This window comes from Komagataeibacter sp. FNDCR2, assembly GCF_021295395.1.
Classification (GTDB): domain Bacteria; phylum Pseudomonadota; class Alphaproteobacteria; order Acetobacterales; family Acetobacteraceae; genus Komagataeibacter.
Map to the genome: position 1 here is coordinate 2,717,286 of NZ_JAIWOU010000001.1, position 114,898 is coordinate 2,832,183.

Annotated in this window: 101 protein-coding genes (2 of these 101 only partly in view); 57 read left to right on the forward strand and 44 right to left on the reverse strand. The window is 65.7% G+C overall.

The window, feature by feature from the left end; all coding sequences use genetic code 11:
* From LDL28_RS12905 to LDL28_RS12935, 7 genes are all read left to right on the forward strand, one after another.
* A protein-coding gene (locus tag LDL28_RS12905; protein ID WP_233059306.1) for an aldose 1-epimerase crosses the window boundary here: on the forward strand, positions 1-429 show its end. It extends 465 nt beyond the left edge of the window; 429 of the gene's 894 nt are visible here — the last part of the coding sequence; its start codon lies off the left edge, out of view; its stop codon occupies positions 427-429.
* Positions 423-959 (forward strand): transcription elongation factor GreB, encoded by a 537-nt coding sequence (gene greB / locus LDL28_RS12910; protein WP_233058919.1) that lies wholly within the window; start codon positions 423-425, stop codon positions 957-959. The genes LDL28_RS12905 and greB overlap by 7 nt, the downstream gene beginning before the upstream one ends.
* A 111-nt stretch (positions 960-1,070) precedes the next feature.
* Positions 1,071-2,078, forward strand: coding sequence for a glutathione synthase (gshB, locus tag LDL28_RS12915; RefSeq protein WP_233058920.1), 1,008 nt, complete (start codon positions 1,071-1,073; stop codon positions 2,076-2,078).
* 226 nt (positions 2,079-2,304) lie between these two features.
* Positions 2,305-3,018, forward strand: coding sequence for a class I SAM-dependent methyltransferase (locus LDL28_RS12920; RefSeq protein ID WP_233058922.1), 714 nt, complete (start codon positions 2,305-2,307; stop codon positions 3,016-3,018).
* A gap of 173 nt (positions 3,019-3,191) precedes the next feature.
* A complete protein-coding gene (locus LDL28_RS12925; RefSeq protein WP_233058924.1) occupies positions 3,192-4,556 on the forward strand; it encodes a cbb3-type cytochrome c oxidase subunit I in 1,365 nt (454 codons plus the stop codon).
* Positions 4,557-4,558: 2 nt separating this feature from the next.
* A complete protein-coding gene (locus LDL28_RS12930) occupies positions 4,559-5,524 on the forward strand; it encodes a heme o synthase (RefSeq protein WP_233058925.1) in 966 nt (321 codons plus the stop codon).
* A 39-nt stretch (positions 5,525-5,563) separates the two neighbouring features.
* Positions 5,564-5,710 (forward strand): hypothetical protein, encoded by a 147-nt coding sequence (locus LDL28_RS12935; RefSeq protein ID WP_233058926.1) that lies wholly within the window; start codon positions 5,564-5,566, stop codon positions 5,708-5,710.
* A 189-nt stretch (positions 5,711-5,899) separates the two neighbouring features.
* On the opposite strand, the gene LDL28_RS12940 is transcribed toward LDL28_RS12935, so the two are convergent.
* The 6 genes from LDL28_RS12940 to LDL28_RS12965 all read right to left on the reverse strand — a co-directional run bounded on the left by LDL28_RS12940 (position 5,900) and on the right by LDL28_RS12965 (position 13,987).
* Positions 5,900-6,871: a TIM44-like domain-containing protein gene (locus LDL28_RS12940; RefSeq protein ID WP_233058927.1), complete on the reverse strand. Its 972-nt coding sequence runs from the start codon at positions 6,869-6,871 to the stop codon at positions 5,900-5,902.
* 153 nt (positions 6,872-7,024) lie between these two features.
* Entirely contained in the window at positions 7,025-8,365 is a 1,341-nt protein-coding gene (locus LDL28_RS12945) for a TldD/PmbA family protein (RefSeq protein WP_233058928.1), read from the reverse strand.
* A complete protein-coding gene (locus LDL28_RS12950) occupies positions 8,362-9,627 on the reverse strand; it encodes a pitrilysin family protein (protein WP_233058929.1) in 1,266 nt (421 codons plus the stop codon). The genes LDL28_RS12945 and LDL28_RS12950 overlap by 4 nt, the downstream gene beginning before the upstream one ends.
* Before the next feature lie 76 nt (positions 9,628-9,703).
* Entirely contained in the window at positions 9,704-11,104 is a 1,401-nt protein-coding gene (thrC, locus tag LDL28_RS12955) for a threonine synthase (RefSeq protein ID WP_233058930.1), read from the reverse strand.
* 77 nt (positions 11,105-11,181) lie between these two features.
* The gene (locus LDL28_RS12960; RefSeq protein WP_233058931.1) at positions 11,182-12,333 is read right to left on the reverse strand and encodes a major royal jelly family protein; all 1,152 of its coding nucleotides are present in this window, start codon (positions 12,331-12,333) and stop codon (positions 11,182-11,184) included.
* Positions 12,334-12,472: 139 nt separating this feature from the next.
* On the reverse strand, positions 12,473-13,987 hold the full coding sequence (locus tag LDL28_RS12965; protein ID WP_233058932.1) for a carboxypeptidase M32: 1,515 nt from the start codon (positions 13,985-13,987) through the stop codon (positions 12,473-12,475).
* Positions 13,988-14,101: 114 nt separating this feature from the next.
* Here LDL28_RS12965 and LDL28_RS12970 point away from each other — a divergent pair, with 114 nt between their 5' ends.
* Complete coding sequence (locus LDL28_RS12970) at positions 14,102-16,060, forward strand: lipopolysaccharide assembly protein LapB (protein ID WP_233058933.1); 1,959 nt, start codon at positions 14,102-14,104, stop codon at positions 16,058-16,060.
* Here LDL28_RS12970 and LDL28_RS12975 read toward each other — a convergent pair.
* The 6 genes from LDL28_RS12975 to tsaD all read right to left on the reverse strand — a co-directional run bounded on the left by LDL28_RS12975 (position 16,053) and on the right by tsaD (position 26,137).
* Positions 16,053-18,953, reverse strand: a complete 2,901-nt coding sequence (locus LDL28_RS12975) for a [protein-PII] uridylyltransferase (protein ID WP_233058934.1) — start codon at positions 18,951-18,953, stop codon at positions 16,053-16,055. The genes LDL28_RS12970 and LDL28_RS12975 overlap by 8 nt on opposite strands.
* Positions 18,954-19,037: 84 nt before the next feature.
* Entirely contained in the window at positions 19,038-21,662 is a 2,625-nt protein-coding gene (gene mutS / locus LDL28_RS12980; RefSeq protein ID WP_233058935.1) for a DNA mismatch repair protein MutS, read from the reverse strand.
* A gap of 65 nt (positions 21,663-21,727) precedes the next feature.
* Positions 21,728-23,290, reverse strand: coding sequence for a murein biosynthesis integral membrane protein MurJ (gene murJ, locus LDL28_RS12985; protein WP_233058936.1), 1,563 nt, complete (start codon positions 23,288-23,290; stop codon positions 21,728-21,730).
* Between the two features lie 36 nt (positions 23,291-23,326).
* On the reverse strand, positions 23,327-23,812 hold the full coding sequence (locus LDL28_RS12990; RefSeq protein ID WP_233058937.1) for a glutathione peroxidase: 486 nt from the start codon (positions 23,810-23,812) through the stop codon (positions 23,327-23,329).
* Positions 23,813-23,918: 106 nt separating this feature from the next.
* Positions 23,919-24,890, reverse strand: coding sequence for an NAD(P)H-dependent glycerol-3-phosphate dehydrogenase (locus LDL28_RS12995; RefSeq protein ID WP_233058938.1), 972 nt, complete (start codon positions 24,888-24,890; stop codon positions 23,919-23,921).
* Positions 24,891-25,042: 152 nt separating this feature from the next.
* On the reverse strand, positions 25,043-26,137 hold the full coding sequence (gene tsaD, locus LDL28_RS13000) for a tRNA (adenosine(37)-N6)-threonylcarbamoyltransferase complex transferase subunit TsaD (RefSeq protein ID WP_233058939.1): 1,095 nt from the start codon (positions 26,135-26,137) through the stop codon (positions 25,043-25,045).
* Between the two features lie 71 nt (positions 26,138-26,208).
* Here tsaD and hemC point away from each other — a divergent pair, with 71 nt between their 5' ends.
* On the forward strand, positions 26,209-27,285 hold the full coding sequence (hemC, locus tag LDL28_RS13005; protein WP_233058940.1) for a hydroxymethylbilane synthase: 1,077 nt from the start codon (positions 26,209-26,211) through the stop codon (positions 27,283-27,285).
* Positions 27,286-27,322: 37 nt separating this feature from the next.
* Positions 27,323-28,042: a uroporphyrinogen-III synthase gene (locus LDL28_RS13010; protein WP_233058941.1), complete on the forward strand. Its 720-nt coding sequence runs from the start codon at positions 27,323-27,325 to the stop codon at positions 28,040-28,042.
* Between the two features lie 55 nt (positions 28,043-28,097).
* Here LDL28_RS13010 and secB read toward each other — a convergent pair whose 3' ends face one another.
* Positions 28,098-28,619, reverse strand: a complete 522-nt coding sequence (secB, locus tag LDL28_RS13015; RefSeq protein ID WP_233058942.1) for a protein-export chaperone SecB — start codon at positions 28,617-28,619, stop codon at positions 28,098-28,100.
* 204 nt (positions 28,620-28,823) lie between these two features.
* Here secB and LDL28_RS13020 point away from each other — a divergent pair, with 204 nt between their 5' ends.
* The 5 genes from LDL28_RS13020 to LDL28_RS13040 all read left to right on the forward strand — a co-directional run bounded on the left by LDL28_RS13020 (position 28,824) and on the right by LDL28_RS13040 (position 33,922).
* Positions 28,824-29,504 (forward strand): Tim44/TimA family putative adaptor protein, encoded by a 681-nt coding sequence (locus LDL28_RS13020; protein ID WP_233058943.1) that lies wholly within the window; start codon positions 28,824-28,826, stop codon positions 29,502-29,504.
* 42 nt (positions 29,505-29,546) lie between these two features.
* Complete coding sequence (locus LDL28_RS13025) at positions 29,547-30,767, forward strand: murein transglycosylase A (protein ID WP_233058944.1); 1,221 nt, start codon at positions 29,547-29,549, stop codon at positions 30,765-30,767.
* A gap of 13 nt (positions 30,768-30,780) precedes the next feature.
* A complete protein-coding gene (locus LDL28_RS13030; RefSeq protein ID WP_233058945.1) occupies positions 30,781-31,671 on the forward strand; it encodes a site-specific DNA-methyltransferase in 891 nt (296 codons plus the stop codon).
* Positions 31,672-31,753: 82 nt separating this feature from the next.
* Positions 31,754-33,166 carry a cytochrome-c peroxidase gene (locus tag LDL28_RS13035; protein ID WP_233058946.1) on the forward strand — a complete coding sequence of 471 codons (1,413 nt, stop codon included), beginning with the start codon at positions 31,754-31,756 and terminating at the stop codon, positions 33,164-33,166.
* Positions 33,167-33,310: 144 nt separating this feature from the next.
* Positions 33,311-33,922, forward strand: coding sequence for a Smr/MutS family protein (locus tag LDL28_RS13040; protein WP_233058947.1), 612 nt, complete (start codon positions 33,311-33,313; stop codon positions 33,920-33,922).
* Here the strand turns inward: LDL28_RS13040 and LDL28_RS13045 are convergent.
* On the reverse strand, positions 33,919-35,007 hold the full coding sequence (locus tag LDL28_RS13045; RefSeq protein ID WP_233058948.1) for a hypothetical protein: 1,089 nt from the start codon (positions 35,005-35,007) through the stop codon (positions 33,919-33,921). The genes LDL28_RS13040 and LDL28_RS13045 overlap by 4 nt on opposite strands.
* A gap of 115 nt (positions 35,008-35,122) precedes the next feature.
* A complete protein-coding gene (hemF, locus tag LDL28_RS13050; RefSeq protein WP_233058949.1) occupies positions 35,123-36,031 on the reverse strand; it encodes an oxygen-dependent coproporphyrinogen oxidase in 909 nt (302 codons plus the stop codon).
* Positions 36,032-36,206: 175 nt separating this feature from the next.
* On the opposite strand from hemF, the gene LDL28_RS13055 reads away from it, so the two are divergent.
* Positions 36,207-37,064 (forward strand): cytochrome c1, encoded by an 858-nt coding sequence (locus tag LDL28_RS13055; RefSeq protein WP_233058950.1) that lies wholly within the window; start codon positions 36,207-36,209, stop codon positions 37,062-37,064.
* Complete coding sequence (locus LDL28_RS13060; protein WP_233058951.1) at positions 37,054-37,956, forward strand: S-methyl-5'-thioadenosine phosphorylase; 903 nt, start codon at positions 37,054-37,056, stop codon at positions 37,954-37,956. Before LDL28_RS13055 ends, LDL28_RS13060 begins: the two co-directional genes overlap by 11 nt.
* Positions 37,957-38,006: 50 nt before the next feature.
* On the opposite strand, the gene LDL28_RS13065 is transcribed toward LDL28_RS13060, so the two are convergent.
* On the reverse strand, positions 38,007-38,669 hold the full coding sequence (locus tag LDL28_RS13065; protein WP_233058952.1) for a dienelactone hydrolase family protein: 663 nt from the start codon (positions 38,667-38,669) through the stop codon (positions 38,007-38,009).
* A gap of 438 nt (positions 38,670-39,107) precedes the next feature.
* On the opposite strand from LDL28_RS13065, the gene groES reads away from it, so the two are divergent.
* The 3 genes from groES (at position 39,108) to LDL28_RS13080 (ending at position 41,590) form a co-directional block, all read left to right on the forward strand.
* Positions 39,108-39,398 (forward strand): co-chaperone GroES, encoded by a 291-nt coding sequence (groES, locus tag LDL28_RS13070; protein ID WP_025812293.1) that lies wholly within the window; start codon positions 39,108-39,110, stop codon positions 39,396-39,398.
* 62 nt (positions 39,399-39,460) lie between these two features.
* Positions 39,461-41,110 (forward strand): chaperonin GroEL, encoded by a 1,650-nt coding sequence (gene groL, locus LDL28_RS13075; RefSeq protein ID WP_233058953.1) that lies wholly within the window; start codon positions 39,461-39,463, stop codon positions 41,108-41,110.
* Between the two features lie 276 nt (positions 41,111-41,386).
* On the forward strand, positions 41,387-41,590 hold the full coding sequence (locus tag LDL28_RS13080; protein ID WP_010507660.1) for a cold-shock protein: 204 nt from the start codon (positions 41,387-41,389) through the stop codon (positions 41,588-41,590).
* Between the two features lie 37 nt (positions 41,591-41,627).
* On the opposite strand, the gene LDL28_RS13085 is transcribed toward LDL28_RS13080, so the two are convergent.
* Complete coding sequence (locus LDL28_RS13085; protein WP_233058954.1) at positions 41,628-44,564, reverse strand: ATP-dependent DNA helicase; 2,937 nt, start codon at positions 44,562-44,564, stop codon at positions 41,628-41,630.
* A gap of 130 nt (positions 44,565-44,694) precedes the next feature.
* Here LDL28_RS13085 and LDL28_RS13090 point away from each other — a divergent pair, with 130 nt between their 5' ends.
* Positions 44,695-46,302 (forward strand): lysine--tRNA ligase, encoded by a 1,608-nt coding sequence (locus tag LDL28_RS13090; protein ID WP_233058955.1) that lies wholly within the window; start codon positions 44,695-44,697, stop codon positions 46,300-46,302.
* Positions 46,303-46,341: 39 nt separating this feature from the next.
* On the forward strand, positions 46,342-48,408 hold the full coding sequence (locus LDL28_RS13095) for a lysylphosphatidylglycerol synthase domain-containing protein (RefSeq protein WP_233059307.1): 2,067 nt from the start codon (positions 46,342-46,344) through the stop codon (positions 48,406-48,408).
* A gap of 37 nt (positions 48,409-48,445) precedes the next feature.
* Here LDL28_RS13095 and LDL28_RS13100 read toward each other — a convergent pair whose 3' ends face one another.
* The 6 genes from LDL28_RS13100 to thpR all read right to left on the reverse strand — a co-directional run bounded on the left by LDL28_RS13100 (position 48,446) and on the right by thpR (position 54,704).
* Positions 48,446-49,063 carry a uracil-DNA glycosylase family protein gene (locus tag LDL28_RS13100; RefSeq protein WP_233058956.1) on the reverse strand — a complete coding sequence of 206 codons (618 nt, stop codon included), beginning with the start codon at positions 49,061-49,063 and terminating at the stop codon, positions 48,446-48,448.
* A 7-nt stretch (positions 49,064-49,070) separates the two neighbouring features.
* On the reverse strand, positions 49,071-49,775 hold the full coding sequence (locus tag LDL28_RS13105) for an NAD-dependent deacylase (protein WP_233058957.1): 705 nt from the start codon (positions 49,773-49,775) through the stop codon (positions 49,071-49,073).
* A 240-nt stretch (positions 49,776-50,015) separates the two neighbouring features.
* Complete coding sequence (locus LDL28_RS13110) at positions 50,016-51,422, reverse strand: cytochrome c (RefSeq protein WP_370636341.1); 1,407 nt, start codon at positions 51,420-51,422, stop codon at positions 50,016-50,018.
* A gap of 51 nt (positions 51,423-51,473) precedes the next feature.
* Positions 51,474-53,693, reverse strand: coding sequence for a PQQ-dependent dehydrogenase, methanol/ethanol family (locus LDL28_RS13115; RefSeq protein WP_233058959.1), 2,220 nt, complete (start codon positions 53,691-53,693; stop codon positions 51,474-51,476).
* Complete coding sequence (locus LDL28_RS13120) at positions 53,584-53,889, reverse strand: hypothetical protein (protein ID WP_233059322.1); 306 nt, start codon at positions 53,887-53,889, stop codon at positions 53,584-53,586. The genes LDL28_RS13115 and LDL28_RS13120 overlap by 110 nt, the downstream gene beginning before the upstream one ends.
* 266 nt (positions 53,890-54,155) lie before the next feature.
* Positions 54,156-54,704 (reverse strand): RNA 2',3'-cyclic phosphodiesterase, encoded by a 549-nt coding sequence (gene thpR, locus LDL28_RS13125; RefSeq protein WP_233058960.1) that lies wholly within the window; start codon positions 54,702-54,704, stop codon positions 54,156-54,158.
* 196 nt (positions 54,705-54,900) lie between these two features.
* On the opposite strand from thpR, the gene LDL28_RS13130 reads away from it, so the two are divergent.
* The 5 genes from LDL28_RS13130 to cyoD all read left to right on the forward strand — a co-directional run bounded on the left by LDL28_RS13130 (position 54,901) and on the right by cyoD (position 60,193).
* Positions 54,901-55,680: a Bax inhibitor-1/YccA family protein gene (locus tag LDL28_RS13130; RefSeq protein ID WP_233058961.1), complete on the forward strand. Its 780-nt coding sequence runs from the start codon at positions 54,901-54,903 to the stop codon at positions 55,678-55,680.
* Positions 55,681-56,332: 652 nt separating this feature from the next.
* Complete coding sequence (gene cyoA, locus LDL28_RS13135; protein ID WP_233058962.1) at positions 56,333-57,259, forward strand: ubiquinol oxidase subunit II; 927 nt, start codon at positions 56,333-56,335, stop codon at positions 57,257-57,259.
* 5 nt (positions 57,260-57,264) lie between these two features.
* The gene (gene cyoB, locus LDL28_RS13140; protein WP_233058963.1) at positions 57,265-59,259 is read left to right on the forward strand and encodes a cytochrome o ubiquinol oxidase subunit I; all 1,995 of its coding nucleotides are present in this window, start codon (positions 57,265-57,267) and stop codon (positions 59,257-59,259) included.
* A complete protein-coding gene (gene cyoC, locus LDL28_RS13145; RefSeq protein WP_233058964.1) occupies positions 59,259-59,864 on the forward strand; it encodes a cytochrome o ubiquinol oxidase subunit III in 606 nt (201 codons plus the stop codon). Before cyoB ends, cyoC begins: the two co-directional genes overlap by 1 nt.
* A complete protein-coding gene (gene cyoD, locus LDL28_RS13150) occupies positions 59,864-60,193 on the forward strand; it encodes a cytochrome o ubiquinol oxidase subunit IV (protein WP_233058965.1) in 330 nt (109 codons plus the stop codon). The genes cyoC and cyoD overlap by 1 nt, the downstream gene beginning before the upstream one ends.
* 120 nt (positions 60,194-60,313) lie before the next feature.
* On the opposite strand, the gene fdxA is transcribed toward cyoD, so the two are convergent.
* From fdxA to LDL28_RS13165, 3 genes are all read right to left on the reverse strand, one after another.
* The gene (gene fdxA, locus LDL28_RS13155) at positions 60,314-60,646 is read right to left on the reverse strand and encodes a ferredoxin FdxA (RefSeq protein WP_010507641.1); all 333 of its coding nucleotides are present in this window, start codon (positions 60,644-60,646) and stop codon (positions 60,314-60,316) included.
* Positions 60,647-60,836: 190 nt separating this feature from the next.
* Positions 60,837-61,133: an RNA-binding S4 domain-containing protein gene (locus LDL28_RS13160; RefSeq protein WP_233058966.1), complete on the reverse strand. Its 297-nt coding sequence runs from the start codon at positions 61,131-61,133 to the stop codon at positions 60,837-60,839.
* Positions 61,134-61,138: 5 nt separating this feature from the next.
* The gene (locus LDL28_RS13165; RefSeq protein ID WP_233058967.1) at positions 61,139-63,760 is read right to left on the reverse strand and encodes a helicase-related protein; all 2,622 of its coding nucleotides are present in this window, start codon (positions 63,758-63,760) and stop codon (positions 61,139-61,141) included.
* A 114-nt stretch (positions 63,761-63,874) separates the two neighbouring features.
* On the opposite strand from LDL28_RS13165, the gene LDL28_RS13170 reads away from it, so the two are divergent.
* The 3 genes from LDL28_RS13170 to LDL28_RS13180 all read left to right on the forward strand — a co-directional run bounded on the left by LDL28_RS13170 (position 63,875) and on the right by LDL28_RS13180 (position 66,395).
* The gene (locus LDL28_RS13170; RefSeq protein WP_233058968.1) at positions 63,875-65,314 is read left to right on the forward strand and encodes a M17 family metallopeptidase; all 1,440 of its coding nucleotides are present in this window, start codon (positions 63,875-63,877) and stop codon (positions 65,312-65,314) included.
* A 158-nt stretch (positions 65,315-65,472) separates the two neighbouring features.
* Positions 65,473-65,889, forward strand: a complete 417-nt coding sequence (locus LDL28_RS13175) for a MarR family transcriptional regulator (RefSeq protein ID WP_233058969.1) — start codon at positions 65,473-65,475, stop codon at positions 65,887-65,889.
* Between the two features lie 50 nt (positions 65,890-65,939).
* Positions 65,940-66,395, forward strand: coding sequence for a hypothetical protein (locus LDL28_RS13180; RefSeq protein WP_233058970.1), 456 nt, complete (start codon positions 65,940-65,942; stop codon positions 66,393-66,395).
* Positions 66,396-66,464: 69 nt separating this feature from the next.
* Here the strand turns inward: LDL28_RS13180 and LDL28_RS13185 are convergent, their stop codons facing one another.
* Positions 66,465-67,502, reverse strand: a complete 1,038-nt coding sequence (locus LDL28_RS13185; RefSeq protein ID WP_233058971.1) for a glycosyltransferase family 4 protein — start codon at positions 67,500-67,502, stop codon at positions 66,465-66,467.
* Between the two features lie 67 nt (positions 67,503-67,569).
* Here LDL28_RS13185 and LDL28_RS13190 point away from each other — a divergent pair, with 67 nt between their 5' ends.
* Genes LDL28_RS13190 through LDL28_RS13205 form a run of 4 tightly spaced genes read left to right on the forward strand, consistent with a single transcriptional unit; the run spans position 67,570 to position 71,758 of the window.
* The gene (locus tag LDL28_RS13190; protein ID WP_233058972.1) at positions 67,570-69,540 is read left to right on the forward strand and encodes a nucleoside-diphosphate sugar epimerase/dehydratase; all 1,971 of its coding nucleotides are present in this window, start codon (positions 67,570-67,572) and stop codon (positions 69,538-69,540) included.
* A complete protein-coding gene (locus LDL28_RS13195; protein ID WP_233058973.1) occupies positions 69,537-70,688 on the forward strand; it encodes a DegT/DnrJ/EryC1/StrS aminotransferase family protein in 1,152 nt (383 codons plus the stop codon). Before LDL28_RS13190 ends, LDL28_RS13195 begins: the two co-directional genes overlap by 4 nt.
* Positions 70,689-71,177, forward strand: coding sequence for a hypothetical protein (locus tag LDL28_RS13200; protein ID WP_233058974.1), 489 nt, complete (start codon positions 70,689-70,691; stop codon positions 71,175-71,177).
* A complete protein-coding gene (locus LDL28_RS13205; protein WP_233058975.1) occupies positions 71,174-71,758 on the forward strand; it encodes an HAD family phosphatase in 585 nt (194 codons plus the stop codon). Before LDL28_RS13200 ends, LDL28_RS13205 begins: the two co-directional genes overlap by 4 nt.
* Positions 71,759-71,772: 14 nt before the next feature.
* Here the strand turns inward: LDL28_RS13205 and LDL28_RS13210 are convergent, their stop codons facing one another.
* Positions 71,773-73,218, reverse strand: a complete 1,446-nt coding sequence (locus tag LDL28_RS13210) for an MFS transporter (protein WP_233058976.1) — start codon at positions 73,216-73,218, stop codon at positions 71,773-71,775.
* 95 nt (positions 73,219-73,313) lie between these two features.
* Here LDL28_RS13210 and soxR point away from each other — a divergent pair, with 95 nt between their 5' ends.
* On the forward strand, positions 73,314-73,763 hold the full coding sequence (soxR, locus tag LDL28_RS13215; protein WP_233058977.1) for a redox-sensitive transcriptional activator SoxR: 450 nt from the start codon (positions 73,314-73,316) through the stop codon (positions 73,761-73,763).
* Between the two features lie 14 nt (positions 73,764-73,777).
* Here the strand turns inward: soxR and LDL28_RS13220 are convergent, their stop codons facing one another.
* On the reverse strand, positions 73,778-74,896 hold the full coding sequence (locus LDL28_RS13220) for an AI-2E family transporter (RefSeq protein WP_233058978.1): 1,119 nt from the start codon (positions 74,894-74,896) through the stop codon (positions 73,778-73,780).
* A gap of 214 nt (positions 74,897-75,110) precedes the next feature.
* Here LDL28_RS13220 and LDL28_RS13225 point away from each other — a divergent pair, with 214 nt between their 5' ends.
* Entirely contained in the window at positions 75,111-76,319 is a 1,209-nt protein-coding gene (locus LDL28_RS13225; protein WP_370636342.1) for an MFS transporter, read from the forward strand.
* Between the two features lie 21 nt (positions 76,320-76,340).
* Here the strand turns inward: LDL28_RS13225 and LDL28_RS13230 are convergent, their stop codons facing one another.
* Positions 76,341-78,227 (reverse strand): ATP-binding cassette domain-containing protein, encoded by a 1,887-nt coding sequence (locus tag LDL28_RS13230; RefSeq protein WP_233058979.1) that lies wholly within the window; start codon positions 78,225-78,227, stop codon positions 76,341-76,343.
* A 161-nt stretch (positions 78,228-78,388) separates the two neighbouring features.
* On the opposite strand from LDL28_RS13230, the gene ndk reads away from it, so the two are divergent.
* Complete coding sequence (ndk, locus tag LDL28_RS13235; RefSeq protein ID WP_233058980.1) at positions 78,389-78,811, forward strand: nucleoside-diphosphate kinase; 423 nt, start codon at positions 78,389-78,391, stop codon at positions 78,809-78,811.
* A 119-nt stretch (positions 78,812-78,930) separates the two neighbouring features.
* Here ndk and purN read toward each other — a convergent pair whose 3' ends face one another.
* Positions 78,931-79,551 carry a phosphoribosylglycinamide formyltransferase gene (purN, locus tag LDL28_RS13240; protein WP_233058981.1) on the reverse strand — a complete coding sequence of 207 codons (621 nt, stop codon included), beginning with the start codon at positions 79,549-79,551 and terminating at the stop codon, positions 78,931-78,933.
* 10 nt (positions 79,552-79,561) lie between these two features.
* Positions 79,562-80,662, reverse strand: a complete 1,101-nt coding sequence (purM, locus tag LDL28_RS13245; protein ID WP_233058982.1) for a phosphoribosylformylglycinamidine cyclo-ligase — start codon at positions 80,660-80,662, stop codon at positions 79,562-79,564.
* A 134-nt stretch (positions 80,663-80,796) separates the two neighbouring features.
* Between purM and LDL28_RS13250 the strand changes: the two genes are divergently transcribed.
* From LDL28_RS13250 to uraH, 17 genes are all read left to right on the forward strand, one after another.
* The gene (locus tag LDL28_RS13250) at positions 80,797-81,558 is read left to right on the forward strand and encodes a chromosomal replication initiator DnaA (protein ID WP_233058983.1); all 762 of its coding nucleotides are present in this window, start codon (positions 80,797-80,799) and stop codon (positions 81,556-81,558) included.
* 100 nt (positions 81,559-81,658) lie between these two features.
* Positions 81,659-83,926 carry an RNA degradosome polyphosphate kinase gene (locus LDL28_RS13255; RefSeq protein ID WP_233058984.1) on the forward strand — a complete coding sequence of 756 codons (2,268 nt, stop codon included), beginning with the start codon at positions 81,659-81,661 and terminating at the stop codon, positions 83,924-83,926.
* Between the two features lie 33 nt (positions 83,927-83,959).
* Positions 83,960-85,456 (forward strand): Ppx/GppA family phosphatase, encoded by a 1,497-nt coding sequence (locus LDL28_RS13260; RefSeq protein WP_233058985.1) that lies wholly within the window; start codon positions 83,960-83,962, stop codon positions 85,454-85,456.
* Between the two features lie 46 nt (positions 85,457-85,502).
* Positions 85,503-86,852, forward strand: a complete 1,350-nt coding sequence (locus tag LDL28_RS13265; RefSeq protein WP_233058986.1) for an amidohydrolase family protein — start codon at positions 85,503-85,505, stop codon at positions 86,850-86,852.
* Between the two features lie 157 nt (positions 86,853-87,009).
* Positions 87,010-88,509, forward strand: a complete 1,500-nt coding sequence (gene xdhA, locus LDL28_RS13270; RefSeq protein WP_255663153.1) for a xanthine dehydrogenase small subunit — start codon at positions 87,010-87,012, stop codon at positions 88,507-88,509.
* Positions 88,502-90,871 carry a xanthine dehydrogenase molybdopterin binding subunit gene (gene xdhB, locus LDL28_RS13275; RefSeq protein ID WP_233058987.1) on the forward strand — a complete coding sequence of 790 codons (2,370 nt, stop codon included), beginning with the start codon at positions 88,502-88,504 and terminating at the stop codon, positions 90,869-90,871. The genes xdhA and xdhB overlap by 8 nt, the downstream gene beginning before the upstream one ends.
* 4 nt (positions 90,872-90,875) lie before the next feature.
* Positions 90,876-91,727 carry a xanthine dehydrogenase accessory protein XdhC gene (gene xdhC / locus LDL28_RS13280; RefSeq protein WP_233058988.1) on the forward strand — a complete coding sequence of 284 codons (852 nt, stop codon included), beginning with the start codon at positions 90,876-90,878 and terminating at the stop codon, positions 91,725-91,727.
* A complete protein-coding gene (locus LDL28_RS13285; protein WP_233058989.1) occupies positions 91,727-92,683 on the forward strand; it encodes a LysR family transcriptional regulator in 957 nt (318 codons plus the stop codon). The genes xdhC and LDL28_RS13285 overlap by 1 nt, the downstream gene beginning before the upstream one ends.
* Positions 92,684-92,829: 146 nt before the next feature.
* Positions 92,830-94,305, forward strand: coding sequence for a SidA/IucD/PvdA family monooxygenase (locus LDL28_RS13290; RefSeq protein ID WP_233058990.1), 1,476 nt, complete (start codon positions 92,830-92,832; stop codon positions 94,303-94,305).
* A gap of 42 nt (positions 94,306-94,347) precedes the next feature.
* On the forward strand, positions 94,348-94,584 hold the full coding sequence (locus LDL28_RS13295) for a DUF4089 domain-containing protein (RefSeq protein ID WP_233058991.1): 237 nt from the start codon (positions 94,348-94,350) through the stop codon (positions 94,582-94,584).
* Positions 94,581-95,960, forward strand: coding sequence for an AtzE family amidohydrolase (locus LDL28_RS13300; protein ID WP_233058992.1), 1,380 nt, complete (start codon positions 94,581-94,583; stop codon positions 95,958-95,960). Before LDL28_RS13295 ends, LDL28_RS13300 begins: the two co-directional genes overlap by 4 nt.
* Complete coding sequence (locus LDL28_RS13305) at positions 95,954-97,546, forward strand: gamma-glutamyltransferase family protein (protein ID WP_233058993.1); 1,593 nt, start codon at positions 95,954-95,956, stop codon at positions 97,544-97,546. Before LDL28_RS13300 ends, LDL28_RS13305 begins: the two co-directional genes overlap by 7 nt.
* Positions 97,540-98,811 (forward strand): allantoate amidohydrolase, encoded by a 1,272-nt coding sequence (locus tag LDL28_RS13310; RefSeq protein ID WP_233058994.1) that lies wholly within the window; start codon positions 97,540-97,542, stop codon positions 98,809-98,811. The genes LDL28_RS13305 and LDL28_RS13310 overlap by 7 nt, the downstream gene beginning before the upstream one ends.
* A complete protein-coding gene (locus LDL28_RS13315) occupies positions 98,808-100,037 on the forward strand; it encodes an alanine--glyoxylate aminotransferase family protein (RefSeq protein WP_233058995.1) in 1,230 nt (409 codons plus the stop codon). Before LDL28_RS13310 ends, LDL28_RS13315 begins: the two co-directional genes overlap by 4 nt.
* Before the next feature lie 19 nt (positions 100,038-100,056).
* The gene (gene puuE / locus LDL28_RS13320; RefSeq protein WP_233058996.1) at positions 100,057-100,968 is read left to right on the forward strand and encodes an allantoinase PuuE; all 912 of its coding nucleotides are present in this window, start codon (positions 100,057-100,059) and stop codon (positions 100,966-100,968) included.
* Complete coding sequence (gene uraD / locus LDL28_RS13325) at positions 100,965-101,492, forward strand: 2-oxo-4-hydroxy-4-carboxy-5-ureidoimidazoline decarboxylase (RefSeq protein WP_233058997.1); 528 nt, start codon at positions 100,965-100,967, stop codon at positions 101,490-101,492. Before puuE ends, uraD begins: the two co-directional genes overlap by 4 nt.
* Positions 101,489-101,845 carry a hydroxyisourate hydrolase gene (gene uraH / locus LDL28_RS13330; protein ID WP_233058998.1) on the forward strand — a complete coding sequence of 119 codons (357 nt, stop codon included), beginning with the start codon at positions 101,489-101,491 and terminating at the stop codon, positions 101,843-101,845. The genes uraD and uraH overlap by 4 nt, the downstream gene beginning before the upstream one ends.
* A gap of 157 nt (positions 101,846-102,002) precedes the next feature.
* Here the strand turns inward: uraH and LDL28_RS13335 are convergent, their stop codons facing one another.
* The 5 genes from LDL28_RS13335 to LDL28_RS13355 all read right to left on the reverse strand — a co-directional run bounded on the left by LDL28_RS13335 (position 102,003) and on the right by LDL28_RS13355 (position 108,631).
* Positions 102,003-103,031, reverse strand: a complete 1,029-nt coding sequence (locus LDL28_RS13335; protein ID WP_233058999.1) for an isocitrate/isopropylmalate dehydrogenase family protein — start codon at positions 103,029-103,031, stop codon at positions 102,003-102,005.
* A 172-nt stretch (positions 103,032-103,203) separates the two neighbouring features.
* Positions 103,204-104,976, reverse strand: coding sequence for an aminopeptidase P family protein (locus LDL28_RS13340; protein WP_233059000.1), 1,773 nt, complete (start codon positions 104,974-104,976; stop codon positions 103,204-103,206).
* A 27-nt stretch (positions 104,977-105,003) separates the two neighbouring features.
* Complete coding sequence (locus LDL28_RS13345; protein ID WP_233059001.1) at positions 105,004-105,522, reverse strand: GNAT family N-acetyltransferase; 519 nt, start codon at positions 105,520-105,522, stop codon at positions 105,004-105,006.
* Positions 105,515-106,417 (reverse strand): 50S ribosomal protein L11 methyltransferase, encoded by a 903-nt coding sequence (locus LDL28_RS13350; protein ID WP_233059002.1) that lies wholly within the window; start codon positions 106,415-106,417, stop codon positions 105,515-105,517. The genes LDL28_RS13345 and LDL28_RS13350 overlap by 8 nt, the downstream gene beginning before the upstream one ends.
* Positions 106,418-108,631: an ATP-dependent helicase gene (locus LDL28_RS13355; RefSeq protein WP_233059003.1), complete on the reverse strand. Its 2,214-nt coding sequence runs from the start codon at positions 108,629-108,631 to the stop codon at positions 106,418-106,420. It abuts the gene before it with no gap.
* Between the two features lie 104 nt (positions 108,632-108,735).
* Here LDL28_RS13355 and LDL28_RS13360 point away from each other — a divergent pair, with 104 nt between their 5' ends.
* Positions 108,736-109,413 (forward strand): JAB domain-containing protein, encoded by a 678-nt coding sequence (locus tag LDL28_RS13360; protein WP_233059004.1) that lies wholly within the window; start codon positions 108,736-108,738, stop codon positions 109,411-109,413.
* 64 nt (positions 109,414-109,477) lie between these two features.
* Here LDL28_RS13360 and LDL28_RS13365 read toward each other — a convergent pair whose 3' ends face one another.
* Positions 109,478-110,170, reverse strand: coding sequence for an HAD hydrolase-like protein (locus LDL28_RS13365; protein ID WP_233059005.1), 693 nt, complete (start codon positions 110,168-110,170; stop codon positions 109,478-109,480).
* A 115-nt stretch (positions 110,171-110,285) separates the two neighbouring features.
* Here LDL28_RS13365 and LDL28_RS13370 point away from each other — a divergent pair, with 115 nt between their 5' ends.
* Positions 110,286-110,924, forward strand: coding sequence for a RadC family protein (locus LDL28_RS13370; RefSeq protein WP_233059006.1), 639 nt, complete (start codon positions 110,286-110,288; stop codon positions 110,922-110,924).
* Here the strand turns inward: LDL28_RS13370 and LDL28_RS13375 are convergent.
* The 3 genes from LDL28_RS13375 to LDL28_RS13385 all read right to left on the reverse strand — a co-directional run bounded on the left by LDL28_RS13375 (position 110,917) and on the right by LDL28_RS13385 (position 112,786).
* Complete coding sequence (locus LDL28_RS13375; RefSeq protein ID WP_233059007.1) at positions 110,917-112,050, reverse strand: 5-(carboxyamino)imidazole ribonucleotide synthase; 1,134 nt, start codon at positions 112,048-112,050, stop codon at positions 110,917-110,919. The genes LDL28_RS13370 and LDL28_RS13375 overlap by 8 nt on opposite strands.
* The gene (purE, locus tag LDL28_RS13380) at positions 112,047-112,511 is read right to left on the reverse strand and encodes a 5-(carboxyamino)imidazole ribonucleotide mutase (protein ID WP_233059310.1); all 465 of its coding nucleotides are present in this window, start codon (positions 112,509-112,511) and stop codon (positions 112,047-112,049) included. The genes LDL28_RS13375 and purE overlap by 4 nt, the downstream gene beginning before the upstream one ends.
* A gap of 74 nt (positions 112,512-112,585) precedes the next feature.
* Complete coding sequence (locus LDL28_RS13385; protein WP_025813019.1) at positions 112,586-112,786, reverse strand: DUF465 domain-containing protein; 201 nt, start codon at positions 112,784-112,786, stop codon at positions 112,586-112,588.
* Between the two features lie 160 nt (positions 112,787-112,946).
* Between LDL28_RS13385 and LDL28_RS13390 the strand changes: the two genes are divergently transcribed.
* The gene (locus tag LDL28_RS13390; protein ID WP_084296497.1) at positions 112,947-113,117 is read left to right on the forward strand and encodes a YdcH family protein; all 171 of its coding nucleotides are present in this window, start codon (positions 112,947-112,949) and stop codon (positions 113,115-113,117) included.
* Positions 113,118-113,163: 46 nt separating this feature from the next.
* Here LDL28_RS13390 and LDL28_RS13395 read toward each other — a convergent pair whose 3' ends face one another.
* From LDL28_RS13395 to rpmE, 3 genes are all read right to left on the reverse strand, one after another.
* The gene (locus LDL28_RS13395) at positions 113,164-113,751 is read right to left on the reverse strand and encodes a DUF1013 domain-containing protein (RefSeq protein ID WP_233059008.1); all 588 of its coding nucleotides are present in this window, start codon (positions 113,749-113,751) and stop codon (positions 113,164-113,166) included.
* A gap of 247 nt (positions 113,752-113,998) precedes the next feature.
* Positions 113,999-114,544 (reverse strand): Hsp20 family protein, encoded by a 546-nt coding sequence (locus LDL28_RS13400; RefSeq protein WP_233059009.1) that lies wholly within the window; start codon positions 114,542-114,544, stop codon positions 113,999-114,001.
* A 188-nt stretch (positions 114,545-114,732) separates the two neighbouring features.
* Positions 114,733-114,898, reverse strand: partial view of a 50S ribosomal protein L31 gene (gene rpmE / locus LDL28_RS13405; RefSeq protein WP_233059010.1) — the 3' portion only. The gene runs 65 nt beyond the window's last position; 166 of the gene's 231 nt are visible here — the last part of the coding sequence; its start codon lies off the right edge, out of view — the gene reads right to left on this strand; the stop codon is at positions 114,733-114,735.

The window sequence follows — 114,898 nt, forward strand, 5'->3', positions numbered from 1 at the left end:
GTGGGCATGGGCTTCCATCCGTATTTTCCGCGCCATGCGGGCCTGCGCCTGGGCTTTGTCGCCAGCAGCGTGTGGACCAACGGGCCGGACCACATGCCCGCCCTGCGCGTCCCGGCGGAAGGCGAGTGGTCGTTCGCCCATATGCGCGACGCGGGCCATGCGCCCATCGATAACTGCTATGCTGGATGGTCGGGCAGCGCCTTCCTGCGCTGGCCGCGCGAGGGATATGCCCTCACACTCGAAAGCAGCCCGGAACTGCGCCATCTGGTGCTTTTCACCCCACCGGAGCAGCCCTATATCGGCGTGGAGCCGGTCAGCAACATGAATGACGGCCTCAACCGCACCGTCATCGCCGATAGCGGCATCCGTGTTCTGGCGCCGGGGCAGAGGATGGAGGGGCATATCCGCATGACCGTGGCGCGATGCTGACGGCCCGCTCACCTGCCGCGCCAAAAGGGAACGGGCCGGGCGCGGGCGGCCTGACATGTTATATTACACCCGGCGGTATTGCGGCCATGCGGACGGAACTCAATGTCCTGCTGCGCGATGAACGCCCGAAGATTGTTGAAATCGTATCGTGGGCGGCGGGCAATGGCGACCGTTCGGAAAATGGTGATTACCAGTATGGCAAGCGCCGCCTGCGCGAAATCGACCGCCGCATCCGCTTCCTGACAAAGCGGATCGATAACGCCATCATCGTCGATCCCGCCGCCCAGAAGCAGCGTGACCGCGTGTTTTTTGGCGCAACGGTTACGTACGCGACGGAAGCGGATGAGGAACGGACGGTCACGATCCTCGGCGTGGATGAGGCGGACATGGCGGCGGGGCAGATCAGCCTGGTCTCGCCCGTGGCGCGTGCGCTCATGCGCGCCAGCGTGGGCGATGAGGTCAGGCTCATGACCCCGCGTGGCGAGGAAATGATCGAGGTCATGGCCATCTCCTACCCGCCTTTGCCCTAATGGGGGGCTGGCCGTGTGGCTGAAGGCATATTATGACGATTAGTCGCTGAAGGTTTCAGTTCATGACACCCGGCGCAGACCGGCCCTGTTTCGTGCGGAGAAAGTGCTTACATGCCACGCCCCCTGAAGGTTGCCGTCCAGATGGACCCGCTAGGCGGTATCGACATCAATGGCGATTCAACCTTTGCCCTGATGCTGGAGGCGCAGGCACGCGGTTATGAGCTGTTCGTCTATCAGGTCGAGGCCCTGAGCCTGAGCGAGGGACGCAGTACCCCCCACGCCGCGCGCGCGGAGCGCGTTACGGCCCGGGCCCGCCCGGTCACGGTGCGGCGCAGGGCGGGGGACCATGCCGAATACGGCGCGGAGCAGGTCATCGACCTGTCCACCATGGATGTGGTGCTGATGCGCCAGGACCCGCCTTTTGACATGGCCTACATCACCGCCACGCATATTCTCGAACATATCCACGGCGTGGGGCCGGACCGGGCGCTGGTGGTCAATAATCCCGCGGCCGTACGCAACGCGCCCGAAAAGATACTGGTCACGCATTATCCCGATCTCATGCCCCCCACGCTGGTGACATGGGATGCGCAGGCCATAAAGGCCTTTCGCGCAAAATGGGGCGACATCATCGTCAAGCCGCTGTTCGGCAATGGTGGTGCCGGCGTGTTCCGCATCCAGCCCGGGGATCCCAACCTCAACTCCCTGCTGGAAATGCACTTCGCCCGCTCGCGCGAGCCGCTGATGATCCAGCGTTACGAACCCGCCGTGCGCAGGGGGGACAAGCGCATCATCCTGGTCGATGGCAGGCCCGTCGGCGCGATCGACCGCATCCCGGCGGAAGGCGAGACCCGGTCCAACATGCATGTGGGGGGTCGCCCCGTGCGGGCGGAACTGACCGCGCGCGACCATGAAATCTGTAACGCCATTGGACCGTTACTACGTGACGAGGGTCTGATTTTTGTAGGAATCGACGTGATCGGGGAGTGGTTGACCGAAATCAATGTAACATCCCCGACCGGATTGCAGGAGATCGACCGCTTTGATGGCGTCAATACGGCGGGCCTGATCTGGGATGCGATCGTATCCCGTCTGGTCACGGGCGGTGTGAACGCGTAGGAATGGAAACGGTATTGGGAACGGGCGCGATGGTCGCAACTGTCGTGCCATGCGGTTTGACATTTGATATGGATTGCATGCGGTCACGTGGGCCGATACGGCGCGCGGACAGGTCAGGTGGGATTGTAATGCAGCAGCACAACGGGATGGATTTGATCATGGCGGATGCAGCACGAAAGGGGGCGCAACGGGCCTTCTTTCATGGCCAGGGCATGGGAACAGCCTGATGAGCGACGTTCTGCATGATGAAGCATCCGAAAAGGTTGTGGAAATCCCTTCGCCCAAATCCGCGCTGGACGCGGCGGCGGTCAAGGCGGCGTACCGGCGCTGGGCCGGGGTGTATGACGCGCTGTTCGGCAGCGTTTCCGCCTTCGGGCGCAAGCGCGCGGTCGAGGCCGTGAACAGCCTGCCCGGCACGCGCGTGCTGGAAGTGGGCGTGGGCACCGGCCTAGCCTTGCCCTATTACCGCGCGAACAAGCATATTACCGGTATCGACCTGTCGGGTGACATGCTTGAGCGCGCGCGCCAGCGTGTGCGCCGCCTGCGGCTGTCCAACGTGGACAACCTGCTGGAAATGGATGCCGAGGCCACGCAGTTCGTCGATGGCACGTTCGACATCGCCGTCGCGATGTTCGTGGCGTCCGTCGTGCCGCACCCGCGTGCCCTGCTGGCCGAACTCAAGCGCGTGGTCAGGCCGGGTGGCCATATCCTGTTCGTCAACCACTTCCTGGCGCAGGGCGGTGTCCGGCTGGCGGTGGAACGCGGCATGGCGCGGGCGTCGCATTCGCTGGGCTGGCATCCGGATTTCGCCATCGAATCCCTGCTGCCGCCCGCCGACCTGCGGCGTGCGACGCAGCAGCCGGTGCCGCCCGCCGGGCTGTTTACCCTTGTCACGCTGGAACGTGAGGCAGGCACCTGCGCCAGCCCCATGGTGGCCTGAGCACCCAGGCGCTGACAGGCAGCCCTGCCTTTCGGGCAGGGCTGAAATGACATTTGCGCGACCACCAGAGCGGCCCACAGGGTCGTTTTTGTGTATAAGTCGCGGTATATGATGAAATCATGGTAACGATTGGCCATGCCGGATAGCGGCGCATGGCAGCAGGGAGTGATCATATGCCCACAGGCACCGGGTTCGGGGCGGATGGCGTAAGGCAGGCGGGCGGAAACCGTGCCTACCGGACCATCGGCATGCTGTACCTCGTCATGGCGATTGTGGCGGGCCTGGCCGGTGGGCTGCTGGCCGTAAGCCTTCAGGCCGGCCTGCTGCCCCATGCCCTGCTCTCCGCCTGGGCGGGTGGGAATGTGGCGGGTGCTGTCGAGCGTATTGGCCGCCGCCATGGCATGCTGATGGTGTTCTTCTGCGCCCTGCCGGCCCTGACCGGCGGGTTTGGCAACTGGTTCGTGCCGCTGCTGCTGCGTGCCCGCGCGCTGGCCTTCCCGCGCGTGGCGCTGGCGGGCTGGGCGCTTGTGGCGGCCAGCTTCATTGCCGTCATGGCCGGTCTTTCACCCGCCGTGCCCGGCTGGGTTTCCGTGCTCGCGCTGATGGGGTGGTGCCTGGGCATGCTGTTTCAGGCCATCACCATGGTCGCGACCGTGCTGAACATGGGACCGATTGGCCAGAAGCTGCGCGACCTGCCGATATTCGTATGGGCGCAGGGCCTGAGCGCGATGATGGCCGTCATGGTCATGCCGGTGCTGGCCGGTGGGCTGACCCGGATCCTGCTGGCCGGTGGCGACATGTCGCCGCATATCGATGCGCTGCTGCACGTCTTTACCGGCCCCGAGATCGCGCTGCTGCTGCTGCCCTCCATCGGGATCGTATCACAGATCATAGAGACATTTTCCGCAACGCCGCTCCGGATGCCGCGCGTGGTGCTGGGGGCGCTGGTGGTCATGTCCGTGGGCGGGGCCTCGGTATGGGTGCATGACCTGCTGCATGGCGGGCTGGTGGGCATGGTCGCCCCCATGGCCATGGTGCAGCTTGGGCTGATCGTGCTGCCGGTGCTGGCCGTGCTGGCGGCATGGGCGCGTACGGTGCGGGCGGGCCATATGCGCGCCGCCGTTCCGGTGGAATGGGCCGCCGGATTCGTGGCGCTGCTGGTGGTCGGTTCCATCATGTCGCTTCTGCCCGGCGGCATGGCCGATGTGCATGCGGCAACGCTGTACGCCGCCATGTTCGCCATGTTCGCCGGGTTCTATTACTGGATCGGCAAGATGGTGGGCCATGTCGCGCCGGTCATGGCCAGCCGTGTCCATTTCGGGCTGACGGTAGGCGGAACCGCACTGTCGCTGCTGGCCTTTCACGGTATGCCGGGGGTGATGGGGGCCGTGCTCATGGGGCTTTCCATGCTGGTTTTTGCCGGTATCGTGGTGCAGGCCGGGCTGCGCCCGGCGGCGGCGCTGCCGGATAATTACTGGGGTCCGGGCGCTTATACGCCGGAATGGCGGACACCTTCCCCCACGCGCGGAGACGCCTGATCATGAGCGGCAGTGCCACCACGCCCGATGCGGCACAGAGTGCCAGTGCCGCCATTACCTATGACGCCAGCCGTGTCGGCACGCTGGCGCGGGACTGGCTGGTGCTGCTCAAGCCGCGTGTCATCTCGCTGGTGGTCTTTACCGGGGCCGCCGGTCTGGCCATGGCGCCGGGACCGCTCAATCCGCTGGTGGCCGCTGTCAGCATCCTGTGCATCTGCATGGCCTCGGGTGCGGCGGGCGCCATCAATATGTGGTATGACCGCGACATCGATGCGGTCATGAAACGCACGGTCACCCGCCCCATCCCCGATGGCCGGATCGGGGCGGAGGCCGCGCTGGGCTATGGCATCGGGCTGTCCACCGCATCGGTCATTCTGATGTGGCTCGCGACCAACGCGCTTGCGGCGGGTATCCTGGCATTTTCCATTTTCTTCTATGCCGTGATCTACACGATGTGGCTCAAGCGTTCGACACCGCAGAACATCGTGATCGGGGGTGCCGCGGGCGCGTTCCCCCCCATGATCGGCTGGGCGGCGGCAACGGGATCCATGGCGATCATGCCCGTGGTGATGTTCGGCATCATCTTTTTGTGGACGCCACCGCATTTCTGGTCCCTGTCGCTATATGCGTGCAAGGATTACGGGCGCGCGGGCATTCCCATGCTGCCGGTGGTGCGGGGCGCGCGCCATACGCGCTGGCAGATCCTGTGGTACACGATCATGCTGATGGCCGTGTCGCTGGTGCCCTCGTTCACGCATCAGGCTGGCTGGCTTTATACGGCCGTGGCGACCGCGCTGGGGCTGGGTTTCATTTACTTCGCCATTCAGGTGCTGCGGGACAGGCAGGATGCGAACGGGGTCAGCCTGACAGGGGATCGTCCGGCCCGGTATTCCTTCCGCTATTCGCTGCTTTACCTGTTCCTGCTGTTCTGTGGCCTGCTGGCCGATCATGCATTTATCGCCCATTAAGCGGCCGGAAAATTTTTCATTCTTACGGGAGTTGGGCTGATGGAACAGGTTACCACCCTGCGCGCCACACCGCAGCAGGAAGCACAGGAAGCAGCCCGTCGGCATAAGGGGCGCATCCGTGGCGTGGCCATCACGCTCTCGGCGCTGGCGGTGGTCCTGTATGCGCTGAGCCTTGCGCATCTATAAGACCCTGTTTGAAATAAGTGATTGATAGAAAAGAATAAGAGTTTTTGGATGTCGCCTTTTTGCAAAAAGGCGGTGTTCTTAAATTTGCGGATCAGCCCCATCGGGCAAGCAAATTTCCCTCCATCACCATAAAAAAAGCCTGCATCACAGGGATACAGGCTGGTACTTGAGGGTGTGGCGGGCGTGCTGTCAGCGGGGCGTTTGCTGGATGGCGGAGAGCAGCCAGCTTCCCGTTCCGGCCGAACGCACGAATGTCCAGAGTTCGGTTACGGTGGTGCGGTTGACGGGATCCCCCTCGATCACGCGACCGGTCATGTCGGTCGTGATGTCGATCATCGAATACCGCATTGCGACCGTTGCGTAATCAAACCCGTTTTCACGCCAGCTTTCCGCCAGATCGCCGCGTTCGAAGCGGATGTCCGACACGATATTACGTGCGCCACGGCTGGCCAGGCTGCTCAACTGGTTGTTGAAATAGGAGACCATCTCCGGCGTGGCCATGTGCTGCATGGCGCGCACGTCCTGCTGGCTCCATGCCGTCTGGATATTGATCAGCGCCTGCTGGAAGGCCTGATAATCGGCGGTGGTAATGGCGACCCCGACCGGCTGCTGGCGGCCCTGCGGTGGCGCACCGGCGGCCTGCGCCATGCCCCCCAGCGGATTGCCCAGCGGGGCGGCGCCCGCATTGCCACCCATGCCGCCAAAGCGGCGGATGGCCCAGCGCACGATGAAGAAGACCAGCGCCAACTGGATCAGCAGGCCAAGAAAGCCGCTTCCCCCCATGCCTGAGCCGAACATGCCATGCCCGAACAGCATGCCGAACAGGCCCGCGCCAATCAGCCCGCCCATGAACCCGTTCATGAACGGGTGGCGGGGACGCGCCATGGCCATGCCGCCCGCCCCAAAGGGCATGCGCGAGCCGTAGCCGGGCATCTGGCGTGGCGTCATCGTCTGCTGGAAGGGTGTTGCGCCATAGGGCGCGGTCTGGGATGGCGCAGGCGCGCTATAGGTGCGTCCCCCACGGCTTCCCATGGAATAGCCACCGCCCGCACGGGCATCGGCCACATGGGGATGGGCCAGCAGCGGCAGCATGGTCAGGGCCGCGACGGCGGCAAGGGCGAGGTTTTTACGCGGGGTTGCGTGGGGAGAAATTTTCTTCATCTGGGTCAGGGTATCTGTAATCCTGTGTCGGAACCATCTTTATCCGTGCGGCCCGTCCGTAATCCGGCCGCCTGTTCCAGATATAAGTAAGCCCATCCCCCCGTAACAGGGGGCATGGGCTTACAGAAACATGAAATCACGGAAAGGCGGCTCTCAGGCCCCGGCAATCATCATGTCATCAATACGGATGGTGGGCGCGTTGGTGGACTGGCGGAAAGTCAGGTCGTTGGCCGCGACCAGCCGCATGAACATGTCCGTCAGGTTGCCCGCCACCGTCAGTTCCGCAACCGGCTCGGCCAGTACGCCGTCACGGATCATGAAGCCTGCGGCCCCCCGGCTGTAATCGCCGGTAATGCCGTTGATGGCGGAACCCATCATCTCGGTTATGTAAATCCCTTCGCCAATATCGGCCATGAGGGCGGCTGGCGTCAGGTTGCCCGGCGCCATGTACATATTGCCCAGTGACGGCGCGGGCGGCCCCGATGTGCCCCGGCTGGCGCAGCCATTGGGTTTGAGGCCCAACTGCCGGGCGGAGCGCGAGTCGAGCGCCCATGTTTTCAGCACGCCGTCTTCCACCAGCGTGTTGGCCGCGCTCAGCATGCCTTCCCCGTCAAACGGGCGGGCGCCGGTGCCGCGCACCCGGCGCGGATCATCAATAATGGTGATGCCCGCCGGCATGATGCGGCTGTCCATCGCGTCCTTGAGGAAGGACGTGCCGCGCGCGATGGCGACACCATTGATCGCACCCGACAGGTGCCCGAGAATGCTGGTCGATACACGCGGGTCCAGTACGATGGGCATGCGTCCCGTGCGCGGACGCACCGGGTTGAGCCGCGCCACGGTCCGTTCCCCCGCGCGCCGCCCGATCAGGCCGGCATCTTCCAGATCTGACAGATGCACGGCGGAATGATAGTCGTAGTCACGCTGCATCGCGGTGCCGGAACCCGCCACGGTGCTGACGGAAACCGAATGGCTGGTGCGGGCGTAGCGGCCTGAGAAACCGGCGGATGTCATGAGGATGATGTCCGACAGGCCAAAGCTGCTCGACGCGCCGTTGCTGTTGGAAACGCCCTTGACCGCCAGCGCCGCTTCCTCGGCCACGCGGGCGCGGGCGACCAGGTCGGTGGTCGTGGGTTCGGTGGGGTCGAACAGATCCAGCCCGGTGGCGTCGACAAAGCCGGTTTCGGCCTGCGCGCACAGCCCGGCAAAACGGTCTTCAGGCACGACACGGGCCATGGCGACGGCGCGCTCGGCCAGGGTATCGAAACGCGTGGGGTCCAGCGCCGTGGCCGAGACAATGGCCGCGCGCTGGCCCACGAACACCCGCAGGCCCAGATCGCATGTTTCGGACCGTTCAAGGTCTTCCGTCTGGCCATTGCGCACCTGCGCGCCATGGGCCGTACGGCTGATATAGGCGGCGTCCGCCGCATCGGCCCCGGCGGCGCGTGCGCGCGCGATCAGGGTGGAGATCTGGTCAATCGGGTCGGTACTCATGCCGCCAGTGCCCCTGTAATGCTGTCGAGCGAGGGAAGATGCTGAATCGGGCCCAGCGATGTCAGTGTGGGCCTGCCACTGAAGATGCGGGTCGCCACGCGCTGCACGTCCTCGATCGTGACGGCATCGACCCGGCGCACCGTTTCCGCCGTGGGGATGAGACGGTCGAAAATCTGGAGCTGGCGGGCAAGCTGTTCGCACCGGCTTCCCGTGCTTTCCAGCGACATGAGCAGCGAGGACTTGAGCTGCGCCCGCGCCCGCGCCAGTTCGGCGGCCGTGACCGTATGGCGGACCTTGCCCAGTTCGTTCAGTGTTACGGGAATGAGGTCGGCTACCTGCGACTCTCCCGTTCCGGCATAGATGCCGAACAGCCCGCCCTGGCGGAAGGGCGCGTTGAAGGAATAGACGGAATAGACCAGCCCGCGTTTTTCCCGGATTTCCTGGAACAGGCGCGACGACATGCCACCGCCAAGCAGCGTGGACAGCAGCAGCGCGGGATAATAGTCCGGGTCGCCATAGGGCATGGAGGGGAAACCCAGCACGATATGCGCCTGATCCAGCTCACGCTCCTGGCTGAACTCACCCCCTACGTACTGCACGGCGGGCTGCGGGGGCACGACGCCGGTGGGCAGGTCACGGAAATGCTCCTGCACCAGATCCACCACGCGGGCGTGCTCAAGGTTGCCCGCCGCCGCGACAATGGTGTTTCCCGCCGTGTAGTGGGTGCCCATGTAGTTGACCAGTGTCGCACGCGACATGGCGCGGATACCGGCTTCCGTGCCCAGCGTGGGGCGGCCCATGGGCTGGTCGGGGAAGGCGGTTTCCTGAAAATGGTCGAACACGATGTCATCGGGCGTATCGTTCGCCTGCCCGATTTCCTGCAAGATCACGCCGCGCTCGCGTTCCAGTTCATCGGCGGCAAGGCTGCTATGGGTCAGGATATCCCCGATGATGTCCGCGCCCAGCGCCAGGTTTTCCTTCAGCAGCTTGACGTAATAGGCGGTGTGCTCACGCGCGGTGTAGGCGTTGATATGCCCGCCGACATTCTCGATCTCCTCCGCGATGCCGATGGCGGTGCGGGTGCCGGTTCCCTTGAAGGCCATATGTTCCAGAAAATGGGAAACCCCGTTTTCCTGCGCGGTTTCGTTGCAGGTGCCCGCGGCGACATACGCCCCGAGGGACACGGTCTCCACCCGTTCCATCCGTTCGGTCACGATGGTCAGGCCGGAGTCCAGTCGGGTCACATTGATCAGGTCGGTCATGCTGGTCCTGCGGGCCGCACGGCGCGGGATCGTGCCTGTGCCGCCCCCTTGTTGGCGTAAATGGAAGGAAAAAGGGTCAGTTCGCGTTGGAAAGAACGGCGGCGCGCACCTTGTCCTCAATCACGGTCAGATCCGCCGCAACTACACTGTAACGCTCGGGGCGGTCGTACAGATCAGCCAGCGTCGCGGGCAGGGCGGGGCGGATGCCGGTGGCCTGCGCCATGGCGTCGGGGAACTTGGCGGGGTGCGCCGTGGCCATGGCCACCATGGGAATCCCCGCCTCGCGGAAGGTGCGGCCCGCCGCGATGCCAATGGCGGTATGCGGATCGGCCAGGTAGTGGCTGCGGCTGTTCAGGGTGCGGATTTCCGCCAGCGTGGCCGCGTCATCCAGCGAGACGCCATGGAAGAGCGCATTGGCGCGGTCCCATACCGGGGTTGCGACCTTCATGACCCCGGTCTTGCGGAATTCGGTCATGATGCGCGCGCACGCGGCCGCGTCGCGATCCAGCAGTTCGAACAGCAGGCGCTCGAAATTGGACGAGACCTGAATATCCATGGACGGTGACAGGCTGGGCACCACGCCATGGATGCTCATGTCGTTTTCATTGAGGAAGCGGCTGAGGATGTCGTTGCGGTTCGAGCCCACGCACAGCGCGCGGATGGGCAGGCCCATGCGGCGGGCGACCCATGCGGCCAGCACGTTGCCGAAATTGCCGGTCGGCACGGCGAACGAGACCTCACGGTCCGGCGCGCCAAGGGCGAGGGCCGCGTAAACATAATAGGGCACCTGGGCCGCGATGCGCGCCCAGTTGATGGAATTGACCGCCGAAAGGCGCATATCGGTGCGGAACGGCAGGTCCGCGAACATGGCCTTGACCAGATCCTGGCAGTCATCGAACGTGCCCTTGACCGCAAGGTTGGTCACGTTGGGTTCCCGCACCGTGGTCATCTGCCGGCGCTGTACTTCCGATGTCCGGCCTTCGGGGTGCAGGATGACCACGCGCAGCCGCTCGCGGCCACGGCAGGCCTCGATGGCGGCGGATCCGGTATCGCCCGATGTCGCGCCCACGATGGTCACGCTTTCATCGCGTTCGCTCAGCACATGGTCGAACAGGCGGCCCAGAAGCTGCATGGCCATGTCCTTGAACGCCAGCGTCGGGCCATGGAACAGTTCCTGCACGAACAAACCGTCATCCACCTGCGTCAGCGGCACGATGGCCGGGTGGTCGAATCGGGCATAGGCCTCGCTGCACAGCCGTTTCAGCACATCGTGGGAAATGGCGCCTTCGGCAAACGGCGCGATGACACGGGCCGCCAGTTCCGGGTAGGGCAGGCCGCGCAGGGCGCGCCATTGCGATGCCGAAAGCTCGGGCCAGCTTTCGGGCAGGTACAGGCCACCGTCCTCTGCCAGCCCCGCCAGCAGAACGGACGAAAAATCGCGGACGGGGGCTTCCCCCCGGGTAGAAATATAGCGCATTGCACCATCATAATGCCAACTCACCGCCACGCGAAGGGGGCGTATGCCCCAGCCTTCGCAATTCCGCGCGTGGTGTGTCAGAATTTGGGCGGCGGCAGGTGGCTCAGGTTGATGCGGTAGATATGGACCGGCCACTGGACGGCGTTATGGCCACCGTTGAATGGCGCGGTGCGGTCGAGCTGGGCGGCGGGGATATAAAGCTGCCCGTCCCGCGTGGCGAAGGAACCGCCGGGCCAGTGCAGGCGGCTGTCGGTGACGATTTTCTGGTACACGCGATCAGGCATCAGGCGGAAGATGCTGCTGGTGGAAACATCATTGAAATACAGCGTGCCATCCGGCCCCAGCGTGATGCCGCCCAGCGCGGGGGTCTTGTACCACAGGGTCGGCCCTTCCTCCAGTTCGATGGGGGTGACGGCGGGATCGACCAGCAGGTCGGTATCGAGCTTGTAAACCGGGCCGCAGAGGGGCTCGAAATACAGCCACTGCCCATCGGGGCTGATTTCCATCTGGCTGATGTTGATGATGGCGGTATGGCCCGCCGGGTTGGTCATGACCCGGCCATCCACGGTAATGGGCTGGCCCGCCGTAAGCGCGGGTGTGTGTTCCATGAGCCGCCGCTGCCGGTTGGTGTCCAGCCGGACCACGATCATGGCCGGAATGCCGGAATCCCCGATAAAGGCATGGTCGCGCGCCACGCGCATGGTGGCGGGGCGGCTGCCCGCGCGCAGCATGGCGGGGTCGATGTCCCATGTCCGCACGACCTGCCCCGTATGGGTGTCGATCTTGACGATCTTGGGGCCGTTCGCGACGGGTTTCTTTGCCGGGTCGGGCTGTCCGCTATCGAGCACCCACAGCGTGCCATCGGGCTGGAGCTGGATATCGGCCGGGGCCACAAGGCGCTTTTCCGCCGGGGTAGCGGGATCGTTCCATGTGCCGTCGGGGTAGGGCTGGGGCGTGCCGCTGGCATCCAGCACCGCCAGCCCCGGCCCCGTATTGCCCGCCCAGGCGGGAAGTTCGACCAGTAGCCGCCCATCAGGCAGCACGGCCACCCGGTCCCATACGCTGGTGGTCGAGGAGACGACATCCTCCACCATCGCGGGCGGATCGAGCGGCGGGGCCGGTTTGGCGGCATGGGCGGCCTGTACGGCACCGAACAGAAGGGCGGCGCAGGCGGGCAGGAGCCCCGCATGGCGCGGGCGGCGGATGGCAGATGGGAAATTCGCGTGCATCGCGCGGTATCTCGTCACGAACCGGGGGAATTGGCAAGGGGATCGTGCGGCATACCGCCGATGCACCGATGCACCGATGCACCGATGCACCGATGCACCGACGCGGCGGGGGCGGGTCTTCCATCCTTACCCGCAGCCCTTACCCGCAGTAACGCTGGCGCAGGTGGCGCAGATACGACCCCGTGCCCGGCGCGGCCCCCGTGGCGTCGCGCACGATCTCGGGGGTGGAGGCCCCACTGGCGCGGGCGTGGATGCGTGGGCGCAGCCAGCCGAGCAGGGGGGCAAAATCGCCTTCGGCTATGGCGGACATCATGTGCGGCGTGTCGCGTTCCGCCGCCTCGCGAAGCTGGGCCGCGATGATCGCGCCCAGTGTATAGGTAGGGAAATACCCCCATGAACCCGATGGCCAGTGAATATCCTGCAGGCACCCCAGCCTGTCTTCGGGCACGTTCAGGCCCAGCAGGTCGTGAATGCGGGCATTGAAGGCCTCGGGCAGGTCGCGCAGCTTCATCCGCCCCGCGATCAGTGCGGTTTCCATCTCGTAACGCACGAGTATGTGGGCGGGATAGGTGATCTCATCCGCATCGACGCGGATGAAGCCGGGACGCACGCGGGTCACGAGCCGGTGCAGGTTGTCCGGGCTCCAGGCCCGGTCCCCTGTCGCGCCGCCAAAGGCCGCGCGCAGGCGTGGGGCCATCCACTCCATGAACGGGCGGGAGCGGCATATCTGCATTTCCATGAGCAGCGACTGGCTTTCATGCAGGCTCATGCCGCGTGCCTCGCCCACCGGCTGGGCGCGCCATGCCTCGGGCAGCCCCTGTTCATACAACGCGTGGCCGGTTTCATGCACGATGCCCATCAGGGCGTTGATGCAGTCATCCTCCTCATACCGCGTGGTGATGCGCACATCGTCTTCCGCCCCGCCGCAGAAGGGGTGAAGGCTGACATCCAGCCGCCCGCGCCGCATGTCGAAGCCAAGGGCGCGCATGGTCCCGCGCCCCAGCGTTTCCTGCGCCACCACGGGAAACGGGCCGGTCAGCGGCAGGGGGGCGGGCAGGCTTTTCTGGTGTTCCAGCGCCGTTGCGACCAGTTCGGGCAGTTCGCGGGCCAGTTCGGCAAAAACCGGGTCGATATCCGCCTGCCGGGTGCCGGGGTCATACTGGTCCAGCAGCGCGTCGTAGGGGGAAAGGCCAAGGGCCTCGGCCTTGGCGGCCGCGATCTCGCGCGTCAGGGACAGGACGGTTTCCAGTTCCGGCAGCAGCCCCGCGAAATCACTGTTCTGGCGCGCGGTGCGCCATGCCATTTCACAGCGTGACGCCGCGCGTGAAGCCGCCTCCACCAGATCGGCGGGCACGGCGGCGGCATGGGCGTGCTGGCGGCGCATTTCATGCAGGTTGGCGCGCGCCATCGCATCTTCGGGCGGCTGGGCGCGCGCCAGCATTTCGGCCATGTCCGGCGCCGTCATGAGTTCGTGCGACAGGACGGCGAGGGTCGCGATGCTTTCGGCCCGGCTGTCGCTGGCGCCCGTGGGCATCATCGTGTCCTTGTCCCAGCCCAGAATGCCCAGCGCGTTGCGGATCTGCCCCATGCGGGCAAAGCGGCGGCGCAATGTTTCATAGGCCTGCGGGCTGGTGTTGCCGGGCTGGAAATTCATGAAGGATCCTGACTGAATCTTAATACTCTGTCCCGTATGGACGGTCCGTGAACTGTGCAGGAGCCTCTCGTACCTTGCAAGGGGCGCACCTTGCCGGGGAAGGGGGCGGACGCAATGGGTGAAAGCCGGGACAGGGCGGCCACGCTGGCGCGGGGGTATGCGGCACTTGGGGCAGGGGACGCGGTGGGCGCGCGGGCCTGTTTCGCCAGCATGCGGGCCGTGGACGCGGCGGATCCCGACGCGCTGCATGGGCTGGCCTGCGTCGCGCTGGCCGCCGGGCGGCCGGACCTTGCCATCTCCCTTGCGGGCCGGGCGCTGCGTCATGCGCCCGGGGGGCATTATCATGTCGTGCTGGCCCGCGCGTTACTGGCGCGCGGACATGGGGATGCCGCCCGCGTGGCGATAAAACGCGCCATCGTGTCGCAACCCGGTAATGTCTCGGTCGTGCTGGCCTGGGCCGAGATAATGGAACGCACGGGCGACACGCTGGCGGCGGCGCGGGGGTTCGCGCGCGCGGTGCGCCTGTCCGGGCGGCATGACGGTGTCAGCCGCGCCCTGCATGCCCGGTTTTTATGGCGGCGGGGACGGCGGGCGACGGCGGTGGAACAGATGCGCCAGGCCGTGCAGCACGCGCCGGATACCGGATCATACGCCCATGAACTGGTGGACATGCTGCGGGCATCGGGGCGGGAGGCGGAGGCCGAGGCCGTCTTGCGCGCGCGGCTGGATCATGCGCCAGATGATGGCATGGCCCTGTCACTGCTGGGCACGCTGCTGTTCGCGCGCGGTGAGATGGGGCCCGCCGCCGGTCTGCTCCAGCGCGCCATGACGGGTCATGCATGCGTGGAAACCTGCAACAATCTCGGCCTTGCCCGCATGGCGCTTGGCGACATGGCCGGGGCGGAGGCGGCATTGCGGCAGGCCCGGCATATGCGGCCAGCCGATGCCCGCATCACCCTCAACCACCTGACGGGACTGTTCGAAAGCGGGCGGCACGCACAGGCCCGCACCGGCTACGAGGCCATGCTGGCCCGGAATCCGCCCCCCGATGCCGCCACGCTGGCCCGCGCGCGCTTCAACCTTGGCGTCGTGCGGCTGGCGCAGGGGGAACTGGCATCGGGCTGGGCGTTGTGGGAGTCCCGGCTGGCCTTCCTGCCGCCGCATCCCTGTGCCGCCGTGCTGCCGCGTTGGGATGGCCGGGCGCTACCGGCCGGGGGCAGGCTGCTGGTGCACATGGCGCAGGGGCTGGGCGACGCCATTCATTTCCTGCGCTATGTGCTGCTTGCGGCGCGGCGGGTGCCGGTTGTGCTGGAGGTGCCGCCCGCGCTGCGCAGGCTGGCCCTTACGCTGGGTGGGGCCATGCGGGAAACATGTCACCCGATAGAAATTATCACTCCTGACATAAATAATCATAGGTATGCATGCAGCCAGTGCGACCTGTTCAGCCTGCCGCATGTACTGGGCATGACGGAGGTGCCTGATTTTGCCCCCTATCTGGGCACGCACGCATGGCGGCCCGGCGGCGGCAGGACGGGAAAGCTGCGTGTCGGCCTGTGCCATGCGGGCAACCCGGCCTACCGTTTTGATGCACGCCGCTCCATTCCCATGGCCGCCCTTGCCCCACTGGCGGCGGTCAAGGATGTCACCTTCATATCCCTGCGCCCACAGGCGCGGGCGGAAGCGGAGCCGGGTTTTGTGCGCCGTGAATGCGCATCAGGCGGCGACCTGCTCGATACCGCGCGGCTGGTCGCCACGTTGGATCTGGTCATCAGCGTCGATACGCTTGCGGCGCATCTGGCCGGGGCGATGGGGTGCCCGGTCTGGCTGCTCAATCGTTTTGGGGGGGACTGGCGCTGGTCGCCCGCGTTCGATGCGCCGGCACCATTGCAGCCACGGCCCGATATAGGGGCGGCGGCCATGGCCGGTCATTTCGGGAACCGGTGGTACCCTGGCCTGCGCCAGTTCCGCCAGCACCGGCTGGCGCCGCCGGAGCAGGCATGGTCCGAAGTGATGGAGGAAACCTGCGCCGCCCTGCGAACACTCGTGGCAGGGCGGAACGGGGGGCCTAGCTAATGCTTTCCAGCTCGGTGGAGCGGCGCTGGGCCGCCGCCTCGGCTTCCTGCAGGCCGGACAGCAGGGCGGCGCGGATGCGGTCGAGGCGTTCCTTGTCCGTGATCTTCAGCCCGAACAGATCCTTGACATAGAAGACGTCCACCGCCCGCACGCCATAGGTGGTGATATGGGCGGAGGCGATCTGGAGCTTCTGTTCCCCCAGCGCCGCCGTGACATCGTGCAGCAGGCCGGGACGGTCACGGCCGTTGATCTCCACCACCGTACAGGTATTGGACGCCCGGTTGTCCACCACCACGCGCGGCGGCACGTGAATGGCCCGCATGCGCCGCCCGCTCAGGCGGCGACCGCACTGCGCGATTTCACGGTCGATGTTGATGTGCCCCGTCAGCGCCTGCTCGATCAGCAGGGACAGGCGGCCAAGCTGCTGCGGTTCCTCGAACGCGGAACCGCCCGCGTCCTGGATCCACAGCGTATCGAGCGCCATGCCGTTGGTCATGGTATGGATGCGCGCATCCACGATGGACGCCCCCGCGATGGCCACGGCCCCCGCGATCTGGGAAAACAGGCCCGGATGGTCGGCGGCGTAGATGGTGACTTCCGTCACGCCACGGGCGGGAAGCGGCTGGGTCTCGACCGTAAGGGGCGAATGCACGCGTTCCGAATCGCTGATCAGCCGGGCATGGCGGGCATGGGTGTCGTGATCGAAGGACAGCCAGTAACTGCCATAGCCCAGTTGCATGAAGTGGGTGACATCGGCCTCGTTCATGCCGTCTTCCACCAGCCACTGGGCGGTAGCCGTCTTGGCGCGTTCCACGCGCACGTCGCGCTCGGTCGTGGCGAGGCTGCCCTCCAGCACCTCGGCCACGCGCATGTACAGCTCGTTCAGCAGGGTGGCTTTCCACGCGTTCCATACGCGCGGCCCCACCGCGCGCATATCCACGATGGTCAGCAGCAGCAGCAGGCGCAGGCGCTCGGGTGACTGGATGATGTCCGCCAGGTCGAGGATGGTCTTGGGGTCGTCGATATCGCGCTGGAACGCCGTCTGGCTGAGCAGCAGGTGGTGCAGCACCAGCCACGAGACCGTTTCCGTCTCCTCGCTGTCCATGCCCAGTTCCGGGCAGACATACAGCGCGATCTGCGATCCGATTTCCGAATGGTCGCCGCCCCGGCCCTTGGCGATGTCATGCAGCAGCACGGCCACGTACAGCGCCCGGCGCGAATGCAGGTTGAGCGCCAGTTCGTAGGCAAGGGGGATTTCATCGGCCATCTGCCCATGTTCCACCCGGCCAAGGATGCGCAGCGCGTCGATGATGTGCTCATCCACCGTAAAGACATGGTAGGTGTCGAACTGCATCTGCCCCACGACGCGCGACCAGTCGGGCAGCAGGCGGCCCATGAGGCCGGTCTCGTTCAGGATATGCAGCCAGTAGGCGTTCCCCTTGCGCCGACCTTCGTCCATCAGGTGGAAGGTCTGGGGGGCGTCGGCCCGCTCCGGCGTGCTTTCGCCCGCGCGGGCCGCGCGCTGGGCGCGCGTGGGCGGCGCGCCGCACATGAGGTCGAGGAAGATGCGCGCCGTTTCCGGATCGCCGCGCAGGCTGGCGGCCTTTCGTTCCCAGCGGATCAACTGGTGCATGGCCAGCGGGTGGATGGGCAGCTTGCGCCGCTTGGCCCAGTCCAGCAGGCGCATCATCTGGATGGGTTCATCCTCGAACGACGTGCCGCGCTGGGGCAGGATGCGCCCGTCCAGCACGGTAAAGCCCGCGTCGCGCATCTGGCTGTCGGCCTCGGGCGCGTTGGCCACGGGGCCGAGCGCCTGGCGCAGCACGGCGGGTTCCAGCACCAGTGTCAGGCGCATGACATCGCGCACGGTCAGGAAGTAGTGACGCATGAAGCGTTCCACGCCCACCTGCCGCCCGTGGCGCGTATAGCCCATGCGCCCGCCCACCACCGGCTGCACGTCGAATGTCAGCCGTTCCTCGGCCCGGCCGGAAACGTAGTGCAGGTGAAAACGCACCCGCCACAGGAAATCCCACGCCCGGCGGGCGCGCTTGGCTTCCTGTTCCGTCAGCAGGCCCAGTTCGCTGAAGCCCGGGGCCAGCAGGTCGGATACGTGGCGGGTGCCGAAGGTGTAGCGGCACATCCAGTAAAGCGTCTGCAGGTCGCGCAGGCCGCCACGGCCTTCCTTTACATTGGGTTCGACAAGGTACGGGCTGTCGCCAAAGCGGTGATGGCGGGCGGCGCGTTCCTTGCGCTTGTCGGTAATGAAGCGGTCGGCCCCCGCCCGCACGCAGGCCACGATGTAGCGGGCCTCGAACATGGCGAACAGCGTGGCGCTGCCGGTCAGGAAACGGGCGTCGAGCAGCGTGGTGCGGACGGTGGTGTCGGCTTCCGCCTCGGCGATGCATTCATTGATGGTGCGGGTGGCGTGCCCGACCTTCAGCCCCAGATCCCACAGGAAATACAGGATATATTCCACACTGGCGCGAATATCGCCCGCCGGTGTGTCCGGTGTCAGGAACAGAAGGTCGATATCACTGAACGGGGCAAGCAGGCCGCGCCCGTACCCGCCGGTGGCCGCGACGGCGAAAGGGGCCTCATGCAGCGAGTCGATGCCCGTGTGCCGCATGGCGAAATCGCCCAGCACGCGGATCATTCCATCGGTATAGGCGGCGAGCAGCTTGCCCGCCTCCGCCCCGCCCAGGCGATGATGCTCGAATTCCTCGCGCACATGGGCCTGGTAGCGCGCCATGTGGCGACGGAACAGGCCGATCGCCTCGTCGCGCGGCAGGCCGCGTGTGTCACCGTCTTTACCCCCCGATGGGAACAGGGCGGCGTGAAGGGCGTCGGTCATCGCCTCGGCGGAGGAGGCGCAGGGAAAATCAGCGTTCGACATCGTGGCCGGATGGCGTCCTGTAAATGGCGGTCAAGGTCTGGCGATGAGTGTGCCGCCGTTAATGGGGTCAGGTCCAGTGCCGTATCAGGGTTTCATCAGTTTTTTGAGTTTATAGAGCATTTCCAGCGCCGCGCGGGGGGTGAGCGCGTCGGGATCCAGCCCTTCCATCATTTCCGTCACGGCCGGGGGCAGGCCGGGCGGGGCGTCATCGCATGCGTCGGTCGGGTCCGGGTCCGGCGTGGGCTGGTGTTCGAACAGGGGCAGCGGCGGGGCCTGGCGGCCACGTTCCTTTTCCAGCATGGACAGGAGCCTGCCCGCGCGGCGCACCACGGGTTCGGGCACACCGGCAAGGCGCGCGACATGCACGCCCCAGCTCCGGCGCGCGCAGCCGGGCACGACTTCGTGCTGGAATATGACCTGCCCCTTCCATTCCCGCACGCTCATGGTGTGGGGGGACAGGCGCGGCATGCTGTTGGCCAGTTCGGCCAGCTCATGGAAATGTGTGGCGAAGATCGCGCGGCAGCGCAGGGTGGAATGCAGCGTTTCCAGCACGGCCCATGCAATGGCCAGCCCATCGAGCGTGGACGTGCCGCGCCCGATCTCGTCCACCACCACGAGGGAGCGCGGACCCGCCTGGTTGAGGATGGCCGCCGTCTCGGTCATTTCCACCATGAAGGTCGAACGCCCGCGCGCCAGGTCATCGGCCGCGCCCACGCGGGAGAACAGACGGTCCACCACGCCGATGCGCATGTCCTGCGCCGCCACGGGCAGCCCCGCCTGCGCCAGGATGACCGCCAGCGCCGCCTGCCGCAGGAAGGTGGACTTGCCCGCCATGTTGGGGCCGGTCAGCAGCATGACGCGGTGGTCGGGCTCAAGGTCGCAGTCATTGGGGGTGAAGCGGGCGCTTGCGGGCAGCGCCGCCTCGACCACCGGATGGCGGCCCGCATGGATGACGAACGTGGTGTCGTCGCCCACCTGCGGGCAGCACCACGTCCCGCCCCCCGCCAGCACGGCGCAGGACTGCGCGATGTCGATGCCCGCCAGCGCCGCCGCCATGTCCGGCAGGGCGGCTTCGTCCAGAATCCGGCGCACGACCTGCGTGAACAGGTGGCGCTCCCGCAGGGCCGCGTTTTCAGCCGCCTGCGCGATCTGCTGGTCAAGCTCCACCAGCCGTTCGGTGGAAAAGCGGCTGGCGCTGGCCGTGCCCTGCCGCATGATCAGATCCGCGTGGCCGCGCAGTTGCGTGGCGGCGGTGGCGCGTACCTCGATCACATAGCCAAGCTGGGCATGGTGGCGGATCTTGAGGTTGGGGATAGCGAAGCGTTCGGCATATTCGTGTTGCAGGGCCGCGATGATCCGGCGGCTTCCATCGCGCAGTTCGCGCTGGGCGTCGAGTTCGGCGTCGTAGCCGGGGGCGATGGTGCCGCCATCATCCATGCGCGCGGGCGGGTTCTCGGCCAGCGCGCGGGTCAGCAATTCCTCCAGTTCGTGCGCGCGGTCGAGATGTCCCGCCGCCAGCGCCAGAACGGGTGGCAGTCCTTCATGCCGGTTGAGGATCGTCCCGACCTCGCGCGCGACACCCAGGGCGAGGCGGATGGCCACCGCGTCGCGCGGCTGGCCCCGCCCGAGCGAAAGGCGACCCAGCGCGCGGGCCATGTCGGGGGCCGCGCGCAGGCTGGCGCGCAGGCCGTCGCGCAGGTCGGGCTTGTCCAGAAGCCATGTCCATCCGGCCTGGCGGCGCGCGATCGCGGCCGGATCCGTCAGGGGGGCTGCGATCCAGTCCGCCAGCATGCGGCTGCCCGCGGCGGTGACGGTGCGCGAGACGGCGGCGAACAGCGTGTGCTCCGTCGTGCCGTCGCGTGTGCGCAGCAGGTCGAGGCTGGCGCGGGTGGCGGGGTCAAGGCCCAGCACGTCCCGCGCGTTGCCGGGGCGGGGATGGGACAGGCGGGGCAACTGCCCCGCCTGGCTGCGGCGGACGTAATCAATGGCCGCCGCGCCCGCCATGGCTTCGGCATCGCTGAACGTGCCGAAGGCGTCGAGGCTGGCCACGCCGAAGGCCTCGGCCAGGCGCTGGCGGGCGGCCCCGGTGCTGGCGGGCAGCAGGACGGGTGTGCGCCGGTCCGTGAAATCCCCCAGATCCACGTCATCGGCGCATAGGATTTCCGCCGGGTCCAGCCGGCCCAGCAGGTCGTGCATGTCGCATGGGGGGACGCTGGCGGTCTCGAACAGTCCGGTGGAAATATCGATCCACGCCAGCCCCGGGTCGCCCCCGTTGCGGCCCGATGGGCGGACGATGCAGGCCAGCAGGTTCTGCCGCCCGGCTTCGAGCAGTTCATCTTCCGTCAGCGTGCCCGGCGTGATCAGCCGCACCACGGCGCGCCGTAGCGGGCCCTTGGCGGCGGCGCGGCCCTTGCGCGGCGCTTCCGTCTGTTCCGCGACCGAGACACGGAACCCCCGCCGGATCAGCCGCGCCAGGTAGGACTGCGCCGCATGGACCGGCACGCCGCACATGGGAATGGGTTCGCCGCCATGCGTGCCGCGCGCGGTCAGCGAAATATCCAGCGCGGCGGCGGCGGCTTCCGCGTCATTGAAGAACAGTTCGTAAAAATCTCCCATCCGGAAAAACAGGAGGGCGTCGGGATGTTCGGCCTTGAGCGCGAACCACTGCGCCATGGCGGGCGTGCTGCCTTCGGGGGATGGGAATGTCATGCCCGGTGTCTAGCCGCTGGGGCGGGGGATTCGCCAGCCCGGATTTGGCGTGTCCCGTGCCGCCCCTATGCCGTGCGGCTCCGGCGCAGCCGCCGGGTCACGGCCGCCGTCACCTGCCGCATGTCGGCCACGCCCGTCACATGCAGCCCGCCCAGATAGAGGCCCATGCCCGCCATGATCATGACGCCCACATCCACAACGCGCATGAGCGGCCCGGCCACCATGGCGTTGCCCAGGGGCGTATATTCCAGCATGAACAGCCCACCGGCCATAAGAGCCGCGCAACCCACCATGCCCGCAAGCTGGCGGCCCAGCAGGGGACTGGAAACCAGCGCCCCGCGCCGGCGGAGCATGAACGCCAGCACGCCCGCGTTCACCATGGCGGCCAGGCTGCTGGCCAGCGGCGGGCCGATATGCGCCAGCCAGTGCATGAAGCTTAGGTTCAGGACGAAGTTCAGGAGCAGCGTGCCGATACCCACCAGCACCGGCGTGCGGGTGTCGCCGCGTGCGAAAAAGCCGGGCGAGAGTACCTTGACCAGAACGAAGGCGGGCAGTCCCACCGCGTAGGCCCGCAGTGACTGCGCGGCCAGAACGGCGTCCCGCGCCGAGAAATGCCCATGCCCGAACAGCGCCATCATCACCGGGGTCGCGGTGACCAGCAGCCCCGCCGCGGCGGGCAGCGTCAGGACAAGGGCGTAGGAAATGGCCCGGTTCTGCGTGGCATGCGCCCCGTCGGTATCGCCCGCCGCCAGTAAACGGGTCAGCACCGGCAGCAGCGTGGTGCCCGCCGCCGCCCCCAGCACGCCAAGCGGCAACTGGTTCACCCGGTCGGCAAAATACATGAGCGAGACACTGCCCGCCGGAAGCAGGGTGGCGATGATGGTGTCCACCATGAAGTTGATCTGCGTGATGCCGCTGCCCACCAGCCCCACCCCCATGCGACCAAGCAGCGTGCGGATGCGCGGCGTCAGGCACGGGGTCACGAGCCGCAGCCGCATGCCCGCGCGCCGGGCGGCGTAAAGCAGGATCGCGAACTGGATCACGCCCGATGCGCTCACGCCCCACGCCGCCGCGTGCGCCACATCGCCCGTAAGGCGCGGCAGCAGTACGATGGCGGCGATGCCCACGACGTTGAAGCTGACATAGGCCGCCGCCGCCACGCCAAAGCGGTGCATCCCGTTGAGCACGCCCGACACCAGCGCCGCCCCGCAGATCAGGAACAGGTAGGGGAATGTGATGCGGCTGAGGGATATGGCCAGCGAATCGCGCAGCCCCCCATGCGTGAATCCGGGTGCGATGACGCGCAGCACGCCGGGCATGAAAACCTCCCCCAGCACGGTCAGCAGCAGCAGCCACGACAGCAGCACGCTCATCGTCTCGCACGCGAAGCGCTGGGCCGTGGCCTTGCCCTCGCGCTCCAGCAGTGCCGCGAACAGCGGCACGAAGGCGGCGTTCAGCGCGCCCTCCCCGAACAGGCGGCGGAACATGTTGGGCAGGCGGCAGGCGATCTGGTACGCATCCTGTGCCGCGCCCGCGCCCAGGAACGCGGCGAGAAGCTGGTCGCGCACCAGCCCCAGCACGCGGCTGATCATGGTCCAGCCGCTTACGGTCAGGAAACCCTTCAGCATTGCATCAGCCGGGCCATGCGCGGTGCGTGGGAAGCATCAGTGATCCATGACCGCGCGTTCCACGGCCACCTGCACCCGACGCGATTCGGGCGATGTGATGGACGTGAACCAGTCCGTCAGCCGCCCGTCGCGCCCGATCAGGTATTTGTAGAAATTCCACCGGGGCAGCGACAGGAACCCCCCTTCGCGCGCCAGCCAGCGGAACAGGGGAATGGCCTGCGGCCCGCGCACATGGCTTTTGGTGGTGAGCGGAAAGGTGACGCTGTAATTGCGCTGGCAGAACGTGACGATCTCCTCGGGCGTGCCGGGTTCCTGCCTGCCAAAATCGTTTGACGGCACGCCAATCACCTGCAGGTCGTGGCTGCGCCATGTCGTCCACAGGCTCTGCAATCCCTCGTATTGCGGCGTGAACCCGCATTTGGAGGCGGTGTTGGCGATCAGGATCGGCTTGCCCCGCAGGCGGGAGAAGTCGATTTCCGATCCGTCGAGGGTGGGCAGGATGAAGTCGTAGATTGTCGTCATTGGAAAGCTCGGTTCTGTCTGCGCGCCGGAAAGACCCGATTGCAGGGTGGGACGGTGGGGGTCAAGTCACCCGTTCGCGCGGGGGAGGGGGCAGGCCGGGCGCGGGTCATGCGAATTCATGCCCCACGGGGCGCGCCAGCAGCCGCCTGCCGGCCTCGGCCATGTCGATCGTGCCCGCCAGCAGGCTGGTCACGGTGGCGATGACCGGCGTGCTGACCTCATGGCGCTGCGCCAGATGCTGAAGGGCGGGAGCCGTCGCCATGCCTTCCGCCACACCCTCAAGCGTCGCGACGGCTTCCGGCGCGGACGTGCCCCGCCCGATCGCCAGCCCCAGCCGGTAATTGCGCGAGGCAAGGCCCGTGCAGGTCAGGAGCAGATCCCCGATCCCCGCAAGGCCGGACAGGGTTTCGGGCCTGCCGCCCAGCGCGTGGGACAGGCGGGCCAGTTCCGCGATGCTGCGGGTGATCAGCGCGGCGCGGGCGTTTTCACCCAGCCGCGCGCCCATGGTGGCCCCCGCCGCGATGGCGATCACGTTCTTGGCGGCCCCGCCAAGCTGCACGCCGGTCGGGTCGTCGCTGGCGTAAAGGCGGAAGGAGGGCGTGGTCAGCAGGTCGGCCAGCCTGCGGGCCTGCGCGCGCTCCGCACTGGCCAGCACGGCGGCGGCGGGCAGGCCGGCGGCGATCTCATGGGCGAAATTGGGGCCGGACAGGACGCCCAGCACACTATGGGGGAACAGTTCGGCCATGACCTGAAGCGGCATGAGGCCGCTTGCCTGCTCGATGCCCTTGCAGCACGCGATCATCGGCGCGCAGGGCGCGACCTGGCGCGCCGTGGCGCGCAGGTGCTGCATGGGGCAGGCCAGCAGGATCAGGTCGGACTGGCGCGGCAGGACATCGGTTACGGTAATGGCGTCGGGCAGGGCGAACCCCGGCAGGCGCGGCATGACCCGCCCGGCGGACATGGCGGCGGGATTACGCGCCCACAGGGTGACCTCCGCCCCGGCGCGCGCGGCCTGCATGGCCAGCGCCGTGCCCCATGCGCCTGCGCCGATCACGGCAATCCGCGCGATATGGGTCATCCCTTCGTTCCCTTATGGTGGTGTGCCGTATCCGGCATTCTGTTGTGGCGTTAATCGCAATGCGCCTGTTGGGGTTGCCATGCAAGGGGCGGGCCGATGGCGTTGCGGTGATGTCGCATCCGCGTGGATCGGGCTCCCGCGCGGAGGGGCGTTCACGCCGTCATGCGTTCCGCCATTTCGGACAGCGGCCAGCGCGGGCGCGGGCGCAGGGCGATGTCATCGGGAACGGGCAGGCCATGGGCAAGGCGCGCGCGCATGGTCTCGATCGCGGCCCACGCCACCATCACGGCGTTGTCGGTGCACAGCCGCAGCGGGGGGGCGGCGAAGGGAAGGTCATGCAAGCTGGCGAATTCCTGCAACCGCGCCCGCAGCACCCCGTTGGCCGCCACGCCACCAGCCACGACCAGCGTGGTGGGCCGGGGCATCATGTCCAGCGCGTGGCCGAGACGGTCGATGACGATGTCACTCACCGCCTGCTGGAAGCTCGCGGCAAGGTCGGCCGCCTGCTGGCGGGAAAGGGCGGTGCGGACCTGCGCCGGAAGCTTCTGCGCCACGGCGGTCTTGAGACCGGAGAAGGAAAAATCGCAGCCCGGCCGCCCCATGAGCGGCCGGGGCAGGGCAATGGCGCAGGGGTCGCCTTCACGCGCCAGCCGTTCCACCGCCGGGCCGCCCGGCCAGCCAAGGCCCAGCATCTTGGCCACCTTGTCAAAGGCTTCGCCCGCCGCGTCGTCAATCGTGCCGCCCAGCCTGCGGTACCGGCCCACCCCTTCCACCGCGATGCACTGGCAGTGCCCCCCCGACACCAGCAGCAGCAGGTAGGGAAACGGCGCGCCATTGGCCGCGATGCCGGGCAGGCGGGCGGTCAGGGCATGGGCCTCGATATGATTTACGGCAATGAAGGGCTTGTCCAGTGCAAGGGCCATGCCCTTGCCCATGTCAGCACCCACGATCAGCCCGCCGATCAGACCTGGCCCGCAACTTGCTGCAATGGCCCCGAGTTCATGCGGGCGCAGGCCAGCGGCCTTCAGCGTGTCGCGCACCAGCGCGGGCAGGGCGGACAGGTGGGCGCGGGCCGCGATTTCGGGCACGACACCGCCAAAAGGCACATGGCCGGATTGCGATAATGTCGCATCTGCCAGGATCCGGCCATCGCCCGTAACGATGGCGCAGGCGGTGTCATCGCACGAAGATTCAATGGCCATAACGGGAGTTGGCATTTCGGGGGGAAGCTGTCTGGTGTCGGGCATGGCGCAATTTACAATCCGATTGTGCCGAATGTCATCTTTCCTTTATCGTGGTGTGGTAATAGACACGCGCAATGGAGTCCGCAAAGCCATCCGCCCTGTTTCCGTCGTCCGCGCTACAAAAGGTCGCGGCCGAGGCCGCTGCCCGCCAGCGAAAGGAAGCCACGCAAGCCGAATCCCACAGGCGGAAGCTGCCGCTCAGGGTCGGAACGCGCGCGTCTCCGCTCGCGCTGGTGCAGACGCGGGCCTTCCTGACGGTACTGACCCGTTTCTGCCCGGTCCTGCGCGACATGGGCGCGTTCCAGGAACACCAGATCAGCACCACGGGCGATCAGGTGCTCAATCGCAAGCTGGCGGAGATTGGCGGCAAGGGCCTGTTCGCCAAGGAAATTCACGACGCCCTGCTGGATGGCCGGATCGACTTCGCCGTCCATAGCCTCAAGGATCTGGAAACCACGCTGCCCCCTGGGCTGGTGCTGGCCTGCACGCTCAAGCGCGAGGATGCGCGCGATGTGCTGATCCTCGGGCCGGATTGCGACGAGCCGGACCCGGCCGATCCCTATTCGGGCCTGCCGGAGGGCGCGCTGGTGGGGTGCGCCTCCGTTCGCCGTCAGGCGCAGATGCTGCATGTGCGCCCTGACCTGCAGTTCGGCCTGCTGCGCGGCAATGTGCAGACCCGGCTGGACAAGCTGGCGGCGCGGCAGTGCGATGCGACGCTCCTGGCCTATGCCGGGCTGCGCCGCCTGGGCATGGAAGACCGGGCGGATGTGATTCTCGATCCCACCATCATGGTGCCGGCCGCGGGGCAGGGCATCGTGGGCGTTACGGTGCGTGAGAGCGATGTGGAACTGCGCGAGCTCCTGTCCGCGATCGAGGATTACGAAGCCCGTGCCGTCGCCACCGCCGAACGCGCGCTGCTGGCGGAACTGGATGGCTCGTGCCGCACGCCCATCGGCGGGTATGCCCGTCTCATTCCGGTCGTGGCCGGGGGCGCGCCGGAACTGCACCTGACCGGACTTGTCGCGCGGGAGGACGGGTCGTTCCTGCTCAAGCGTTCCATAAGCGGCGCGCCATCCGACGCGGCGCGTCTGGGGCACGATCTTGGGCGCAGCCTGCGGGCGGACAGCCCGGCCGACATCTTTGCCGAATAGGCGGGCCGCGCCACCTCACGTCCCCGTCCGTAATGGGGTGATCATTACCCGTCCGCCGCCGGGGCTCGCCCCCACCATGGCGGCGGTGCAGGCCATGGGGCTGCAGCCTTTCGCGGCCCCCATGCTGCGTATCGAACACTTCGCCCTGTCCACCGGCGCGTTCCGGCCCGATGCGCTGGTCCTGACCAGCGCGCAGGCCATTGCGGCCATCGACCGGCCCCAATGGCATCATCTTCCCTGTTACGTGGTCGGCCACGCCACTGGCGTGCGCGCACGCGCCGTGGGGTTCCGCCATGTCGTGGCCGCCACGGGCACGGCGGATGACCTGCTGGGCCTGATCCGCGCCAGCGTGCCCGCCCGGAGCCGGGTGCTGCTGGCCGTGGGGCGCGGATATGGGTGCGAGATGGCGGACAGCCTGCGCGCGGGCGGATTGCGGGTGCTGCGGCGGTGTGTCTATGCCGCCCGGCCCATTACGCGCCTGCCCCAGCCCGCGCGCACGGCCCTGCATGCGGGGCGGGTCGCGGCCGTGATGCTCTATTCCGCCCGGACGGCGGAGGCTTTTCTCGCCGCGCTCGATGCGCCCCTTGCGTCCCGGCTGGACAGTGTGCGGGCCATCGTCATGTCACGCGCGGTCGCGGCGGCGCTGGCGGAGGGGCCATGCTGGGCCGCCATCCATGTCGCGTCCCGTCCGGACCAGGCGGCGATGCTGGCCTGCGTGGAACAGGCCTGCTGCTTTGGGCCGGACCATTCCCAATAAAAAAGGCCGGGAGCTTACGCCCCCGGCCCGGTCGTCCGTTCGGGACGCCGCCTGTTCAGGCGTGGCCCGGCGTCTGGTCGAACGAGTTGCGCTTGGCCTGCCACAGCGACACGAAATCGATCGGCTGGAGCACGACGGGCGGAAAGCCGCCATCGCGCGTGACTTCGCTCAGGATGTTGCGCACGTACGGGAAGATGAGGCGCGGCACTTCCACCAGCAGGATCGGCTCGATCAGTTCGGCGGGCGGGTTGTTCAGCGTCGCGATCGCGGCATAGGTCAGCTCGGCGATGAAGACCGGGCGCCCGGCGGGGCCACCTTCCTGCTGCGGGGGTTCACTGGCTTCAGCCTTGACGGTCAGGAGTACCTCGAACACCGGCTGTTCCTGCTCAAGGCGATTGGCCTGCACGTCGATATTGACCGAGATCTGCGGGCTGGAGCGCAGCGTCGCGAAGATTTCCGCGCCAGCGGGCACCTCGAACGAGAGATCCTTGATGTATTGCAGGTTGATCGCGAGCGGCAGGGCCGGAGGCGCGCCCTGGCCATCTTCTGTGGCGGGGGGCTGGGTCGTATCGGACATGCTTGTCTATGGTCTCCGCAGGTAACATGGAACAGGAAAACGGATATCGTGTTCTCTGGCCGTAGCATGGGCCAGCAGGCGATGCCATACCAGCCGCCGGAATTTTAACGGGGGTTGCGCATTGTGCTGGCTCCGGGCGTTGCCTATGTTGGGTGCAGGCTAATTTCTGGCAGGCTCGCCCGCCTGCGGTTCTGGACGCGCGGCATGAATTTCTCTTTTGGTCATTTTCCTCTGGATCTGGTTATTCTGGGGCTGGTGGCTGTCTTCCTCGTCCTGCGCCTGCGTGGCATCCTGGGCCGGAGGGTCGGCGCGGAGCCGAGTGTCCGCCCCATGGCCCCGCCCCCGGTCAGCCAGCCCGTGGTGGAACAGGCCCCCGAACCCCCGCCCCCGGCCATAACATACGAGATTCCCGGCTCCGACACGCGCGTGGGCGGCGTGCTGGCCCGTATCGCCACGCTTCAGCCCGGCTTTACGGCCGATGGGTTCGCCCACAGCGTGGAAAGCGCGTTCCGCCTGATCGTGGGGGCCTATGCCAGCGGGGATCTGACCGTACTGCGTGAACGGCTGACGGCCGCGACCTATGGCGCGTTCGAGGCCGCGATCCAGTCCCGCCAGCAGGCGGGCGAGGTTCTGCGCAGCGAAATTCGCGACATTACCGATATCGCCCTTATCGGCGCGGAACTGGATGAGACGGAAGGCCCCAATCCCCTTGCCCGTATCGAGGTCCGGATCGTATCGGATCAGGTCAGCCTGACGGTGGACAGCAATGGCCAGCCGGTGGCGGGTATTGACGCCGTGACCGAGTTTTCCGATCTGTGGACGTTCGAATGCATCCTGGGGGCGGCGGGCGCGTGCTGGCGGCTTGGGGCGAGCCGCAGCGCGTAGGAAGCCATAATTTGCCGATAAAGCCGTGATCTGATCGTGTCCATGAAAGCATTCAGGTACGCAGCGCCGCTGTGCGCTGTCCTCGCCCTGTACGGGTGTGATATGGAGTCCCTCGATCTGGGGGGGCATGCCCCTTCTTCCGGTCCGGTCGCATTCAGTGACCTGCCCGGCTGGCAGGATGATCCGCTTGAGGAGGCCCTGCCGGTCTTCCTGGAGGATTGCCACAAGATCCAGAGCCTGCCCGCCGACAGTACGCTGGGGGGGGAAGGTGCGGCCTATCCCGACCGGCAGGTGGGGGACTGGGTCGCGGCCTGCACCGCCGCGCGCGCGGTGCCCACGGGCGACCGCGCGGCGGCGCGCGCCTTTTTCCAGACATGGTTCGTGCCTTACCGCGTGCCGCCGGGCACGCGGGCCGACGGCATGCTGTTCACAGGGTATTACGAGCCGGAAATCCGGGGTTCGCTGCATCGGGGCGGAATTTACCAGACCCCCGTCTATCGCCGCCCGCCCGATCTGGTGCGCGAGCATGACGGGCAGGGCAATACCGTGACAGGCCGCCTGCAGGGTGGGCAGGTCGTGCCGTACTGGACCCGCGCGCAGATCGATCAGGGCGTTCTGGAGCATAAAAAGCTCGAACTGCTGTGGCTGGCGGATCCGGTGGATCTGTTCTTCCTCCAGATTCAGGGGGCCGGTCGCGTGCGCCTGCCTGATGAGAGGGTGATCCGTCTGGGATTCGATGGGCTGAATGGCCAGCCTTACGTGCCGCTGGGCCGGGTTATGGTCGCGCAGGGGCTGCTGCGGGCCGAGGATGTCAGCATGGCGTCCATCCGTAGCTGGCTGGAGGCTAATCCCTCCGGTGCGATGGCCATGATGGAACAGAACCCGAATTACGTTTTCTTCCGGGAACTGGGGCAAGGTGATACGCAGGCCGGTGCGCCGGGCGCGCTGGGCGTGCCGCTTACACCGGGCCGTTCCATGGCGGTGGACCGGCATTTCATCGCGCTGGGCACCCCGGTATGGGTGGAGGCGCAGGTGCCCGTCGCCGGGCATGCAACGCGCTGGAACCGGCTTGTCTTCGCACAGGATCTGGGCACCGACATCAAGGGACCCGACAGGGCCGACCTGTATATGGGCTGGGGGCCGGAAGCCGCCCAGACAGCGGGCAACCTGCGTTCGGGCGGGCAGATGATCGTGCTGGTACCCCGGAACGCATCAGCCGGACACGACGACGATAAACACGAGACCCGCGCCGACGCGCAGTGAAGAGCATACCACCATGACAGGGCGACCCCGCGCGGGGCAGGATGCCGCGCCTCCTTCCCGCGCGCCACGGAGCGTCCGTTACACTGAAGGGCCGCACCTGCTGGTGCGCGGCGACTGCATCCGTGCGCTGCGCCGCATGGCGGCGGGCAGCGTGGATGTGGTCGTGACCTCGCCGCCCTATAACATCGGGCTCAAATACCGCACCTATCGCGACCGGCTGGATGAGAACGGCTATCTGGACTGGATGGTCGAGGTCGCGCGGGAGGTCCGGCGCGTAATGCGGCCCGATGGCTCGTTTTTCCTCAACGTGGCCGGTTCCTCCGCGCAGCCGTGGATTCCGTTTGAACTCATGGTGCGGCTGCGTGAGCTGTTCGTGTTGCAGAACCATATTTCATGGGTCAAGTCGATCTCGGTCGGGTCGGACACGCATGGGCACTTCAAGCCGGTCAACAGCCCGCGCTATGTCAACCGCAACCACGAGCACCTGTTTCACCTGACCCTGACGGGGGATGTCGCGCTCAGGCGACTCGATATCGGCGTGCCCTACATGGACAAGTCCAACATCGCCCGTCGCGGCCACCGGCAGGATCGCCGCTGCCGGGGCGATACATGGTTCATCCCCTACGAGACCGTGCAGGGCAGGGCGCAGAAATTCCACCATCCCGGCACCTTTCCCGTCATGCTGCCGCAGATGTGCATCCGCCTGCATGGCAAAAGCGCGCCGGTGGTGCTCGACCCCTTCATGGGCACGGGCACAACGCTGGTGGCGGCGGTGCGCGAAGGGGGGCGGGGAATCGGAATCGATCTTGATACCATCTATGTCAATGTCGCGCGGCAGCGGGTACGCGAAGCTATGCTGACAGAGGTGGATGGCGCGACAGGGGCGGGTGATCGAAAGATTTGATCGTTTCTATCGAAATGATTATTTTGACAAATAATTCCTGAATCGGCCAGAACCCCTCATCAGGCAAGGGAAAGGGTTTTGCATGTCGGTAAGAAAGGCGGTTCTGGCGGCGGTTGCCATCGGCGGCGTGGTTTATGGCGGGACGGTCGCCTATCTTGAACATTTCGACCATGTAACGGCGCCGGCCCCGGCGGCGGCCTCGGTGGATGCGTCGTCTTCCGCCGCGCTGGATGTCATACGCGAGGCCCGGTGCGATTACTGCCACGCGGCCAAGGTTGACCTGCCATTCTATTTCAACGTTCCCGTGGCCCACAGCCTCATGAGCGGCGACCGCGAGCAGGGGCTGCGCCATTTCCGCGTGGAGCCGGTGATCAACGCGCTCCAGACCGGCCAGGTGCCGGATGAGGAACCGCTGGCCCGGATCGAGGAAGTCATCCGCCAGAACCGCATGCCGCCCACCATGTACCTGCTCATGCACTGGCATGCCCATCTGTCCGCCGCGCAGCGTGACAGCATGCTGGCATGGATCGCGCAGGTACGCCGCCAGCATTACGCCACACAGGGCGTGGCCGACCGTTTCGCGGCGGAGCCGGTGCAGCCGGTGCCCGAATCCCTGCCGGTGGACAGCCGCAAGGTGGCGCTGGGCCAGCGCCTGTTCTTTGACCGCCAGTTGTCCGGCAATGGTGTTTTAAGCTGCGCGAGCTGCCATAGCCTCCAGCATGGCGGGGTTGACGGTCTGGTCACGGCAACCGGCATCAACGGGCAGAAAGGCCCGATCAACGTGCCCACGGTCTTCAACGCGGCCTTCAACAAAAGCCAGTTCTGGAACGGTCGCGCCGCCACGCTGGCCGAACAGGCGGCGGGTCCGGTCATGAACCCGGTGGAAATGGGATCGCATGAATGGTCGGTGGTTGCCGCGCATATTCAGGCGGACCCGACCTATATCACGGATTTCCAGGCGGCGTTCGGCAGTGACGCGATCAACGAGGCCACCATTACGGAGGCGATCGCCGAATATGAAAAGACGCTGATCACCCCCGACAGCCGCTTTGACCAGTACCTGAAGGGCGATGACGCGGCCCTGAACACCCAGGAAAAGCACGGCTACACCCTGTTCAAGGATATTGGCTGCGCGGGTTGCCACACGGGCCCGTCCATGGGCGGGCAGGCGTTCGAGCCGATGGGGCTGGAAGGAAATTACTTCGCCGCCCGTGGCGGTGCGCTGACCGATGCGGACAAGGGACGCTTCGAAGTAACCCACAACCCGGCGGACATGGAGCGTTTCAAGGTGCCCAACCTGCGCAATATCGCGCTGACGGCCCCCTATTTCCATGATGGCAGCGTCAAGACACTGGATCAGGCGGTGCGTGACATGGCGCGCTACCAGACCCCGGACCATAATATTTCCGATCAGGACGTGGCGGACATCGTGGCGTTCCTTAATACGCTGACCGGGCGTTATCAGGGTGAAATCCTGCGCAATACCGCGCCGTAACCCCTTTTTTCCGGAGGGGAGGCCCGGACCCCGCCGCCTGCGCGGCGGGGTCCGTTGCGTTGTGGCAGGGGCCTGAAAACATGGATCCGCCGCGCGGGGTGTGGATCCATGCTGGCGGATAGCGGCCCAGAGAAAGGAACGACCGTGAGGCAGCGCAGACTGAACGAGGAGGAACAGGCCCTGTGGGCGGCCTTCGCTCAGGGTATCGCACCATTACGGACCGCGCGCCCGGCCGCGATGCCGGACGTGCCAGCCAGCGCGCCCGCCGCCGCGCCAGCGGGGGAAGGCAGGGCCGCCATGAGCCGTGCGGAAATCGAACAGCGGTTGATGGCGGGGCAGGTGCATGCGGTGCATGGAACCGCCGCCCACCGGCTGATGGTGCACAAAAGCCGGGACGGGGCATTCGAGATCGGCGTGCGCAGGCCCGGTCTGGATGATACGAGCTGGCGCGGGCTGGTCAGCGGCAAGCTGCGCCCCGCGCGCAGGCTCGACCTGCACGGGCAGGTTGCCCAGACGGCCTTTCACCGCCTGCATGGATTTCTGGTGCAGGCCCATGCCGACAATGTACGGTGCGTCGAGATCATTACCGGGCTGGGCAGCGGCCATCATGGCGGCATCCTGCGGCGTGAACTGCCGTTCTGGCTGGGCCGGGGTGATCTGGGGCGGCTTATCCTGGCCGTGGTGCACCCCCATGCGGCCAATCAGGGCGCGGTGCGCGTGCTGCTGCGTCGGTCGGGGCGGGCGGGAAACCGTTAGTCCAGCCGCCATGTGGGCAATTTGCTGGCCAGCCAGCGGCGCAGGGTCATGATGCTCAGTGTATCGCCGGAAATCCGGTGCAGGGCGGTCGTGGCCCCAGCACCCGTCAGCACGGTGCGCCCGGCGTCATGGGTCAGGGACTGCACGGCGCTGTCCTGCAGGGCCTGCGTCGTTGCCGCCTGCCACCGGGCCAGCGTTGCGGGCTGGGTCAACATGGGCAGCACCAGCGCGAGATCGACCGCCGCGGCCCCCGCCAGTGGTTTCCATGCCGCGTAAAGCAGGGAGGTCAGGGCGGAACGGGCGTCCTGGGCCAGGCGGGCCTCCATGCTCATGACCTCCTGATCGCGCAGCCTGAGGGGTTCGGCCCCCGTGGTCAGGCTGAACAGGGCGGGAAAGCCCGCCTGCGCCAGTGTATTGATCAGAGCCGTGGTGTCCGGCGTGCCCAGCGGATCGGTGATCTGGATTACATCGACCTGATTGTCGCGCAGGGCCGCCGCCGCGGCTTCGGGTGTGGCCAGTCCGGTTACGGGAATGGGGCGCAGGCCGAACAGGGTCATGGCCAGTACGGTGGGCAGTTCAAGGCCGGTCAGGGTGGAGACGGCAATGCGCACCGGCCGGTCGCGCATGAAATTGCCAAGGCTGCGGTGCAGTTGCGCGCGCCCGATCACCACCGGCACCGTCATGCACAGCAGCAGGGGCAGCCAGCGGCTGTAGTCGAAATGGATGCGCGGATCACCGCACAGGGATGACACCAGCGCCGAACCCGGGGCCGCCAGCGCCATCATGCCATCGGTCGGGAACTGGGAATCGAACAGATTGGCGCCCGTCACCCCATCCTGCCCCACCGTGTTGCGCACCGGCAGCGGCGTGGACAGGCCCAGACCCTGCGCCAGCGCACCGGGCAGGACCGGCCCCCAGCGCACGGCCATGGCGCTCTGGTTGCCCGCAACCAGCAGCCCCGGCGCGCCGGTGGCCCCCGGCGGCATGGGCAGGCGCTCACGCGGGAGTTCGGAGGCCGCCGCCCCACGCGGGGGCAGGGCGGTGCCGGCGGCAAGCAGGGCCAGCAGGCCGCGGCGCGAGATCATCGCCTGACCCGCCGGACCCTGCCACCGGGGCCGCGCGGACCGCGACGCCACCCCGCATGGGTGCGGGTGGACGGGGCGGGCCGGGACTGGGTGCATTGGGCGGGCATGCGCTATTCTATGGCCACTGGACTTCCGGGGGAAGGCTCATGAGGATGGCCTCGGTATTTCCGCCCGTTTTCAGGCCGAAAATGGTGCCCCGGTCGTGCAGCAGGTTGAACTCCACATAGCGTCCGCGCCGTATGAGCTGCGCGGTGCGCTGTTCGGGTGTCCATGCTTCCATCATCCGGCCCCGCACGATGTCGGGATAGGTCTCGAGAAAGGCCAGGCCCACATCACGGGTGAACGCGAAATCCGCGTCGATGTCGCCGGTATCGAGCCGGTCATAGAAAATGCCCCCCAGCCCGCGCGGTTCATTGCGGTGGGGCAGGTAGAAATACTTGTCGCACCAGTCGCGGAAGCGGGGGTAATAGCCGGGGTCATGCTTTTCGCATGCCTGCCTGAACCCGGCATGGAAGCGTTCGCCGTCGCTGATCGCCTCGGCGCTTTCGGGGAACATGGGGGTGATGTCGCCGCCGCCGCCAAACCAGCCCTTCGTGGTGATGATCATGCGCGTATTGAAGTGCGCGGCGGGCACCAGAGGGCTGCACATATGGGCCACAAGGCTGATGCCGGTTGCGAAAAAGCGGGGATCCTCGGACGCGCCGGGAATCGAATCGCGAAAGCCGGGGCTGAATTCACCGCTTACGGTGGAAACGTTGACCCCCACCTTTTCAAACACCCGCCCGCGCATGAGGCTGATCACGCCCCCGCCGCCGGGGCTGCCGTCCTCGTTCGTGCGGTTCCATGGCGTGCGTTCGAAGCGGCCCGGCACGTCCTTGCCCGGCAGGGCCGGGGCATGGGCGGCGGCGGCTTCATCCTCGATCCGTTCAAAGGCCGCGCATATGCGGTCGCGCAGGGTTTCAAACCAGGTTCGGGCCGTGTCCTTCATGGCGTCATGGGCGACGGCGGTGCGGGTAATTGTCATGGTCTTGTCATTCTGCCCGTTCAGGTCATTCGCAATAAATATTACGGGTGCCCGTTTGTTCCGCCCATTGCAAGGCGGGTAGGGGGCGGATCGGCCCGTACTGCCACGCAGGGGTTGCCAGCGTCCGATAGTAACGCGAAAAGAGGGTCCGAATTGTGGCGGGGACAAGGTAGACATGCATAGGCGAGGTCATGAGCGTGACAACGCGCCCCGGATGCGCCCCGTACCGTCGCGTCCTGTATCGTCGCGCCCCGGCTCAGGCGCCGGGTCACGCCATGGCGTGGTGGCGTCCTGTGTCGTGGCGCTGGGCCTTCTGACCAGTGGCGGCGCGTGGGCGCGGGATTACCGGGAACCGCCCCGGCAGGTCTGGAGCTTTCAGGGGCCGCTGGGTCATTTCGACCTGGCCGCGGTCCAGCGGGGCTACACCGTCTATGCCCAGGTCTGTTCCGCCTGCCATGGGATGAAATCGGTCACGTACGGTGATCTGGCGGGGCTGGGGCTGAAGGAGGGCGATGTCAACGCCCTTGCGGCCAGCCACCATGTTCCCGCCGGAACGGACGCCAGCGGGCATCCGCTCTCGCGCCCGGCCAATCGCGATGACCACCTGCTTTCCCCCTATCCCGACGCGCGCATGGCGGCGGCGGCCAATCACGGGGTGGCGCCGCCCGACCAGTCGCGGCTGGCGGTGGTGCATCCCGGCGGCGTGGACCGGATTTACGCCTTCCTGACCGGCTATGGCGAGATGCCGCCCGCCGGCATGGCCGTGCCGCCGGGCCTGTCCTACAACCCCTATGCCGCGAACGGGCGCACCGCTATGCCGCCGCCGCTGCATGATGGCGGCGTTTCCTACCCCGATGGCACGCCCGCCACCGTTGCGCAGCAGGCGCGTGATGTCACCACCTTCCTGGCATGGGTCGCCTCCCCCCACCTGACCGAACGGCACCGGGTGGGCGTGGGGGCGGCCGTGTTCGTGGTGTTCCTGCTTGTCCTTTGCATTTTACTGAAACGGAGAACGTGGTCCAATGTCCCCTAACCCTGCCCCTGATGAGCGGATCGAGCCGGTTATCGGCCTGATCGGCGGTTCCGGCCTGTATGATATCGAAGGCCTTGAGGACAAGGAGTGGCGTACGGTCGAAACCCCGTGGGGCAGCCCGTCCGACCAGCTCCTGTTCGGCCGCCTGGATGGCGTGCGCTGCGTGTTCCTGCCCCGACATGGGCGCGGGCACCCGCTGCCGCCCTCGCGCCTGAATTACCGCGCCAATATCGACGCGCTCAAGCGGTCCGGCGTGACGGATATCGTGTCGCTCTCGGCGGTCGGTTCACTCAAGGAAGAACTGCCGCCGGGCCATTTCGTGGTGATCGACCAGTTCATCGACCGCTCTTTCGCGCGTGAGAAGAGCTTTTTCGATACGGGCTGCGTCGCCCATGTCGGCATGGCCGACCCGCTGTGCCCGCGCATTGGCGATGTGCTGGAAAGCCAGTGCCGGGAACTGGGGCTGGACGTGACCCGGGGCGGCACGTACCTGGTCATGGAGGGGCCGCAGTTCTCCACACGGGCGGAGAGCAATCTCTACCGCTCATGGGGCTGCTCGGTGGTGGGCATGACCAACATGCCCGAAGCCAAGCTCGCCCGGGAGGCCGAGATCTGTTACGCCACCGTCGCCATGGTCACGGATTACGACTGCTGGCACGACAGCCATGACAGCGTGACGGTGGATGCCGTGGTCAAGGTGATGCAGGAAAACGCCAGCCGTGCGCGTGCGCTGGTCCGTTCGGTCATTCCCCGTCTCGGCGCGCCGCGTGGGCCCTGTCACGCCGGGTGCGACCGGGCGCTGGAACATGCGCTGATCACCGCGCCCGCGAAACGCGACCCGGCGGTGCTGGCCCGGCTTGACGCCGTTGCGGGACGGGTGCTGCGCGGCTGATCCATAGCTCTTCACGCCGCCATCGTATGACATGATGGCGGCGGGAGGGCTCACAGCCAGTGTTCGAAAAAGCTCAGGCTGCGCTGCATGGCCAGCGTCGCCGCCGCCGCGTTGTAGGACGGGCGGTCGGTACAGCCAAAGCCATGATCCGCGCCTTCATAGGTGAAGATTTCGATATCCGCATGCGCGGCGCGGATGGCCTCGACATCATCAAGCGGGATATGGGCGTCATCCGCGCCGAAATGTAGCTGCACCGGGCAGTTGGGTGTCTGGCTGCGGGTCTCGGCAATGCCGCCGCCATACCAGGCCACCGCCGCCGCGAAGGTGTCCGTCCGGCATGCGGCTTCCCATGCCAGCTTGCCCCCCCAGCAGAAGCCGATGATGCCCGTTTTCTCGGTCGTCAGGCACCCGGCGGCGGCGACGAGATCCTTCAGTGCGTTGTCCTCGCCACCTTCGGCGCGCAGCTTCAGGCCTTCGTGCACGCCCGCGCTGTCATACGGCAGGACGGTGTCGCGCCGCACGCGGTCGAACAGGGCGGGGGCGATGACCTGATAGCCCTGTGCGGCAAGGGAATCGCAGACCGCGCGGATATAGGGCGTGATTCCGAAGATTTCCTGCACCACCACGACGGAACGCGCGGCGTCCGGCCGGCCGGCGCGGTAAGCGGAAAACGTATGCCCGTCAGCCGCGGTAACGGTTATGACTGCGCCCATGGCATTCCCTCCATTCTTTCTCTTGTTGTCGGCCAAGAATGATGCCGGATGGTTTTACGTCAACATGAAACCGCGTGGCGGCGAATTTTGAAGGTTCCCGCCGCCTGCGCCCACCCGGCGCGGACTCGGCGGGGCGTATGGCCATGCACTGGGGGCGAGGCTGGGCACTACTTTCATCATCCGAGGCGGCATTATTTTATAAATAATTGATATATAATGGAAAAGTAAGAAAAGGACGCCTCCACCACCGGGATGGCGGGATTTGGACGCTTTTCCCTTATCCGGTGTTCTTGACACCTGGGAAGGTGCTTCCTATCTGGTCATTAGCACTCTCACGAGGGGAGTGCTAACGCGATGCGGCCTGGCGCGCGCGCCAAACCGGTGGCGTTGCTTAATCAAGGGCGTTACCTTTTTTTATAGATGTGGAGCGATCCATCCATGACGAAATTTCGTCCCCTGCATGACCGCGTGGTCGTCCGTCGCCTCAAGAGCGAGGAAAAGACTGCAGGTGGTATCATCATCCCTGAGACCGCCAAGGAAAAGCCGATGGAAGGCGAGGTGATCTCGGTCGGACCGGGTGCCCGTAACGAGCAGGGCCAGCTTGTGGCCCTGGACGTCAAGGCGGGTGACCGCGTCCTGTTCGGCAAGTGGTCGGGCACGGAAGTGACGATCAACGGTGAAGAACTGCTGATCATGAAGGAAAGCGACATCATGGGCGTGGTCGCCTGACCCACCCCGCTTTCCCGACCGAGTGACATTTAAGAAAACCTTCCCTACCGGAGAAAAGAAAAATGGCAGCCAAGGACGTAAAGTTCGGCGGTGAAGCCCGCCAGCGCATGCTGCGTGGCGTTGATATCCTTGCGGACGCGGTCAAGGTGACCCTGGGGCCCAAGGGCCGCAATGTCGTGCTCGACAAGAGCTTCGGCGCGCCGCGCATCACGAAGGACGGTGTCTCCGTCGCCAAGGAAATCGAACTGGCTGACAAGTTCGAGAACATGGGCGCGCAGATGGTCCGTGAAGTCGCCTCCAAGACCAACGACGTCGCGGGCGACGGCACCACCACCGCCACCGTGCTGGCCCAGGCCATCGTGCGCGAAGGCGCCAAGGCCGTTGCCGCCGGCATGAACCCGATGGACCTCAAGCGCGGCATCGACAAGGCGGTTGGCGTTGTCATCGAAGAGCTGAAGAAGAACGCGAAGAAGATCACGACCCCGGCCGAAACGGCGCAGGTCGGCACGATTTCCGCCAATGGCGAAAAGGAAATCGGCGAGATGATCTCGCAGGCCATGCAGAAGGTCGGCTCCGAGGGCGTCATCACGGTGGAAGAGGCCAAGGGCCTGCACACCGAGCTGGACGTGGTCGAGGGCATGCAGTTCGACCGTGGCTACATCTCCCCGTATTTCGTGACGAATGCGGAAAAGATGACCGTCGATCTGGACAGCCCCTACATCCTGATCCACGAAAAGAAGCTGTCCTCGCTGCAGCCGATCCTGCCGCTGCTTGAGGCGGTCGTGCAGTCCGGCCGTCCGCTGCTGATCATCGCCGAAGACGTCGATGGCGAAGCGCTGGCGACGCTGGTGGTCAACAAGCTGCGTGGTGGCCTGAAGATCGCCGCCGTCAAGGCGCCGGGCTTCGGTGACCGTCGCAAGGCGATGCTGGAAGATATCGCGATCCTGTCCGGTGGCCAGGTTATCAGCGAAGATCTGGGCATCAAGCTCGAGAGCGTCACGCTCGACATGCTGGGCACCGCCAAGAAGGTGCACATCAACAAGGAAAACACCACGATCGTCGAAGGCGCTGGCGACAGCGCGGGCATCAAGGCCCGTTGCAGCCAGATCCGTGCGCAGATCGAGGAAACCACCTCCGATTACGATCGCGAGAAGATGCAGGAACGCCTGGCCAAGCTGGCGGGTGGTGTTGCCGTGATCCGCGTCGGTGGGTCCACCGAGATCGAGGTGAAGGAACGCAAGGACCGCGTTGACGACGCCCTGCACGCCACGCGCGCGGCGGTTGAGGAAGGCATCGTTCCCGGTGGTGGCACGGCGCTGGCACGCGCTTCGACCCAGCTTGGCGGCCTGCACTTCCATAACGATGACCAGCGCGTCGGCGCCGAGATCATCCGCAAGGCCCTGCAGGCGCCGCTGCGCCAGATCGCCCACAACGCGGGTGAAGATGGTGCGGTCATCGCGGGCAAGGTTCTGGAAAACAGCACCTACACCTTCGGTTTCGACGCCCAGATCGGGGATTACAAGGATCTGGTCGAAGCCGGGATCATCGACCCGATGAAGGTTGTCCGCACCGCGCTGCAGGATGCGGCGTCGGTTGCCGGCCTGCTGATCACCACCGAAGCGATGGTGGCGGAGCGTCCGGAAAAGAAGGCCCCGCCGATGCCCGAAGGTGGCATGGGTGGTATGGGCGGCATGGGCGGCATGGATTTCTGATCCAGCCGGGCATACGCCACGAAAAAGGGGGGAAGGGCCACGGGTCCTTCCCCCTTTTTTTATGCCCGTTTCATGTCCGATGGTGCAGATGTGAGAACGCGGATGTCGGGATTATTTGACACGGACGCCCATTTCATGCTGCCCCTATGGTGCACGAACGACGTGAAAGCGGCAGGGTGTTTTCCGGATGCCCCGTTTTTTTCATCGCCGTAAAGGCACGCGCCCGGATTCCCGGTATTAGGACCGGGAAGGATGGCGCTGGAGAAGAGACTGGCTATGGCTACCGGAAAAGTAAAATGGTTCAATGCAACCAAGGGTTTTGGCTTCATCATGCCTGATGATGGCGGCAAGGACGTGTTTGTGCACATTACCGCCGTGCAGGCGGCGGGCCTGCGTGGCCTGAACGAGGACCAGGCGGTCAGCTATGACATCGCCATGGAGCGTGGCAAGGCCGCCGCGACCAACCTCAAGGCGCTCTGACGTCTCTCCCGCTTCAGGGGGTAAGGTCGGGGAGCAGTCAGGAAAGCTGGCTGGCGGGGGTGTCCTGCGCATGCAGGAAGCCCGTGATCTCCCGCGCCGCCGCGCTCAGGCTAAGGCGGCGGACCATTACCCCCTCGGGAAAAGCCGACAGCAGGCGTGACGGGGTGCGCCGGTCCAGCAGGACGAACACGCCCCTGTCCTGTCGGCTGCGGATCAGGCGACCGAACGCCTGGCGCAGGCGCAGGCGGGCGATCATGTCGTCATAACGCCCCGGTGCGCCACCGGACAGGTGAATCCGCCGCTCCCGGTGCAGGATGTCGGGACGTGGCCATGGCACGCGCTCGAATGCGACAAGCCGCAGCGCGTCACCGGGCACATCCACCCCATCACGCATGGCGTCGGTTCCCAGCAGGCAGGCATTGCGCTCGCTGCGCAGGATGTCCACCAGCGTCGCGTTATCCATCGGGTCCACATGCTGGGCGAACAGCGGCAGGTCCGCGGCTTCCAGTGGGGTGACGATGCGCCTGTACACTTCCCTCAGCCGCGATATGGCCGTGAACAGCCCCAGCGCCCCGCCGCCCGACGCCATGAACAGCGTGCGGTAGGCCCCGGCCAGCGCCGCCGGGTCATCATGCGCCACATCATTGATGATGTACGCCCGGCTCTGCGCGGCGTAGTCGAACGGGCTGGGAAAGGACGCACGGATGGCGGGTGAGGGCAGGTGGATCGCGCCTGACCGGGCCTCCGCCGCGTCCCATGCGCGCTCGGCGCTGTCATGGGTATTATCCTCTCCCGTTTCATCACGCAGGGTGGCCGATGTAATCAGCACGCCGTGCGCGGGGGCGGCCAGCACGCTGGCGAACGGAATGGTGGGGTCAAGCCAGTGGCGGTACAGCCCGACATCGCGCTCCCCGGGGTTCTGGCCCTCGCGCCGGTCCATGCGGATATAATCGATATATTGCGGGGTCGCCCCATCGGGCGGCGTGTCATCCGCCCGCATGCCGCCCAGCATGGGGCACCAGCCATCCACCCGTGCCAGCGCGCGGCGGCGGATGGAGCGGATGGCGGCGGCAATCCGTTCGCGCATGGGGGTGTCCAGCCATTCGGCCTCGGTATCCAGCGCCTCATCCAGTCGCGCCACCAGCGTACGCAATGGTTCGGCCAGGCGGCGCAGCGCCCGTTCCAGCCCCTGCGCCGCCAGGTGCAGCGATTCAGGCATGGGGTGAAGGTCGCATTCACTGTCGCCGCCCCGGCGTTGCCCGCCTTCGGGGCTGCCCTGCGTGCGGGCCAGCACCTGCTGGCGCAGTTCGTGCAGCAGCAGTTCGGTGGGATTGGACAGCACCGGCTCATCCGCCACCACAGGCGTACCGGCCTGCTGGCCATGGACAGGGTCATGCGCGGCGAGGCGGGCCGACCAGCCGGGTGCCGGCAGGGCGCGGGCGGCCATGAGCGCGGTGTCGAGCGGGATTTCGATGCGCGGAATATGGACCAGAAGATCTTCAAGCCGCCTGCGCAGCCCGCGTGCGCGTGAACGCGCGCCTTCCGCGCCAAGCAGCCAGCGGCGCAGTTCCGCCGCCTCCAGCCCCGACAGTTCCAGCGCGAAGGCGCTGTCGGCCGACTGCGCGATATGATGGCCTTCATCCATGATGTAGCGGGTGGGCGTATGATCCTCGTTGCTGGTGTCCGAGCCATCCAGCGCGTGCCATGCCGCCTGCGACATGACCAGCGCATGATTGGCAATGACCAGATCCGCTGTCCTGGCGCGGCGGATGGAATGTTCCACCAGGCACTGCTGGTAATGCGGGCACGCGCCATGAATGCATTCGCCGCGCCGGTCGGCGATTCCGGTCAGCAGCCCACGGCCGAACAGGTCGCCAAACCAGCCCGGCAGGTCACCGCCCGACAGGTCGCCATCATGCGTATGGGCCGCCCACAGGGCTATGAGCGCCAGCCCGATCAGGCTGCCATCCGCCGCCTGCCCGCGTGAGAGGGCGATGTTCACGCTCTCCTCCATGTTGAGCAGGCACAGGTAATTCTCCCGCCCCTTGCGCACCACCACATGGCTGCGGCGCTGGGCGGGATCGGGAAACAGCCGGGCGAGTTCGGATTCAATCTGGCGTTGCAGGTGGCGGGTATAGGTACTGATCCAGACCGCCCCCCCGTTGCGGTGCGACCAGATGCTGGCGGGCGCGATATAGCCAAGGGTCTTGCCCGTGCCGGTACCGGCCTCCGCCAGCACCATATGCGGGTCGCCCTGGGTTGTGCGGGGGGCGAAGGCCTGGGCCGCGACGTGGCTGAAGGCCTCCTGCGCGGGGCGGTGTTCGGCCCCGTCACCCAGGATGGTGCGCAGGTGGGCGCGGGCTTCCTCTCCCGTTACCGGCTGCGCGGCGGGCGCGGGCCGGGGGGCGGTGTCTTCCCATCTGGGCAGGCGGGCCCAGACCTTCAGGGCCTCGTTGGGCTGCACCATGCCCGCGGGCAGCCTGTCGGCGCCGTCCAGTCCCAGCGCCGCGCAGACCGAAGGCCCCCATGCCCATCCCGCCTGCCGCATGCGCCATGCCAGCGCGGCCTTTATGCCGCCTTCGGGCGTGTTGCGGCCGCGCGAGATGCGGCGCAGCATCTCGAACGCCAGATCGGGCAGCAGGTCGGCCTCCGGCCGGTCCAGCCTGTGTTCGGCAATGCCCAGCGTCATGCCCAGCCCGCGCGCCGTGGGCGGCGTGCCCTGCGCGGGCAGGGCGAAGGCGAACAGTTCCAGCAGGTCCAGCCATGGGCAGGGGCGTGGCGGGGGCGGCAGGTCAAGCCTGCGTGCGGTGGCGGGCGCGTGAATGACCATGAGCGCGGGCCATTGCGGCAGTTCGCGCCGTATGTCCGCCGCTGTCATGGACACGATCTCCCCTTCCGGGGTCAGGACCGACCAGGCGCCGTGGCGGGGAATGATCGCCGGTGCGCTGTCCGGCAGGGGCGGGGTGTCTGGCATGTCGGTACATGATATAGGGTAAGTGGGCGTCTGTCGCCCGCCGCGTGTCATGTCATTCCCGTTGCCGCGCCCCGTGGTGTGGAATAGGATGGATTGACCCGCGTCATTCCTGCCCATAGCTTGCCGGTCCATGTCAGAACAGCATCGTCCCCTTATCTCTCCCCTTCCCAAATCCTGGCCGTTCGAGGAAGCCGCCAAGCTGTCCGCGCATGTCGGCGCGCGCGCGGTGACGGCGGAACGGCCCGTGCTGCTGGAAACCGGATATGGCCCGTCGGGCCTGCCCCATATCGGCACGTTCGGGGAGGTCGCGCGCACATCATGGGTGCGGCAGGCCTTTACGGGGCTGACCGGCCTGCCCACGCGGCTGCTGGCGTTTTCGGATGATATGGACGCCCTGCGCAAGGTGCCCGAAAACGTGCCCAACCAGGACATGCTGCGCCAGTTCATCGGCAAGCCGCTTTCACGCGTGCCGGACCCGTTCGGCACGCACGATTCCTTTGCCGCGCATAACAACGCCCGGCTCCGCGCCTTTCTGGACGGTTTCGGCTTTGAATATGAATTCGCATCTTCCACCCGGTATTACGAAGGGGGCCGTTTTGACGCCGCCCTGAAGCGCGTGCTGGAAGTGCATGACGAAATCGTGGCCGTGATCGCCCCCACGCTGGGGCAGGAACGGCGCGCCACCTATTCCCCCGTGCTGCCCATCCACCCCCGCACCGGCCAGGTCATGCAGGTGCGCATGGATGCGATCGACCCGGTCGCGGGCACCGTGCGCTGGACGGATGAGGATGGCGAGACATTTGAAACCCCGGTGACCGGCGGCCACGCCAAGATGCAGTGGAAGGCCGACTGGGCCATGCGCTGGTACGCGCTGGGTGTCGATTATGAAATGTCGGGCAAGGATCTGATCGACAGCGTGCGGCTGTCGGGCAGGATTTGCCGCATCCTTGGCGGCCAGCCGCCAGCGGGCCTGACCTATGAGCTGTTTTTGGACCAGAACGGGCAGAAAATCTCCAAGTCGAAGGGCAATGGCATTTCCGTCGAGGAATGGCTGCGCTACGCCCCGGCGGAAAGTCTGGGCCAGTACATGTTCAACGCCCCGCAGCGCGCCAAGCGGCTATTCTTTGATGTCATCCCCAAGGCGACGGATGAATATCTGGCCCATGTGGGCAAGGCGAAGACGCTTGCCGCTGATGACCCGGCCCTGCTGACCAACCCGGCATGGTTCATCCATGGGGGGCAAATTCCGGCCAGCGCGGGCAGCCCCGTCACGTTCGGCATGCTGCTCAATCTGGCCAGTGTCGCCAATGCCGAGACGCCGGATGTGCTGTGGAAGTTCATCCAGCGTTACGACGCCGCCGCCACACCGCAAAGCTGCCCGATGCTGGCGCGTCTGGTGGACCATGCCATTGTCTATTATGCCGATTTTGTCCGCCCCACGAAGCATTATCGCGGCCCCGACGCGCATGAGCGCAAGGCGCTGGCCGATCTGGCCGAAGCCCTGCGCGGGCTGGAGGGGGAGGATGTCTCCCCCGATACCTGCCAGAACCTGGTGTTCGAGATCGGGAAGACCCATGGCTTCGACCCGCTGCGTGCGTGGTTCGGCTGCCTGTATGAAGTGCTGCTGGGGCAGAAGGAAGGCCCGCGTTTCGGGATTTTTGTCGCGTTGTACGGGATCACGGAAACCGTGGCCCTGATCGAGGCGGCCTTGACCCGTGACGAAAGGGCGGCAGGCTAGGGGCCAGCCATGGCCGAACACCCGCGTCACGACGACGCCATGGCCCCGCGCGATACGGGTGGGAAGCCTGATGGAACGCCCCCCCCGGGCAGGCGGGGAATACTGCGTCACCTGCCCCACATACTGGGCCTGCTGCTGCTGCTGGCCGCCATCGTGGTGGTCCAGCGCGAAGTGCGGCACCTGCACTGGCATGACATAAGCCAGGCGCTGGCCGCCATTCCGGCGACGACACTGTGGGCGGGGGCGGGTTTTACGCTGCTGTCCTATCTCGTCCTGTCGTTTTATGACTGGCTGGCCGTGCGGCAGGTGGGGTGCGCGCTCTCGTTCCGGCGTACGGCGTTCGCGGCGTTCTGTTCCTATGTCCTGTCGCATAATCTGGGGTTTTCGGCCATTTCCGGGGCGGCAGTGCGCTTCAGGCTGTATGGCAACTGGGGCCTGAGACCGTTTCAGGTTGCCCAGATCATTGCCTTCTGCTCGGCCACCTACCTGCTGGGGGCGGCGGTCCTGATCGGCAGCGTGCTGGTGCTGGAACCGGCCACGGTGCCCTTCATCGGGCAGGAACTGCCCACCGTGCTCATGCGGCTGGTGGGCATGGTGATGTGGGGCGGGGTGATCGCCTATGTCGTCATGGGGCGCTATGTCAACGAGATCAGGGTCTGGCGATGGCGGATAACCTTCCCGTCCTCCGCCATGGCGGTGATGCAGACAACGGTCGCGGCGCTGGAAGTCGCGGTGACGGCGGCGATCGCCTATACCTTCGTGCCATCGGCGCCGGGGCTGGATTACGGTACGTTCCTTGCCATCTACATCGCGTCCTACACGGCGGGGCTGGTGGCCAGCGTGCCCGGGGGGCTCGGGGTTTTTGACGGCACGATGATGCTTGCGCTCAGTGCGTACCTGCCCGCCACGCGCATCGTGACCGCCATTCTGGTCTTCCGCCTGTTCTACTATATCGTTCCCCTGTTCGTGGCGGGCATCATGTTCGCCTCGCATGAACTGTTCCTGCGCGGGGATGCCGCCCTTTCGCGCAAGGTCGGTGCGCGCCGTCCGCTGCGGGGGCCGCGCACGGACCGCCCCAGTCAGGTCATTCGCGAAAGCGAGGCCGATTTTTCCGTGGCCGTGGCGACGGGCGCCGTCTCCCTGTGCGGCGCGCTCCTTCTGGCGCTGACCCTGCTTGACCCGGAAGGGTGGCTGAACGCGGGCAGGCTTCAGCCTGTTTTTGTCATGATGGGGGATTACCTGCTCTCCCTTATCGGGGTGGTGCTGATCGGGCTGGGCATTGGCCTGTCGCAGCGGGTGACGCTGGCATGGAAGGTCACGATCACCCTGCTGTCGGTCGCCTGTGGCCTGACGCTGCTGCGTGGGTCGCCCCTCGTGGTGCCGGGCCTGCTCATGCTGGTCTGTATTCTCGTCGCCCCGTTCCGTGGATCCTATTACCGCCATGCCCGGATCCTGAGCGAACCGCTGTCTTTCCAGACCATCGTGTCCATCGTGCTGCTGATCGGCTCCATCGTGATCCTGATGCTGGCTGGCCCGCATGATTCGGTGGGCGGGAGCTGGTGGGAGATCATGCTGTTTGCCTCCCGCCCCGGTATCACGCAGTGGACGCTCGGGCTGGCGGTCATGCTGGGCCTGACCATGATTGTGCGTCTGGTCCGGCCGGGGCGCATTCACGTCCTGCCCTGGGATGCCACGACGCAGGCCCAGTATTGCGCCCTCGATCATGCGCTGGAGGGGATAGGGCAGGGTACGCCGGTGCCGTCGGGGCTGATACAGGGCGCGCGGCGGGAGGCGCTGCTGCCGTTCGTGCGGATCGGGTCCTATCTTGTGGGGCTGGGTGACCCGGCGGGTGAGGCTGATGACTGTACATCCGCCATATGGTGGCTGCGCGACCTTGCGGTGCAGGAGGGGCGTCGCCCGGTATTCTGGCACGTGGGCACGACATTGCTGCCGGTTTATAATGAACTCGGGCTGACATCCTGGCCGCTGACGGCCGAGGAAGACTCGGCTTCCTCCAGTTTCCTATGTGCCGCGGCCACGGATCTGCCCCGGGTCAGGCCGCTCATGCGCGATGCCTTTCCCCTGACAGGGCAGACTGACTGCTGATATTCCAAGCGGTATTTCAGCCTTTTCGCCGGGTCTTTCACGGCGCATTGGCGGGTGGGATTTTCGGCACGGGTTGCCCGGCCAGCACGGCCCGGACGCAGGCGCGCAGGGCCGGCAGCACGTCCTGGCCGAATTGCGGTGTGCGCCGTTCCCATGCCCCGGTGCGCCATGACGGATGGGGGAGCGGGAAATAACGGGGCAGGTAATGCCGGAAATCAAGGCAGCGCCGGGCCACCTGCCCCGCCCCCAGAATATGTTTCTGGGCATAGGATCCCACCACCAGGGTCAGTTCTATATCGGGCATCTGCGCCATGATCCGTTCACGCCACTGCGGTGCGCATTCCGGGCGGGGCGGGCAGTCTCCACCCTGGGGCAGACGCCCGGGATAGCACAGCCCCATGGGCACCAGTGCAATGCGGGTCGTATCGTAAAAAGTGGCCCGGTCTATGCCCATCCACGCCCGCAGCCTGTCGCCGGAGGCATCGTTAAAGGACTGTCCGGTTTCATGCACCCGCGTACCGGGCGCCTGGCTTGCAATCAGCAGCCGTGCGGTGCGGGAAATATGCACGACCGGGCGCGGCCCCAGCGGCAGATGCATCGCACAGGTCCGGCAGTCACGAATGGCGTTGAGCAGGTCTTCAAGCGTTTCGGCCATGGCTCTCCTACCCCTCCAGCAGGTCGCGGGTCCAGGCAGGTACCGTATGCGTCGCGGGGCCGAGAATGGTCTGGTCGAAGGGGGCCGGGCCGGAGGGGGCTTCAAGATTGAACAGCATCGTATCCGCGTGAGCGGCCACGCTGTCCACAAATCCCGCCGCAGGATAGACAACGCCTGAAGTGCCGATGGCGACGAACAGGTCGCATTCCGCCAGCCGTTTCTCAATAATATCCATATGATAGGGCATTTCCCCAAACCATACGATGTCAGGCCGCAGCGTGGGCGCATGGCAGGCGGGGCAGGGCGTATCGGGGTAACAGTCGGTCCGCCATACGGGCGTCATGCCGCACCGGGTGCAGCGCAGCCGCAGCAGTTCGCCATGCATATGGATGACATCCTGACTGCCCGCGCGCTCATGCAGGTCATCTATATTCTGGGTGACGATGGTGAGCTGCCCCTGCCACCGGCCGCTACGCGCGGCCTGTTCCACCGCCGCCAGCGCCAGATGGGCGGCATTGGGCTGCGCGGCGGGTAATCTGGCCCGCAGGTCGTTATAGAAACGGTCCACCCGCAGCGGATCCCGCCTGAAGCCCTGTGGCGTGCAGATATGCTCGATATGCTCATTGTTCCACAGCCCGTCCGCCCCGCGAAAGGTCTGCAGGCCGGATTCCTGGCTGATGCCTGCTCCAGTCAGGACCACGATGCGCCGCATGCCGCTACATCCTCCCATATGGCGAAGAGAGTGTTCCAAAAGCACCGCTGACGGGCCTGGGGCGGCGGCCACGACGGACGTATGTTCCGGATTTCGGCTCCGGGCTCCTGAAACATTCCCTCACCATAGGCGCGGGCGTGGATACTGCCCATAAGAAAACCGCCATGGATGTCTCCATGGCGGTTTTTCCGTAGTCGAGATCAGGAAGAAGGTAGCTTCCGGAGAAGCCACCCCTGCGCCTTACTGCGCGGTATCCTGACCCGTATGCGTCTGCGGTGCGAAGGTCCAGCCTGCGCCATAGGGCTGCGGGAAGAACACGGACCAGCCGCTGCTGGTGCTGTTCCAGCCCGAGCTGGAAACCGGAGCCCCGGTGTCACGCAGCTTGGTCACGTCGGCGGCGGTCACGGTGCCCGGCGCCTTGTTGCCCCAGCTTGTGCGGATGAAGTTGACCACATCGGCGATCTGCTGGGCGGACAGCGACTTGCTGTAACCCGGCATGGCGACCGCGGACGGCGCCCAGTTGCTCGGCGGCAGGATGCCACCATGCGCAACCACGTTCACCAGCGAGGTCGGGTTCTCGGTCACGACGACCGGGTTGCCAGCCAGCGGCGGGAACATGCGGGCGACACCACCACCATCGTTACGGTGGCAGATGGCGCATTCCTTCACATACGTATCAGCACCCGGAACGCTGGCGGTGTTACCCGAAGCCAGCATGTTCGCGGTGGAGGGATCGTAGGTGTAGTTGCCCTGTGACGGCGGGACCGGCGGCAGGCTCTTCAGATACTTCGCGACGGCGCGCAGGTCGTCATCGGTAAAGTACTGGGTGCTCCATGCCACCACATCGCCCATGCCACCGAACACGGCGGAGTGGTCGATACGACCGGACTTCAGGAACAGGTAGATGTCGTCCTCGCTCCAGCGGCCCAGACCCACGACCGGGTCATTGCGCAGGCTCGGCGCAACCCAGTTGTCGATCGGCGCGCCACCGGACAGGAAGTCAGGACCACCCGCCGTGTCCAGCGCCTTTTCCTGCATGGCGAAGCCACGCGGCGTATGGCACATGCCGCAATGGCCGGGGCCAGTCACCAGGTATTCACCACGCGCGACCTCGGCATCGGTGCCGGGGGCGGGGGTGTAGTCCTTGGGCGCGGGCGAGAAGAGCATGCGCCACACACCCAGCGGCCAGCGCATGGACAGCGGCCAGGAAATATCCGGCTGCTTGTTCGGCTGCGCGACCGGCTTCACGCCATGCATGAAGTAGGCGTACAGGGCCTGCACGTCTTCCTTCGTCATGCGCGAGAAGGCCGGGTAGGGCATCGCCGGATACAGCGAGGTACCGTCCTTGCGGACACCATGGCGCACGGCTTCGTCGAAGTCTTCGAAGGTGTAGCGCCCGATACCGTAAGTCGGATCCGGAGTAATGTTCGTGGAGTAAATCGTGCCGACCGGGCTCTTGATTTCAAGCCCGCCCGCATAGGCCTGACCGTGGAGAGCGGTATGACACGCCACGCAGTCACTCAGCCGCGCGACATACGCTCCCTTCTCGATTAGCGCGGAGTCGGCATCTGGCGTCTGCGCCAATGCCGTCCCAGCAAGCAGACTAAACGCTGCCGCGCTGAATGTCACCTTAAGCCTGTTGATCATTATGTTCACCATCATGCGTCGCGTTGATGCGAAAAATTGTCAAAACCGGGATTACGGCAGCTGCTCGGGAATACCGGCGGCGTTCTTCCGGGCATCAACTTCCCTCTGATAGGTCTCGTTCGCACGCTTGATCAGGAACTGACGGATATCCTCAATCTCGTTCGGGTTCATGTTGCTGTCGAAGCGGTCCATGCCGTAGGCGGTCAACGCGCCGCGGCCAACAACATTGTAGAACGCATCCTGGTGGCGGATGGAGCCGGACCAGCGCAGATCGGGCAGCACGCCACCGCCCTCGGCATTGTCACCATGGCAGGCGGCGCAATACGTCTCGAACTGGAAGTAGCCGTTATCCGTCCGGGTGGCGTCAAACTGTGCCGGCGGCTTGACGGGGAGGAAGCCCGCGTTGTTCTGCTTGGGCAGCGCGCCAGCCTTGCCATCGAGCGAGAAGGCAATGATGCGCGAATGGTTGACGGTCCAGCCGCTGGTGCGGGCAAGCCCACCCAGGAAGAACGGATAGATGCCGCCCCAGCCCACTTCAACCGCGACATACTGCTTGCCATTGGCAAGATAGGTCACGGGCGGTGCGATAATGCCGCTATCCGCCGCGAAGTGGAACAGGTCGGACCCGTTCGTCGCGTCATAGGCATGGAATTCGCCGTTTGCCAGGCCCTGGAACAATACGTCTCCGGCCGTGGCCAGGATGCCGCCGTTCCACGGACCCTTGTGGTCCACGCGCCAGGCTTCCTGCTGCTTCTGCGGATCCCAGGCCAGGAGGTAGCCCTTCAGATCCTTCACGAAGGCCTGCTTGGCTTCAGGCGAGTCGGGAATACCGACCTTGTTCATGTCCAGACCCAGGTTCCAGCTATCCGGGTGCGGCAGGAACCCGCCCTTCTGGTTGGTGTACAGGAACGGAACCTGCTGGGCCGGAATGTAGACGAGCCCGGTCTTGGGGCTGAACGCCATGGCCGCGAAGTTATGGCCGCCAAGGTCACCCGGAATGCCGTACCAGTCCTTGCCCGTAAGGGTGTAGAGCGCATCGGGGTTGTAGATCGGACGGCCCGTTTTCGGGTCGAGGCCGCTGGCCCAGTTCACATAGACGTAGTTCTTGCCCGAGATGAACTCACCGGTCTTCGCATCGATGATGTAGAAGAAGCCGTTCTTCGGCGCATGAACGATGACGTGGCGGGTCTCACCATTGATCGGCAGGTCAAGCGTCATGATCTGCTGGACAGAGGTGAAGTCCCACTGGTCCATCGGCGTTTCCTGGAAATGCCAGACGTATTCGCCGGTTTCCGGCTTCAGCGCGACGATGCTGCCCAGGAACAGGTTGTCGCCCTTGCCTTCGGAGCGGTACTTGTAGTTCCACGGCGAACCGTTGCCCACGCCCAGATAAACCAGGTCGCTCACGGGATCGTACACGATGGAATCCCACACCGTGCCGCCGCCGCCCTGGCGGGTCCAGGCGCCGGTCGGGCTCCAGGTCTGGTAGGCCTTGTTCATGAGCACGCTGTCGGACGCGGCGTGGTCAGGCTCGTTCTTGGGGTTGGGAACCGTGAAGAAGCGCCAGTCAACCTTGCCGGTTTCGGCATCGAACGCCGTGACGAAGCCACGCGCGCCGAATTCGGAACCACCGTTACCGATGATCACGCGGCCCTTGGCGATACGGGGCGCGCCGTCAACCGTATAGGAACGCTGCTTGCCCAGTTCCGCTTCGGGCGGAATGGTGTTGACGCTCCAGACCAGCTTGCCGGTCTTGGCGTCCAGGGCGATCAGGCGACCATCGAACGTGCCGAAATAGACCTTGCCATTCCAGTAGGCCGCGCCACGGTTGACCGTGTCACAGCAGCCCTTGTCCGCGATGTTGCCGGGCACGCGCGGGTCGTACGACCACAGCAGCTTGCCGGTCGCGGCGTCCACGGCCTTCATCATGCTCCAGTTGGTGGTGGCGTACATGACGCCATCGACAACCAGCGGCGTGCCTTCCTGGCCACGGTTGGTATCGAGATCCAGATACCAGGCCAGCTTCAGGTTTCCGACATTGGAACGGTTGATCTGATCCAGCGGGCTGTAGCGCTGTTCAGAATAGGTACGGCCATAGGTAAGCCAGTCACCGGGATGATCATCAGCATGGATGATCGCTTCCCCCGTGGCGCCCTGCCCCTCATCCGCCGATGCCATGGTGGCATAACCCGAGATGAGAGCCGCACATATCGTTCCGGCTGTAAGCGTTCTGCTCAGAGAACGTCTTTTTCCGAAAACGGCAGAAATCATATGTGATGTCCTCAGAAAAACTAACGGTTTCGAATTCAGGACGCCGCCGCCGCAACTTTTTGCCGGGGCCGGTTTCCTGTCTGTCACTGGCCGGGAAACGCGTATTGCGTCCCTTATCCATCCAGACGGGAAACCGGCGATTTAGCAGAAGAAAAAGCAGGTAGTCCGTTTCATCCGAACATACTGAGGCTGGCACGTCCGTCTCCTGACAATTTAGTGTTCAAGATCACTAAATCGTGAATATGTTGTCAGATAAGCAATGAAACGGATAACCGCAAAATCTGGCACAATTCAATTATACCATTGATATAAATAAATAATTTAAGTGATTGGCCAACATCTCCCATCAGGCCAGTTCACAATGAATGGCGCGAAATATATTTTTATTATTCAATAAATATATAAATGGGGGACATGCCGGAACCCGATACGCCCCTATGCGTAACGGTATGCGCGGGGGAATCAGGGAGCCAGCGGATAGTGTTCCAGCGGTTCGTAAAAAGGTCCATCCGCGCGGCGCAGGGACTGGAACAGGGTGAAATGCCCCACATGCTCTTCCTCCGATGCGGGGAGGGGGGTGGCCAGCCAGCGCTGCCGCTGGTCGGAATCGGTGCGTTGTGACTGCCCGAGCGTCACATGTGGCACAAAGCGCCGCCCGCGTCTGGCCGGGGTAGGCAGGATCCTGTTCAGGGTCGCGCGGATCTTGTGTTGCAGTTGTACAAGCACAGGATCGGCGGCAAGGCCAATCCATAACGTGTCCGGTCCGTAGCGCGTTTCGGACTCGAACAGGCCGGGCGCGGTCAGCCGCAGGCCGGGGTGGGGCGCACGAATTGCCGCCAGGGCATGGTGTATGTCCTCCAGCACCGGCCGCTGGGTGATCTCCCCCATGAAATGTAGCGTGAGGTGGTAGGAATCCGGCGGGTACCATACCACATCAGGCAGGCTGCCCCTGAGTTCACCAGCCACGCGCTGCAGGGAAGGTGGAAATTCCAGTCCGACAAAAAGACGCATGAAGTACCTGTGAATAAAAGAGCGGACGGCATGGGTCGCACAGGGCGCGTACAGTATATATATCCCACGCCGCGCATGCCGGGCATGTTGCCGTATTGTAATGTGTTGGACACGCTGAGGTTCTTGAACGTGTTCTAGCATGTTCCCACATTCAGGGAGAGGCACGTCAGTCAAGGACGTGCAGGAAGGAAAAACAATGGCTTTTGGCCCTGATTCGCGGAGCTTCGTCCGCCCCGCCGCTGAGAGTGCCGCAGGCTCCGTCGATATGGGCCTGCGCGCCTATATGCTGCGAGTCTATAACTGGATGGCATCGGGACTGGTGCTGACCGGGCTGGTGGCGTACCTGATCGCCAATACCGGCCTTCAGGCGCTGTTCTTCCAACATGTCGCCACCCCCACGGGAATGGTGGCGATCCGGCCCACGGGCCTGGCCATGCTCGCCATGATCGCGCCGCTGGGCTTTGTCATGGTGATGTCCTTTGGCGTGAACCGACTGTCCACGCAGGCGGTCCAGACACTGTTCTGGCTCTTCTGTGGCGTGATGGGCGCCAGCATGTCCAACATCTTCATGGTGTTCACTGGCGTTTCCATCACGCGGGTGTTCTTCATCACCGCGGCGACGTTCTGCACCATGTCGATATGGGGTTACACGACTCGTACCGACCTCAGCCGCTTCGGTTCCTTTCTCATGATGGGTCTGTTCGGTCTTATCATCGCGGGCGTGGTGAACATGTTCCTTGCCAGCCCGGGGCTGTATTTCGTCTACAGCGCCGTCGGTGTGCTGCTGTTCGTGGGGCTGACGATGTTCGACACCCAGCGGATCAAGGCCACCTACCAGCAGTTCGCCTATTATGAAGGACCGGATCAGGCGGCCAAGCGGTCGGTTTACGATGCGCTGAATCTCTACCTCAACTTCATCAACCTGTTTCAGTTCCTGCTTCAGTTCATGGGCGTGCGTAACAGCAGCAATGACTGAGGAAGGACAGGAGTCCTGTAAATTTCAGACCCGAAAGGTCTGATTTGGCGAAAATGGAGGGCTGTCGCGAAAGCGGCAGCCCTTTTTGCATGAAAAGACTGATTTTGTGGACGATCCGTCAAAATAGATAAGACTTATTTACACAATGAAATTATATGATGACGGGAGTGTGAGGTTCATGACAGTTAAGCAATGCCTTGTAAAACCGGGATTTTTAAAGATAAATCAGCCACTGTGTAATGTTCTGAAATATTATGTGAAGGCTTGCCTATAGGGCCATTCAGGTCGGATAACCCTTGAATAGAAAAACTATATGAAAGGGTAAGCGGCACAGAGCATGCGCTTCAGTACACAGGACGGCATCGCGATTTATGGTCCGATCTGCCCTGACAGTAATGATTACGTAAGGTCTGGCGGGCCGTATTGATCAAAATCATGGTCAGCCGGTCGGCAACTAACTCATGACGGATGCAAACTGAAAGTGACGATTGTCATTTTCGGGAGTCGACGTGGCGCGATGTCGCTGGATGCAGGGGAAAGGCCAGGTGCATTTTCCCTGTGGGGCGTATAGCGTGGCCGTTGTTGTCTAAGCCCGTGGATGAAGCGAGGATGTGAGCAAAACAGGGTGATGTCGAAACCAACGAGGCGTGAGATGAAGAAAAAAATCTTGCCAAGATTAACGAAGTTGATGAGCTTATCTTCAGCAGTGCTGTTAGCAGGCTGCACATGGGATACGCTCGACCCCAAGGGCATAATCGGCCTTCAGGAAAAAAACCTGATCATGACGGCATTGTTCGCGATGCTGCTGGTCGTGGTGCCGGTATGTATCCTGACGCTGCTGTTCGCATGGCAGTACCGTCAGTCCAATACATCGGCCGAATACCTGCCGAAATGGTCGCATTCCAACAAGATCGAAGTGGTTATCTGGGCCATCCCCAGCCTGATCATTCTGTTCCTGGCGGTGCTGACCTATCAGACGTGTCATTCGCTTGATCCGTACAAGCCTCTCGAGGCGGAAGCTAACGTCAAGCCAATTCATGTCGATGTTGTGGCGCTGGACTGGAAGTGGCTCTTTGTCTATCCGGACGAAGGGATCGCAACGGTCAACCAGCTTGCCATGCCGGTGAATACGCCGGTCGATTTCCGGATCACCTCTGACTCCGTGATGAATTCCTTCTTCATCCCGCAGCTCGGTACGATGATCTACGCCATGGCCGGGATGCAGACACAACTGCACCTCATCGCCAATGAACCGGGTGATTTCCAGGGTGAATCGTCCAACTTCAGCGGCCGTGGCTTCTCCGACATGCGTTTCCGTGCGCTGGCCATGCCTGCGGACCAGTACAGCGCGTGGGTCGAGAAGGTTAAGGCTTCTTCCGAGCAGTTGGACAGCGCAAGCTATCCGAAGCTGGCCGCGCCGAGCGAGGCCAACCCGGTTGAATACTTCTCGCATGTCGACGCGGGTCTCTTTGATGAGATCGTTGCCAAGTACAACAACGGCATGATCATGGATAAGAGCACCGGAAAGATGCTGCACGTGCAGCAGTCCGCGATGTCCGACATGAACATGAAGGAATAGGACAGATGTTAGGCAAATTAACTTTGTCGGCCATTCCTTATGATGTGCCGATCCTTGTCGGGACTTTCATCGGTGCTGCCATTGCTGGCCTGGCCGTTGTCGGTCTCATCACCTATTACGGTAAATGGGGCTACCTGTGGCGTGAATGGCTGACCTCGGTCGACCACAAGCGCATTGGTGTCATGTATATCGTTGTGGCCCTCGTGGCGCTGTTCCGTGGTTTCGCGGACGCGATCATGATGCGCTCCCAGCTTGCGCTGGCCTATGCCGGCAACCCCGGCTACCTGCCGCCGCACCACTATGACCAGATCTTCTCCGCCCACGGCACCATCATGATCTTCTTCATGGCCATGGCGTTCATGCAGGGTCTGATGAACATCGTGGTGCCGCTGCAGATCGGTGCACGCGACGTGGCCTTCCCGTTCGTGAACACGCTGAGCTTCTGGATGACGACCGTCAGCTTCGTGCTGGTCAACGTCTCCCTGTTCATCGGTGAGTTCTCGCAGTGCGGCTGGCTGGCGTATCCGCCCCTGTCCGAGCAGCAGTTCAGCCCCGGTGTCGGTGTTGACTACTATATCTGGGCGGTTCAGCTGTCCGGTGTGGGCACGCTGCTGACGGGTGTGAACTTCTTCACCACCATCGTGAAGATGCGCGCGCCGGGCATGAACTACATGCGTATGCCGGTGTTCACCTGGACCATCTTCTGCACGACCGTGCTGATCATGGCCGTCTTCCCGATCCTGACCGTGGCCCTGGGGCTGCTGGGTCTGGACCGTTACCTTGGCATGCACTTCTTCACCAATGATGGTGGCGGCAACCAGATGCTCTACCTGAGCCTGATCTGGGGCTGGGGCCATCCGGAAGTGTACATTCTGGTTCTGCCCGCTTTCGGTGCCTTCTCCGAAATCACGCAGACCTTCGCACGCAAGCCGCTGTTCGGCTACAAGACCATGGTCTACGCCACCGCGTCCATCATGATCCTGTCGCTGCTCGTGTGGGCTCACCACTTCTTCACCATGGGTGCCGGCCCGAACGTGAACACGTTCTTCGGTATCATGACGATGATCATCGCGGTTCCGACCGGGGTGAAAATCTTCAACTGGCTGTTCACGATGTACAAGGGGCGTGTCGAATTCCACGCGACCATGTACTGGGTGATCGGCTTCATGATCACCTTCTCCATCGGTGGTATGACCGGTGTGATGCTGGCGATCCCGGCTGCTGACTTCGTTCTGCACAACAGCCTGTTCGTTATTGCCCACTTCCATAACGTGATTATCGGTGGTGTGTATTTCGGTTACGTCGCCGCGATGAACTTCTGGTTCCCGAAGGCGTTCGGCTTCAAGATGAATGAAGCCTGGGGCAAGCGGGCGTTCTGGTTCTGGCTGGTTGGTTTCTACTTCGCCTTTATGCCGATCTACGTTGTCGGTTTCGAAGGCATGACCCGCCGCATGAACCACTACGACAATCCGGAATGGCATCCCTGGCTGCTGATCTCCGCTTTCGGCGCCGCGCTCATCGCGCTTGGTGTTGTCTGCCAGCTCATGCAGATCTACGTTTCGGTCCGTGACCGTAACCTGGCTGAAAACCGTGACCTGACGGGCGATCCGTGGAACGCTCGTACGCTGGAATGGTCCACCTCCTCGCCGCCGCCGTTCTACAACTTTGCCATCGTGCCGACCGTGCATGAGCTGGATGCCTTTGCTCATGACAAGGAAGCCGGTATCGATACCCGCAAGGTTGGTGGCGACTACAAGCCGATCCATATGCCCAAGAATACGGCATGCGGCTTCGTGATCGGTGCCTTCAGCTTCGTGCTTGGCTTCGGTGCGATCTGGTATATCTGGTGGCTGGCCGCTGTTGGTCTGATCGGTATCATCGCTACGGTGATTGCCCGTTCTGCCAACAACGATGTCGACTACTATGTGCCGGTCTCCGAGATTGTTCGTATCGAACAGGAGCACTCCCGTAACCTTATGGCAGCACAGGCAGCGGAATAATGGCGCAAAACATTACTGCTGATGCAGTCCACGACCACGACGAACACCACGAATCTCCTGTGGTGTTCGGGTTCTGGCTGTATCTGATGACGGACTGTGTCATCTTCGGTTCGCTGTTCGCAGTGTTCGCGGTGATGCGCAACCAGTTCGCCGGCGGTCCGACCGGCCACGAAGTGTTCGAGCTTTCCGGTGTTGGCATTGAAACCGCCATCCTGCTGCTGAGCTCCATTACCTATGGTTTCGGCATGATCGCCGCCCACGACAACAAGGTCAGCACCATGCGGACCTGGCTCGGGGTGACCTTCCTGCTGGGGCTGGGCTTCCTTTTCATGGAAATCCGTGAGTTCTCTCACATGGTTGCTGAAGGTAACGGCCCGGATCGCAGTGCGTTCCTGTCCTCCTTCTTCACGCTTGTGGGTACGCATGGTCTGCACGTGACCTGCGGCCTGCTGTGGATGGCGGTCCTGCTGTTCCAGACGGCGGGAAAGACCGAGCTGAACGAGCGCATGATCGGTAAGCTGACCTGCCTCAGCCTGTTCTGGCACTTTCTGGACATCGTCTGGATCTGTGTCTTCACCTTTGTCTATCTGATGAGTGTGATCTGATGGCAGACCATGTATCCTCCACGGGAGAGAGCCACGGGAGTGTAGGGTCTTACCTTACCGGGTTCGTACTTGCCGTTATCCTGACGGTCGCTGCGTTCGGTATCGTGATGTCGCATGCGATGTCACCGTCCGGCACAGCCGGGGCGATTGCCCTGCTGGCGGTCATTCAGATCGTTGTTCATCTGGTTTACTTCCTGCACATGAACGGTTCGTCCGCTCAGCGCTGGAACGTCATGGCATTTGTCTTCACGGTGTTGTCGGTTGTCGTCCTGGTTGGCGGCACGGTCTTCATCATGCATGACACGTCCATCAACATGATGTCGCGCTAAGCGGTATCGTGGCGGGGGCCGGAGGGTTTGATCGCCCTCCGGTCCCGACGGCATAAAAAAAGACCGGCGCGAGAAATCGCGCCGGTCTTTTTTATGGGACCCCTGTGGAAAAGGCGGGGATCAGCCTTTCTGGGGTTCGGGGGAAAGAAGCTCTTTCTTGTTCGGCTTGTCTTTCCATTCCTCGGCATCGGCCGGGGCGTCGATCTTGCGTGTGATGTTGGGCCATACCGCGGCGTATTTGGCGTTCAGTTCGGCCCAGGGGGTGGCGCGGTCGTCACTATCGGGGAAGATGGCCTCAGCCGGGCATTCCGGTTCGCATACACCGCAGTCAATGCATTCATCCGGATTGATTACGAGAAAGTTCTCACCCGCGTAGAAGCAGTCAACCGGGCAGACTTCGACACAATCCGTGAATTTGCAGCGAATGCAGTTTTCGGTGACCACATAGGTCATCGCCTATCTCCGATCATTATTTTGTTCGGCCTGCGGCAATAGGCCCGGCCATTGGAAGGGACGAGGCACCACATCGGGCATGACCTCATCGGGAATGGCGGAAGATATGAGAGTGTTTTCCGGCTGTGGCAAGCCCAAGACGGCAGCTAAAGCACAATCAGGGCCGGCATCTGCATTGCGGACACAATATTCACGTGGATTCCGGAATAACTTCGTACAGAAGCCGTGCAAGGGGCGCTGATTGCCGCCGTTCGGCACAACTAATAATGCGAATGACTATCACCGTTTTTCTGTCCGGGGCGGGCAGGGTCAGGATATCGCCTATATGTACCTGCGCATGCGCCTTGGTCACGCGCTGGCGGTTGATGCGTACCTGGCCGCCTGTCGCCATCTGCGCGCAGGCGCTCCGGCTGCGGCCGAAGCGGGCATGAAGCAGCCACAGATCCAGGCGCTGGGCAGTGGGAGACGGAACGGAAGGCTGTTTCATGCCGGTCACGAACGGTTAAGCAGGGTGGCAAGGGCCGCGAACGGGCTGTCGGCCCGGCGGGACGGACGCGCCCCACCCTTCAGCGCCGGTCTCCCTCCCGCCTTACGTTTTTCGGGGTGTTGGGGTTTTCCCTTTCCATCGGATGCGATTTCGCGCTGGAACCGCACCATGACCGGGGCAGGGGGACCATAATGCTCGGCTGGCATGGGACGGGGGTGATAGACGCGCATGTTCAGCCCCTTCATGACCGCGGGCAGGGCTTCGCGCCGCACCCCCAGTCGCGATGCCAGAAGTGGCGGCAGCGGTATGGGCGCGCGCCGGGTCATGCGGGCAAGTTCGAGAATGAATTTTTCCGCAATATCCAGCCGGATCCGCACAGGCCCGGCATCCAGCCAGCCCATGCGGTCCAGCAGGGGCGCGGGCAGGGCGTCGGGGGGCAGGGTGACGCGGCTCATGGCGGGCAGCGGGGGGCACGGCATGTTCAGGCTGATGGCGATCAGCCAGCCGCGCAACTGCATGGGCCGTTCCTTCAGGATCGCGGGCATGAACAGGCTGTAATGCCCGACCCGTATGCCCAGCCGCCGCAACCGGCGGATCATGTCCGGCCCATAATGTTCGCCCCGGTGCAGGACGGCGATTCCGGCCCCTTCGCGCAGGCGGTGGACGATACCGCGCAGGTCGGGCGTGCTGGCCACGGCGGCCTGCACGGCAAAAAGCGGGGCCAGGTGTTCATGCACGATCCGGCCCAGCCATGCCTGAAGCCGGTTGCGGATGCGTTCGCGCTGCGCATTGTCCAGCAGGGGGTTGTCGAGAACCTGCGGGCGGGGGGCCAGCATGTCGGCGCCAGGTTGCAGGCGCGCGATCGGCATGTCCTGCCACAGGATGTGCAGGCCATCGGCGGAAAAGGCGAACTGCCGGTCCTCGTCCTGCACGAGCAGGGCGACACGGCGCGGGATCTCGCTACGGACCGCACGGCGTGCGGCGCGCATGAGCAGGCGGCCGTCATCGGCATCGGTATGGTCGCCCGCAATCAGGTCAAGACCGGCGATACGCCCGACTTCATGGCCTTCCACCACCACGTTGCCCTGTGCCGTCACGGCGGAAAGCAGGGCGTCATGCCCCCCTTCATCCAGCCGGCGGATGAGGCTGGTGGCGCGACGGTCCACAAAGCGGGCGGTCAGTTGTTCATGCAGAATGTCGGACAGCCGGTCCTCGGCTTCGCGGGTGCGGGCCTGCCAGTGTTCGGCATTGGCGATCCAGCCGGTGCGCGAGGCGATGTAACTGCATACCCGGATGCCAGCCAGCCGCTGCATGAGGGAGTCTATGGTGCCCTCCGTATGGAAGAAACTGGCAAGCTGCTTGTCCATCCATGCGGCGGGAATGCGCCCGTCGTGAATGATATGGGTGAAAATCCGCCCGCACAGGCGGACGTGGCTGTCATCGCCCAGTTTGCGGAAATCGGGGATCTGGCAACTTTCCCATAACAGCCGTGTCGCGGCGCGGGAGTGCACGAGGGGGCGGATTTCGGTATTTCCCGTCAGGGCGGCAAGGGCCAGCATGTCACTGGCCTCATGCCCGGCGGTCAGTTCCGGGCGGGGGCAGGAGTGGTTGAGGCTGCGTAGCAGGGCTTCGGGCGATGAGAAATCCAGCGTGCTGTTGCGCCATGACAGGCGTGTCAGCGGGTCGAAGCGGTGCTGCTCCACCGCTTCGGCCAGTTCTTCACGCAGCGCGGGGCAGGTGCCGGTGGTGCCGAATGTGCCATCGCGCAGGCCCCGCCCGGCCCGTCCGGCCACCTGCGCGATTTCACCGGCGTTAAGGGGGCGAATGCGCGTGCCGTCGAATTTGGACAGGCTGGCGAAGGCGACGTGGTTGACATCCATGTTCAGCCCCATACCGATCGCATCGGTCGCGACGAGGTAATCGACCTCCTTTTCCTGATACAGCGCCACCTGCGCATTGCGCGTGCGCGGTGAAAGCTGGCCCATGACAATGGCGCATCCCCCCCGCCTGCGGCGGAGCAGTTCGGCTATGGCGTACACCTCGCTGGCGGAAAACGCGACAATGGCCGAACGCGGGGGCAGGCGCGTGAGCTTGCATGCCCCCGCATGGGTAAGCTGGGACAGGCGGGGGCGATGTTCGATCTCGATACCCGGCACCAGTTGGCGGATCAGGTTGCGGATGGTGTCGGCGCCCAGAAACATGGTCTCCGCCGTGCCGCGCGCATGCAGCAGCCGGTCGGTGAAGATATGGCCCCGGTCGGGATCGGCGCAGAGCTGGATTTCATCCACCGCCACGAATTCCACCCGCCGGTCCAGCGGCATGGCTTCCACCGTGCATGAAAACCAGCGTGCCCTGGGCGGCACGATCTTTTCTTCCCCCGTTATCAGGGCGACGGCGTGCGCCCCCTTGCGCGCGACCATGCGGTCGTAATTTTCCCGCGCCAGCAGCCTGAGCGGGAAGCCGATGATCCCGCTGGAATGGGCAAGCAGGCGTTCGATGGCCAGATGGGTCTTTCCGGTATTGGTCGGGCCGAGCACGGCCCGGACCTTCATATCGGGATGGGGGCCGGAACCCTGCCCGGCCACAGTGCGATAGGGGCCACCAGGGCCCGAGGGTACACCCGTCATGTCAGCATGCTCCGGCCAAGCGGCGGCAAATGCAAGCAAAACCACATGCGGCTTGCGTTGCACGGTGGCCGGACGCACGCTGGCATGAATAAAACGCGGCAGGGAGGGCGTTTAATGAACATGTTGGAAAATCCGGACTGTCTGGTCCTGGCGGAAGATGTCGCCGGTCAGGATGTGGGGGTGGTGCATGCCATCCGTCCCGCGGCACTTGATGGTCTGGGCGGTCTTGTGGGGGCGGCGGCGGCCCGCTTTGCCGGCCAGGCCGGATTTGTCGCCCGGTACGGTCAGGTACAGCTTCTTCCCGGCGCGGATGGCAATGTCACCACCGCCCTGCTGGGGGTGGGTGAGGAAAAGGACGGCGCCGATCCGTTCGTGTTCGGTGCGCTGCCCGATTCGTTACCCCCCGGCCTGTGGCGCGTCGGCGCGCCGGCGGATATCGCGGCGACGGACATCGCCCTTGGTTTCTGTCTGGGTGCGTACCGCATGCCTGCTTTCGGGCGGGATATGCCCCCGGCGGCGGCCGGCGCGCGGCTGGTGGTGGATACGACCGGACGGGCGGCGGCCGAGATGGCGCAGTGCATGAATCTGGCGCGCTCGCTGATCAATACGCCCCCCAACCTCATGGGGCCGGATGATCTGGCCATCGCGGCGGCGGCGGCGCTCGGGCCACTGGACGTGCAGGTTCTGGTCATTCGCGGGGCACGGCTGGAAAAGGATTTTCCAACCCTGTGCCATGTCGGCGGCGGATCCGAACGGGCCCCCTGCGTGGTGGAGGCCCGCTGGCACGGCAGTACCGCCACCGATGATGCCCCGCTGATCTCCCTCGCGGGCAAGGGGGTGTGTTTCGATACCGGCGGTTATGACCTCAAATCGGCTTCCTCCATGTTGCGGATGAAAAAGGACATGGGGGGGGCGGCCATCATGCTCGCCCTTGCGCGGCTGATCGTGCTGCGCGACCTGCCGGTGCGGCTGGAACTGCGGCTTGGCTGTGTGGAAAACAGCGTGTCCGGCCGGGCAATGCGCCCGTCCGATGTGGTGACGACCCGATCCGGGCTGACGGTCGAGATCGGGAATACCGATGCCGAGGGGCGGCTGGTGCTGTGCGACCTGCTGCATGCCGCCTGCGAACACCAGCCCGACCTGCTGGTCGATGCCGCGACGCTGACCGGCGCCGCCCGTGTGGCGCTGGGGCCGGACGTGCCCGCCCTGTTCGCCAATGACGATGCCGTGGCGGCGGCCTTTGTGGCGGCTGGCCATGCCTGCGGCGACCCGCTGTGGCGGCTGCCGCTGTGGCCGGGATACCGCAAATGGCTGAGCAGCCCGGTGGCGGACCTGAACAATATTTCATCCAAACCCACGGCTGGGGCGATCACGGCGGCGCTTTTTCTAGAAAATTTTGTCAGAACTGATGTGCGCTGGATTCATATCGATACGTACGGGTGGAACGATGTGTCACGTCCCGGCCGGCCAGAGGGCGGAGAAAGCCTTGGTTTAAGAGCAGCTTACGAAGGAATATTAAATATATTTAACATCGGGGACAGAATGCATCGATAAAGAAACAATCCCGCAAGCGAACTAATTCTCGCGCTGCGACTTATATATGCTGTAAGTGCCAATTATATAGGCAGTGCAGAAAGTGCTTCTCCAGCCCCGGTCCGATTCTGCATCTGCGCCGGTTAGCGGGACTGATATTCGACAAAGGATTTCCACCGATGGCCAAGTCATCACAGGCTCATACGGATCAGATGATCAATTCCCTGCGCGATACCATTGTGGCGATGGTCCGCCGTGACGGTCCCGATCTGTCGGCCCGCCAGCTGGCTGTGTTCCTGACCTGCTACCTGAGTGACGACGCACATACCGTACGTGGTCTCGCCGCCGAGCTGAACGTGTCCAAGCCCGCGATCACCCGCGCGCTGGACCGGCTGAAGGATCTGGATCTGGCCCGCCGCACGCCGGACCCGATGGACCGCCGCTCCGTGCTGATCAAGCGCACGCTCAAGGGCAATGCCTACCTGCGTGACCTTTCCGCCATCGTGAGCGAGACGGCGACACAGGAAAAGGCCGCCACCCCGGCCCGCAAGCCCGTCCGTCCCCGCCGCGCCGAGGGGCTGCGCCGGGTAGGCTGAACACGCCCATGGCTGTTTTCGTGCATTTCAGGCACTGAAGGATTTGATCCATGCGTATATCACGACGTCTGGTTGCCGCCGCCATTGCACTGGCGCCCCTGGCCGGTATGCCCGCGCTGGCCATGGCGGCCGACTCCTCGCTCGGAACGCCGTCGGGACAGGTGACGATGAAGTTCAAGTCGCTTGATGTCGGCGTTGGTCATACATGGGGCACGGGCAAGCTTGTGTTCAAGCATCACACCTACCGCTTCAAGATCGAGGGCGGGTCGCTGGCGGCCGTGGGCTTTGCCAATGTGGATGCCCGTGGCACCGTCTATAACCTGACCAAGGTCCAGGATTTCGAAGGCAGTTATGCCGCCGTGAACGGGGATGTCACGGCTGGCACCGGCGTGGGGGCCATACTGCTGAACAACCCGGCAGGCGTGCGGATCCAGCTTGACACAACCAGCACGGGCGGCCGTCTGGCCGCGGCGGCGCAGGGCATGAAGATTACGCTGCGCAAATAACCTTTCCAGCGGTCCCGACAGGTCCGGATCAGGGGGAGGATGGCCGCAGGGCTGTCCTCCCCCTTTTCGTCACCATGTCAGTTCCGGTGTGCGGCGTACCCGCCGCCACACGGTCACGGCCCAGCCAAGCTGGACAATGCCGACCAGGCCAAGGGCGGTGGATGGGGCGATCCGGTTCGTGGCCACGGCCCCGGCCACAAGGCTCCCGTAAGCGGTCGCCCCCCATGCCATAAGGGTAATGCGCGGCGCCTTCATGCCGCTGCGATGGGCCATCTGGTACAGATGCTCGCGGTGCGCGCGCATGAGCGGACGGCCCGCATGGATGCGCCGCAGCAGGGTCGCCGACACATCCGTCAGCATGCCTGACAGGATCAGCGGCATCAGCATCCCGCCATGGGACAGATGCGGCAGGCCCGCCATGCGCAGTCCCAGCGCGCCAAGCACCAGCCCGCAGCACTGGCTTCCCACATCCCCCATGAAAAGTCGCGCACGCGGAAAGTTCAGGGGCAGGAAGCCGGCCATGGCCGCAGCCAGAACCAGCGCCGTGCCCCATATGTCCACGCCGCCATGGGCGGCAAGGCACAGCCCCGCCGTGGCCAGGCAGGCCAGCAGCGTGCAGCCACCGGCCAGCCCATCCAGTCCATCCACGAAATTGAGAACATTGCACAGGCAGACCAGCCACAGAATCCTTAACGGCAGTTCGGCCCATGCCGCAGGCAGGGGCAGGGCCGCGATGCCGCCCCCCGCCACCACGCTGGCCGCGGCGACCTGTGCCGCAAGCTTCCATGCCGGGGGCATGGGGTGCATGTCGTCATGCCATGAAAAAAGGCCAAGCCAGACCGTGGCGAGCAGCAATGTGATGTCCGCCCTGTCCGCCACATGGTGGAAGATCATTTCCGTCACTGGCATACCGACAAGGAACACGGCCACAATCGCCAGCCCCCCACCCTTGGGCACGGGGGCGGCGTGGGCGCTGCGCCCGGTAGGATAATCCATGACGTGCAGACCGATCACCCGACGTGACAGGACCGTCGCCGTCAGGCCGCCCGCCATGAGCACAAGGCCAAACAGGGCCACGGCGGCATGGGTGGAATGCATGCTGGTCATGAAAGCCGGGATTGGAGCATGATCTCTCCTTCTTGCCCTACGTCCGCTCGGCTATAGGTGGCGCAGAATGGTTAGGCAATCCTCCCGCCGTCGCCCGGCCCTGGCCGAATGCGCGCGCATGATACGGACCCTGGCGGTAAATTGCGCCCTTGATACGCTTATGGGCACGATCGCCGCCTTCGTGGCGCAGGGCGTGAGCGGTTTCGTGGCGCGGGGGTGGCCGGCATGGGCGCTGCCGGTCGTGGGCATGGGGGCCATCGCGGTGGCGGGCTGGCCGTTCCGTGTTTTCCAGCAGCACTGGCGCTTTGCCGGGCGGTCCGACTTCTGGCGGCTGGGCGGGGCCTGCGTGCTGGCGGGCCTGCTGGCGACCGGCCTGCTGGCCGGGCTGGGCGCGGGAGCGGGCGCGCCCGCTTTCGGCATGGCTTACACCATGGCGGCGTTCATGCTCATGGCGGGCGCGCGGGCGGGGTATCAGGGCTGGCGCCATTACCGTGGCGGACGGGCCATGCGGTCCGGCGCGCGGATCATCCTGCTGGGGGATGGGGAGGGGGCGAGCCGTTTTCTCAGGCTGATGCCCGACCGGGCGGGCCGGGTCGTGGGCATGGTGGTCGAAGGGCCGCAGCGCCGGCCGGGGCGGCAGTTGTGCGGTGTGCCGGTGTTGGGGCAGGTGGGGGATCTGGCGCGCATCCTGTCCCGCATGGAGCCCGCCGGGGATATGCTGCTGGTTGTGGTCGATCCGGACTTTCGCGGCGCGCGGCTGGCGGCCGTGCTGCACGCGGCGCAGGACACCGGCACGCAGGTCCGCTGCATGGCCGACCTGTCGGGCCTGGCCGGGGGTGTGTCCGCCCCCCTGCCGCCTGTCAGCCTGACCGACCTGCTCAATCGCCCCGCCGTGACACAGGATGGGCACGGCATTGCGGAAATGCTGCGCGGCAGGCGCGTGCTGATTACCGGGGCCGGTGGATCCATTGGCGGTGAACTGGCCCGGCAGATCGCCGCCCACGCCCCGGCGGAAATGGTGCTGCTGGACATCGGGGAATTCCCGCTGTGGCAGGTGGATCTTCATCTGGGGGAACAGGGGAGTGACGTAGCGCGGCATCTCGTGCTGGCCGATATACGCGACGCCGGGCGGATCGACCGGGTTTTTGCCCGTTTCCGGCCCGAACTGGTCTTTCATGCCGCGGCGCTGAAGCATGTGCCGATGGTTGAGGACAATCCCTGCGAAGGGCTGCTGACCAACGTGACCGGCACCCGCATCGTGGCCGATGCCGCGGCGCGCCATGGTGCGCGGGCGATGGTGCTGATCTCGACGGACAAGGCGGTCAATCCGGCCAGTGTCATGGGGGCGTCCAAGCGCGTGGCGGAAATGTACTGCCAGGCGCTGGATATGCGGGCCCGTGGCGGGACAGAGGGCGCGGGCATGCGGTGCATGAGCGTGCGGTTCGGCAATGTGATGGGATCGACCGGATCGGTCATTCCGCTGTTCCGCCACCAGCTTGAGCGCGGTGGCCCGCTTACGGTGACCGATTCGCGCATGCAGCGTTATTTCATGACCGTATCCGAAGCGGTGGGGCTGGTCCTGCAGGCCAGCGCCTGTGGCACCGGGGCCGAGGCGGGCAGGCTTGCCCCCCTGTTGCGGGGCGGCGGGATATTCGTGCTGGATATGGGCACGCCGGTGCGTATCCTTGATCTGGCGCGCCAGATGATCGTCCTGGCCGGGTTGCGGCCCGGCACGGATGTGGAGATCCGCTTTACCGGCCTGCGCCCCGGTGAAAAGCTGGAGGAAGACCTGTTTTACCGGCAGGAAGTGCTGCAGCCCACCGGCTGTCCCGGCCTGCGGATGGCAACACCGCGTACGGTGGACCTTGCGCAGGTGGCCAATATCATGGATGCACTTGATGTGGCATGCCGTAATGGTGATGGCGCGCAGGCGCTGGAACTGGTGCGCGGGCTTGTGCCCGAGTTCGTACACAACCCCCATGGCAGGGTCACTCCGGTCCCGGCTGGACCGCTCGATGTGGAAAGGAATGCATCATGAACGCTCCGCTGGAAGCCCCCGTGGGCTTTCTGAACCTGCCCCAGCAGCAGAGCCTGATCGGCCCCCGGATCAAACAGCGTGTCGATGCGGTCATGAAGCACTGCCGCTTTGTCATGGGCCCGGAAGTCATGGAGCTTGAAGGCCGGCTGGCCAGCTATAGCGGGGCGGCGGAATGCGTGGGTGTCTCGTCGGGCACGGATGCGATCCAGATCGTGCTGATGGCCGAGGGAATCGGGGCGGGCGACGCCGTATTCCTGCCTGCCTTCACCTATACCGCCACGGCCGAGGTGCCGCTGGTGCTGGGGGCCACCCCGGTTTTCGTGGATGTGGATCCCGCCACGTTCCAGATCGACCCCGCCAGCCTGCGCCGCCGCATTGCCGATGTAAGGAAGGCGGGCCGCCTGCGCCCGCGCGCGGTGATCGGGGTGGATCTGTTCGGCCAGCCCGCGCCGTGGCCGGAACTGCGTGCCATCGCGCAGGAGGAGGACCTGTTCCTCATGGCCGACTGCGCGCAGGCGTTCGGGGCCAGCCTGTCCGGGCGCAGGCTGGGGCGGGAGGCGGTGGCCACCACGCTGTCGTTCTTTCCCTCCAAGCCGCTGGGTGCGTATGGCGATGCCGGCGGTATCCTGACCGATGACCCGGCGCGGGCCGAACTGTACCGCTCGCTGCGCACGCATGGGGAAGGCAAGACCCGTTATGAGGTGCTGCGCACCGGCATGAACGCGCGGCTGGATACGATCCAGGCCGCCATCCTGCTGGCCAAGCTGGATATTTTCGACATGGAGCTTGATCGCAGGCGGGCCATAGCCGCCGCTTATGACGGGGGTGTGGCGGGCCATGTCACGCCGCCCGCCCGCGTGCCGGACAGTCAGGCGTCATGGGCGATCTATTCCGTCCTGACCAGGGGGGCGACGGAGCGCGCGGCCATCCAGCAGTCCATGCAGGCGCGCGGCGTCGCCTCCGCCATCTATTACCCGCGCCCCCTGCACCATCAGCCCGCTTATGCGGCGGCGCATGATGGCGTGGCCCTGCCCGTGGCGGAGGAGCTGTCCCAGCGTATTCTGGCGCTGCCGCTCCACCCGGAACTGACGGATCATGACGTTGGCCGGGTTATCGCGGCCGTGTGTGCCCAAGGAGATCAAACCTAAATGAAACGCGAGACAGCCCTGCTGATCGGGTTCCTGTTCATCACGGTCGGTACGGCAACGGGGTTGTGGTACATGGCCATGCCCAATTTCCGGCCGCTGAGCTTTCCCACCATGGAATCGGGCACCATCGCCGTCGGGCCCATGCGCAAGGAACGCAGCCTGACCGCAGCCCAGATCCATACGCTCAATGACTGGTTGCAGGCCCATACCGCCGGATGGGGCCCGCTGGGCCAGACACCGCCTTCAAGCGGGGACGCGGTCATGGAAATGCAGGTGCGCGCGGACGGGGCGCAGCATGACGCCGCCCCGGCGGAGCCCTACCGCATCACGCTATGGACCGGGATCAGCGCGGCGGACTGGAACAATACCGTGTTCGTGGAATCGAAGCCCGGCGCGGTCATCCGTTTCCACCATTTCAAGAACAAGGATTTCAGCGCGCTGCGTGATCTGGTCAATCAGTACGATTATCCCCGGTCCGCCTTTCCATGAGCCTGGTGGCGGAAGGCACGGCGGGGCTGATCTTTGATTGCGACGGCACGCTCGTCGACAGCCTGCCCCTGTACCGCGAGGGCTGGATCACCGCCCTTGAGGACGCGATCCGCCAGAGCGTGCCGCTGGAATGGTTCCACGGCCATGGCGGCATCTCGGAGCAGATGGTGCTGGATATCGTCGAACAGCGTCTGGGCCGCAGCGTGGAGCGTGACCTCATCATCGCCCGTGCGCGTGAAATGATGCTCCAGCAGCTTCATGTGCTGGAGGAAATTACGGTGGTGACGGATATAGCCCGGCGCTATCACGGTCTGCTGCCCATGGCCGTGGCCTCCAACGGGTCGCGGCAGATCGTGTCCGCCTGCCTGCGGCACCTGGGGCTTGAGCGGCTGTTTGACACCATCATCACCATAGATGACGTGGACAATCCCAAGCCCGCGCCCGATATGTTCCTGCTGGCGGCGGGCAGGCTGGATGTCGCGCCCGCATCCTGTCTCGTGTTCGAGGACAGTCGCGAGGGCATGCTGGCCGCGACCCGCGCGGGCATGCCGCATGTCGATGTCAACACGCTGCTGCCCTGAAGCCGCCGCGCGCTTCAGCCGGTGCCGAGCGAGCGGTAAAGCGCGACCACCCGCCTGCTGACAAGGATGGACAGCGCGGGAATGACCGAGAACAGGGCGAATACCCAGAAGGCGGCCTGTTGCGCCCCGGTGGTTCCCCCCGGCTGCGCAAGCCCCGCGGCGTTGGCGATCGTTCCCGCCACGGCGGACGCTACGGCCGTGGTGTAAAGCTGTATGGTCGTGAGCGAGGCGGAGGCCAGCCCCTGTTCGGCAGGCGGCGTCAGGCGCAGGATCCCGCCCAGCAGATGCGGCCATGCCATGCCGACCCCCGTGCCTACGGCGGCGAACGCCACCCCGATGGGGATGATGTCCGCCAGCGACCCGCTGGCGGGGCATGGCATCCACCATGTCAGGAACACGATCGCCCCGAACCCCAGAACCGGCGCCGTCGCCAGTGCGCGACGCGCCTGATGCGGCGTGGCCCCGCCGCTTGTAAAGGAACCTGCCGACCACCCGGCGGCCATGAGGGCCGACAGGTAACCGGCCACCACCGGGCGCTGGTGGTGCAGGACCTGAAGGAAAAGGGGCGCGAAAATTTCAATGACTTCCACACTCAGGGCCAGACCACCCAGCAGGCAGTAGAACGGCAGCAGGGGGGAGCGCAGGCCCAGCGCGCCCTTTGGTAGCAGCCGGGTGTCGCGGTTATGCTCGCAATGGGCAAACCACGCGAACAGGCCCAGCGAAATGGCCAGCCCCGCCAGATTCTGCTGGAAATGAAGGGCCGCGCTGGTCACGGACAGGACAAGCACCGACATCACCAGCAGCATGAGCTGCCGCCACGCCATCGCGGATGTGGGCATGCCGGCTTCGGCGCGGGCAGGGGGCAGCACCCGCACCGCGAAAATGGCGAAAACCAGCGATCCCGCGCACAGGATCCAGAACGCCAGCCGCCATGCCCCGATCTCGGCGAACAGGCCGCCCATGGCCGGGCCGATCAGGGTGGCGATTCCCCACATGGAGGAAAGCATGCCCATGGCGCGGGTCCATAACGGCTCGGCAAAGACCAGCCGGATCACGGCATAGGCCAGTGAAACCAGCATGCCCGCCCCCAGCCCCTGAAAGCTCCGGCCCCACAGCATGACCCCCATGGACGGGGCAAGCGCGCATAGCAGCGCGCCCAGCGCGAAAACGCCCGCCGCCATGGCGTAGGCCCGCCGTGGCCCCAGCGTGCCAAGGGCATGAATGGACAGGGACGAACCGATAATGGAGGCGACGATGAAAAGCGTCTCGTTCCACGCATAGTACCGGATGCCGCCAATATCCTTCACGGCGGAGGGCAGTATGGCCAGGATCATGTAGAGATTGATCGCGTGCAGCGCGACACCGACCGCCAGAACGCAGGATTTCGCGCCATTGGCGCCGGAGAACAGGAGCCGCCACGTGGGAGTGGATGCGTTGCCCATGTCTGTTGTACCGTCCATCGAAATGACCTTGGGTGCCGCGGCGGGAAGTCGGTCGCGGGGCTTGCCCGGGCATGCCGATACTGTTGATAAAACCCCAAGCATGGTTGAGGTCAATGGCCCAGAGTACGAAATCTTCCGCCCTGCCGCGGGAACTGGCCGTGGGGGATGTCGCCCGGCGTTCGGGTGTTCCCGTTTCGACATTGCATTATTACGAATCAAGGGGCCTGATCACGGCACAGCGTAACGGTGGCAACCAGCGGCGCTACCCCCGCGCGGTGCTGCGGCGTGTCGCCGTGATCCGCATTGCCCAGCGCGCGGGCCTGTCGCTGGCTGAAATCAGGCAGGCCCTCGAATCCCTGCCCGATGGCCGCCAGCCCAACCGGCGCGACTGGCGGCGCATGTCATCGGCCTGGCGGCTGTCGCTTCAGGACCGGATCGAAAACCTCGTCAAACTGCGCGACCAGCTTGAGTCGTGCATGGGCTGTGGCTGCGTGTGCTTTCAGGACTGCCCGCTGCACGCGCCCGATGGGGCGCCGCCCCGTCCCGTGCCGCCCGGCGGGTGAACGGGCGCGGGCGGTCAGACGCGCTCGTCATCCTTCAGCCCGGGGATGGCGCGGTCGGCCGTGGCCAGCAGGGCCGCCGTCAGGGGGGAGGCCAGAATAAGGCCCGGAACGCCAAGGATGGTGCCAAAAATCGTCTGGGACAGGATGGTCAGCCCCGGCGGCATCTGCACCGCATGGCGCTGGATCAGGGGGGCCATGACGTTGCCCTCGAAAAACTGGATGGCGGTATAGAGGCCCATCACCATGAATCCCTCCCGCGTGCCCTGCGAAAGGGCGATCAGCACGGCGGGCACGGCCCCCACGAACGCGCCGATATAGGGAATGAAATTCGCCAGTCCCGCCACGACCCCAAGGGCGAGCGCCAGCGGCACGCCGATGCACCACAGCCCGATGAAGGACAGCAGCCCCACCACGGTCATGTCCAGCGCCTGGCCCGCGGTCCATGCCCACAGGGTGCGCCCCGCCGTCAGCAGCAGGTCGCGCGCGTTCCTGCGGTATTCATGCGGGACAAGCCGCAGCATGCCGTTGACATACAGTTCCGGCGATATGGCGAAATAGAGCCCCGCGATCAGGATCACCGCCAGCGTGCCCGCCGCGCCGAAGGCGGAGGAGACGAACCCCGTCATCGACCCCGCCAGCGAGCCGAACCCGCCCCCGCCCGAGGATGGCTGGTTCCCCCCCAGCGAGGCGGGCAGGTTATCAAGGATCATGCGCCCGGTGGAGGAATGGCCCATGCTGTCGCGCAGGCTGTGGGCCTGCGTGCTCAGCGCGGTGCGCAGTTTCACGGCCTGTTCCGATATCTCGGGGCCGCTGCTCCAGATCAGGCCGGTCAGCGCCGCGATCAGCACGCTCACCACGGCGGTCAGGGCCAGCCAGTAGGGCAGGCGGGCGCGGCGTTCCACGATCCCGGCCAGGTTGTGCAGGATGACGGCCACCAGCGTGGAGGCGAAGATGACCATCAGGACATCGCCCACCACCCAGATCAGCATGACCACCACGGTAATGATCAGGGTCAGCCGCAGCAGCGCGTAAATGCGCGCCAACTGGGCGGCGCGGGGGTCAGTCGTCGGGTTTGCAGTCTGTTCATGTGCGGTGCGGGAGGGAGAGGAAGCCGATGGGGGAATGGCTGTCATCGAGATGTCCGTCTGGTATGCGGGGAACGGGCTGGGCGGAACGTGGGCACCGCAGGGGAAGACCCCCATAACGTATCGGAAAGCGAATAGGCTGGATCGGACCGGATTTCCATAAGATGAAACCGGTTTTATGGCATTGTGCGGAACCGGACCGATACGGCATTGATTATCCTGAGCCGTAAGCCATTCTCACCCATCGGGAAAGAGCGCAGATGTGACCAGGCCGAACATTTCCCCTACAATCAGCACTTCATCAGTACGTATTGGAGCCGCCGAACTTGCACTGGCGGTAAGCACATTCGGTATCGGCACGGGCGAGTTCGCGATGATGGGCGTCCTGCCCGGCCTGGCCCGTTCGCTTGGGGTGAGCGTGCCGGCGGCGGGCCATGTCATCAGCGCCTATGCGCTGGGGGTGGTGGTGGGCGCGCCGCTTATCGCCACCATCGGGGCGCGCATGTCCCGGCGCGGGCTGCTGCTGGTGTTGCAGGCGCTGTTCGTGGTGGGCAACGCGGCGTCCGTCCTGTCCCCGGGGTACTGGTCGCTGCTGTGCATGCGGTTTGTGGCGGGGCTGCCGCACGGGGCGTTTTATGGCGTGGCGGCGCTGGTCATGGCGGCCATGGCCGACCCGGCGCGCCGGGGCCGCGCGGTGGGGAGCGTGTTCGTGGGGCTGACCGTGGCCCATGTGGTGGGGGTGCCGCTGACCACATGGGGCGGGCAGGTGCTGGGGTGGCGCGCGATGTATGGGGTGATCACGTGCATGGGCGTGCTGGCCCTTGCCCTGATCGCGCGCAATGTGCCCGAGGTGGCGGCGGAACGCGCCAGTTCGCCGCTGCACGAACTGGGTGTGCTCAGGCGCCCGCAGGTCTGGTTCACGCTGGCCACCGGGGCCATCGGCTTTGGCGGCATGTTCTGTGTCGGCACCTACATGACCGAGGTGCTGCTTGCGGTGACCCATGTGCCCGGCTTCGTGGTGCCGCTGGCCCAGTCCCTGTGGGGCGTGGGCATGGTGGCGGGCAACATTGCCGGGAGCAGGCTGGTGGATATCAGCCCCGCGCGGGCGATTGTCGTGACACTGGCGGGCAGTGCGCTCATGTCCTGCCTGTTCGCGCTATGCGCGGGCAACATGGTCGCGATCCTGCTGGTCATCAGCCTCATGGGCGGCATTATCGCGCTGCTGCCCGCGTTGCAGACACGGCTTATGGATGTCACGCCGCAGGCGCAGGTCCTGGCCGCCACCCTCAACCATTCCGCCGTCAACATCGCCAACGCCTTCGGCGCGTGGCTGGGCGGGGCGGTGATCGCCGCCGGTTATGGCGCGCAATCCGTGGGCTGGGCGGGCGCGGGCCTGTCCATCGGGGGGCTGGCGGTGTTTGCCGCCGGCCTGCTGGCGCAGCGCATGGAGGGCCGCCGCGTTCCGGCGTGATGGTGATGGCCGGGGCGCGGGTCAGTCGGCGCTGGCGGCTTCGAGTTCCGTTTCGGCTTCCAGCCAGTCTTCCTCCGCCCGGTCATGTTCGCGCGCGATGGCGGCAAGGCGGGTATTGAGTGCTGTGACTTCCTCCGCCTTGCCGCTTTCATACAGTTTCGGGTCGGCCAGCCTTGTCTCCAGCTTCGTGCGTTCCGCCACCAGCCGCGCCATGAGCTGTTCGGCGTCGCGGATGCGCCTGCGCAGGGGGGCCACGGCCTTGCGGGCCTCGGCGCGTTCGCGGCGGTCGTCACGTTTGGGGGCCGCCGCCGGGCGCGAGGCGTCATTGCCCGAGGCCGCGCGCGCGCGTTCACCCAGCCATACGCGGTACTCCGCCATGTCGCCATCGAACGTGCGGACCGTGCCGTCGCCCACCAGCCACAGCCGGTCCGCCACCAGTTCGACCAGATGCGGGTCATGGCTGATCAGCAGGACCGCGCCCTCGAACGCCGCCAGTGCGCGGATCAGTGCATCGCGCGCGTCAAGGTCGAGGTGGTTGGTCGGTTCATCCAGGATCAGCAGGTGCGGGGCGTCGCGCGTGGCCAGCGCCAGCAGCAGGCGGGCCTTTTCCCCGCCCGACAGGTCGCGCGTGACCGTCTCGGCCCGTTCCGCGTCCAGCCCGAAGCGGGCGAGCTGCGCGCGCACCATGGGCGGCGTGGCGTCGGGCAGGGCGCGGGCCATATGGTCAACGGGGGATTCGTCGGGGCGCAGTTCCTCGGCCTGATGCTGGGCGAAATACCCCACCTTCAGCTTCGGGCTGTGCTGGATGGTGCCTGACTGTGGCGCAAGCCTGCCCGCCACCAGCTTGGCGAAGGTGGATTTGCCGTTGCCATTGGCGCCCAGCAGGGCGATCCGGTCTTCCATGTCGATGCGCAGCGACAGGTTGGACAGGATGGTATGCGCGCCATACCCGGCGCTGACCCGCTCCATGGTCAGCATGGGCGGCGGCAGGGCGGAAGGTTCGGGAAAGGAGAACTGGCTGGGCGCGTCTTCCACCACGCTTTCGATCTGGGGCAGTTTTTCCAGCGCCTTCAGCCGGGCCTGCGCCTGCCGGGCCTTCGTGGCCTTGGCGCGGAAACGGTCCACAAAGGACTGCATATGCGCCCGGCGGGCATTGATGCGCTCGGCCATGCGGGCCTGTTGCAGGGCCTGCTCGGTGCGGATACGCACGAATTCCTCATACCCGCCGGGGGTCAGGGTCAGCTTGCCGTGGTCGAGATGGGCAATGGCGTCCACCGCGCGGTCCAGCAGCCCCCGGTCATGACTGACGATCAGCGCGGCCCCGGCAAAGCGCGCCAGCCAGTTTTCCAGCCAGATGGTGGCTTCCAGGTCAAGGTGGTTGGTCGGCTCATCCAGCAGGAGCAGGTCGGGGTTGAGGAACAGCGCGGTGGCCAGCGCCACGCGCATGCGCCACCCGCCCGAAAAGTCGGAGACCGGGCGCGCCTGGGCCGCGGCGTCAAACCCCAGCCCGGACAGGATGGCGGCGGCGCGGGCGGGGGCGCTGTGGGCGTCTATGGCCAGCAGGCGTTCATGAATATCGGCCACGCGCGTGGGGTCGGCGCAGGTTTCGGAGTCGGCCAGCAGCGCCGTGCGCTCGACATCACCCGCCAGCACGGTGTCCAGCAGCGAGCCGTAGCCGGTGGGCGCTTCCTGCCTGATGCGGGCCATGCGCGCGCGCGCCGAAAGGTGGATGCTGCCGCCATCGGGGGCGATATCCCCCGCGATCGCGGCCAGCAAGGTCGATTTGCCCGCCCCGTTGCGGCCCACGAGGCCGATCTTGCGGCCCGGGTCAATGCTCAGGCTGGCCCCGTCAAGCAGGGTGCGGCCTGCGATGCGCAGGGTCAGATCAGATATGACAAGCAGGCTCACGGGCGGGAAACTCCGGCAATATGGGGGACATGGCTGGTTTCGTGCGGGTTGTACCTACCAGTCCGTGGCGATATGCTCTAGATGGCCCTTGTAAGGTGATGTCGGCCCGTGACCAATGCCGGACCGACAGATTTCCGAACCTGTTTGAAAGGAGCTGTCCCATGGCAGTCGAACGTACCCTCTCCATCCTGAAGCCTGATGCGACCCGCCGTAACCTGACCGGCAAGATCAATGCCGTGTTCGAGGAACATGGCCTGCGCATCGTGGCGCAGAAGCGCATCCAGCTGACCCCGGCCACCGCCGGTGCGTTCTATGAAGTGCATAAGGAACGCCCGTTCTACAACGATCTGGTGTCCTTCATGATCTCCGGCCCGGTCGTGGTGCAGGTGCTCGAAGGCGAGAACGCCGTGACGAAGAACCGCGACGTGATGGGCGCCACCGACCCCAAGAAGGCCGAGGCCCACACCATCCGCGCGAAGTTCGCTGAAAGCATCGAGGCGAATTCCGTCCACGGTTCCGACAGCCTTGAGAATGCGAAGAATGAGATCGCGTTCTTCTTCGCCGGCACCGAAATCCTGCCCTGATCCGGGCGGACTGGATGCCGGGTGGGGTCTGTGGCCCCACCTCCGGACGAAAAGCTGGCTTCGTGCCAGCTTTTTTTTATGCCGCCAGTTTTATGCCGCGCGCGGTGGGAACACCCTTTTCACACGGACAGCAGGCAGGTGGTTTCACACAGTTCGCGGGGGGCGTCAGGCGCCAGCATGCGCAGCAGGGCGGCGGGGTAGAGCCTGTGTTCCTGCCGCAATACGCGCGCGGCCAGCATATCGGGCGTGTCACCCGCCAGCACGGGTACGGCCGCCTGTCCCAGTATCGGGCCTTCATCCATGCCCTCGGTGACGAGATGCACGGTGCAGCCATGGATGCGCACCTGGCTTTCCAGCGCGCGTTCATGGGTGTGCAGCCCCGCGAAGGCAGGCAGCAGGCTGGGATGGATATTGAGCATCCGCCCCGCCCATGCGGTGGTCAGGAACGGCGTGAGCAGGCGCATGTAGCCCGCAAGGCAGACATATTCCACACCCGCCGCGCGTAGGGCCGCGTCCAGCGCGCGCTCATGGGCTTCGCGGTCCTTGCGGTAGGGGCGGTGGTCGATGGCGCGTGCCTCCAGCCCCGCCGCGCGCGCGACCTCCAGCCCCGGCGCATCGGGGTTGTTGCTCAGCACAAGGGCAATACGGGCCGGATAGTCGGGCCGCGCGCACGACTCGATCAGGGCGCGCATGTTGCTGCCACGCCCGCTGATCAGGATCGCGATCGGTTTCTTTTCCATCGGGGCCGTATCAGTCACGCAGCGCGGGCAGGCCGTCAAAGGCCAGCGTGGCCGGGCTGTCCGGGGTTTCGGCCTGCGTGATCGCGCCGATGACAAAGGCCTGCTGCCCGCGGGCGGCAAGATGGGCAAGTGCCGCCGCGCTGTCGCGCACGACCAGAACCATGCCGATGCCGCAGTTGAAGACGCGCAGCATTTCCTCGGTCGTGACATTGCCCATGCTGGCCAGCCACTGGAACACGGGCGGGATGGGCCAGCTTGCCCCATCGACCACGGCGCGCACGCCCTGTGGCAGCACGCGCGGCAGGTTGCCCGGCAGGCCGCCGCCGGTAATGTGCGCCGCCCCCATGAGCAGCCCGGCCCGGTGCAGGTCCAGAACGGGGTGAACGTAGAGTGTCGTGGGCGTCATCAGCGCCTCGCCCAGCGTCTGGCCATCGGCGAATGGGCAGGGGGCGTCCCATGCCAGCCCGCTGCGCGTGACAATGTTGCGCACAAGCGAGAAACCGTTGGAATGGACCCCGGCCGAAGGCAGGCCGATCAGCGTATCACCGGGCTGGATGGCGCCGGGCAGCAGCGCCGTGCGTTCGGCCGCCCCCACAGAGAAACCGGCCAGATCATAATGGCCGGGTGCGTACATGCCCGGCATTTCCGCCGTTTCGCCGCCCACCAGCGCGCAGCCGGATCCGGCGCAGCCTTTCGCGATGCCGCGCACCACCTTGGCCGCGTCCTCGATGGAAAGCTTGCCCGTGGCGAAATAGTCCAGGAAGAACAGCGGGGTCGCCCCCTGCACCACCAGGTCGTTCACGCACATGGCGACAAGGTCGATGCCCACCGTCTCGTGCAGCCCGCTTTCAATGGCGATCATGAGCTTGGTGCCCACCCCATCGGTGCAGGAGACCAGGATGGGGTCGCTGAACCCGGCGGCCCTGAGGTCGAACAGCGCCCCGAACCCGCCAAGCCCGCCCATGGTGCCGGGGCGGTCCGTCGCCTTCGCCGCGGGCTTGATGACCTCGACAAGCGCGTCACCCGCGGCAATGTCCACCCCGGCATCGCGGTAGGTGGCGCTTGGCGCGGTATCGGAGGGAGCGGTGGGCGGGCGTGGGGCGGACGTCATGCGGCGGGCCTTTGTGTAATCAAACTATCACTTTCCCGGACTCCCGCGGGCAGGCTATGAAAACCACAGCACGGAACCGGGATCGAACGGACTTCCGGCTTTCTTTACGTCAAGGCGGGGCAACGCACAAAGCGGTGGTTGAGCGCACGAAGCTTAAAATGGATGAAAACGCGGTTGCCGGCGCGATCGGGCAACTGGTGTTGCCGTTTGCCCACACGCCACGGTTCGCCGCCAGCGACTTCGTTTTTTCAGCCGCCAACGCGGCGGCGCGTAGCTGGCTGCTCGGCCCCACCCCATGGCCCGAGCGCAGGCTGGCGCTATGGGGGGCCGCGGGCACCGGCAAGACCCACCTGCTGGAAATATGGGCGGCCCGGCACGAGGCGCTGCTGCTGCACGGCAGCCGCCTGTCGCATGCCCATGTCGCGGCCCTGTTCACCGCGGGTGCCGGGGGCAGGCCCGTCATGGCGCTGGCGCTTGACGGGGCGGATGGCTGTGGCGATGAGCGTGCGCTCCTGCATCTGCTCAACACCGCGCGCGAACAGGGGATCGCCCTGCTTCTGGGGGGGCGCGAACCCCCGGCGCGCTGGCCCGTGGCGCTGCCTGACCTGGCCAGCCGGCTGCGGGCGACCATGGCGGTGGCCATACGCCAGCCGGGTGACGGGCTGTTGCGCGTGCTGCTGCTGCGGCTGCTGGCCGAGCGGCAGATCGTCGTGTCCCAGCCGGTGGTGGAGTGGCTGCTGCGCCGCCTGCCGCGCACCGCGCTGGCCATGCAGGAAGCCGCGCGCAGGCTGGACCATGCCGCCATGGCGGCGGGTGCGCCCGTTACGCGCGCCCTCGCCACGCAGGCGCTGGCGGACATGCTCCTGTCGGTGGACAGCATGGAGCCCGAAACATGAACGGCCGCTGAACCACGCCTGCCTTCGGCGGCTCTGGCCAAGGGGTCCACCGCTGGCCTAGAGTCGCACCCAACCAAAGAAGACCACCCCGAACGGGAGAATGAATCCATTGGCCAGAACGCCACGCCCCCCCACCGCCGCAGCACGAGCGCCGCGCCCCCGCAAGCGTGCCGCAACAGGGCGGCAGGTTGCGTTGCGCGAACCGGCCGAGCCGTTGCCCGACGCCACATCGCCCGCGCGGTTCATCAACCGCGAACTGTCATGGCTCGATTTCAACCAGCGCGTGGTGGATGAGGCCGACAACCCCCGCAACCCCCTGCTGGAACGGGTGCGTTTCCTGTCGATCAGCGCCAGCAACCTTGATGAATTCTATTCCGTGCGCATCGCGGGGCTGGTGGGGCAGGTGCGCGAGGGGCTGGTCAAGACCTCGCCCGACGGGCTGACCCCCCAGCAGCAGCTTGCCGCCGTGCGTGAGCGCACGGGGCGGCTGTTGCAGGAACAGCAGCGCATCTGGCGCGATCTCCAGCGCGAACTCGAGGCCGCGGGCATCGTGGTGTGCGATGAGGTCTCCTTCACCCCCGAGGAACAGGCCTGGCTGGAAAACTGCTTCATGGAGCGCGTGTTTCCCGTTCTGACGCCGCTGGCCATCGATCCCGCGCATCCGCTGCCGTTCATTCCCAACATGGGCATCGCGCAGGCGCTGCGGCTCATGAACGCCACAAGCGGGCAGTTCGTGATGGAGGCCCTGATCCTGCTGCCCGCGCGGATCGAACGCTTCATCCGGCTGCCCGCCGCCCTGTCCCCACCGGGGGTGACGCGCTTCATCCTGCTCGAGCGGCTGATTGTCATGTGCATTGACCGGCTGTTCCCCGGCCTTGTGGCGGGGGAATGGGGGGTGATGCGCGTGGTGCGCGATACGGATGTGGAATTCGAGGATGAGGCCGAGGACCTGGTCCGCTCCTACGAATCGGCCCTCAAGCGCCGCAGGCGCGGCGTGGTGATCCATCTCGACATCGAATCCCGCATGCCCGAGGATCTGGCCCGCTCCATGGCGGATGACCTGGCCCCGCCACCCGATGAGGTTTTTGTCCAGTCCGGGCTGATCGGGGTGGTCGATCTCAAGCAGCTTATCGTCGATGACCGGCCCGACCTGCTGTTCCCCGCCTATACCCCGCGCTTTCCCGAACGGATCGTCGATTGCGGGGGGGACTGCTTCGCCGCCATCCGCGCGCGCGACATGATCGTCCACCACCCGTTTGAAAGCTTTGACGTGGTGGTGCAGTTCCTGCGGCAGGCGGCACTTGACCCCGCCGTGGTGGCGATCAAGCAGACGCTGTACCGCACATCGCGCGACAGCCCCATCGTCAAGGCGCTGATCGAGGCGGCCGAGGCGGGCAAGGCCGTGACCGCCATGGTCGAGCTGCGCGCCCGCTTTGACGAGGAGGCGAACATCCGCCTGGCCCGCGTGCTCGAAGCGGCCGGGGTGCAGGTGGTCTTCGGTTTTTCCGACCTCAAGACCCATGCCAAGCTCAGCCTCGTGGTGCGGCGTGAAGGGACGACCCTGCGTTCCTACGCCCATTTTGGCACGGGCAACTACCACCCCATTACGGCGCGGATCTATACGGATCTATCGTTTTTCACCTGCAACCCGGAACTGGCGCGCGATTCGGCGCGGCTGTTCAATTACATGACCGGCTACGCCATGCCCGCCCGAATGGAGGCGATCGCGTTTTCGCCCGTCACCATCCGCCGCACGCTGGAAGACCTGATCGCGGGCGAGATCGCGCACGCGCAGGCGGGCCGGCCGGGGCAGATATGGCTCAAGATGAACTCGCTGGTCGATCCCGACCTGATCGACCGGCTTTACGCCGCGTCGTGCGCGGGGGTGCGGGTGACGGCGGTGGTGCGCGGCATCTGCTGCCTGCGGCCCGGTGTTCCGGGCCTGTCGGAGAACATCAAGGTCAAGTCGATTGTCGGGCGCTTTCTGGAACACGCCCGTATCTATGCCTTTGGCGACGGGCACCGTCTTCCGTCCAAGCAGGCGAAACTGTACATCTCCTCGGCGGACTGGATGCAGCGCAACATGGACTGGCGGGTGGAAAGCATGGTGCCCATGCTCGACCCGCAGGTGCATGCCCGTGTGCTGGACCAGATCATGATGATTGACCTCAAGGACAACCTTCAGTCATGGATTCTACAACGTAACGGTGTCTGGCGGCGACTGGAGCCGGGGCGGAGGCCGTTTTCATCGCATGAATATTTCATGGAGCATCCGGGCTACCCGGGGCGTGGTGCGAGCGGGGGGGAAGCGCCCATACGGGTCAGTGCGTCCCAGCCCTGGCATGCGGAACCGATCATTGAGGACTGAGGATTACAGCATGGATGCGCGGGCGGGTAACATATGGGGCTGGATGTGACAGGTTCTGGCGGGTTCCGCCGCTCGGCGGTGATAGATTTAGGCTCCAATTCCGTCCGCCTTGTGGTGTTTGACGGCATTTCGCGTAATCCGATGCCCATCTTTAATGAAAAAGTGGTCCTGCGCCTTGGCCGCGGGCTGAACGCGACGGGCCACCTGAACGAGGAAGCCGTGCCGCTGGCCATGGAGGTCATGGCCCGCTTCAACGCCATCGCGCGCGGGATGGAGGCAAGCCCGTTCGAGGTGCTGGCCACCGCCGCCGTGCGCGACGCCACCAATGGCCCGGAATTCGTGGCGGGCCTGAAATCACGCCTGCCCGGCGTGCCGATCCGTATCCTGAGCGGGGAGGAGGAAGCGGATTATTCCGCCACCGGCGTGCTGTGCGGCATACCGGACGCCAACGGGCTGGTGGCGGATATCGGCGGTGGTTCGCTGGAACTGATCCGGCTGGAAAACGGACGCAAGCTCAACGCCTGCACCCTGCCGCTGGGGGTGATCCGGCTCAATGAGCGCGCGGGCGGCGATCTGGCCCGCGCGCGCGCGCTGACGGATGAGGACCTGGCCCGCGTGGGCTGGCTGGACGATGTGCGCGGGCAGGATCTCTATCTGGTGGGGGGCGCGTTCCGTGCGCTGGCGCGCATGCAGATCGTGCGCACGGGCTATCCGCTCAATATCGTGCATCTGTACCGGCTCAACCCCGATACCGCGCGCGAAATGGCGGACTGGATCGTGGGCGCGGGCAAGCGTTCGCTCGAGCGTCTGCCCGGCGTGCCGCGCAAGCGGCTGGAAGATGCGCCTTTCGCCGCCACCGTGCTGCGCCGGCTCATGCGGCGCACGCAGTCGGTGGGGCTGGTCTTCTGTGTCGATGGCCTGCGTGAGGGATGGTACATGCGCAACGTCGCCGCCAGCGTGGCGGGCAACGACGCGCAGGAAGCGGTCGCGCGTGAAATGTGCGGCATGCTGGGGCGCAGCATGACCCTGCCGGTGCGGCTGGCGGACTGGACGGCCCCCCTTTTCCCCGATGAGGGGCAGGTCGCCCGGCAGTTGCGCGCCGTGGCGTGCTGGCTGTCGGATGTCGGCGCGCATGACCACCCGGAATACCGGGCCGAACAGACCTACCTGCGTATCCTGCGCATGCAGGGGGTGGGCTTTACCCATCAGGCGCGGGCCTTCCTGTCGCTTACGCTTGCGGTGCGGTATGGGGCCGACCTGTCGGTGGCCTATCTCCAGCCCTCCCGGCAACTGCTCGATCAGGTACAGTTCGCGCGCGCCGTGGCGTTGGGGCAGGCCCTGCGGCTGGCCTATACCGTAAGCGGCGGGACCGAGGCGCTGCTGGATGGCACGCGGCTGGAATGTGAGGGCGGCACCGTCTCGCTTCATTTCGCGCCGGGGCGCGATGTCGTGCAGGGGGAAAGCGTGCGCCGCAGGCTGGAACGCCTGGGCGGCGCGCTGGGCATGGCCGTCAGGATCCGTGATCACTGAACGGACCGGGACTGGCGAAGCATAAATGGGCATACGGCATGGACATATGCGTGATCTGCTCCTGATCCGTGGCGGCACGGTCGTCACGGGGCAGGCCAGCCTGTGCGTGGATGTACTGTGTGGCGGGGTGGGAGAGATTCTGGCGGTCGGACCGGATCTTGAAACGCCCGTGGGCTGCACGGTCATCGATGCTGGCGGCCTGCTGGTCATGCCCGGCGGCGTGGACCCGCTGACCGGTATCGGGGCGGATGCGGCAGGCTTCACCCGCAGCGCCGAGGCGCTGGCGGGCGGCACGACCACCCTTCTCGATGTCATGCGGCCCGGGGGCGACCTGGCCACGGCGTGGCGCGACTGGTGGCACGCGGCCCGGCAGGCCCATACGGATGTGGGGCTGCACATGCTGCTGCCCGATGCCTCGGCGCCCGTCCTTCACGCCATGGGGGGGCTGGTGGCGCGGCATGGTGTCAATTCCTTTCGCCTGTCCATGGCGGCGGGACTGGAGGATGGCGCGATCCTGCGGATTGTCGGCCACGCCGCCGAACTGGGCGCCCTGTGCGTGATCGAGGCCCAGAACGCGCAGGCCATGGCGTGCCTGCGCGCGGAACTGGAGCAGGCCGGAATTACAGGGGGGGAAGCCTGCCTGTTCGCCGCCCCCCCACCCGTGGAGGCCGAAGCGACGAACCGCGCCATCATGCTGGCGGGATTGCGCGGCGCGCCGGTGCAGGTCGGCCCGGTTTCCACCAGCGGCGCGGTGGCCGCCCTTGCCGCCGCCCGCCTGCGCGGCCAGCGTGTGGACGGGCATGTGCTCGCCGCGCATCTGGTGCTGGATGAAGCCGTGTACGACCCCGATGGCGACGCCCATGACCCCTACATCACCGTGCCGCCATTTCGTGACGGCAGCCACCGCCATGCGCTGTGGGGGGCGCTGGTTTCGGGTAATCTGGGCATGGTCGCCAGCGGTTTTTCCCCCACCGGACAGGGGGCGGGACTGGCGGACGGGCTTGCGCAACGCATGCGCGTGGTCTGGCGGCACGGCGTGCAGTCGGGACTGCTGACGGCGGAGGAATTCGTTTATGTCACGGCGGAGGCCGCGGCCCGGGCCTTCAACATCTACCCGCGCAAGGGGGCGATCATGCCCGGCGCGGATGCGGATCTCGTCCTGTGGGATCCCGATGCGGTGGAAACCAGCCCGGCGGATGCGGGCGGCCTGTACGCGGGCGTTACGCTGGGGGGGCGGGCCGTGCAGGTCCTGCGCGGCGGCGTAACGGTGTGGAAAGACGGTGCGCTGTGCGCGGCGGGGGGGCATGGGGCCTATGTGCCGCGCCCGGCTTTCCGCCCTGCGCTGTCGGCGCGCATGCGGCACGCGGCGCGGCTTTCGGAACGTGTGGGGCGTTAATAACGTACCATTCCGGTTCTGATTTTGACTTCCGTTCATCCAAGGTGACAATGTAGGATTGCGTCCCATATACAGGGACAACACGATGGAATGGCTGTTCCGGCTGTCTGCCTTGAGGGGGGTGAGGCAGTCCGTAGCCACGATAGAGGGAACAGATTTGACGGGGATCAGAAACGACATCCGTTTCTATGTCGGAAACGAATGCCATACGCTGGCGCATATCGCGCCAACACGCACGCTGCTGGACTGGCTGCGTGAGGAACGCGGCCTGACCGGCACCAAGGAAGGCTGTAACGAAGGTGATTGCGGCGCCTGCACGGTGCTGGTGGTCCGGCTGGAGGGTGAGCGGCTGGTCTGGCGCGCGGTCAACGCCTGCATCCAGTTCGTTTCCATGCTCGATGGCGCGCAGGTCCTGACGATCGAGGACATGCGCGCCCCCGATGGCACGCTGCACCCGGTGCAGCAGGCCATGGTTGACCAGCATGGTTCGCAATGCGGCTTCTGCACGCCGGGCTTTGTCATGTCCATGGTCGCGGGCCGCAAGGCGGATGGGCTGGCGCAGGACGAACGCCATATTGACGACATGCTGGCGGGCAACCTGTGCCGCTGCACGGGGTACGCGCCGATCGTGCGCGCCATGCGGCAGGCCATGCAGGCCGGCCCCGACCATTTCGACGCCATGGCGCACGACATGGCCGAACGCCTGCGCCAGTTGCGTGACGGGGCCAGCGTGGAGATCAGCGGGCCCGCGGGCCGCCTGACAATCCCGGCCACGTCGGATGCGCTGGCCAGCACCCTCATGACGCATCCCGATGCCCGCATCGTGGCGGGGGCCACGGATGTCGGGCTGTGGGTGACCAAGGGATTGCGCGACCTGCCGCATCTCGTCCCGATCGGCCAGATCGCGGATCTGCGCCGCATCACGCGGGGCGCGGACGCACTGTATATCGGCGCGGCCGTGACATGGCAGGAAGCCCGGGCCGCATTGCGCGACATCCTGCCCCAGCCCGATGAGGAAGTGATCCGCCGCATCGGCTCGGTGCAGGTGCGCAACGCCGGAACCGTGTGTGGCAATATCGCCAACGGATCCCCCATTGGCGATGGGCCACCGCTGCTGATCGCGGCGGATGCGCGGCTGCACCTGCGCCGTGGCGACGTGCGGCGCACCATCGCGCTGGAAGATTTCTTTGTCGATTATGGCAGGCAGGACCGTGCGCCCGGTGAGTTCGTGGAAGGTATCAGCATTCCGCTGCCCGGGCCCGCGACCGTTATCCGTGCGTGGAAAATCTCCAAGCGGTTCGACCAGGATATTTCCGCCGTCCTGGGGGCGTTCTCGCTCACCCTCACGCCCGATGGCACCATTACCCGCGCGCGGGTGGCCTTTGGCGGCATGGCGGCGACGCCGCGCCGCGCGCCGCGCACCGAAGCCGCGCTGGAAGGCCATGAATGGAACGCGGCCACGCTGGAAGCCGCCCGGCAGGCGATAATGGAGGATTTCGCCCCCATTACCGACATGCGGGCAAGTGACTGGTACCGCCGTACCATCGCCGCCAATCTGCTGACCCGGCTTTATGCCGATTGCGGGCCGGAGGGCGCGCGCGCGCCGATCAGCGTGCATGCCGCCTGCACCGCCGCCGGAGAACACGCCCATGGCTGATGGAAACAGTTTCGCGTCCGCCACCGCCACGGCGGGGAACGGGATCGTCGCGGGCGGGGCCTCACGCAGCCTGCGCCATGAAAGTGCCGCCATGCACGTGCAGGGCAGCGCCAGCTATATTGATGACCTGCCCGAGCCGCGCGGCACGCTGCATCTGGTGCCGGGGCTGAGTGCGCGTGCCCATGCCCGCGTCCTGTCCATGGATCTGGAGGCGGTCAGGCGGGCCGAGGGCGTGGTCGGCGTCTATACGGCCGCCGATATTCCCGGTGAGAACCAGATCAGCCCGGTGGGCAAGGGCGATGAGCCGCTGCTGGCGTCCGATCTGGTCTCATTTTACGGCCAGCCGCTGTTTGTCGTCGCCGCCACCACGCGGGGCGCGGCGCGCCGGGCCGCGCGCCTGGCCCGGGTAGAGTACGAGGACCGGCCCGCCATACTGGACGTGGCGCAGGCGCGCGCGGCGGGCAGCCCCATGGTGTGGCGCCCGATGGAAATGAAGCGCGGCGATGCGGTGGGCGGCCTGGAACACGCCCCGCGCAGGCTTTCGGGCCGGATTACGGTTGGTGGGCAGGAGCATTTCTACCTTGAGGGGCAGGTCGCCTTCGCCCGACCGGGTGAGGAGGGGGAGGTGCATGTCATTTCCTCCACCCAGCACCCGACCGAGACCCAGCACATGATCGCGCATGTGCTGGACCGCCCGGCCAACCTCGTCACCACCGAGATCCGGCGCATGGGCGGCGGCTTTGGCGGCAAGGAAACGCAGGCCAATACCTGCGCCTGCCTTGCGGCGCTGGTGGCCGACCTGACCGGACGGCCCGCCAAGATGCGCCTTGACCGTGACGACGACATGACCATGACCGGCAAGCGGCATGATTTCGTGATCGATTACGATGTCGGCTTTACCGATGAAGGCCGGATCGTGGCGGTGGACATGGTGCTGGCCGCGCGCTGCGGCTGGTCGGCCGATCTGTCCGGCCCGGTTATCGACCGGGCGCTGTTCCATGCCGACAACGCCTATTTCTACCCCGATGTGCGTCTGCGCTCCGAACCGCTGCGCACCAATACGCAGTCCAATACCGCCTATCGCGGTTTTGGCGGGCCGCAGGGGGTTGTCGCGGCCGAGCGCGTGATCGAGGAAATCGCCTTCGCCACCGGCCTCGACCCGCTGGAGGTGCGCCTGCGCAACGTGTACGGCACGCATGACCGCAACGTCACGCCCTACAACATGGTGGTCGAGGACTCGATCAGCGCCGAACTGGTGCCCCAGTTGGCCCGGCGTTGCGATTACGCCCGGCGGCGCGACGCGGCCCGCGCGTTCAACGCTACCAGCCCGTACCTGCGCCGGGGCATTGCGCTGACCCCGGTCAAATTCGGCATCTCGTTTACCGCCACCCATTACAATCAGGCCGGTGCGCTGGTTCATGTCTATACCGATGGCTCGGTGCAGGTGAACCATGGCGGCACCGAAATGGGGCAGGGGCTGCATACCAAGATGGTGCAGGTGGCCATGCGCGAATTCGGGCTGGGCACCGATCAGGTGCGCATTACCGCCACCACGACCGGCAAGGTGCCCAATACATCGGCCACCGCCGCCTCCTCCGGGGCGGATCTGAATGGCATGGCGGTGCTGGATGCGGTGCGCCGTATCAAGCGCAGGCTGGTCGCCTTCGCCGCCGCGCACTGGAACGTGGGGGAAGACGCGGTGCGCTTCCTGCCCGATGGGGTGCATCTGGGGGAGAAGGTCATCCCCTTTTCGCACCTGACGCGGCAGGCCTATTTCGCGCGTGTGTCCATGTCGGCCAACGGGTTTTACAAGACCCCGAAAATCTCATGGAACGGGGAGACGGGGCAGGGCCGGCCTTTTTACTACTTCGCCTATGGCGCCGCGTGTTCGGAGGTGGTGATCGATCTGCTGACGGGCGAGACGAAGATCGACCGTGTCGACATCCTGCACGATGCGGGTGAATCCCTTAACCCCGCGCTGGATATCGGCCAGGTCGAAGGGGGCTTCGTGCAGGGCGCGGGATGGCTGACATGCGAGGAACTGGTGTGGGACAAGGCGGGCCGCCTGCGCACGCACGCGCCCAGCACCTATAAAATCCCCGCCTGTTCGGACCGGCCGCGCATCTTCAACGTGAACCTGCTGGAAAACGCGCCCAACCGTGAACAGACCATCTTCCGCTCCAAGGCCGTGGGGGAACCGCCTTTCGTGCATGGGGTCTCGGTCTTCATGGCCATATCGGATGCGCTGGCCAGTCTTGATGACTACCGCACCTGCCCCCGGCTCGATGCGCCCGCCACGCCGGAGATGATCCTGCGCACGGTGGAGCGCATGCGCCACGGCAACGCGCCGTCTTCCACCTGAGGCCATGAGCATGACATTGCGCGCGGATCTGGCGCGATGGCGGCACGAAGGCCAGCCCATCGCCCGGATCGCCGTATCCGCCGCGCGCGGCTCCACCCCGCGTGAGGCGGGCACGTTCATGCTGGTTACGCCCACTGGCCTGTCCGGCACGATCGGTGGGGGGGAACTGGAATGGAACGGCATTCACCGCGCCCGTGAACTGCTTGCCGGCGGCGGCGGGCCGGTTGATCTGCGCATCAGTCTGGGTGGTGATTCCGGGCAGTGCTGCGGTGGTGAGATCGTACTTACGCTGGACCTGCCCGACGCGGCGGAACTGGACCGGATCATGGCCGGGCTGAAACGCCAGCGGCTGGCGGAGCCGCTGCTGCTGCTGTTCGGCGCGGGGCATGTGGGCCGTGCGCTGGCGCATGTGCTCGCCCCCCTGCCGCTGCGGCTGGCGTGGTGCGATTCGCGGGCGGATGAATTCGGTCGCGTCATTCCCCCCGGCGTCACGGTGCATGATGATGGGAACTGGGAAGGGCTGGTGGCCAGCGCCCCGGCAGGATCGGGCGCGCTGGTCCTGACCCAGAGCCACGCACTTGACAGCCTGATTGTTGCGTCCATCCTCGAACGGGGTGATTTTGGTTATGTCGGGCTGATCGGCTCACGGACCAAGCGCCGCCGGTTCGAAGCGGGCTTCCGCCAGATCGGCCTGCCGGAAGAGCGTATCGCTACCATGATCTGCCCGATAGGGGACAGGGGAGTGCGCGACAAGCGTCCCGCCGTGATCGCGGCGCTGGTGGCGGCGGAAATTGTCACGCATTTCCTGCACCGGGGGCAGGCGGATGGTGATGTAGAGGGGGATGACAGGACCTGATGAGTGATCCGCTGGCCCGTACGCCGCGCATGATGCGCCTGCACGCGCGTGGTATTTCCTATTTCAATGCCGTGCGGGAATGCCGCTCCATCCGCGAGGCGGCGCGACGGCTCAATGTCACGCCATCCGCCCTGACGCGCCAGCTCGCGCAGATGGAAGCCGAAATCGGCGCACCCCTGTTCGATCGCCTGCCCGATGGCATGGTCCTGACGGAGGTGGGCACCATCATGGCCCGCCATATCGTGACCGTGATGCAGGACGCCGCGCGGACGGAGGAGCAGATCAACGCGCTTTCCGGCCGGCATGACGGGCGGCTGCGCATCATGGCGGTGGAGGGAATCGCGGGCCAGCTCCTGCCCGCCCTGCTGGGGCGGATCATCGCGGCCTTTCCCTCCGTCGAACTGCATGTCGAGGTGGGATCGCCCAAGACCATCGTCTCGGCCCTTCAGGACGGGCGGGTCGATCTGGGTATCGCGTTTTCGCTGGCGCTCTATCCCGAACTGCGGCGGGTCGCGGTGGCGCATTTTCCCGTGGGGGCCGTTGTGCGCGCCGATCACCCGCTGGCGCATCTGCGTACCGTCACCATTGAGGAATGCATCGCCTACCGGCTGATCCTGCCCACGCGCACCCTGTCGCTGTACCGGGTGATGGAACCCATGCTGCGCCCGTGGCAGGACCAGCTTAATGTGGTGCTGCATACCGGCTCCATCGAACTGACCAACCGCATGGTGCAGGCCGGGGTGGGGCTGGCGTTCCAGTCCCCGCTGGCGATAGACGTGCAGCCCGGTCAGGACGGACTGCGCCATGTGCCGCTGCGTGATACCCGCGCGGTGACGGATCTGGGGGCTTACGTGCGTGAATCGCGCTGGCTGCCGCCCCTGCTGGAAACCGTGATCGAGGAACTGCGCCTTGAACTGCGCCGCGTGCAGGGTGTGAGTGACGAGCGGGTTGTCTGATCCGCGTTGCGTTTTGGGCAACGGAACGGTCAAATCATTATACTAGACGAAACACCCCCCCGCCTGATTAGATTTGTACATCACGGTGCGGTTGGGGGAAAATCCGCGGGGCGTCGGGGGACGTCGTGCGGGACTGCATCAACAACATGAACATTAAAGACGGGGATCCGTATATGGACACCATTACGCAGGCGACAGCCGGTGGGCTTGCAGCACTGGATGCGGCAGTGCGCCGGGATCTGGACATTATCCGGTATCCCCGCAAGGAATGGACGCCGCACATGGAGCGCAACGGCCAGCGCGTGCTGGACGTGGCCATTATCGGCGCGGGGCAGGGTGGGCTCGCCACCGCGTTCGCGCTCAAGCGTACCAACGTGACCAATGTCCGGATCTTCGATCGCGCCGCCAAGGGGGGTGAGGGGCCGTGGATCACCTTCTCACGCATGATCACGCTGCGCACGCCCAAATACGTGACCGGCCCGGACCTGGGTGTGCCCTCGCTTACGCCGCGTTCGTGGTACGAAGCCCGTTACGGCGCCGAAGCGTGGGAAAAGCTGGACAAAATCCCGCGTGAGGAATGGCAGGACTACCTTGACTGGTACCGCGACATCCTCGACCTGCCCGTCGCCAACGACCACGATTTCACGGGTGTTACATGGGAAGACGGCCTGCTGCGCCTGAGCTTCCGCCGCCCGGACGGCTCGACCCATGTGCATTATGCCCGCAAGCTGGTGCTGGCCACCGGCATCGAAGGCTGCGGCACATGGTACGTGCCCGAATTCATTCGCGACAACCTGCCCCGCGCACGTTACGCCCATACTTCGGAAAACATTGATTTCGCGGCGCTGAAGGGCAAGCGGATCGGTGTGCTGGGGGCCGGTGCGTCGGCATTCGACAACGCGGCGACGGCGCTGGAAGCCGGTGCGGGCAGCGTGACGCTGTGCCTGCGCCGCAAGGAAATCCCGTCCATCAACCCGTATCGCTGGATGGAAAATACCGGGTTCCTCGCCTACTACCCCGCGCTGTCGGATGACCTGCGCTGGGGCTTCATGCGCCGGATTTTTGAACTGAACCAGCCGCCGCCGCAGGATACGTTCTGGCGTTGCCGCCGGCATGAGACCTTCTCCTTCCGCACCGGCTGCCCATGGACGGGCGTACGGATGGAAGGCGACGAGATCGTGGTCGATTCGCCCGATGGCGAGATGCGGTTCGATTTCGTGATCATCGGCACGGGCTTCGCGACGGACCTGTCGCTGCGTCCGGAAACGGCGTCCTTCGCCCCGTCCGTCGCCCTGTGGGGTGAGCGTTATACGGCGCCGGTGGATTGTGAAAGCGCCGTGCTGAAAACCTATCCCTACCTGGGGGATGCTTACCAGTTCCAGCCGCGCCATGCGGAGGATCCGCTGGCGCCGATGCTGGCCAACATCCACAACTTCACGTTCTCGGCCACGCCGAGCATGGGGCTGTCCGGCGCGTCCATCAGCGGCATGCGCTTTGGCGTGGAGCGTCTGGTGCGCGGGATCGGGCGTGACCTGTACGTGGCCGATGGCAAGCAGCACCTGGAAAGTCTGCTGGCCTATGACGTGCCGGAACTGGTCAGTCTCGACCCGCCTGTTGCATGATACGTCCCGGGTAGATTTATCCATTCGGGAGGAAATGAACAGATGAGCAGCGCAGAACGCGTTTCACCTCCCGCGCCGGGCGTTACCGGCGCGGGGGGGAGTGAGGACCGCAAGGTTCCCCCAGTAGCCGACATGGCGCGGATTATCGGTCTGTCCATTCCGGAGGCCTGCATGCCCGATGTCGTGGCGAATACGGCGCTACTGCACGGTTATGCCGACCTGCTGGCCGGGTTTGCGCTGCCCGATGACTGTGAACCAGCCTACGAGTACCAGCCATGAACGCGCCCGTAACCCCCATGGCGGGCGCGCTGGCGCTCGCGGCCGATATCCGCGCGCGCCGTCGCAGCGCCGTATCGGTCGTGACGGGCGCGATCGCGGATATCGAAGTCCGCGATACGCGCTTTAACAGTGTGACCCGCATCCTGGGCGCCGCCGCCGTGGCCCAGGCCGAGGAAGTGGACCGGGCCATCGCGGCGGGCCGGGATCCCGGCCCGCTGGCGGGCGTGCCCTTCGGGGTGAAGGACCTGTTTGACGTGCGGGGCGAGGTCACCACCGCGGGCTCCATCGTGCTGCGCGACAACCCGGCCGCGACACGGGACGCCACGGTCGTCGGCCGCCTGCGCGCGGCGGGCGCGGTGCCGCTCGCGACACTGAACATGGATGAATTCGCTTACGGTTTCTCCACCGAGAACACGCATAATGGCACGACCCGCAACCCGCACGATCCCGCCCGGCTGGCGGGCGGGTCATCGGGCGGATCGGCGGCTTCCGTCGCGGCGGGGATGCTGCCCTTCACGCTGGGGTCGGACACCAATGGCTCCATCCGCGTGCCGTCCTCGCTCTGCGGGGTGTGGGGGCTGAAGCCAACCTATGGGCAGATGCCATTGCAGGGGGTCTATCCGTTCGTGGCGAGCCTTGACGTGGTCGGTCCCATGGCCAGCACCGTCGAGGATCTGGAGGCGGTTTACACCATCATGGCGGGTGCGCCGCTGCCTGCGCCGCCCGCGGTGGGTGATGTGCGCGTGGCCCGTCTTGGCGGGTGGTTCGCCAGCAACATCTCCGCGGAACTGGCCAGCGGCCTTGATGCGGTCATGGCCCATCTGGGCCACGGCCAGACGATCGAACTGCCCGAGGTGGCCCGCGCGCGGGCCGCGGCCTTCCTGATCAGTGCGGCGGAAGGGGGCAACCTGCACCTGCCGCGCCTGCGGCGGCGCGCCATGCAGTATGATCCCGCGACACGGGGCCGTCTCATGGCGGGGGCCATGCTGCCCGCCGCCACCTTCGTGCAGGCGCACAGGTTCCGTCGCTGGTTCCGTGACCATGTGCACGCGGCACTGGCGCAGGCGGATGTGCTGATCGCCCCCACCACGGTGGGTGTGGCGCCACGTATTGACCAGCCGTCCATCATCGTGGATGGCAAGACCGTGTCGGCCCGGGCCAATCTGGGCATTTTCACCCAGCCGATCAGCCTGACGGGCCTGCCGGTGCTGGCCGCGCCGCTGGCGGGGGACGGCCTGCCGCTGGGCATCCAGCTTATCGGCGCGCCAGGGGGCGAAGCCAAGCTTTTCGCGGTGGCGCGTGAACTCCAGCGCGCCGGACTGGCGCGCTGCACCCCGCTGGCGGCGGGATACGCCGCGAAGGACAGCCCATGCTGAACACGCCGCGCTCATGCCGGGGGATGGTCACATCCCCCCACCATCTGGCCAGTCAGGCCGGGCTGGATGTGCTCAAGGCAGGGGGGACCGCGCTGGAAGCCGCCGTCGCCACGGCGGCGGCGCTGGCGGTGGTCTACCCCCACATGACGGGGATCGGGGGGGATGCGTTCTGGCTGACCATGTGGCCCGACGGGCGCGTCGAGACCATAGATGCCTGCGGGGCCGCGGCCCGCAAGGCCGATGCCGCGTTTTATCGCGCTGCCGGGCTGGACGCGATTCCGTGGCGCGGACCGCTGGCGGCCAATACGGTGGCGGGCACCGTCTCGGGCTGGGACATGGCGCTGTCATGGAGCCATGCGCTGGCCCCCGGCCTGCCGCTGGGCCGCGTGCTGCGCGATGCGCTGTACTATGCCGAACAGGGTGTGCCCGTAACCGCCAGCGCGGCTGAAATCACCCGCGAAAAGGCGGATGAGCTCAGCGATGTGCCGGGATTCAGGGATCTGTTCATGCCCGGCGGCCGCCTGCCGCGCGTGGGCGACATCCTGCATAACCCCCGTCTGGCCACCACGCTGCGGCGACTGGCGGATGAAGGGTTGTCCAGCTTCTATCATGGCGCGGTCGCGCGCGAACTGGCCGCCGACCTGCACGACCTTGGCAGCCCGCTTACGCTGGCGGACCTTCAGGCCCACAAGGCCAGCCACCAGCCCGCGCTGCATGCCCGGGTTCGCGGGGCCGACCTGTACAACATGGCCCCGCCCACGCAGGGTGTGGCGTCGCTGCTGATCCTGGCGCTGTTCGACCGGCTGAAGGCCGACCATGCGGATGATTTCGATTACCTGCACGGTCTGGTCGAGGCGACCAAGCAGGCGTTCCGCTATCGTGACACCCATGTGGGCGATCCTGCCTACATGACGGTGCAGGCGCAGGATATTCTGGATGATGGCAGGGCGCTCGACCGCATGGCCAGCGCCATCGACCCCCGAAAGGCCGCGCCATGGCCATGGCCATCGCAGGCGGGCGATACGGTCTGGCTTGGCGTGATCGATTCCGACGGGCTGGCCGTCAGCATGATCCAGAGCCTGTATTTCGAATATGGGTCCGGCATCGTCGGGCCGCGCACCGGCGTCGTGTGGCAGAACCGGGGCACCAGCTTCGGCCTCGACCCGCAGGGCTGGAACGGGCTGCGTCCCGGCCGCAAGCCGTTCCATACGCTCAACCCCGCCGGGGCCCGCTTCCATGATGGGCGGACCATGGTTTACGGCACCATGGGCGGCGAGGGCCAGCCGCAGACGCAGGCCGCCATCTTCAGCCGCTATGCCCGCTATGGCGTGCCGTTGCAGCAGGCGGTCACGGCACCCCGCTGGTTGCTGGGCCGTACATGGGGCGAGACGAGCGTGAGCCTGAAATATGAAGACCGCTTCGACCCGGCGGTGATAGAGCGCATGCGCGCGGCGGGGCACCAGATGGAACGTGTGGAACCATTTTCCTCCAAGATGGGGCATGCGGGGGCATTGGTCCGCCACGGCTCCGGCCTGCTGGAAGGGGCGAGCGACCCGCGCAGCGATGGATGCGTGGCCGCATGGTAGGGGAGACGGACAGCATGGACCGCCCATCGGGCCACCGGGCGGTGGCGCGCTGCGCCCTGCTGGGAAAAGCGCCGTATTCCGAGATGGAAGGCGGCCTGTTCCGCCCCTATCTCGGCCCGTCCTACCGCGCGACATGCGACCGGCTGGCCGCGTGGATGGCGGAAGCGGGCATGACCACGCGCATGGACGCGGCGGGCAACCTGATCGGCCGTTACGAGGGGACGACCCCCGATGCCCCGGTCCTGCTGATCGGCTCGCATATCGACAGCGTGCGCGATGGCGGTTTTTTTGATGGCATGCTTGGCGTCATCCTCGGGATCGAGGCGGTGGCCCATTTCGCGCGGGCGGGAAAGCGCTTTCCCTTCGCGCTGGAAGTCATCGGCTTCGGGGATGAGGAGGGATCACGTTTTCCCTCCGGCATGCTGACCTCGCACGCCGTGGCCGGTGTGCTGGAAACCCCGGACCCGGCCATGAGCGACTGGGCGGGCACGGCGACACTTGCCACCGCCTTGCAGGAATTCGGGCTGGATGTCGGGGGCATGCACCACGCATCGCGCCGGGGCGAGCGGATCCTCGCCTATGTCGAGGCGCATATAGAACAGGGCCCGGTGCTGGAGGCGGAAGGCCGCGCGCTTGGCGTGGTCAGCGCCATAGCCGCGCAGCACCGCTACCGCGTGACCCTGCGCGGCATGGCGGGGCATGCGGGCACGGTGGCCATGCCGCTGCGTCGTGACGCGCTGGCGGCGGCGGCGGAGGTGATCCTGGCGGCCGAGCGCATAGCCCGCGCGGGCACCGACGGGCTGGTGGCGACGGTAGGCTCGCTGCACGTCACGCCCGGCGCCGCGAACGTGGTGCCGGGCGAGGTGGTGTTCACCCTTGATGTCCGCGCCGGAACCAACGCGGTGCGCGACCGGGCGGCGCAGGATATCCTTGCGGTCATCGGGCAGGTGGCCCGGCAGCGCGACATGGAGCTGGACATGGTGCTCCAGCAGGATCTTGACGCCACACCCTGCGACCCGGTGCTGACCGGGCTTATGGAACAGGCGGTGGATGACGTGACCGGCGCGCCCGCGCGCCTGCTGGTCAGCGGTGCGGGGCATGACGCGATGATCATGGCGCATCTGGCCCCGGTTTCCATGCTGTTCATCCGCTGCGCGGGGGGGATCAGCCATAACCCCGCCGAATCCGTGACGGATGCGGATACGGACCAGGCCCTGCGCGCCATGACGACCTTTATCGGACTTTTTGAGAGACGTTTCGGATGACCCAGACATTTTTTGGCCAGATCAACCCTCCTGCCCGGCTGCTGATGGGGCCGGGACCGGTCAACGCGCACCCGCGCGTGCTGCGGGCCATGGCGGCCGACATGCTGGGCCAGTTCGACCCGGAAATGACCGGGTACATGAACCAGACGATGGATCTCTACCGCCAGGTCTTCATGACCGATAACCGCTGGACCTTCCTGGTGGACGGCACGGCGCGCGCCGGGATCGAGGCGGCTCTTGTCTCGCTGGTCGAGCCGGGGATGAAGCTGCTGATCGTGCGCGCGGGTCGCTTCGGGCTGCTGCTGTCCGAAATCGCGGCACGGATCGGCGCGGAAATCGTGACCGTGGATATTCCGTGGGGTGAGGTCGCGACACTGGAGCAGATCGAGGAGGCGATCGTGACCCATCGCCCCCGTGTGCTGGCCTGCATCCATGGCGATACCTCCACCACCATGGCGCAGCCGCTTGATGGCGTGGGCGCGCTGTGCCGCAAATACGATGTGCTGTCCTATGTCGATGCGACGGCCACGCTGGGCGGCATGGCGGTGGCGACCGACCGCTGGGGCGTGGACGTGGTCAGCGGTGGCCTGCAGAAGTGCATGGGCGGCCCGCCGGGTTCCGCGCCCATCACCATTTCCGACCGCGCGGCGGAACACATCATGGCGCGCCGCCATGTGGAAGCCGGTATTCGTGGCAGCGATACGACCGATGGCGTGCGGGCACGCATCCCGTCGAACTATTTCGATCTGGCCATGATCATGGATTACTGGTCCGAAAAGCGCCTGAACCACCATACCGAGGCCACCAGCATGCTGTACGCCGCGCGTGAGGCCGCGCGCGTGATGGTGGAAGAAGGGCTGGAAGCCCGCTTCGCCCGGCATGCCAGCGCGTCCCGCGCCATGTGCGCGGGGCTGCGCGCCATGGGGCTGGAACTGTTTGGCAGCGATAAATACCGCATGACCAACGTGACCGGCGTGTACATTCCCGACGGCGTCGATGGCGAACGCGTGCGCCAGCGGATGCGTGAGGATTTTGAAATCGAGATCGGCAGCGCCTTTGGCCCGTTGCAGGGCCGGATCTGGCGCATCGGCGCGATGGGATACAATGCCGAGAAGCACAAGGTGCTGCTCACGCTGGGGGCGCTGGAAACGGTGCTGCGGCACGAAGGCCACGGCTTTGCCGCCGGTAGCGGCGTGGACGCCGCCCTTGCCGCCTATAACGCATAAGAACGGGAGATCAGCCATCATGTCTGTCGCAGGTGCCTATCCGCGTGACCTTGTGGGCTATGCGGGCAACCCGCCGGATGCGCAATGGCCCGGCGGGGCCCGGATCGCCGTGCAGTTCGTCATCAATTATGAGGAGGGGGCCGAGAATTCGGTCCTGCATGGGGATCGCGGGTCGGAAGCCTTCCTGTCGGAAATGGTGGGGGCGCAGTCCATTCCCGGCGCGCGCGCGATCGCGATGGAAAGCCTGTATGAATATGGTGCGCGTGCCGGGTTCTGGCGCCTGCACCGCATCTTTACCCAGCGTTCGCGGCCGCTTACGGTTTTCGGGGTGGCCGCCGCCATGGCGCGCAATCCTGCCGCCGTCGCGGCGATGAAGGATGCGGGGTGGGAAATCGCCTCCCACGGGCTGCGCTGGATTGATTACCAGCACATTCCCGAAGCGGTGGAGCGCGCCCATATTCACGAATGCATCGCGCTGCATACGGAACTGACCGGGTCGCGCCCGCTCGGCTGGTACCAGGGCCGCACCAGCCCCAACACCGCCCGCCTGATCGCGGAGGAAGGCGGCTTTGTCTATGACGCCGACTCTTACGCCGATGACCTGCCCTATTACGACCGCAGCAATGGCCGTGCGCAACTGATCGTGCCGTACACGCTGGATGTGAACGACATGCGCTTTGTCGCCCTGAACGGCTTTACGGAAGGCGAGCAGTTCTTCAACTACCTGCGCGATACCTTCGAGATGCTGTATGAGGAAGGGGCCGACAGGCCGCGCATGATGTCGGTTGGCCTGCACTGCCGCGTGGCGGGCCGTCCGGGCCGCGCGCGGGCCGTGGCGCGCTTTCTGGACTATATTGCCGAACGGGAAAAGGTCTGGGTCGCGACGCGGCTGGATATCGCGCGGCACTGGCAGAAGGTGCATCCGGCATGAGCGACGTGATCGGGCGGGTCAATACGCTTTCCCCCGTGCGGTTTGTCGAGCTGTTCGGGGCGCTGTATGAACATTCCCCGTGGGTGGCGCACCGCGCGCACGCCCATGGCCCCTTTACCGATGCGCAGGCCATGCTCGCGGCCATGCGGCATGAACTGGACCAGGCGCATGACACGGAAAAGCTGGTGCTGATCCGTGCCCATCCGGAGCTTGCGCAGCGCATGGGGGTTGACCCGACGCTGACCTCGGCTTCCGCCGCCGAACAGGCATCGGCCGGGCTGGACCGACTCACACCGGAGGAGTTCACCCGCTTCCGCGCCCTGAATGAGGCCTATGCCGCCAAATTCGGGATTCCGTTCATCATCTGCGTGCGGCGGTCGGACAAGGAGGGGATCCTGAACGGGATGCAGACCCGGCTGGAAAACACGCCGGAGGCCGAGCAGCAGGCCGCCCTGGCTGAAATCAACAAGATCGCGGCGCTCCGCCTGGCGGATGTGCTGGAACGCATGGAGCAGGAACCATGAGTACGCTTTCCACCCATGTGCTTGATCTCGTATCCGGCAGGCCCGCGGCGGGCATGGCCATCAGCCTGTGGCAGGGGCAGGACTGCCTGTTTCGCGGTGTGACCAATGCCGATGGTCGCTGCCCTGAACTCAGCCAGCATATGGGTGAGATGCAGGCAGGCGCCTACCGGTTGGATTTCGCGGTGGCGGATTATTTCCGGGCGCGCGATGTCGCCCTGTCCGATCCGCCGTTCCTTGATGTCGTGCCGATCGCCTTTGGCGTGGCGCGGCCCGCGCCGGACGGGAAAGGGGGGCATTACCATGTGCCGCTGCTGGTCTCGCCCTACGGGTTCTCGACCTATCGCGGGAGCTGACGGGGTTTCTTTCCGGAATGCAAAAAAGGGCCGTGGCGGGTGACGCCACGGCCCTTTTTTTAAGGCTGGCTGAAAAGCCCGCCCAGGGAACATGCTGTAATCAGGCAGCTTCCCGTATCCCCCGCGGCGGGCTGGCCGCCAGCGGGGGAAAGCCGGATCAGACCAGCGCCTGCTTGAGGGCCGCCGTCAGGTCCGTCGTGCTGGCCTTGCCGCCAAGGTCACCCGTGCGCACGGCGCCGGAGGTGATGACCTTCTCGATGGCCTTGTCGATGCGGGTGGCCAGATCCTGCCGGCCCACATGCTTCAGCATCATGTTCGCCGCCAGCAGCAGCGAAGTCGGGTTGGCCTTGTTCTGGCCCGCGATGTCGGGGGCCGAACCGTGCACGGCTTCGAACACGGCGGCCTTTTCACCAATGTTCGCACCCGGCGCCAGGCCAAGCCCGCCAACCAGACCGGCCGTGAGGTCGGACAGGATGTCACCGAACAGGTTGGTGGTGACGATGCAGTCGAACTGCCACGGATCGGTCACGAGCTGCATGGCGCAGGCATCGACAATGCGCTCGTTCACTTCCACGCGACCTTCATATTCCTTGGCGACCTTGCGGCCTTCTTCCAGGAACAGGCCGGTCAGCAGCTTCAGGATGTTGGCCTTGTGCACCAGCGTCACGCGCTTGCGGTTGTTCTTGACCGCGTATTCAAAGGCATAGCGCACGATGCGGTTGCATTCCGCGCGGGAGGTGTAGCCCGCGCCCATGGCGATGCCCTTGGGGTCGTCACCCACGGCGATGTAGTTTTCCATCGCCGCGTAATACCCTTCAAGGTTTTCGCGGAAGATGACGAGGTCGATGTTCTCGAAACGGCCACCGGGCACGATCGTCTTGGTGGGGCGCACATTCGCGAACAGGCCGAACTCCTGGCGCAGTGTGACGTTGATGGACTTGAAGCCACCGCCGACGGGCGTGGTCAGCGGGCCCTTCAGCGCAAGGCCGGTGCGGCGGATGCTGTCGATCGTTTCCTTGGGCAGCGGGCTACCCGTGGCATCAAGTGCCGAGACACCACCAAGTGCCTTTTCCCATTTGAAGGGAGCACCGACCGTATCCAGGACTTCAACAACGGACTGGACAATTTCAGGCCCGATTCCATCACCGGGAATCAGGGTAGCGGGAATTGTTTTTTCTGCAGACATTCTCGAACGTCTCCCTTTGTGCTTGCTACTGAAAAGCGTTTCAGCATGCCCACCGGCTTGGCCTACCCGGTTCGTTGCCGGGTGCCCCGTCGGAACTGGTTAAAAGTCCTAGGCCCCGGAAGCACATGTGACAATCGGGCCACCGGGGTGCGGTCATGGTTTTGCAGTCACATTATCCGGCGTGCAATGGCGCGCAGGCGGCCTTGAGCCATATCCGCGCCGGTGTATCCAGATGTGGTGCAATCCGTTCAAAAACCCGTGCATGGTAAGTGTCCAGCCATGCGGTTTCGCCGCCCTCCAGGACGGTGGCGTCAATCAGCCGCCTGTCAAAGGGGGCCAGGGTCAGCACCTCGAATTCCAGGAACCGCCGCCCCGCCTCCCCGATGGGGGAGGGCTGGACCAGATGGAGGTTCTCCAGCCGGATGCCGAACGCGCCGGGGCGGTAATAGCCCGGCTCGTTGGACAGGATCATGCCGGGCTGGAGGGGCACGGGACGGAAAACGGGGGAAATGGTCGCCGGGCCTTCATGCACGGACAGGTAGCTGCCAATGCCGTGGCCGGTGCCGTGGTCATAATCCAGCCCGTCTTCCCACAGCGCGTGGCGGGCGAGGGCATCGAGCGCGTGGCCGGTCACCCCATCGGGAAAGCGGGCGCGCGCCAGCGCGATATGCCCGCGCAGCACGCGGGTAAAGGCGTTGCGCACGTCCTCATCGGGCCTGTCCGGCCCGGTCCACACGGTGCGGGTAATGTCGGTCGTGCCAAAGGGGTACTGGCCGCCGCTATCGATCAGGTAGACCTCGTTGGGCTGGAGCGCGCGGTCGGTTTCGGGGGTGACCCGGTAGTGGATGATGGCCCCGTTCGGCCCCGCCCCCGAAATGGCGGGAAAACTTTCCCCCCGGTAGTCCGCGCAGGCCGCGCGGAAGTGGTCGAGCCGGGTGGCGGCCTCAAGCTCCGCCGTGCGGGTCGCGTTTTCATCCAGCCAGTGCAGGAAACGGCATATGGCCACCCCGTCAAGCAGGTGGGCGCGGCGGCTGCCCTCCTGCTCGGTCGGGTTCTTGATCGCCTTGGGCAGCAGGCAGGGATCGCCCTTGCGCATGACGGTGGCGCCCGCATCCTCCAGTACCTGGATGAACCACAGGGCGTTGCTGGCCGGGTCCACGCGCACGCGGGCGGGGGCCAGCGCGCGCAGCGCGTCTTCAAGCGCGTGCGGGGGCTGGATGGTGATATCCGTGCCCAGCCACGCGCGGGTTTCATCCGCCACCTTGTCCGGTGCGATCAGCAGGGTGACGCGCGCATCGTCATGCACGATGGCGAAGCTCAGGCTGAGCGGCGTATAGGGCACATCCTGCCCGCGTATGTTCAGCAGCCATGCGATGGAGGCCGGATCGCTCAGCACCACGGCGGATTCGCCCGCCTTGCGCAGATCCCCGGCGATGCGCGCCCGCTTGGCGTGGCTGTCCTGCCCGGCCCATTGCAGCGGCTGCGGCACGCAGGGCGTGCACGGCGGGGCGGGGCGGTCGGTCCAGATGCGGTCCACCGGGTTGGCGGGAAGTGAGACCAGATCCAGCCCGGCCTCGATGAAGGGACGCAGCGCGCTTTCGCTGATCAGGCGCGGGTCATAGCCGATTCGCCGGTCAGCCCCATGCGTGGCCAGCCATGTCGCGGGCGGGGTTTCGCGCAGGTGCCGGCGTTCCCATGCCGCGGCGTCCACCTGCTGTTCCATCTGGGTGGTGTAGCGCCCGTCGGAAAAGACGGCGGCGCGATCGGGCAGGATGGCGGCCATCCCCGCGCTGCCGGTAAAGCCGGTCAGCCATGCCAGGCGCTCGGCGCAGGGGGCGACGTATTCGCCCAGATGTTCATCCCCACGCGGCAGGACAAAGCCGTCCACCCCCATCTGCTTCAGGGCGGCGCGCAGCGCATCGAGACGGTTTGGAGCCTGGGACATGGGAGCTTCCTTTGCGGCGGTAATGGATCAGGAATGCGATATGATGCGGTACAGGAACAGCAGGTCCATCCACCGGCCGAATTTGATGCCGCATTCGGGAATCAGCCCGCCATGCTGGAAACCGAAGCGTTCATGCAGCAGGCGGGAGGCGACGTTGGTGGACGTGATGCCCGCCACCATCACGTGCACATGCTCCGCCTTCGCCCGGTCGCACAGCGCCTGAAGCAGCGCGCTGCCAATGCCCTGCCGCTTGTAGGCCGGGGCGATATAGACGGAGTGTTCGACCGTATGCACGTAGCCCGAAAAGGGGCGGAACATTTTCCAGCTACTGTATCCCGCCACGCTGCCATCGGGCATTTCCGCCACCATGACGGGGTAGCCGCTGGTCTGGCTGTCATGGAGCCATTCCAGCCGGGCGGCCACGGTGGTCTCGTGCGTTTCCCACATGGAGGTGCTGTTGCGGATGGCGTGATTGACGATCTCGACAATGGCCGGGATATCGGCATCCGTCGCATCGCGGATCAGCAGCGCGGGGCGGTCAGCCATGGGGCTTGCGCAGGATCAGCGTCGCCCAGTCTCCCTCGCGCAGGTGGCGCTCAAGCACAAGGCCATGGCGACGGTGGGCGGCCAGCACCATGCGGACCTGCGTGTTCAGCAGCCCCGCCAGGATGGCGGTGCCGCCGGGCATCAGGTTATGGGCAAGGTCGACCGCCATGGCGCATAGCGGGCGGGCAAGGATATTGGCGAAAACCAGGTCATAGGGCGCATGGCGGCGGATGGCGGGCGTGGCCCAGCCATTGCCAAGGTGACAGTCCACCAGCGTGGCCAGGCCGTTCATGGCGGCATTGCGCCGGGTCACGCGCACCGACCACGGGTCGATGTCGGTCGCCAGCACGGGCCGGTGCAGCAGGGCGGCGGCGGCCATGGCCAGAATGCCCGAGCCACAGCCCAGGTCAAGGATGCGGCGGGGGTTGCGGCAGGCGATCATTTCCAGCGCGCGCAGGCAGCCGCGCGTGGAGCCGTGCTCACCCGAGCCGAAGGCCACCCCCGCATCGAGCGTGATGGTGATGCGCTGCGGGCGGCCCGCGCGTTCCAGATGCGTGCCCCGGATGGCGAAGCGCCGGCCCGCGAGCTGTTCGGGAAAGGATTCGTAGGTGCGGGCCAGCCACCCTTCCGACTCCGTGTGGCTGCGTTCGAGTTCCGCATCGACGCCGCTGGTCAGCGCCGCAAGGATCAGGGCCGCGCGCAGTTCGTCCTCGCCGCTGCCGGTATCCTTGACCCCCTCCACGCGCCACAGTGTCTGGCTGTCATCCACTTCGAAAATACCGATGGTGGTGCAGACGGTGGACAGGGCGGATTCATAAGGCTCGACCGCATCAGGCGGGACAGTGACCGATATGGTTTCCAGTTCTGTGGCGTGACGCCGGGGGGAAAGGCTCATTTATACCTGCTCAACAAATGTATCGATCACCCGCTTGGGGCCTGCTTTTTCAAACGCGATTTCCAGCCGGTTGCCCTCGACCGCGGTAATGGTGCCGTAGCCGAATTTCTGGTGGAATACACGCACCCCCACCTTCATGCCCGGCGTGGTGGCGGCCGGTGGCGTGACATCATGCACGCGGCGGCTGGCGACCAGCGGGAAGGGCGTGCCGCCAAACACGGCGGGGCGACCGAGGAAACTGCGCCGGCTGTTGGATGTGTCGCCCATGGTTTCGATATGTTCGGCGGGAAGTTCCTCGATAAAGCGGCTGGGAATGGCGGACTGCCAGCTTCCATAGATCAGCCGGTTGCCCGCATGGCTGATGATGGCCCTGCGGCGCGCGCGCGTGATGCCGACATAGGCAAGGCGGCGTTCTTCCTCCAGCCCCTTCAGGCCGCCCTCATCAAGCGTGCGCTGGGAGGGGAAGACCCCTTCCTCCCATCCGGGCAGGAACACGGTGTCGAATTCCAGCCCTTTCGCGCCGTGCAGGGTCATGATGCTCAGGCTGTCCTGACCGGCCTTGTCCTCCGTATCCATGACAAGGGCGACATGCTCCAGAAATCCGCTGAGGTTTTCATAATCCGCAAGCGAGCGGACGAGTTCCTTCAGGTTTTCCAGCCTGCCCGGCGCATCGGGGGATTTATCGGCCTTCCACATGCCTACATAGCCGGAGTCTTCGAGCAGGTGCTCGATGGCGACGACATGCCCCTCACGCTCCAGCATGGCGCGCGTGGCGGCCAGCGTGTGCATGAGCGCGGTCAACTGTTCCTTCGCCCGGCCCTTGATCTCGCCCATGGCCAGCAGGTCCAGCACGGCGGCGGTCAGCGGGAGTTCGCGCGCGCGGGCATGGAGGTGCATCTTCTGCAACCCCGCCGTGCCGACACCCCGGCGCGGCACGTTGATGATCCGCTCAAAGGCCAGATCATCCGATGGCTGGTTGACCACGCGCATATAGGCGATGGCGTCGCGGATTTCGGCGCGTTCGTAAAACCGCAGCCCGCCCACCACGCGGTAGGGCAGGCCGAGGGTGATCAGCCGTTCCTCGAACGCGCGGGTCTGGAATCCGGCGCGTACCAGTATGGCGATCCCGGCCATGGCATGGCCGTCGCTGCGCAGGCGTTCGATCTCGCTGCCGACCATGCGGGCCTCGTCATCCGAATCCTGTACGGAAATGACGCGCACCTTTTCGCCTTCGGCATCCTCGCGCCCCGGATGCAGCGTCTTGCCCAGCCGCCCTTCGTTATGGGCGATCAGGCCGGAGGCGGCGCCCAGTATCTGCCGTGTGGAGCGGTAATTGCGCTCCAGCCGCACCACCCGCGCGCCGGGAAAGTCACGTTCGAAGCGCAGGATGTTTTCCACCTCCGCCCCGCGCCATGAATAGATCGACTGGTCATCATCGCCCACGCAGCAGATGTTGGCGGGCTGTCCCTGCCGGTGGGCCAGCAGCCGCAGCCACAGGTACTGGATGGTGTTGGTGTCCTGATATTCATCCACCAGGATATAGCGGAAGAAACGGTGATACTGCGCCAGCACATCGGGGTGGCGGCGCATGATTTCCGTCATGTGCAGCATGAGATCGCCAAAATCGCACGCGTTGATCTGCTTCAGCCGGGACTGGTAGCCGGCATAGATTTCCGCGCAGCGCCCGTTGGCGAAATCCGTATCCTCCGCCGCCGTGATGGATTCGGGGGCCAGCCCCCGGTCCTTCCACCGCTGGATCACCCCCAGAATCGCCTGTGGCGGCCAGCGTTTGGTGTCGATGCGGTAGGGTTCGAGCACCTGCTTGAGCAGGCGGAGCTGGTCATCGGTATCAAGGATGGTGAAGCTGCTGGTCAGGCCGACATATTCCGCATGGCGGCGCAGCATGCGCGCGCACAGAGCATGGAACGTGCCCAGCCACAGCCCCTCCGCCGGTTCACCCAGCAGCGCGCCGACACGTTCGCGCATTTCGCGCGCGGCCTTGTTGGTGAAGGTCACGGCGAGTATCTGGTTCGGGCGCGCGCGGCCCGATAGCAGGATATGCGCGAACCGCGTGGTCAGCACCCGCGTCTTGCCCGTGCCCGCGCCGGCAAGGACCAGAAGCGGGCCATCCGTGGTCTCGATGGCGTCCCGCTGTTCGGGATTGAGGCGGTTGAGATAATCCGGCTCCGGGCCGGTGGGGATAAGGCTGTCCATCACGCTACCTTCTATACCAATCCCGCGGCGGGGGAACCAATGCTATCACTTATGGCCATGACGGGTGGGGTCGGGAAAAATATGCGCAACAACGGGCAAGCGGCATGAAAGGCATGATGGTGACGGGGCCGGGGGGCCACCGGGCGCGCATGCGCAGGCGTATCCGCATGGCGGGCGCGCAGTCACTGGCCGATTACGAACTGCTGGAGGTGCTGCTGTTCGCCGCCGTGCCAAGGCGGGACACCAAGCCGCAGGCCAAGGCGCTGCTGGCGCATTTCGGCGGGCTTGAAGCGGTGCTTGACGCCCCGCCCGAAGCCCTGCGGGCGGCCGGGCTGGGGCCGCGCGGGGCTGCGGTCCTGTCCTGTCCCGCCCGCGTGGCGGCGCGCCTGAGCCATGCCGACCCACGGGGGCAGGCGGTCCTTGGGGATATGGCGGCGCTGCTGGAACACTGCGATGGAGCGCCCTGTCCCGACCGGGACGGGGTGCGGGTCTTCTATCTTGATTCCGCGCGTCACATGCTGGCGGATGAGATGGTCCTGAGCGGCCCGGCCGCGGAAATGTGCCGCGCCGTGCTGGCGCGCGCGCTGGAACTGCATGCCGTCTCCCTTATCGCCGTGCGGGACATGGGCGCGCGGCCGCCGCCGCCGCAGGGCAGTGCGGGCGACCTGCGTTTCCTGCGCATGCTGCACGCCCATGCCCGGCTGCTGGGGCTGGCGTTGCAGGACTGTCTGGTCCGTGGCGGTGGCACGACGCTCAGCATGCGTGACGTGATTACGGCATAGGCGCCGGGAATGGCTTCCTTAATAATTCGCAGGATATTCCCGGGCAGCCCCTTCAAACAGCGTCTCAGCGGTGGGGGTGGGCGTCGGCCGCGGCAAACTGCTGGCGGATGGCCTCAAGCAGTTCGGCAGGCTGGCTGACCAGCGCATCGGCGCCTGCCTCGATCAGTTCCTCACGCGAGCCATAGCCCCACAGCACGCCAAGGGCGCGGACATGGTTGGCATGGGCGCCGCTTATGTCATGCCGGCGGTCCCCGATCATGAGCGCATCTTCACGCCGGATGTTGTGTTCGCGCAGCAGGGCGGCGATCAGTTCCGGCTTTTCCGCGCCGCTGTCATCCGCGCGCGCGCCGGACAGGCCATCGAAAAACCGGACCAGATCGCGCAGGTGCAGGATCTTGCGCGCCAGGTGCCGGGGCTTGGATGTCGCCACGAACAGCCGCACCCCTTCGGCGGACAGGGTCTCGATCACATGGCGCATGTGGTCGAATACCGGGGTTTTATGCATCCCTTCCGATTCGTAGTGCTTGCGGTAAAGCGCCATGGCTTCCTGCACCCGGTCATCGCCATAATGGGCCAGGACATGGCCGATCAGTTCTTCCAGCGGCGGGCCGACCACCCATGTCAGGTCGATCGACATGTCGGGTTCATGCCCCAGGTCACGCAGCAGGGCGTGAATGGAGTCCACAATGCCATCACGCGAACGAACGATGGTTCCGTCCAGATCAAAGAGTACGGTATGGGATTTCTGAAACAGCATGCAGGTTCATAAGCTCCTAGTCCTGCCCCATCATGCACGATCAGGCCGGATTTTGCGCTGAAATTGTTGAGAAGTCTCCATTTTGCCCGATAAAAGGCCGCAACCGGACCAATCCGTGCCCACTACCCCCGGCGTGAGCCGTGCCGATGACCTTGCCTTCCTGCGGGAGATGATCCGCACGCTCGATACCACCCACCCCGCGCCCGACCGCCTTGCGGCCAGCCTGCTGGAGCGTTTCGGTTCGGCTGGCATGGCGCTGTCGGCGCATGTGGGGGCGGTGGATGAGGTGGCCGGAGGGGAGACGGCCCTGCCGCCGCTGCTTGCCGTCATGCGGGAGGCGGCCGTGCGGCTGCACCGCAGCCGCGTGCGGCGGACGGATGTGCTGTCCGGGCAGGAAGGGCTCATGGCCTATCTTCAGGCCAGCATGGGCCATGAGGTGGTCGAACAGTTCCGCGTATTGTTCGTGGATGCGGCGTTTCACCTTCTGGCCGATGAACTGATGGGCACCGGCACGGTCAACCATTCGCCCGTCTATCCACGCGAGATCATGCGCCGCGCGCTCGGGCTCGGGGCCAGCAGGCTGGTGCTGGCCCATAACCACCCGGCGGGGCGACCGGAGCCGTCGGGCGCTGACATTGAAATGACCATGCGCATCGTCCAGCTTGGCAAGCTCATGCAGGTGACGGTGCATGACCACATCATCGTCGGCAATGGCCGGACGTGCAGCTTCCGCGAGATGGGGCTGATTATCTAGCCGTGGCCAGCGGGCCAAGGGCCGCCTCGACCCCGAATTCCCCCGGCAGGCCACCCTGCGCGAACAGTACGTTCACATGCCCCATCTTGCGGCCGGGGCGGGCTTCCGTCTTGCCGTAATGGTGGGCCAGCAGGCGGGGGGCCGCCATGATCCGTGGCCACAGGGCCATGTCGTCCGGCCCGATCAGGTTCTTCATCACCGCATCGCTGTGGCGGATGGCGGGCGGAAGGGGCAGGCCGGTCACGGCCCGCACATGCATCTCGAACTGGTCGACCGGGCAGGCGTCCATGGTCCAGTGACCGGAATTGTGGGGGCGGGGGGCGATTTCATTCACCCGCAGGCTGCCATCACGGTCCACGAACATCTCGACACCCAGCAGCCCCACCAGATCAAGCGCCACCGCGATGCGCCGGGCCAGGTCACGGGCCTGCGCGGCCAGGTCGGGCGGGATGCGCGCGGGCGCGAGGCTTATGTCCAGAATCCCGTCGCGGTGGCGGTTTTCCGTCACGTCGAAGGCACTGACCTCACCGTGCGCATTGCGCGCGACCATCACGCTCACCTCACAGGCGAAATGCACCATTCCCTCGGCCACCAGCGGATGGGGCCGCAGGCTGTCAAAGGCGGCATCCAGCCCGGCGGCATCATGGATGCGGGCCTGGCCCTTGCCATCATAGCCAAGGCGCGTGGTCTTGAGGATGAAGGGATAGCCCAGCGCCGCCGCCGCCCGGTCCAGATCGGCACGGTCATGCACGGCCTGCCAGGGGGCGACCGGAATGCCGGTTTCCGCCATGAAGGTTTTTTCGGCAATGCGGTCCTGGCTTATGCGCAGGATGCGCCCGGCGGGGTGGACGGGCCGGATGCTGGACAGCAGGTCCAGACCATCGGCGCTGATATTCTCGAATTCGAAGGTGATGACATCCACGGCATCGGCAAACCGGCGCAGGGCGTCATGGTCGTCATATCGCCCCAGCGTGAGGGCATGCGCCACCTGGGCCGCCGGGCCATCGGCCTCCTGCGTCAGGATATGGGCGCGATACCCCAGCCGCGCGGCGGCAATGGCGGACATGCGGCCAAGCTGCCCCCCCCCCACGATGCCCAGCACCGCGCCGGGCGGCAGTGCGCTCATCGGGTCGGTTCCTGCGCGACCGATGCGCTCTGGCGTTCCCGCCATGCCGCCAGGCGCGCCCCCAGCGCGGGATCGGACAGGGCGAGGATGGACGCCGCGAACAGGGCGGCGTTGGTAGCTCCCGCCTTGCCTATGGCCAGCGTGCCGACGGGAATGCCGCCGGGCATCTGCACGATCGACAGCAGGCTGTCCATGCCCTTGAGCGCGTGCGATTCAACCGGCACGCCCAGTACCGGCAGCGCCGTCCATGCCGCGCACATGCCCGGCAGGTGCGCGGCCCCGCCCGCGCCCGCGATAATGACGGACAGCCCGCGGCCCTGTGCGGTCTTCGCATACTCTGCCAGCCGGTCCGGGGTGCGATGCGCCGAGACGATGCGGATTTCATGCGCGATATCCAGCGCCTCAAGCACGCTGGCGGCGTGACGCATGGTTTCCCAGTCGGACTGGCTGCCCATGATCATCCCGACGCGCGGTGTCTGCGCGCCGGTGGGCGGAACGGGGGGGTGGCTCACGGTAACGTACTCTCGTCAGGTATTCAGGCGATGCTGTCCGGGATCAGTCGGCTTTCCAGCCATGCGATCTCATCCTTCAGCAGGAGCTTGCGCTTTTTCAGCCGTTGCAGTTGCAACTGGTCCGTTATCTGCAACGCCATGCGATTGATGACCGTATCAAGGTCGCGGTGTTCGCTGCGCAGTTCGTGCAGCTTGCGAAGGAGGGTATCCCGATCTGTCAGCATGGCGGCTCGTCTGTTAGGTGGGCGTTGGCTATCCTAAGCATATCCGCCGCAAAAGACGAAATGCCCGGCATCAACCCCATGGCCTGCAATTTTAGCATGGAATTCGCCAGCCGGTCTGGTCTAGCCTGCCTGGGTCGTAACAAAGACGCTGGAGGGTTCCATGTCTTATGAAGCGCGTATCAACAGCCTCAAAAATCGCCATGCGCGGCTTGACGCCCGTATCTTTGATGAAGACCGCCGACCCATGCCGGATGAAGTCACCATCCGCAGGCTCAAGCTGGAAAAACTCCGACTGAAGGAGGAGATCGAGCGTCTCGCCAGACTGGGCTGATCGTCCCGCGGGCCGCCCGGCCTTCATGCCGGGCAGGCCGGGTCGATCAGATGCTGTTCTCGCCGTCGTCATCCAGTTCCAGGGGCGGCGGGACAGCCTGGCCCTCACGTGCGAGACGCTCATTGGCGGCGGCCACCATGGCGTTCAGGTCGGTCTGGCTGCACAGACCCAGCGTAACCGGATCGCGCGGCTTGATGTTGGGGCTGTTCCAGTGCTGCTTGCTGCGGACCTTCTCGATGGTGTCCTTCGTCGTGCCCAGCAGCTTGCTGGTCTGCTGTTCGGACAGTTGCGGGAAGTTGCGCAGGATGAAGGCGATCGCATCCGGGCGGTCATTGCGCTTGGCCACCGGCGTATAGCGCGCGCCCTTCGAGCGGCGGTTGATCGGGTTGGCGGGCGGCAGGATCTTGAGACGCGACTCAGGATCCTTTTCACAGCGGTCGATCTCGGCCTGCGTGAGCTGGTGGTTGGCAATCGGGTCGTAGCCCACGATTCCCTGCGCCACTTCCCCATCGGCGATGGCCTGGACCTCCAGGGGATGCATTCCACAGAACTCGGCGATCTGGGTAAAGGTCAGCGCCGTTTTTTCAATAAGCCACACGGCGGTTGCCTTGGGCATCAGGGGCAGGGCGGTCATTATCACTCAGGTCCTACAGCGTGTGGCGCCACACGCAGGCACCTGAAAGGGTGTTTGAAACGGTTCCCTTCCGAAGCGGAAACCGTGCGTACCTGCTGGCGCGCCAAAAACAGAAAACACTCGTGGAAGTGATATGAAGGTTGCGGGTGGTAAAGGTCAAGACTTCAATCCATCCGCCCGGGATGTTTCACCACAATAAAAAACAGGGGCGGACCACTGGCCCGCCCCTGTTGTAAAATATGGGCAATCAGGTTGCGCATGCCGCCTGCTGGGGCGCGCCGGCCGACGCCATGGTGGCGGCGGCAAGCTGGCCGGGCAGGGGGGCTTCGGTTTCCGGGGCCACTTCATCGCGCGGGGCGCTGGTGGCCGTGGCCTGACCGGAGGAGACGGGAATACGTCGTGGCTTGAGGGCCTCGGGCACGATCTGCCGTACGGCGATGCGCAGCAGCCCGTTGGTCAGGTCCGCATTTTCCACCACCACATGGTCGGCCAGCACGAAGCGGCGTTCGAACGCGCGCGTGGCGATGCCGCGATAGAGCATTTCCCTGCCCTGTGTGGTCTCACCCACGCGACCGGCCACGATCAGCGTATTGTCCTGCACGGTCAGTTCGATGTCATCGGAGCCGAAACCCGCGACCGCCATGGTCAGCGCGTACTGGCTGTCGGTCAGTTTTTCGATGTTGTAGGGGGGGTAGGACGGGCTGACCGGATTCTGGGCCGCCGTATCGACAAGCTGGGCCAGACGGTCAAAGCCGATTGCGCTGCGGAACAGCGGCGCGAAATCATAAGCCATGTTGAAAACCTCCATGAAGCAAGGTCTGCGATGGTACGGTCCCTCGATCGAGCGGGCCGTGATGTCAGGGTGATGCGCGAACCCTCAGGGGCGTCCGTGCAGTCCAGACATGGGAATGCCCGGCCCCCCGTTCAAGGGGCCGGGCATTCGCACCAATAGCAGTCCGTATCTGGTGGAGGCGGAGCTGATCAGCCCTTCTTGCGCTGCCCCAGCGCGCCGAACTTCTTGTTGAACTTCGCGACCTGGCCCCCGGTGTCCATCATGCGCTGCACGCCGGTCCATGCCGGATGGGACTTCGGATCGATGTCCAGGCGCAGCGTGTCGCCGGGCTTACCGTAGCACGAGCGGGTGGTG

Bases quoted from the DNA above. Each gene is read 5' to 3' on its own strand.
- greB (WP_233058919.1), top strand. From the start codon at position 423: ATGCTGACGGCCCGCTCACCTGCCGCGCCAAAAGGGAACGGGCCGGGC.
- gshB (WP_233058920.1), top strand. From the start codon at position 1,071: ATGCCACGCCCCCTGAAGGTTGCCGTCCAGATGGACCCGCTAGGCGGT.
- LDL28_RS12920 (WP_233058922.1), top strand. From the start codon at position 2,305: ATGAGCGACGTTCTGCATGATGAAGCATCCGAAAAGGTTGTGGAAATC.
- LDL28_RS12925 (WP_233058924.1), top strand. From the start codon at position 3,192: ATGCCCACAGGCACCGGGTTCGGGGCGGATGGCGTAAGGCAGGCGGGC.
- LDL28_RS12930 (WP_233058925.1), top strand. From the start codon at position 4,559: ATGAGCGGCAGTGCCACCACGCCCGATGCGGCACAGAGTGCCAGTGCC.
- LDL28_RS12935 (WP_233058926.1), top strand. From the start codon at position 5,564: ATGGAACAGGTTACCACCCTGCGCGCCACACCGCAGCAGGAAGCACAG.
- LDL28_RS12940 (WP_233058927.1), bottom strand. From the start codon at position 6,871: ATGAAGAAAATTTCTCCCCACGCAACCCCGCGTAAAAACCTCGCCCTT.
- LDL28_RS12945 (WP_233058928.1), bottom strand. From the start codon at position 8,365: ATGAGTACCGACCCGATTGACCAGATCTCCACCCTGATCGCGCGCGCA.
- LDL28_RS12950 (WP_233058929.1), bottom strand. From the start codon at position 9,627: ATGACCGACCTGATCAATGTGACCCGACTGGACTCCGGCCTGACCATC.
- thrC (WP_233058930.1), bottom strand. From the start codon at position 11,104: ATGCGCTATATTTCTACCCGGGGGGAAGCCCCCGTCCGCGATTTTTCG.
- LDL28_RS12960 (WP_233058931.1), bottom strand. From the start codon at position 12,333: ATGCACGCGAATTTCCCATCTGCCATCCGCCGCCCGCGCCATGCGGGG.
- LDL28_RS12965 (WP_233058932.1), bottom strand. From the start codon at position 13,987: ATGAATTTCCAGCCCGGCAACACCAGCCCGCAGGCCTATGAAACATTG.
- LDL28_RS12970 (WP_233058933.1), top strand. From the start codon at position 14,102: ATGGGTGAAAGCCGGGACAGGGCGGCCACGCTGGCGCGGGGGTATGCG.
- LDL28_RS12975 (WP_233058934.1), bottom strand. From the start codon at position 18,953: ATGTCGAACGCTGATTTTCCCTGCGCCTCCTCCGCCGAGGCGATGACC.
- mutS (WP_233058935.1), bottom strand. From the start codon at position 21,662: ATGACATTCCCATCCCCCGAAGGCAGCACGCCCGCCATGGCGCAGTGG.
- murJ (WP_233058936.1), bottom strand. From the start codon at position 23,290: ATGCTGAAGGGTTTCCTGACCGTAAGCGGCTGGACCATGATCAGCCGC.
- LDL28_RS12990 (WP_233058937.1), bottom strand. From the start codon at position 23,812: ATGACGACAATCTACGACTTCATCCTGCCCACCCTCGACGGATCGGAA.
- LDL28_RS12995 (WP_233058938.1), bottom strand. From the start codon at position 24,890: ATGACCCATATCGCGCGGATTGCCGTGATCGGCGCAGGCGCATGGGGC.
- tsaD (WP_233058939.1), bottom strand. From the start codon at position 26,137: ATGCCCGACACCAGACAGCTTCCCCCCGAAATGCCAACTCCCGTTATG.
- hemC (WP_233058940.1), top strand. From the start codon at position 26,209: ATGGAGTCCGCAAAGCCATCCGCCCTGTTTCCGTCGTCCGCGCTACAA.
- secB (WP_233058942.1), bottom strand. From the start codon at position 28,619: ATGTCCGATACGACCCAGCCCCCCGCCACAGAAGATGGCCAGGGCGCG.
- LDL28_RS13020 (WP_233058943.1), top strand. From the start codon at position 28,824: ATGAATTTCTCTTTTGGTCATTTTCCTCTGGATCTGGTTATTCTGGGG.
- LDL28_RS13025 (WP_233058944.1), top strand. From the start codon at position 29,547: ATGAAAGCATTCAGGTACGCAGCGCCGCTGTGCGCTGTCCTCGCCCTG.
- LDL28_RS13030 (WP_233058945.1), top strand. From the start codon at position 30,781: ATGACAGGGCGACCCCGCGCGGGGCAGGATGCCGCGCCTCCTTCCCGC.
- LDL28_RS13035 (WP_233058946.1), top strand. From the start codon at position 31,754: ATGTCGGTAAGAAAGGCGGTTCTGGCGGCGGTTGCCATCGGCGGCGTG.
- LDL28_RS13045 (WP_233058948.1), bottom strand. From the start codon at position 35,007: ATGATCTCGCGCCGCGGCCTGCTGGCCCTGCTTGCCGCCGGCACCGCC.
- hemF (WP_233058949.1), bottom strand. From the start codon at position 36,031: ATGACAATTACCCGCACCGCCGTCGCCCATGACGCCATGAAGGACACG.
- LDL28_RS13055 (WP_233058950.1), top strand. From the start codon at position 36,207: ATGCATAGGCGAGGTCATGAGCGTGACAACGCGCCCCGGATGCGCCCC.
- LDL28_RS13060 (WP_233058951.1), top strand. From the start codon at position 37,054: ATGTCCCCTAACCCTGCCCCTGATGAGCGGATCGAGCCGGTTATCGGC.
- LDL28_RS13065 (WP_233058952.1), bottom strand. From the start codon at position 38,669: ATGGGCGCAGTCATAACCGTTACCGCGGCTGACGGGCATACGTTTTCC.
- groES (WP_025812293.1), top strand. From the start codon at position 39,108: ATGACGAAATTTCGTCCCCTGCATGACCGCGTGGTCGTCCGTCGCCTC.
- groL (WP_233058953.1), top strand. From the start codon at position 39,461: ATGGCAGCCAAGGACGTAAAGTTCGGCGGTGAAGCCCGCCAGCGCATG.
- LDL28_RS13080 (WP_010507660.1), top strand. From the start codon at position 41,387: ATGGCTACCGGAAAAGTAAAATGGTTCAATGCAACCAAGGGTTTTGGC.
- LDL28_RS13085 (WP_233058954.1), bottom strand. From the start codon at position 44,564: ATGCCAGACACCCCGCCCCTGCCGGACAGCGCACCGGCGATCATTCCC.
- LDL28_RS13090 (WP_233058955.1), top strand. From the start codon at position 44,695: ATGTCAGAACAGCATCGTCCCCTTATCTCTCCCCTTCCCAAATCCTGG.
- LDL28_RS13095 (WP_233059307.1), top strand. From the start codon at position 46,342: ATGGCCCCGCGCGATACGGGTGGGAAGCCTGATGGAACGCCCCCCCCG.
- LDL28_RS13100 (WP_233058956.1), bottom strand. From the start codon at position 49,063: ATGGCCGAAACGCTTGAAGACCTGCTCAACGCCATTCGTGACTGCCGG.
- LDL28_RS13105 (WP_233058957.1), bottom strand. From the start codon at position 49,775: ATGCGGCGCATCGTGGTCCTGACTGGAGCAGGCATCAGCCAGGAATCC.
- LDL28_RS13110 (WP_370636341.1), bottom strand. From the start codon at position 51,422: ATGATCAACAGGCTTAAGGTGACATTCAGCGCGGCAGCGTTTAGTCTG.
- LDL28_RS13115 (WP_233058959.1), bottom strand. From the start codon at position 53,693: ATGATTTCTGCCGTTTTCGGAAAAAGACGTTCTCTGAGCAGAACGCTT.
- thpR (WP_233058960.1), bottom strand. From the start codon at position 54,704: ATGCGTCTTTTTGTCGGACTGGAATTTCCACCTTCCCTGCAGCGCGTG.
- LDL28_RS13130 (WP_233058961.1), top strand. From the start codon at position 54,901: ATGGCTTTTGGCCCTGATTCGCGGAGCTTCGTCCGCCCCGCCGCTGAG.
- cyoA (WP_233058962.1), top strand. From the start codon at position 56,333: ATGAAGAAAAAAATCTTGCCAAGATTAACGAAGTTGATGAGCTTATCT.
- cyoB (WP_233058963.1), top strand. From the start codon at position 57,265: ATGTTAGGCAAATTAACTTTGTCGGCCATTCCTTATGATGTGCCGATC.
- cyoC (WP_233058964.1), top strand. From the start codon at position 59,259: ATGGCGCAAAACATTACTGCTGATGCAGTCCACGACCACGACGAACAC.
- cyoD (WP_233058965.1), top strand. From the start codon at position 59,864: ATGGCAGACCATGTATCCTCCACGGGAGAGAGCCACGGGAGTGTAGGG.
- fdxA (WP_010507641.1), bottom strand. From the start codon at position 60,646: ATGACCTATGTGGTCACCGAAAACTGCATTCGCTGCAAATTCACGGAT.
- LDL28_RS13160 (WP_233058966.1), bottom strand. From the start codon at position 61,133: ATGAAACAGCCTTCCGTTCCGTCTCCCACTGCCCAGCGCCTGGATCTG.
- LDL28_RS13165 (WP_233058967.1), bottom strand. From the start codon at position 63,760: ATGACGGGTGTACCCTCGGGCCCTGGTGGCCCCTATCGCACTGTGGCC.
- LDL28_RS13170 (WP_233058968.1), top strand. From the start codon at position 63,875: ATGAACATGTTGGAAAATCCGGACTGTCTGGTCCTGGCGGAAGATGTC.
- LDL28_RS13175 (WP_233058969.1), top strand. From the start codon at position 65,473: ATGGCCAAGTCATCACAGGCTCATACGGATCAGATGATCAATTCCCTG.
- LDL28_RS13180 (WP_233058970.1), top strand. From the start codon at position 65,940: ATGCGTATATCACGACGTCTGGTTGCCGCCGCCATTGCACTGGCGCCC.
- LDL28_RS13185 (WP_233058971.1), bottom strand. From the start codon at position 67,502: ATGACCAGCATGCATTCCACCCATGCCGCCGTGGCCCTGTTTGGCCTT.
- LDL28_RS13190 (WP_233058972.1), top strand. From the start codon at position 67,570: ATGGTTAGGCAATCCTCCCGCCGTCGCCCGGCCCTGGCCGAATGCGCG.
- LDL28_RS13195 (WP_233058973.1), top strand. From the start codon at position 69,537: ATGAACGCTCCGCTGGAAGCCCCCGTGGGCTTTCTGAACCTGCCCCAG.
- LDL28_RS13200 (WP_233058974.1), top strand. From the start codon at position 70,689: ATGAAACGCGAGACAGCCCTGCTGATCGGGTTCCTGTTCATCACGGTC.
- LDL28_RS13205 (WP_233058975.1), top strand. From the start codon at position 71,174: ATGAGCCTGGTGGCGGAAGGCACGGCGGGGCTGATCTTTGATTGCGAC.
- LDL28_RS13210 (WP_233058976.1), bottom strand. From the start codon at position 73,218: ATGGACGGTACAACAGACATGGGCAACGCATCCACTCCCACGTGGCGG.
- soxR (WP_233058977.1), top strand. From the start codon at position 73,314: ATGGCCCAGAGTACGAAATCTTCCGCCCTGCCGCGGGAACTGGCCGTG.
- LDL28_RS13220 (WP_233058978.1), bottom strand. From the start codon at position 74,896: ATGACAGCCATTCCCCCATCGGCTTCCTCTCCCTCCCGCACCGCACAT.
- ndk (WP_233058980.1), top strand. From the start codon at position 78,389: ATGGCAGTCGAACGTACCCTCTCCATCCTGAAGCCTGATGCGACCCGC.
- purN (WP_233058981.1), bottom strand. From the start codon at position 79,551: ATGGAAAAGAAACCGATCGCGATCCTGATCAGCGGGCGTGGCAGCAAC.
- purM (WP_233058982.1), bottom strand. From the start codon at position 80,662: ATGACGTCCGCCCCACGCCCGCCCACCGCTCCCTCCGATACCGCGCCA.
- LDL28_RS13255 (WP_233058984.1), top strand. From the start codon at position 81,659: ATGAATCCATTGGCCAGAACGCCACGCCCCCCCACCGCCGCAGCACGA.
- LDL28_RS13260 (WP_233058985.1), top strand. From the start codon at position 83,960: ATGGGGCTGGATGTGACAGGTTCTGGCGGGTTCCGCCGCTCGGCGGTG.
- LDL28_RS13265 (WP_233058986.1), top strand. From the start codon at position 85,503: ATGCGTGATCTGCTCCTGATCCGTGGCGGCACGGTCGTCACGGGGCAG.
- xdhB (WP_233058987.1), top strand. From the start codon at position 88,502: ATGGCTGATGGAAACAGTTTCGCGTCCGCCACCGCCACGGCGGGGAAC.
- xdhC (WP_233058988.1), top strand. From the start codon at position 90,876: ATGAGCATGACATTGCGCGCGGATCTGGCGCGATGGCGGCACGAAGGC.
- LDL28_RS13285 (WP_233058989.1), top strand. From the start codon at position 91,727: ATGAGTGATCCGCTGGCCCGTACGCCGCGCATGATGCGCCTGCACGCG.
- LDL28_RS13290 (WP_233058990.1), top strand. From the start codon at position 92,830: ATGAACATTAAAGACGGGGATCCGTATATGGACACCATTACGCAGGCG.
- LDL28_RS13295 (WP_233058991.1), top strand. From the start codon at position 94,348: ATGAGCAGCGCAGAACGCGTTTCACCTCCCGCGCCGGGCGTTACCGGC.
- LDL28_RS13300 (WP_233058992.1), top strand. From the start codon at position 94,581: ATGAACGCGCCCGTAACCCCCATGGCGGGCGCGCTGGCGCTCGCGGCC.
- LDL28_RS13305 (WP_233058993.1), top strand. From the start codon at position 95,954: ATGCTGAACACGCCGCGCTCATGCCGGGGGATGGTCACATCCCCCCAC.
- LDL28_RS13310 (WP_233058994.1), top strand. From the start codon at position 97,540: ATGGTAGGGGAGACGGACAGCATGGACCGCCCATCGGGCCACCGGGCG.
- LDL28_RS13315 (WP_233058995.1), top strand. From the start codon at position 98,808: ATGACCCAGACATTTTTTGGCCAGATCAACCCTCCTGCCCGGCTGCTG.
- puuE (WP_233058996.1), top strand. From the start codon at position 100,057: ATGTCTGTCGCAGGTGCCTATCCGCGTGACCTTGTGGGCTATGCGGGC.
- uraD (WP_233058997.1), top strand. From the start codon at position 100,965: ATGAGCGACGTGATCGGGCGGGTCAATACGCTTTCCCCCGTGCGGTTT.
- uraH (WP_233058998.1), top strand. From the start codon at position 101,489: ATGAGTACGCTTTCCACCCATGTGCTTGATCTCGTATCCGGCAGGCCC.
- LDL28_RS13335 (WP_233058999.1), bottom strand. From the start codon at position 103,031: ATGTCTGCAGAAAAAACAATTCCCGCTACCCTGATTCCCGGTGATGGA.
- LDL28_RS13340 (WP_233059000.1), bottom strand. From the start codon at position 104,976: ATGTCCCAGGCTCCAAACCGTCTCGATGCGCTGCGCGCCGCCCTGAAG.
- LDL28_RS13345 (WP_233059001.1), bottom strand. From the start codon at position 105,522: ATGGCTGACCGCCCCGCGCTGCTGATCCGCGATGCGACGGATGCCGAT.
- LDL28_RS13350 (WP_233059002.1), bottom strand. From the start codon at position 106,417: ATGAGCCTTTCCCCCCGGCGTCACGCCACAGAACTGGAAACCATATCG.
- LDL28_RS13355 (WP_233059003.1), bottom strand. From the start codon at position 108,631: ATGGACAGCCTTATCCCCACCGGCCCGGAGCCGGATTATCTCAACCGC.
- LDL28_RS13360 (WP_233059004.1), top strand. From the start codon at position 108,736: ATGAAAGGCATGATGGTGACGGGGCCGGGGGGCCACCGGGCGCGCATG.
- LDL28_RS13365 (WP_233059005.1), bottom strand. From the start codon at position 110,170: ATGCTGTTTCAGAAATCCCATACCGTACTCTTTGATCTGGACGGAACC.
- LDL28_RS13375 (WP_233059007.1), bottom strand. From the start codon at position 112,050: ATGAGCGCACTGCCGCCCGGCGCGGTGCTGGGCATCGTGGGGGGGGGG.
- purE (WP_233059310.1), bottom strand. From the start codon at position 112,511: ATGATCATGGGCAGCCAGTCCGACTGGGAAACCATGCGTCACGCCGCC.
- LDL28_RS13385 (WP_025813019.1), bottom strand. From the start codon at position 112,786: ATGCTGACAGATCGGGATACCCTCCTTCGCAAGCTGCACGAACTGCGC.
- LDL28_RS13390 (WP_084296497.1), top strand. From the start codon at position 112,947: ATGTCTTATGAAGCGCGTATCAACAGCCTCAAAAATCGCCATGCGCGG.
- LDL28_RS13395 (WP_233059008.1), bottom strand. From the start codon at position 113,751: ATGACCGCCCTGCCCCTGATGCCCAAGGCAACCGCCGTGTGGCTTATT.
- LDL28_RS13400 (WP_233059009.1), bottom strand. From the start codon at position 114,544: ATGGCTTATGATTTCGCGCCGCTGTTCCGCAGCGCAATCGGCTTTGAC.